This window comes from Myxococcus sp. RHSTA-1-4 (assembly GCF_020037125.1).
Classification (GTDB): domain Bacteria; phylum Myxococcota; class Myxococcia; order Myxococcales; family Myxococcaceae; genus Myxococcus.
The window spans coordinates 57,672-171,605 of record NZ_JAIQDG010000019.1 but is presented as its reverse complement, the minus strand read 5'-3'; the positions used below and the strand labels follow the sequence as shown (position 1 = coordinate 171,605).

Annotated in this window: 97 protein-coding genes, 1 tRNA gene and 2 pseudogenes (1 of these 100 cut by a window edge); 56 read left to right on the top strand and 44 right to left on the bottom strand. The window is 70.7% G+C overall.

Features of this window, described 5'->3' with window-relative positions:
* Together K8638_RS25450 and K8638_RS25445 are read left to right on the top strand one after the other, a co-directional pair.
* Positions 1-737, top strand: the 3' portion of a protein-coding gene (locus K8638_RS25450; protein WP_223757209.1) for an alanine--glyoxylate aminotransferase family protein. It extends 424 nt beyond the left edge of the window; only the last 737 of its 1,161 coding nucleotides appear in the window; its start codon lies beyond the left edge, outside the window; it ends in the stop codon at positions 735-737.
* Between the two features lie 226 nt (positions 738-963).
* Positions 964-1,572, top strand: coding sequence for a DUF2378 family protein (locus tag K8638_RS25445; RefSeq protein ID WP_223757208.1), 609 nt, complete (start codon positions 964-966; stop codon positions 1,570-1,572).
* A 53-nt stretch (positions 1,573-1,625) separates the two neighbouring features.
* Here the strand turns inward: K8638_RS25445 and K8638_RS25440 are convergent, their stop codons facing one another.
* Positions 1,626-1,964, bottom strand: coding sequence for a helix-turn-helix domain-containing protein (locus K8638_RS25440; RefSeq protein WP_223757207.1), 339 nt, complete (start codon positions 1,962-1,964; stop codon positions 1,626-1,628).
* Between the two features lie 65 nt (positions 1,965-2,029).
* Here K8638_RS25440 and K8638_RS25435 point away from each other — a divergent pair, with 65 nt between their 5' ends.
* The 5 genes from K8638_RS25435 (at position 2,030) to K8638_RS25415 (ending at position 7,073) form a co-directional block, all read left to right on the top strand.
* Complete coding sequence (locus K8638_RS25435) at positions 2,030-2,542, top strand: hypothetical protein (RefSeq protein ID WP_223757206.1); 513 nt, start codon at positions 2,030-2,032, stop codon at positions 2,540-2,542.
* On the top strand, positions 2,539-3,651 hold the full coding sequence (locus K8638_RS25430) for a response regulator (RefSeq protein WP_223757205.1): 1,113 nt from the start codon (positions 2,539-2,541) through the stop codon (positions 3,649-3,651). Before K8638_RS25435 ends, K8638_RS25430 begins: the two co-directional genes overlap by 4 nt.
* Entirely contained in the window at positions 3,648-4,016 is a 369-nt protein-coding gene (locus K8638_RS25425) for a response regulator (RefSeq protein WP_223757204.1), read from the top strand. Before K8638_RS25430 ends, K8638_RS25425 begins: the two co-directional genes overlap by 4 nt.
* A 101-nt stretch (positions 4,017-4,117) precedes the next feature.
* The gene (locus tag K8638_RS25420; RefSeq protein ID WP_223757203.1) at positions 4,118-6,244 is read left to right on the top strand and encodes a cation:proton antiporter; all 2,127 of its coding nucleotides are present in this window, start codon (positions 4,118-4,120) and stop codon (positions 6,242-6,244) included.
* A 10-nt stretch (positions 6,245-6,254) separates the two neighbouring features.
* The gene (locus K8638_RS25415) at positions 6,255-7,073 is read left to right on the top strand and encodes a helix-turn-helix domain-containing protein (protein ID WP_223757202.1); all 819 of its coding nucleotides are present in this window, start codon (positions 6,255-6,257) and stop codon (positions 7,071-7,073) included.
* Between the two features lie 3 nt (positions 7,074-7,076).
* On the opposite strand, the gene K8638_RS25410 is transcribed toward K8638_RS25415, so the two are convergent.
* Positions 7,077-7,832, bottom strand: a complete 756-nt coding sequence (locus tag K8638_RS25410) for a GNAT family N-acetyltransferase (protein WP_223757201.1) — start codon at positions 7,830-7,832, stop codon at positions 7,077-7,079.
* 69 nt (positions 7,833-7,901) lie between these two features.
* On the opposite strand from K8638_RS25410, the gene K8638_RS25405 reads away from it, so the two are divergent.
* The 15 genes from K8638_RS25405 to K8638_RS25335 all read left to right on the top strand — a co-directional run bounded on the left by K8638_RS25405 (position 7,902) and on the right by K8638_RS25335 (position 29,531).
* On the top strand, positions 7,902-8,357 hold the full coding sequence (locus K8638_RS25405) for a hypothetical protein (protein WP_223757200.1): 456 nt from the start codon (positions 7,902-7,904) through the stop codon (positions 8,355-8,357).
* Between the two features lie 157 nt (positions 8,358-8,514).
* Positions 8,515-10,968: a DNA topoisomerase (ATP-hydrolyzing) subunit B gene (gene gyrB, locus K8638_RS25400; protein ID WP_223757199.1), complete on the top strand. Its 2,454-nt coding sequence runs from the start codon at positions 8,515-8,517 to the stop codon at positions 10,966-10,968.
* Positions 10,969-11,056: 88 nt separating this feature from the next.
* The gene (locus K8638_RS25395; protein ID WP_223757198.1) at positions 11,057-12,409 is read left to right on the top strand and encodes an AAA family ATPase; all 1,353 of its coding nucleotides are present in this window, start codon (positions 11,057-11,059) and stop codon (positions 12,407-12,409) included.
* Positions 12,406-12,882: a hypothetical protein gene (locus K8638_RS25390; RefSeq protein WP_223757197.1), complete on the top strand. Its 477-nt coding sequence runs from the start codon at positions 12,406-12,408 to the stop codon at positions 12,880-12,882. Before K8638_RS25395 ends, K8638_RS25390 begins: the two co-directional genes overlap by 4 nt.
* Positions 12,883-12,938: 56 nt before the next feature.
* The gene (locus K8638_RS25385; protein ID WP_223757196.1) at positions 12,939-13,859 is read left to right on the top strand and encodes a DUF2381 family protein; all 921 of its coding nucleotides are present in this window, start codon (positions 12,939-12,941) and stop codon (positions 13,857-13,859) included.
* A 137-nt stretch (positions 13,860-13,996) separates the two neighbouring features.
* A complete protein-coding gene (locus K8638_RS25380; protein WP_370644110.1) occupies positions 13,997-14,347 on the top strand; it encodes a hypothetical protein in 351 nt (116 codons plus the stop codon).
* 85 nt (positions 14,348-14,432) lie between these two features.
* Positions 14,433-15,491 (top strand): hypothetical protein, encoded by a 1,059-nt coding sequence (locus K8638_RS25375; protein WP_223757194.1) that lies wholly within the window; start codon positions 14,433-14,435, stop codon positions 15,489-15,491.
* Between the two features lie 529 nt (positions 15,492-16,020).
* Positions 16,021-18,495 (top strand): S8 family serine peptidase, encoded by a 2,475-nt coding sequence (locus tag K8638_RS25370; protein WP_223757193.1) that lies wholly within the window; start codon positions 16,021-16,023, stop codon positions 18,493-18,495.
* Positions 18,496-18,530: 35 nt separating this feature from the next.
* Positions 18,531-19,547 carry a VWA domain-containing protein gene (locus tag K8638_RS25365; protein WP_223757192.1) on the top strand — a complete coding sequence of 339 codons (1,017 nt, stop codon included), beginning with the start codon at positions 18,531-18,533 and terminating at the stop codon, positions 19,545-19,547.
* A gap of 104 nt (positions 19,548-19,651) precedes the next feature.
* Positions 19,652-22,117, top strand: a complete 2,466-nt coding sequence (locus tag K8638_RS25360) for a hypothetical protein (protein ID WP_305071190.1) — start codon at positions 19,652-19,654, stop codon at positions 22,115-22,117.
* A gap of 119 nt (positions 22,118-22,236) precedes the next feature.
* On the top strand, positions 22,237-23,277 hold the full coding sequence (locus K8638_RS25355; protein ID WP_223757191.1) for a DUF1986 domain-containing protein: 1,041 nt from the start codon (positions 22,237-22,239) through the stop codon (positions 23,275-23,277).
* 70 nt (positions 23,278-23,347) lie between these two features.
* The gene (locus K8638_RS25350) at positions 23,348-24,352 is read left to right on the top strand and encodes a VWA domain-containing protein (protein WP_223757190.1); all 1,005 of its coding nucleotides are present in this window, start codon (positions 23,348-23,350) and stop codon (positions 24,350-24,352) included.
* Between the two features lie 376 nt (positions 24,353-24,728).
* The gene (locus K8638_RS25345; protein WP_223757189.1) at positions 24,729-26,978 is read left to right on the top strand and encodes a hypothetical protein; all 2,250 of its coding nucleotides are present in this window, start codon (positions 24,729-24,731) and stop codon (positions 26,976-26,978) included.
* 2 nt (positions 26,979-26,980) lie between these two features.
* Complete coding sequence (locus tag K8638_RS25340; RefSeq protein WP_223757188.1) at positions 26,981-29,176, top strand: hypothetical protein; 2,196 nt, start codon at positions 26,981-26,983, stop codon at positions 29,174-29,176.
* A 61-nt stretch (positions 29,177-29,237) separates the two neighbouring features.
* Positions 29,238-29,531 (top strand): hypothetical protein, encoded by a 294-nt coding sequence (locus tag K8638_RS25335; protein ID WP_223757187.1) that lies wholly within the window; start codon positions 29,238-29,240, stop codon positions 29,529-29,531.
* Between the two features lie 160 nt (positions 29,532-29,691).
* Here K8638_RS25335 and K8638_RS25330 read toward each other — a convergent pair whose 3' ends face one another.
* On the bottom strand, positions 29,692-30,249 hold the full coding sequence (locus K8638_RS25330) for a hypothetical protein (protein WP_223757186.1): 558 nt from the start codon (positions 30,247-30,249) through the stop codon (positions 29,692-29,694).
* 153 nt (positions 30,250-30,402) lie between these two features.
* Positions 30,403-33,195: a serine/threonine-protein kinase gene (locus K8638_RS25325; RefSeq protein WP_223757185.1), complete on the bottom strand. Its 2,793-nt coding sequence runs from the start codon at positions 33,193-33,195 to the stop codon at positions 30,403-30,405.
* 396 nt (positions 33,196-33,591) lie between these two features.
* On the opposite strand from K8638_RS25325, the gene K8638_RS25320 reads away from it, so the two are divergent.
* The 5 genes from K8638_RS25320 to K8638_RS25300 all read left to right on the top strand — a co-directional run bounded on the left by K8638_RS25320 (position 33,592) and on the right by K8638_RS25300 (position 39,465).
* Positions 33,592-35,160 (top strand): hypothetical protein, encoded by a 1,569-nt coding sequence (locus K8638_RS25320; RefSeq protein WP_223757184.1) that lies wholly within the window; start codon positions 33,592-33,594, stop codon positions 35,158-35,160.
* A gap of 14 nt (positions 35,161-35,174) precedes the next feature.
* Positions 35,175-36,266: a metallophosphoesterase gene (locus tag K8638_RS25315; RefSeq protein ID WP_223757246.1), complete on the top strand. Its 1,092-nt coding sequence runs from the start codon at positions 35,175-35,177 to the stop codon at positions 36,264-36,266.
* Between the two features lie 160 nt (positions 36,267-36,426).
* A complete protein-coding gene (locus K8638_RS25310) occupies positions 36,427-36,951 on the top strand; it encodes a hypothetical protein (RefSeq protein WP_223757183.1) in 525 nt (174 codons plus the stop codon).
* Between the two features lie 697 nt (positions 36,952-37,648).
* Positions 37,649-38,887, top strand: coding sequence for an AAA family ATPase (locus K8638_RS25305; RefSeq protein ID WP_223757182.1), 1,239 nt, complete (start codon positions 37,649-37,651; stop codon positions 38,885-38,887).
* On the top strand, positions 38,884-39,465 hold the full coding sequence (locus K8638_RS25300) for a hypothetical protein (protein ID WP_223757181.1): 582 nt from the start codon (positions 38,884-38,886) through the stop codon (positions 39,463-39,465). Before K8638_RS25305 ends, K8638_RS25300 begins: the two co-directional genes overlap by 4 nt.
* Before the next feature lie 55 nt (positions 39,466-39,520).
* On the opposite strand, the gene K8638_RS25295 is transcribed toward K8638_RS25300, so the two are convergent.
* The 12 genes from K8638_RS25295 to K8638_RS25240 all read right to left on the bottom strand — a co-directional run bounded on the left by K8638_RS25295 (position 39,521) and on the right by K8638_RS25240 (position 53,402).
* Complete coding sequence (locus K8638_RS25295) at positions 39,521-40,693, bottom strand: zinc-dependent alcohol dehydrogenase (protein ID WP_223757180.1); 1,173 nt, start codon at positions 40,691-40,693, stop codon at positions 39,521-39,523.
* 11 nt (positions 40,694-40,704) lie between these two features.
* Entirely contained in the window at positions 40,705-41,550 is an 846-nt protein-coding gene (locus tag K8638_RS25290) for an SRPBCC family protein (protein WP_223757179.1), read from the bottom strand.
* A 292-nt stretch (positions 41,551-41,842) separates the two neighbouring features.
* Positions 41,843-43,234, bottom strand: a complete 1,392-nt coding sequence (locus K8638_RS25285) for a hypothetical protein (RefSeq protein ID WP_223757178.1) — start codon at positions 43,232-43,234, stop codon at positions 41,843-41,845.
* Between the two features lie 27 nt (positions 43,235-43,261).
* Positions 43,262-46,198, bottom strand: coding sequence for a TonB-dependent receptor (locus tag K8638_RS25280; RefSeq protein WP_223757177.1), 2,937 nt, complete (start codon positions 46,196-46,198; stop codon positions 43,262-43,264).
* A gap of 418 nt (positions 46,199-46,616) precedes the next feature.
* Positions 46,617-47,045, bottom strand: a complete 429-nt coding sequence (locus tag K8638_RS25275) for a biopolymer transporter ExbD (protein WP_223757176.1) — start codon at positions 47,043-47,045, stop codon at positions 46,617-46,619.
* 12 nt (positions 47,046-47,057) lie between these two features.
* Positions 47,058-47,465, bottom strand: coding sequence for a biopolymer transporter ExbD (locus K8638_RS25270; protein WP_223757175.1), 408 nt, complete (start codon positions 47,463-47,465; stop codon positions 47,058-47,060).
* The gene (locus K8638_RS25265; protein WP_223757174.1) at positions 47,449-48,201 is read right to left on the bottom strand and encodes a MotA/TolQ/ExbB proton channel family protein; all 753 of its coding nucleotides are present in this window, start codon (positions 48,199-48,201) and stop codon (positions 47,449-47,451) included. Before K8638_RS25265 ends, K8638_RS25270 begins: the two co-directional genes overlap by 17 nt.
* Before the next feature lie 34 nt (positions 48,202-48,235).
* On the bottom strand, positions 48,236-49,009 hold the full coding sequence (locus K8638_RS25260; RefSeq protein ID WP_223757173.1) for an energy transducer TonB: 774 nt from the start codon (positions 49,007-49,009) through the stop codon (positions 48,236-48,238).
* A gap of 220 nt (positions 49,010-49,229) precedes the next feature.
* Positions 49,230-50,501, bottom strand: coding sequence for a glycosyltransferase family 87 protein (locus K8638_RS25255; protein WP_223757172.1), 1,272 nt, complete (start codon positions 50,499-50,501; stop codon positions 49,230-49,232).
* 60 nt (positions 50,502-50,561) lie between these two features.
* Complete coding sequence (locus tag K8638_RS25250) at positions 50,562-51,281, bottom strand: double-CXXCG motif protein (protein ID WP_223757171.1); 720 nt, start codon at positions 51,279-51,281, stop codon at positions 50,562-50,564.
* A 6-nt stretch (positions 51,282-51,287) separates the two neighbouring features.
* Positions 51,288-51,956 (bottom strand): TIGR02269 family lipoprotein, encoded by a 669-nt coding sequence (locus K8638_RS25245; protein ID WP_223757170.1) that lies wholly within the window; start codon positions 51,954-51,956, stop codon positions 51,288-51,290.
* 54 nt (positions 51,957-52,010) lie between these two features.
* On the bottom strand, positions 52,011-53,402 hold the full coding sequence (locus tag K8638_RS25240; protein WP_223757169.1) for an NAD(P)/FAD-dependent oxidoreductase: 1,392 nt from the start codon (positions 53,400-53,402) through the stop codon (positions 52,011-52,013).
* 641 nt (positions 53,403-54,043) lie between these two features.
* Here K8638_RS25240 and K8638_RS25235 point away from each other — a divergent pair.
* The 6 genes from K8638_RS25235 to K8638_RS25210 all read left to right on the top strand — a co-directional run bounded on the left by K8638_RS25235 (position 54,044) and on the right by K8638_RS25210 (position 58,276).
* The gene (locus K8638_RS25235; protein WP_223757168.1) at positions 54,044-54,481 is read left to right on the top strand and encodes a ribosome-binding factor A; all 438 of its coding nucleotides are present in this window, start codon (positions 54,044-54,046) and stop codon (positions 54,479-54,481) included.
* Complete coding sequence (locus K8638_RS25230) at positions 54,478-55,635, top strand: RtcB family protein (protein ID WP_223757167.1); 1,158 nt, start codon at positions 54,478-54,480, stop codon at positions 55,633-55,635. Before K8638_RS25235 ends, K8638_RS25230 begins: the two co-directional genes overlap by 4 nt.
* Positions 55,636-55,916: 281 nt before the next feature.
* Positions 55,917-55,990 (top strand) — tRNA-Gln (locus K8638_RS25225).
* A 63-nt stretch (positions 55,991-56,053) separates the two neighbouring features.
* Complete coding sequence (locus tag K8638_RS25220) at positions 56,054-56,581, top strand: non-proteolytic archaemetzincin-like protein (protein ID WP_223757166.1); 528 nt, start codon at positions 56,054-56,056, stop codon at positions 56,579-56,581.
* A gap of 100 nt (positions 56,582-56,681) precedes the next feature.
* Positions 56,682-57,656, top strand: a complete 975-nt coding sequence (locus K8638_RS25215) for a hypothetical protein (protein ID WP_223757165.1) — start codon at positions 56,682-56,684, stop codon at positions 57,654-57,656.
* Positions 57,657-57,805: 149 nt separating this feature from the next.
* A complete protein-coding gene (locus tag K8638_RS25210) occupies positions 57,806-58,276 on the top strand; it encodes an ankyrin repeat domain-containing protein (RefSeq protein WP_223757164.1) in 471 nt (156 codons plus the stop codon).
* A gap of 111 nt (positions 58,277-58,387) precedes the next feature.
* Here the strand turns inward: K8638_RS25210 and K8638_RS25205 are convergent, their stop codons facing one another.
* A complete protein-coding gene (locus K8638_RS25205) occupies positions 58,388-60,595 on the bottom strand; it encodes a (Fe-S)-binding protein (RefSeq protein WP_223757163.1) in 2,208 nt (735 codons plus the stop codon).
* Positions 60,596-61,176: 581 nt separating this feature from the next.
* On the opposite strand from K8638_RS25205, the gene K8638_RS25200 reads away from it, so the two are divergent.
* The 6 genes from K8638_RS25200 (at position 61,177) to K8638_RS25175 (ending at position 66,918) form a co-directional block, all read left to right on the top strand.
* On the top strand, positions 61,177-61,341 hold the full coding sequence (locus K8638_RS25200) for a hypothetical protein (protein WP_223757162.1): 165 nt from the start codon (positions 61,177-61,179) through the stop codon (positions 61,339-61,341).
* Positions 61,342-61,644: 303 nt separating this feature from the next.
* Positions 61,645-62,895: a VWA domain-containing protein gene (locus K8638_RS25195; protein WP_223757161.1), complete on the top strand. Its 1,251-nt coding sequence runs from the start codon at positions 61,645-61,647 to the stop codon at positions 62,893-62,895.
* A gap of 190 nt (positions 62,896-63,085) precedes the next feature.
* Complete coding sequence (locus K8638_RS25190) at positions 63,086-65,401, top strand: protein-disulfide reductase DsbD (RefSeq protein WP_223757160.1); 2,316 nt, start codon at positions 63,086-63,088, stop codon at positions 65,399-65,401.
* Between the two features lie 34 nt (positions 65,402-65,435).
* Positions 65,436-66,020 carry a thioredoxin family protein gene (locus K8638_RS25185; RefSeq protein ID WP_223757159.1) on the top strand — a complete coding sequence of 195 codons (585 nt, stop codon included), beginning with the start codon at positions 65,436-65,438 and terminating at the stop codon, positions 66,018-66,020.
* A gap of 82 nt (positions 66,021-66,102) precedes the next feature.
* Positions 66,103-66,576 (top strand): GNAT family N-acetyltransferase, encoded by a 474-nt coding sequence (locus K8638_RS25180; RefSeq protein ID WP_223757158.1) that lies wholly within the window; start codon positions 66,103-66,105, stop codon positions 66,574-66,576.
* Positions 66,577-66,678: 102 nt separating this feature from the next.
* Positions 66,679-66,918: a hypothetical protein gene (locus tag K8638_RS25175; protein ID WP_223757157.1), complete on the top strand. Its 240-nt coding sequence runs from the start codon at positions 66,679-66,681 to the stop codon at positions 66,916-66,918.
* Between the two features lie 231 nt (positions 66,919-67,149).
* Here K8638_RS25175 and K8638_RS25170 read toward each other — a convergent pair whose 3' ends face one another.
* Positions 67,150-68,634 (bottom strand): DHA2 family efflux MFS transporter permease subunit, encoded by a 1,485-nt coding sequence (locus K8638_RS25170; protein WP_223757156.1) that lies wholly within the window; start codon positions 68,632-68,634, stop codon positions 67,150-67,152.
* Between the two features lie 186 nt (positions 68,635-68,820).
* Between K8638_RS25170 and K8638_RS25165 the strand changes: the two genes are divergently transcribed.
* Complete coding sequence (locus K8638_RS25165; RefSeq protein WP_223757155.1) at positions 68,821-69,111, top strand: UBP-type zinc finger domain-containing protein; 291 nt, start codon at positions 68,821-68,823, stop codon at positions 69,109-69,111.
* Between the two features lie 837 nt (positions 69,112-69,948).
* A pseudogene (locus tag K8638_RS45295) lies at positions 69,949-70,626 on the top strand (hypothetical protein); the annotation flags it as partial.
* Between the two features lie 29 nt (positions 70,627-70,655).
* On the opposite strand, the gene K8638_RS25155 reads toward K8638_RS45295, so the two are convergent.
* From K8638_RS25155 to K8638_RS25140, 4 genes are all read right to left on the bottom strand, one after another.
* On the bottom strand, positions 70,656-70,853 hold the full coding sequence (locus tag K8638_RS25155) for a hypothetical protein (protein WP_223757154.1): 198 nt from the start codon (positions 70,851-70,853) through the stop codon (positions 70,656-70,658).
* Between the two features lie 841 nt (positions 70,854-71,694).
* Positions 71,695-72,609 carry a S1C family serine protease gene (locus tag K8638_RS25150; RefSeq protein ID WP_223757153.1) on the bottom strand — a complete coding sequence of 305 codons (915 nt, stop codon included), beginning with the start codon at positions 72,607-72,609 and terminating at the stop codon, positions 71,695-71,697.
* A gap of 16 nt (positions 72,610-72,625) precedes the next feature.
* Entirely contained in the window at positions 72,626-73,522 is an 897-nt protein-coding gene (locus K8638_RS25145) for a S1C family serine protease (RefSeq protein ID WP_223757152.1), read from the bottom strand.
* Positions 73,523-73,596: 74 nt separating this feature from the next.
* Positions 73,597-75,075 carry a tetratricopeptide repeat protein gene (locus K8638_RS25140; RefSeq protein WP_223757151.1) on the bottom strand — a complete coding sequence of 493 codons (1,479 nt, stop codon included), beginning with the start codon at positions 75,073-75,075 and terminating at the stop codon, positions 73,597-73,599.
* Between the two features lie 165 nt (positions 75,076-75,240).
* On the opposite strand from K8638_RS25140, the gene K8638_RS25135 reads away from it, so the two are divergent.
* On the top strand, positions 75,241-75,777 hold the full coding sequence (locus tag K8638_RS25135; RefSeq protein WP_223757150.1) for a pyridoxamine 5'-phosphate oxidase family protein: 537 nt from the start codon (positions 75,241-75,243) through the stop codon (positions 75,775-75,777).
* Positions 75,778-75,841: 64 nt separating this feature from the next.
* On the opposite strand, the gene K8638_RS25130 is transcribed toward K8638_RS25135, so the two are convergent.
* Genes K8638_RS25130 through K8638_RS25120 form a run of 3 tightly spaced genes read right to left on the bottom strand, consistent with a single transcriptional unit; the run spans position 75,842 to position 79,208 of the window.
* Positions 75,842-76,738: an ROK family protein gene (locus K8638_RS25130; protein ID WP_223757149.1), complete on the bottom strand. Its 897-nt coding sequence runs from the start codon at positions 76,736-76,738 to the stop codon at positions 75,842-75,844.
* A complete protein-coding gene (locus K8638_RS25125; RefSeq protein WP_223757148.1) occupies positions 76,735-77,928 on the bottom strand; it encodes a glycosyltransferase in 1,194 nt (397 codons plus the stop codon). The genes K8638_RS25130 and K8638_RS25125 overlap by 4 nt, the downstream gene beginning before the upstream one ends.
* Positions 77,913-79,208 carry an asparagine synthase C-terminal domain-containing protein gene (locus K8638_RS25120; RefSeq protein WP_223757147.1) on the bottom strand — a complete coding sequence of 432 codons (1,296 nt, stop codon included), beginning with the start codon at positions 79,206-79,208 and terminating at the stop codon, positions 77,913-77,915. The genes K8638_RS25125 and K8638_RS25120 overlap by 16 nt, the downstream gene beginning before the upstream one ends.
* A 54-nt stretch (positions 79,209-79,262) precedes the next feature.
* Between K8638_RS25120 and K8638_RS25115 the strand changes: the two genes are divergently transcribed.
* Positions 79,263-80,060 (top strand): radical SAM protein, encoded by a 798-nt coding sequence (locus K8638_RS25115; RefSeq protein ID WP_223757146.1) that lies wholly within the window; start codon positions 79,263-79,265, stop codon positions 80,058-80,060.
* Between the two features lie 281 nt (positions 80,061-80,341).
* Here the strand turns inward: K8638_RS25115 and K8638_RS25110 are convergent, their stop codons facing one another.
* The 5 genes from K8638_RS25110 to K8638_RS25090 are packed head-to-tail and all read right to left on the bottom strand — an operon-like array spanning position 80,342 to position 86,235.
* Complete coding sequence (locus K8638_RS25110; RefSeq protein ID WP_223757145.1) at positions 80,342-81,670, bottom strand: AMP-binding protein; 1,329 nt, start codon at positions 81,668-81,670, stop codon at positions 80,342-80,344.
* Positions 81,658-82,221 (bottom strand): hypothetical protein, encoded by a 564-nt coding sequence (locus tag K8638_RS25105; protein WP_223757144.1) that lies wholly within the window; start codon positions 82,219-82,221, stop codon positions 81,658-81,660. Before K8638_RS25105 ends, K8638_RS25110 begins: the two co-directional genes overlap by 13 nt.
* A complete protein-coding gene (locus K8638_RS25100) occupies positions 82,221-83,879 on the bottom strand; it encodes a M48 family metalloprotease (protein WP_223757143.1) in 1,659 nt (552 codons plus the stop codon). The genes K8638_RS25105 and K8638_RS25100 overlap by 1 nt, the downstream gene beginning before the upstream one ends.
* Positions 83,876-84,703 carry a hypothetical protein gene (locus K8638_RS25095; RefSeq protein ID WP_223757142.1) on the bottom strand — a complete coding sequence of 276 codons (828 nt, stop codon included), beginning with the start codon at positions 84,701-84,703 and terminating at the stop codon, positions 83,876-83,878. Before K8638_RS25095 ends, K8638_RS25100 begins: the two co-directional genes overlap by 4 nt.
* Positions 84,700-86,235 (bottom strand): AAA family ATPase, encoded by a 1,536-nt coding sequence (locus K8638_RS25090; protein WP_223757141.1) that lies wholly within the window; start codon positions 86,233-86,235, stop codon positions 84,700-84,702. Before K8638_RS25090 ends, K8638_RS25095 begins: the two co-directional genes overlap by 4 nt.
* A 128-nt stretch (positions 86,236-86,363) precedes the next feature.
* Between K8638_RS25090 and K8638_RS25085 the strand changes: the two genes are divergently transcribed.
* Both K8638_RS25085 and K8638_RS25080 read left to right on the top strand, forming a co-directional pair.
* On the top strand, positions 86,364-87,005 hold the full coding sequence (locus tag K8638_RS25085) for a hypothetical protein (protein WP_223757140.1): 642 nt from the start codon (positions 86,364-86,366) through the stop codon (positions 87,003-87,005).
* Entirely contained in the window at positions 87,002-87,379 is a 378-nt protein-coding gene (locus tag K8638_RS25080; protein WP_223757139.1) for a hypothetical protein, read from the top strand. The genes K8638_RS25085 and K8638_RS25080 overlap by 4 nt, the downstream gene beginning before the upstream one ends.
* 23 nt (positions 87,380-87,402) lie before the next feature.
* On the opposite strand, the gene K8638_RS25075 is transcribed toward K8638_RS25080, so the two are convergent.
* From K8638_RS25075 to K8638_RS25065, 3 genes are all read right to left on the bottom strand, one after another.
* Positions 87,403-88,050 carry a response regulator transcription factor gene (locus K8638_RS25075; RefSeq protein ID WP_223757138.1) on the bottom strand — a complete coding sequence of 216 codons (648 nt, stop codon included), beginning with the start codon at positions 88,048-88,050 and terminating at the stop codon, positions 87,403-87,405.
* Between the two features lie 125 nt (positions 88,051-88,175).
* Positions 88,176-88,928 (bottom strand): hypothetical protein, encoded by a 753-nt coding sequence (locus K8638_RS25070; RefSeq protein ID WP_223757137.1) that lies wholly within the window; start codon positions 88,926-88,928, stop codon positions 88,176-88,178.
* Positions 88,925-90,109, bottom strand: coding sequence for an AAA family ATPase (locus tag K8638_RS25065; RefSeq protein WP_223757136.1), 1,185 nt, complete (start codon positions 90,107-90,109; stop codon positions 88,925-88,927). The genes K8638_RS25070 and K8638_RS25065 overlap by 4 nt, the downstream gene beginning before the upstream one ends.
* A 195-nt stretch (positions 90,110-90,304) precedes the next feature.
* On the opposite strand from K8638_RS25065, the gene K8638_RS25060 reads away from it, so the two are divergent.
* On the top strand, positions 90,305-91,516 hold the full coding sequence (locus K8638_RS25060; RefSeq protein WP_223757135.1) for a S41 family peptidase: 1,212 nt from the start codon (positions 90,305-90,307) through the stop codon (positions 91,514-91,516).
* Between the two features lies 1 nt (position 91,517).
* On the opposite strand, the gene K8638_RS25055 is transcribed toward K8638_RS25060, so the two are convergent.
* On the bottom strand, positions 91,518-91,886 hold the full coding sequence (locus K8638_RS25055) for a hypothetical protein (RefSeq protein WP_223757134.1): 369 nt from the start codon (positions 91,884-91,886) through the stop codon (positions 91,518-91,520).
* Between the two features lie 267 nt (positions 91,887-92,153).
* Between K8638_RS25055 and K8638_RS25050 the strand changes: the two genes are divergently transcribed.
* Together K8638_RS25050 and K8638_RS25045 are read left to right on the top strand one after the other, a co-directional pair.
* Positions 92,154-93,251 carry a hypothetical protein gene (locus K8638_RS25050; protein ID WP_223757133.1) on the top strand — a complete coding sequence of 366 codons (1,098 nt, stop codon included), beginning with the start codon at positions 92,154-92,156 and terminating at the stop codon, positions 93,249-93,251.
* A 58-nt stretch (positions 93,252-93,309) separates the two neighbouring features.
* A complete protein-coding gene (locus K8638_RS25045) occupies positions 93,310-94,719 on the top strand; it encodes a serine/threonine-protein kinase (RefSeq protein WP_223757132.1) in 1,410 nt (469 codons plus the stop codon).
* A 113-nt stretch (positions 94,720-94,832) separates the two neighbouring features.
* Here the strand turns inward: K8638_RS25045 and K8638_RS25040 are convergent, their stop codons facing one another.
* Positions 94,833-95,303: an NUDIX hydrolase gene (locus K8638_RS25040; RefSeq protein WP_223757131.1), complete on the bottom strand. Its 471-nt coding sequence runs from the start codon at positions 95,301-95,303 to the stop codon at positions 94,833-94,835.
* Between the two features lie 538 nt (positions 95,304-95,841).
* Positions 95,842-96,282: pseudogene (locus tag K8638_RS25035) on the bottom strand (hypothetical protein); the annotation flags it as partial.
* Between the two features lie 83 nt (positions 96,283-96,365).
* Between K8638_RS25035 and K8638_RS25030 the strand changes: the two are divergent.
* Both K8638_RS25030 and K8638_RS25025 read left to right on the top strand, forming a co-directional pair.
* On the top strand, positions 96,366-96,515 hold the full coding sequence (locus K8638_RS25030; protein ID WP_223757130.1) for a hypothetical protein: 150 nt from the start codon (positions 96,366-96,368) through the stop codon (positions 96,513-96,515).
* Between the two features lie 228 nt (positions 96,516-96,743).
* A complete protein-coding gene (locus K8638_RS25025; RefSeq protein ID WP_223757129.1) occupies positions 96,744-98,153 on the top strand; it encodes a serine/threonine-protein kinase in 1,410 nt (469 codons plus the stop codon).
* 14 nt (positions 98,154-98,167) lie between these two features.
* Here the strand turns inward: K8638_RS25025 and K8638_RS25020 are convergent, their stop codons facing one another.
* Positions 98,168-98,311: a hypothetical protein gene (locus K8638_RS25020; RefSeq protein WP_223757128.1), complete on the bottom strand. Its 144-nt coding sequence runs from the start codon at positions 98,309-98,311 to the stop codon at positions 98,168-98,170.
* A gap of 241 nt (positions 98,312-98,552) precedes the next feature.
* Between K8638_RS25020 and K8638_RS25015 the strand changes: the two genes are divergently transcribed.
* On the top strand, positions 98,553-99,263 hold the full coding sequence (locus K8638_RS25015) for a hypothetical protein (protein ID WP_223757127.1): 711 nt from the start codon (positions 98,553-98,555) through the stop codon (positions 99,261-99,263).
* A gap of 3 nt (positions 99,264-99,266) precedes the next feature.
* Here the strand turns inward: K8638_RS25015 and K8638_RS25010 are convergent, their stop codons facing one another.
* A complete protein-coding gene (locus tag K8638_RS25010; protein ID WP_223757126.1) occupies positions 99,267-100,343 on the bottom strand; it encodes a dipeptide epimerase in 1,077 nt (358 codons plus the stop codon).
* A gap of 258 nt (positions 100,344-100,601) precedes the next feature.
* Between K8638_RS25010 and K8638_RS25005 the strand changes: the two genes are divergently transcribed.
* Positions 100,602-102,632, top strand: a complete 2,031-nt coding sequence (locus K8638_RS25005; RefSeq protein WP_223757125.1) for an ATP-binding protein — start codon at positions 100,602-100,604, stop codon at positions 102,630-102,632.
* Here the strand turns inward: K8638_RS25005 and K8638_RS25000 are convergent, their stop codons facing one another.
* Entirely contained in the window at positions 102,633-103,319 is a 687-nt protein-coding gene (locus K8638_RS25000; RefSeq protein WP_223757124.1) for a suppressor of fused domain protein, read from the bottom strand.
* A gap of 104 nt (positions 103,320-103,423) precedes the next feature.
* Complete coding sequence (locus K8638_RS24995) at positions 103,424-104,611, bottom strand: GNAT family N-acetyltransferase (RefSeq protein WP_223757123.1); 1,188 nt, start codon at positions 104,609-104,611, stop codon at positions 103,424-103,426.
* A gap of 439 nt (positions 104,612-105,050) precedes the next feature.
* On the opposite strand from K8638_RS24995, the gene K8638_RS24990 reads away from it, so the two are divergent.
* Positions 105,051-105,554 carry an SMI1/KNR4 family protein gene (locus K8638_RS24990; protein WP_223757122.1) on the top strand — a complete coding sequence of 168 codons (504 nt, stop codon included), beginning with the start codon at positions 105,051-105,053 and terminating at the stop codon, positions 105,552-105,554.
* A gap of 45 nt (positions 105,555-105,599) precedes the next feature.
* Here the strand turns inward: K8638_RS24990 and K8638_RS24985 are convergent, their stop codons facing one another.
* A complete protein-coding gene (locus K8638_RS24985; protein WP_223757245.1) occupies positions 105,600-106,382 on the bottom strand; it encodes an acyl-CoA desaturase in 783 nt (260 codons plus the stop codon).
* Positions 106,383-106,457: 75 nt separating this feature from the next.
* Here K8638_RS24985 and bioA point away from each other — a divergent pair, with 75 nt between their 5' ends.
* A complete protein-coding gene (bioA, locus tag K8638_RS24980) occupies positions 106,458-107,789 on the top strand; it encodes an adenosylmethionine--8-amino-7-oxononanoate transaminase (RefSeq protein WP_223757244.1) in 1,332 nt (443 codons plus the stop codon).
* Between the two features lie 13 nt (positions 107,790-107,802).
* On the opposite strand, the gene K8638_RS24975 is transcribed toward bioA, so the two are convergent.
* Positions 107,803-108,897, bottom strand: coding sequence for an AI-2E family transporter (locus tag K8638_RS24975; RefSeq protein WP_223757121.1), 1,095 nt, complete (start codon positions 108,895-108,897; stop codon positions 107,803-107,805).
* Positions 108,898-109,234: 337 nt separating this feature from the next.
* Positions 109,235-109,759 (bottom strand): tail fiber protein, encoded by a 525-nt coding sequence (locus K8638_RS24970; protein ID WP_223757120.1) that lies wholly within the window; start codon positions 109,757-109,759, stop codon positions 109,235-109,237.
* A 459-nt stretch (positions 109,760-110,218) separates the two neighbouring features.
* On the opposite strand from K8638_RS24970, the gene K8638_RS44945 reads away from it, so the two are divergent.
* Positions 110,219-112,375, top strand: coding sequence for a collagen-like protein (locus K8638_RS44945; RefSeq protein WP_370644109.1), 2,157 nt, complete (start codon positions 110,219-110,221; stop codon positions 112,373-112,375).
* 112 nt (positions 112,376-112,487) lie between these two features.
* Here K8638_RS44945 and K8638_RS24950 read toward each other — a convergent pair whose 3' ends face one another.
* Positions 112,488-112,997, bottom strand: coding sequence for a GNAT family N-acetyltransferase (locus tag K8638_RS24950; RefSeq protein WP_223757119.1), 510 nt, complete (start codon positions 112,995-112,997; stop codon positions 112,488-112,490).
* A gap of 165 nt (positions 112,998-113,162) precedes the next feature.
* On the opposite strand from K8638_RS24950, the gene K8638_RS24945 reads away from it, so the two are divergent.
* Positions 113,163-113,684 (top strand): hypothetical protein, encoded by a 522-nt coding sequence (locus K8638_RS24945; RefSeq protein ID WP_223757118.1) that lies wholly within the window; start codon positions 113,163-113,165, stop codon positions 113,682-113,684.
* Positions 113,685-113,934: the final 250 nt, after the last annotated feature.

Below are 113,934 nucleotides of genomic sequence, written 5' to 3'. Positions count from 1 at the left end.
TGCTGGCGCCGGTGGAGGCGCTGGTGCGCGCCGGGCGCAAGCACGGCGTGCTGGTGGTGGTGGACGGCGTGTGCGCCACCGCGGGCGAGTCCTTCCACCAGGACGCGTGGGGCGCGGACGTGTACCTCACCGCCAGCCAGAAGGCGGTGGGCGTGCCGCCGGGGCTGGCGCTGCTCACCGTGGGGCCCCGGGCCATGGAGGCGTGGCGCAAGCGCCGCGCGCCGGTGGCCAGCGTCTATGCGGACTGGGCGGAGTGGCTCCCCATCATGGAGGCGTACGAGGCGGGCAAGCCGGCCTACTTCGCCACCCCGCCCGTCAACCTCGTCTGTGCGCTGGACGTCAGCCTGGGGCAGATTCTCGCCGAGGGCATGGAGGCGCGCTTCGCACGGCACCAGCGCATGGCCCGCGCCTTCCGCGCCGCGTGGCGCGCCCTGGGCCTGCGCACGCTGCCCGTGTCGGACGCCGTGGCCGCCAACACCCTGAGCGCCGTCTACTACCCGGACGGCGTGGACGCGGCGCTGGTGGGGCGGGTGAAGGGCCAGGGCATCGTCGTCGCCGGCGGCCTCCACCCGGAGCTGAAGACGCGCTACTTCCGAGTGGGCCACATGAACCGCGTGGGCCCCACCGACGTGCTCGCCACCGTGGGCGCCGTGGAGCGGGCCCTGCTCGCCGCCGGCCACCGCTCCGAGCCCGGCGCCGCCGTGGCCGCCGCGCAGGCCTCCCTCATCTCCGGCTGAGCGTCCCCTCCTTCCGGGGAACTCCGACCCGTGAGGTCTCTCGCCCACCCGGGCGAGGACCCTACGGGTTTCCACGGATACTGAAATTTGATTCGACATCAGCATAAAAATATGAGATGGTTGGCATCCCGGAAGTGGGGGGAATCGGGCCAGTCCTGAAGTACCTGCCAGGTTTGCTGGAGGTGTCCCCAGGTCCGGCTCGTAGGGTCCCCTCGGGGAGATGACCATGCACGTGAGCATCGAATCGAGCGCTGGAGGGGCGGCCTGGGAGCTGGAGCTGCGACGCCTCGCCGCGACCGAGGACGACACCGCGCGAGGCATGTTCTTCGCGGGGACGCTGGACGTGGTGGGCTTCCTGGGCGGAGACGGCGCCGTGGCCCGCTGCAAGGGCGTGGCGGGCCTGTGGGAAATCAACCCGCTGCACATGTACCCCATCAGCCGCTTCCTGCGGATGGTGTCCACGGCGGCGCGGCTGCTGGCGCCCCAGTTGAACGGCTTCGAGGGCGTGCTGCGCCGCATGGGGACGCAGGCCACGCTGGACTTCCTGGCCTCCATGTTCGGCAAGGACCTGATGCAGACGGCCGGCGGCAACCCGCGCAAGCTGCTGCAGTCGCTGGGCGACTCGTACCGCATGGCGGTGAGCTACGGGGACCGCTACCCGCTGTGGACGGGGGAGAAGAGCGCCCGCTTCATCATGCGGCGCGACTTCATGCCGGCCGCGTACCACGAAGGGGTGCTCCTGGGCATCCTGGAGGCGGTGGGCGTGCGAGACCTGCGGGTGCACGGGCGCCAGGTGGCGCTGCTGGACAGTGAGTACGAGCTGTCCTGGAAGTAGCCCGCACGCGCCGGGCTGGAGGTGAAGTGTCGTCGCCGGCGCCGCGCGCACGGCTACCGGCCCAGGGCGCCCGCCATGATGACGAGTGCCTTGAGCTTCTCCTCGTCCAGCGTCTCGGAGAGCGTCACCAGCCGGCGCAGCAGCGGCGCCTGCTTCTTCGCGCCGGAGCGGGACTCGCGGGCGAGCCCCAGCAGCTCATCGGTGGACGTGCGCAGCACCGTGGCCACCTTTCGCAGCGTGGACACCCGGGGCAGCATCTTCCCGCGCTCCATGCGGCTGTAGACCATGGGGTGCATGTCCAGGAGGGAGGCCACCTCCACCTGCGTCAACCCGCGGCGCGCGCGGGCCTCGCGCAGCGCCTTGCCAAAAGTCGCTCCCAGCTCTTCGTCCATGTGCGGGGCGGGAGCGTAGCGGAAATCCCCGTCTGGCGAGGCGGGCCTCAGGATGAGGCGGCGGGATGTTCCAGCAGGGCCTCACGGACATGGGGCTCATCTACCCAGCGGGAGCCCAGGGGCCCGCCCCCTCGCATGTCCTCATCACCGCCAGGCGTGGCCCCGTGGGGCGGATGCACATGTTGGCAGTGCCCGCCGCGCTTCCACCGGACTGCCATCCTCGCCCCAACCTGGATTCTCGACGTTTCCGTTGCCTGCTGCTCCGCTTCGCGCTGCTGACGGGGCGGCTTTTCCGCATGGCCCCCGGTCTGATGTCCCAGGGGGACGCACGGCTGTCGCGCGTGTCGCTGGAGAACCCGCTGGGGAAGGCCTGGAAGTTCACCAGCCAGCGCTCCGGCGCGCGTATCGGGTTTTTCACCGGGTCCCGGAATGGACGCCCCCATTACTGTGTCCGCGATATCGGCGAGGGGTTCGACATGGCGCATGCGGACAAACTCTTCTCCCCGTCCCATCGGCTGTACTGGCTGGTGCTCAGCCAGGGGCCTCCCGCCGGACCTTCCCCGGAAGCCGGGGGATGAAGCCACTGCGGCTGTTGATGGTGCAGACCGCCGAGGAGATGCGCGAGGCGCTCGCCGGCTCCGACCTCGACATCGTCCTCGCCGACTTCTCCCTGCCCCGCTTCACCGCGCTGGAGGCACTGAAGCTGTTGCAAGGGGAGGGGCGGGACATCCCCCTCATCGTCGTGTCCGGCAGCATCGGCGAGGAGGCGGCGGTGGAGGCGATGCGGGCCGGGGCGCGCGACTACTTCGCCAAGGACCGGCTGGCGCGGCTGGGCGCGGCGGTGGAGCGGGAGCTGCGCGAGGCGAAGGCGCGGCGGGAGCGTGCGCGGGGCGAGCTGGGCCGGGAGCTGCTGGCGCTCACCAGCGAGGTGCTCACCGAACCCCTGGATTTGGACGAGCGGCTGAAGCGGCTGGTGCGCATCCCCGTACCCCGGGTGGCGGACTGTTGCTTCATCGCCCTGCACGAGCGGGAGCGCGGCGGCCTGCGGCTGGTGGCGCTGGCGCACACGGCCCCGGCGCTGGAGGCGCGCGCGTGGGAGATGGACCCGCGCTTCCCCCTCTCACCGGAGACGGCGGCCGGGCCGGTGCGGGTGCTGGCAACGGGCGAGCCGGAGCTGGTGGTGGACGTGGCGGCGCACGAGCTGCGCACGCCGCTCACCACGCTGCGGCTGCAGCTGGGCTCCCTGCTCCACCATGCCCACCGCGAGGGGCTGTCCCCGGAGCTGTCGTCGCGGTTGGAGCGCGGCCTGCGGCAGGTGCGGCGGCTGGCGACGCTGGTGGAGGCGCTGCTCGACGTGTCCCGGCTGAGCAGCGGAGAGCTGCACCTGTCCCGGGAGCGCTTCGACCTGGCGGAGCCGGTGGACGTGGAGGTGGCGCGGGTGGGAGTCCTGGGCCGCGTGCGCGTGAGGGACAGGGGCATCGGGATTCCGGAGGACCAGCGCGAGCGCATCTTCGAGCGCTTCGGGAGGGCGGTAAGCTCGCGCTCCTACGGCGGGCTGGGGCTGGGGCTGTACCTGGCGAGGCGCTCCGCGGAGGCGCACGGAGGCCGCGCCTGGGCGGAGACGCCCGAAGGGGGCGGAGCGTGTTTCACCCTGGAGCTGCCGTTGGACATGGAGGCGCGTGAGTGAGCCGGCCGCTGCTGGTGGTGGATGATGACGCGGACCTGCGCGAGGCCCTGGAAGAGGTGCTGCGGGACGCGGGCTACGAGGTGCTGGGCGCCAGCAATGGCAAGCACGCCCTGGAGGTGCTCGGCGCCGCACAGGTGCTGCCCGGGCTGGTGCTGCTGGACATGATGATGCCGGTGCTGGACGGCGGCGGCTTCGCGCGCGCCATGCGCCAGGTGCCCGAGTGGCGCGACATCCCGGTGCTCGTCTTCTCCGCGTCCGCCAACGCCCGGCAGGTGGCGGAGGAGATTGGTGCGTGCGGCCACCTGCGCAAACCGGTGGACGTGGACACGTTGTTGGAATCCGTACGCAAGCACATGGCCCCTTGAGGTCCGGGCGGGCAGGCCCTGCCAGGGAATATCCGCATGCGTTGACGCTTCTCGGACCCGGCTGATAAGTGGTCACTTAACGACCACCGCCGGAGGGATGGATGCACGTCAATGCGCTCACGCTGCTGCTCTTGCAGCTCATCGTCATCGTCGGCGTCTCGCGGCTCATTGGTCGTGGGGCGCGGTGGCTGGGGCAGCCGCTGGTCATCGCCGAGGTGGTGGCGGGAATCGTCCTGGGGCCGTCGCTGCTGGGGTGGCTGGCGCCGGGGGTGATGGGGGCGCTGTTCCCGGCGGAGTCGATGCCGGTGCTGACGATGCTGAGCCAGGTGGGGCTGGTGCTGTTCATGTTCCTCATTGGCCTGGAGCTGGACCCGCGGCTGCTGAAGGGGCGGGGACATGCATCGGTGGCCATCAGCCACACCAGCATCATCGTGCCCTTCGCGCTGGGCGCGGGTGCGGCGGCCCTGTGGCTGTACAAGAGCCTGTCGGACCCGTCGGTGCCCTTCTCCTCGTTCGTGCTCTTCATGGGCGTGGCCATGAGCATCACCGCCTTCCCGGTGCTGGCGCGCATCCTCACGGAGCGGGGGCTGTTGCAGTCGAAGGTGGGCACCGTGGCCATCGCCTGCGCGGCGGTGGACGACGTGACGGCGTGGTGCCTGCTGGCCTTCGTCGTCTCCATCGTCCGCGCGTCCAGTCTGGCGGATGCCGCCCTCACCACGGCGATGGCGCTTGGCTACATCTGCTTCGTGCTGTGGGTGGTTCGGCCCTTCCTGGCGCGGCTGGGGGCCCGGGTGGCCAGCCGCGAGGGGCTGACGCAGAACGTGGTGGCGGGCACGCTGGTGCTGCTGCTGGCGTCGGCGTGGATTACGGAGCTCATCGGCATCCACGCGCTCTTCGGGGCGTTCCTCTTCGGCGCCGTCATCCCCAAGGAGGGCGGGTTGGCGGAGGCGCTGGTGGAGCGGCTGGAGGACGTGGCGGTGGTGCTGCTGCTGCCCATCTTCTTCGCCTTCAGCGGGCTGCGCACCCAGGTGGGGCTCCTGGACAGCGTGGAGGCGTGGGCCACGTGCGGCGTCATCATCCTGCTGGCGTGCCTGGGCAAGTTCGGCGGCAGCGCGGTGGCGGCGCGGCTGACGGGCATGAGCTGGCGCGAGGCGGGCGCGGTGGGTGTGCTGATGAACACGCGCGGGCTGATGGAGCTCATCGTGCTCAACATCGGCCTGGACCTGGGCGTCATCTCCCCGCAGCTCTTCACGATGATGGTGTTGATGGCGCTGGTGACGACGTTCATCACCACGCCGGTGCTGCGCTGGTTCTACCCGACGGAGGAGCAGGCGAAGGACCGGCTCCTCGCGCCCGTGCCGCTGGAGCCGGGCCCGGCGCCCTACAGCGTGCTGATGTGCGTGTCCCACGGGCAGGCGGGGCCGGGCATGGCGTCGCTGGCGCGGGCGCTGGTGGGCGGCGAGCGCGCGCGGCTCCATGCCCTGCACCTGGTGCCGCCCGAGCGCGCGTCGCTGCGGACGGAGGCGGAGCGGAGCCCGCCGGAAGAGAGCGCGCTGGCGCCGCTGCTGGGACGGGCGGAGAAGCTGGGGCTGCCGGTGCGCGCCCTGTCCTTCGTGTCCGCCGAGCCCGCCGCGGACATCGTCCGCACGGCCCAGGCCCGGCGCGCGGACCTGGTGCTGCTGGGCTGGCACAAGCCGCTCTTCAGCCAGACGATGCTGGGCGGCACGGTGCACGAAGTCATGGAGGCGGCGTCCGCCACGGTGGCGGTGCTGGTGGACCGGGGCCTGGTGGACGTGAAGCGCGTGCTGGTGCCCTTCATCGGCAGCCGGCATGACCGGGCGGCGCTGGGGCTGGCGCGGCGCCTGATGCGGCAGTCGGGCGCCGAGGTGACGGTGCTGCACGTGACGTCGGACCAGGGCAGCCACGGGGCGCGGGCCCAGGTGGAGGAACTGTTCCCCGCCGAGGAGGGCGGCGTGCGGCTGAAGGTGGTCCGCCACGACGCGCCGGACGAGGCCGCGCTGGAGGAGGCGCGCCACGGGTATGACCTGGTGGTGGTGGGCGTGGGCGCCGAGTGGGGCCTGGAGGACCGCCTCTTCGGCCTGCACCGCGAGCGCCTCATCCAGGACGCGCCGGCTTCGCTGCTCGTGGTACGTCACCCGGCGCCGGCGGCCGCCGCGGAGGCCACCGAGGACGTGGGCGCACGGCCCGCGCTGTCGGCGAGGAGCTGAGAGGACGGACATGCACCTGGGGGCCACCCTGCGGCTGTTGCGCGTCGATGCGGGCGTGTCCCTGCGGGACATGGCGCGGCGCATCGGCGTGTCGAGCGCGTACCTCAGCCGGGTGGAGCACGGCCTGGACGCGCCGCCCACGCCCGAGCGGCTGGCGGCGATTGCCCGCGAGCTGGACGTGCCGCCCGCGCTGCTGATGGACGTGGCCCACCGGGTGAGCCCGTACGTCGCCGGCTATCTGGAGGAGGTGCCCGGCGCGGGCACGCTCTTCCTGGAGCTGGCCCGGCGGCGGCTGACGGGCGCGCAGCTCGCGCGGGTGCGGGACTTCCTGGACGCGGAGTTCCCCGTGCGCGGCGCGCGGGGCGAGGAGCCCGTGCCGCCGCTGGCGCCGCTCCTGTCCCCGGAGCGGGTGGTGGTGCGGCTGTCCTGCGCGGGCTGGGACGACGTGCTGGACGTGGTGGCCGGGCGCCTGGGCGCGGCGCTTCCGGACGCGGACGCGGAGCAACTGGCGGAGGCGCTGCGGCGGCGCGACGCGGAGGCCTCGTGCGCGGTGGGCGGCGGCGCGGCGGTGCCGCATGCCGCGCTGCCGGGCGCCTCGCCGGTGGCGGCCCTGGTGACGCTGGCGAAGCCGTTGAAGGTGGACACGCCGGACGGGCAGCCGCTGCGGTTGGTGGTGGCGGTGGTGGACGGAGGCCGCGGCAGCACCCGGCTGGTGCGGCTGGCGCATGTGGCGCGGCTCGCCGCCCACGGACTGGCGGAGCGGCTGCTGGATGCGCGGCAGCCGCGAGAGGTGCTGTCGGTGCTGGAGGAGCTGGAGGCGCTGCGCTGACGCTCAGCCGGCGCGGTACGCCCAGCTCACCCAGCCGCCGAGGTCGCGGTAGCCCAGCCGCCGGTACATGCCCACCCCCTGGGGCGTGGCCTGGAGCACGGACGCCGCCATGCCCCGCGCGCGTGCCCCGGCGAGCAGCCCGCGCATGACCTCCGACGCCAGCCCGCGTCCCCGGGCCTCGGGTACGGTGGCCACCATGTACATGCCGGTGGTGTCCCCCAGGTCCATGGCGAAGCCGCAGGCCAGGGCGCGGCCCGCCTCGCGCGCCACCCGCGTGTGCACCGGCAGCCGGGGCGGCCGGTTCCACACCTCCACGGTGCCTCCCCAGTCGCCATATGTCGCCACGTTGACGGCCACCAGGTCCTCCTGGGTGTCCGGGGCCTCCAGCGGAATGGAGGGCGGCACGTCCGGCGCCTCGGCCAGCACCAGGCCCATGGCGTCCGACAGGTGTTCGTCGGGGCGGTAGCCGGCGCCGCCCAGCACCCGCCCGCCCTCGGACTGTCCGGGGAGCACCAGCACGCGCCACGCGGGCACGCCCTGGCCCCGGTAGAAGTCCTCCAGCGCGGGCAGGGCGGAGGCGAGCGCCCCGGCGTCCGTGAAGTAGGCCTGCTGGAAGTGCAGCTCCCGGGGGAGCGCGGGGAGGCAGAAGGCGTCCACCCCGGGCAGGCCCAGGTGGCGCAGCAGTCCCCGCTCCCGCTGGAGGTGCCGGAAGGCGATGACGTGGGCCCTCAGGCGCTCGGTCAGTTCGGCATTCGTCATGGGCGGGCGGAGCGTACGTGCAAAAGCGCGCACCCGTCCTCCAAGGCGGGTAGGGTGCGCGCCACGCTCATGAGTCCGCGTTTCTACGCCTTCGACCCCCGCGCCACGCGCATCGGCCTCTTCCTGGGCGCCTGCGCGCTGGCCGTGCTCACCGCCTGGGCCGTGGCCGGCGCCCGGGCCGGTGAGGGCACCCAGGCCATGGCCCGCGCCGGCGTCTCGGCGGGGCTGATGCTGGCCTTCCTCGTGGCCTTCCACCGGCTGCGGCCACGCTCCGGCTGGGGCGTCACCGTGGACGCGCGCGGCGTCCGCGTGGCCCGTCCCTTCAGCAAGAGCGAGCTGGATTTGCACTGGGGGCAGATTGATTCCGTCCGCCGGCTCGGCCGGAGGGGGAACGTGCTCGGATTGTTCCTCAAGGAGGAGGGAAGGGTGCTCGTTGCCCGGCATCTCTTCGCGCGCCGGGCTGTTTTCGAGGAGTTGATCGCCGCGCTGGAGGAGCGTCTTCCACCGCCGCGTTTCGATGCCTGAACCCCGGGTTTCCGGGAGCGGCCGTCCGAGGGGGCGGCCGAGCGATTTTCATGAGTGTTTACGCAGCCTTGCGATGCCTCACCGGCCTTGTCCGGTGGGGCCTTAGATGGTAGGCACAAGCCTGTTGCAAGGCTCCTTTTCCCAAGGACAGCTTCACATGGAAAAGACCCCCGCTACCGGCCCGGCGGTCGCCCCGCCGCCCGTGGAGTATGGGACTGAAAGCATCACCAAGCTCGAGGGCCGCGAGGCGGTCCGGAAGCGCCCCGGCATGTATATCGGCGACACCATGACCTACGGGCTCCACAAGCTCGTGTACGAGGTCGTGGACAACTCGGTGGACGAGGCGCTGGCCGGCCACTGCACCGACATCGAGGTCGTCATCCACGTGGATGGCTCCCTGAGCGTGCAGGACAACGGCCGTGGCATCCCCGTGGGCCCGCATCCGGACCCCAAGTTCAAGGGCAAGGACACGCTGGAAGTCGTCCTGACGGAGCTGCACGCCGGCAGCAAGTTCGGCAACGGGGCCTACAAGGTCTCCGGCGGCCTGCACGGCGTGGGCGTCACCTGCGTCAACTTCCTCTCCGAGTGGTTCAAGGTCCGCGTCCAGCGCAACGGCAAGGTGTACGAGCACGCCTACGAGCGCGGCATTCCGCTGGCCCCCGTGCAGGAGGTGGGCACCACCGACAAGCGCGGCACGCACATCGCCTTCAAGCCGGACCCCATGGTGATGGAGGTGGTGGACTTCAACTTCGAGACGCTCAGCCAGCGTCTGCGCGAGCTGGCATTCCTCAACGCCGGCCTGCACATCACCGTCCGCGACGAGCGCACGAACAAGGAGCACGACTTCAAGTTCGACGGCGGCATCTCCTCCTTCGTGGAGTACCTCAACAAGTCGAAGGAGGTGCTGCACGACAAGCCCATCTCGTTCAAGACGGAGCGGGAGGGCGTGACGCTCGAAATCGCGATGCAGTGGAATGACGGCTACGACGAGCGCATCTACACCTTCGCGAACAACATCAACACCCACGAGGGTGGCAGCCACCTGTCCGGCTTCAAGGCCGCGCTCACGCGCACGCTGAACAGCTACGCGGAGAAGGGCGGGGTGTGGAAGGACCTGAAGGAGACGCCCACCGGCGAGGACGCCCGCGAGGGCCTGTCCGCGGTCATCTCCGTCAAGCTGCCCAACCCGCAGTTCGAGGGCCAGACGAAGACGAAGCTGGGCAACAGCGAGGTGAAGGGCCTGGTCGAGCAGATGGTGAACGACCAGCTCGCCACCTTCCTGGAGGAGACGCCGCTCGTCGCGAAGAAGGTCGTGGCGAAGATTGGTGACGCCTGCCGGGCCCGCATCGCCGCGCGCAAGGCGCGTGAGACGGTGCGCCGCAAGGGCGTGCTGGACGGTGGCGGCCTGCCGGGCAAGCTCGCGGACTGCCAGAGCCGGGACCCGAACGAGAGCGAGCTCTACATCGTCGAGGGTGACTCCGCAGGTGGCTCCGCGAAGCAGGGACGGGACAGGCGCAACCAGGCCATCCTCCCGCTGCGCGGAAAGATTCTGAACGTCGAGAAGGCGCGCTTCGAGAAGATGCTCACGAGCGCCGAAATCGTGACGCTGATTACCGCGCTGGGCACGGGCATCGGCGCCGAGGACTACGACCCGGAGAAGGCGCGCTACCACCGCATCATCCTGATGACGGACGCCGACGTGGACGGCAGCCACATCCGGACGCTGCTGCTGACGTTCTTCTTCCGCCAGATGCCGGAGTTGCTCCAGAAGGGGTACCTCTACATCGCGCAGCCGCCGCTCTACAAAGTGACGCGCAACAAGAAGGACATGTACGTCAAGGACGAGCGCGCGCTGAACGAGTACCTGCTGCGCACGGCGTCGGAGCACTCGCGGGTGCTGACGCCCGAGGGCGAGCTGGGCGGCTCGGAGCTGAAGGCGCTCTTGGAGAAGGTGATTACGTACGAGGAGCGCCTGGAGAAGCAGGCGAAGCGGCGCGACGCGCGGGTGGTGGACGCGCTGGTGCAGGCGACGCGGGTGTCGGCGGACACGCTGGCGGACGACGCGGCGATGGAGGCGGCGGTGAAGGACGTCTACGCCTACTTCGAGCGCCGGATGCCGGACGTGCTGGGCCGGGTGAGGCACGAGGTGGTGCAGGACCCCGAGCACCAGACGAAGAAGCTGGTGTTCCGCACGGACGTGAATGGCGCCATGCGGGAGACGGTGTTCGACCACGCCTTCCTGTCGTCTCCGGAGTACGTGGAGCTGGCGGCGCTGCGCGACGCCTTCGCGGCGCTGGGCAAGGCGCCCTACAAGGTGAAGGTGGAGGCGGGTGAGCTGAACGCCTTCTCCGTGCAGGAGGTGCTGGCCGCGGTGCGCAAGGACGCGCAGAAGGGGCTGGGACTGCAGCGCTACAAGGGTCTGGGCGAGATGAACCCGGAGCAGCTCTGGGAGACGACCATGAACCCGGCCACGCGCACGCTCCTCCAGGTGCGGGTGGAGGACGCGGTGGAGAGCGACGAAATCTTCTCGCTGCTGATGGGCGAGGCGGTGGAGCCGCGCCGCGAGTTCATCGAGCGCAACGCGCTCGACGTGCAGAACCTGGACATCTGACGTTGTCGTGTCACCGTCCCCTCTCCCTTCGTGGGAGAGGGGGCGTGCGGCCCGCTCGGTAGAATGGGACGGCGCCCCGGAGGCACCGATGCTGGTGGAGTTTGGCGTCCAGGACTTCAAGAGCTTCCGGGAGGCGAGTCTTCCGCTCGCGGAGCTCACGGTCCTCATTGGCGCCAACGCCTCGGGAAAGAGCAACCTGGTCGAGGCACTCCAGGCGTTGTCCTGGTTGGCTCGTGGAAGGCGGCTGCCCGAAATCCTGTATGCGCTGAAGGAGCGGCAGCTCGACGTGCGTGGTCCGCTGACGCGTCTTGCCTATAGGGGTAAGGCGGGGTTCGGTCTGTCCTGCATGGTCCGTGGTGATGCCGCCAGTACGATCAGCCTGGACACGTGGCTTTCTCTTCACGAGGACGGCCTGCACATTTTCAGCGAGTCGGCATACGAGAACATAAGCTCGCAGCCAACGCCCCTTGAATCCGAGCAGTCGGTCCTCCTGTATGTAACGGGAACGTATGGGGCGAAGGACTACGAGCCGAACCGATACAGCACGGACGTGCCTGTGGTCTACCCGCGCAACGATGGCTCACACGCGGTTCTCGTCTGCTCGGACCACCAGGCCATCTTCACCCAACTGACAACACCCGCGCGGTTCGGGAGTGGCGACACCGAAGCTCAGCAACGCATTCCCCAGGCAACGAAACTGCTCCAGTCGACGCTGGAATCCATCCTGTTCCTGGATCCGCAGCCGCGCAGGATGCGCGAGTACAGCTTCACGGTGGACCGGGTACTCCAGGGAGACGGCTACAACCTGTCCGCCGTCCTGTATGACCTCTGTGAGAGGCAGCAGCGCAAGGCCGAAGTGCTGGACTTCGTGCGCGCCCTGCCCGAGCAGGACATTCTCGATGTGACCTTCCTCAAGACGCCGCGCGAGGAGGTCATGGTCCAGCTCTCTGAAAGTTTTGGAGGTGAGGCCCGGACGTACGAAGCGGCGCTGCTCTCCGATGGTACGCTGCGCGTGCTTTCTGTGGCGGCGGCCCTGCTCTCCATGCCCGAGGGCGCGCTCGTGGTCATCGAGGAGATCGACAACGGCGTACACCCCACGCGGGCCAAACTGCTGCTCGACAACATCCAGCGTGTCGCCCGTGCCCGGAAGCTGCGCGTGCTCCTCACGACGCACAACCCGGCCCTGCTCGACGCCATCCCCACCGATGCCATCCCCGACGTGGTGGCCTGCTACCGCGACCCCAAGGAGGGGGACAGCCGCCTGATGCCGCTGCGGGACCTGCCCGACTACCCGGAGTTGGTGGCACAGGGGCCCGTGGGACAGCTCGTCACTCGCGGCATCCTGGAGCGCTACCTCAAGCATCCGAAGACGCCCGAGGAGAAGGCGGCTCAAGCGCGGAAGGTGTTGGAGATGCTCCAGACTCCGCCGAGCGAGTCGTGACCATCTGCATCGTCGACACGAGCATCTTCTGCAACCTGCTCGCCGTGCCCAAACGGTGCCGGCAGCGTGAAGCGGTGCTCAAGCAGTATCAGGAGAAGACAGAGGCGGGAGAAACCCTGCTGCTGCCGATGACCACCATCCTGGAAACGGGCAACCACATCGGTCAGAACGGTGATGGCAGGCAGCGCCGACACGCCGCGAAGCAGTTCACCGAGCAGGTCAGGCTCGCGCTGGACGGTCAGTCGCCCTTCATCCCCACGCGCTTCCTCACGCGGGAGTCTCTGGCGAGGTGGCTGGACGAGTTCCCGAACTGGACCCTGCGGAGCGACTCCAAGGGGAAGGGCAGCGGGCTCGGGGACCTGTCCATCGTGAAGGACTTCGAGCAGCAGTGCGAGCTGTACCGTGGCCACCGTGTCTACATCTGGTCGCTCGATGAGCACCTGGCCCGCTATGACCGTGCGCCCACGCTGTGAGGCCGCACCCTGGGGTTGGTCCGGCTGAACCCCTCCTGGTAGGTTCTCAAACCATCATGAGGAAGACCCTATCCGCTGGGTGTGCACTGCTGCTCCTCCTTGGGACGAGCGTGGCGGTCGCCGGGGAACGAGATGCCGTCGTTCGGAACATCTACCTCTCGGACCACCCCAGGGACACTGCATCCCCGGTATATGTCCGGGGCCAGGTGGCGACCGTGCTGCGTTTCGAGAAGGCCTGTGACCCCCAGGCCACGAAGTTGCTGGGCTGGGAAGGCCGCTTCGAGCCGCCAGTCATCGGGGGCAGGTCGGTGCTCCTGCTGCCGCTCCAGGACCTGGAACCCGAAGACCGCCTCCCGCTCCGGGTGATGCTCACGGATGGAACGGAGGTTCCGTTCATCGTGACCGCGCGAGACGGACTGGGGGACCAGCAGGTCAATGTGTTCCCCGACCGCAAGAGCACCCTGGCCGTGCATGCGGCCCTGACCGATGCGCTCAATCGGGAGCGAGCGCTCAGGAGGGAGAACGACCGGTATCGCAAGGAAGAGACCTCCGCTGACCACGCGCTGGCGGCGCTGCTGGCCAGTGGTTCGACCCAGCAGACTCCGTTCATCGAGCGCCAGAAGTGGGTGCTCAGGGACGGCGAGATGGAAATGGTCGTCCGGGTCTATGCGGGCAAAGCCAAGGCCGCGGTCGTCTTCCACATCACGAACCCGAAGTCAGAGCGGCCGTGGAGCCTCATGGAGGCTCGCTTGTCGACAGCATCCTCCGGCGAAGCGAGGCCGTTCGCCCTGCGCATGGACCAGGATTCAATTGCCCCCGGCGCATCGGGCCGTCTTGCTGTGGTCGCGGACAGGAGTGCTTTCAAGTCGGGGGACGGCTTCGACAACCTCGAACTGGAGCTCTTCCGGCATGACGGGCTTCGGCATGCCTACGTTCTGCTGGATCACCGCCTCGCGCGTGAGCTAAAGCGGCGGTGATGCGCCCAACCCGAGCACGACGACTACGATGTGTGGTCCTGCTCCTTGTGACCACGGGCTGCGCTTCTTCCGGCGTCTCCCTCAGGCCTGACGGAACTCCAGGGCCGCAGGAGTGCTCGGAGGAGGCGCTGAAGACGATGCGCATCCTCCGGATGCGGGTGAGCGACTCCGCGGACGTGGAACTGGACGCAAATCAGATCGACGCACGGCCCATCACGCTCTACGACGGCCCGGTGGAGAGCTTCCTGGACAGCCCGCTCGGGACGCTGAACCCGGGGACACGGCTGTACGGCCGTGTCTGGACGGGCGGTCCCCAGGTGGTCGTCCGCTACTACGAGGCCCATCCGCCTGACGGCGACGTCGTGCCCATCTGCGCGGTCGCCCGGCTCGGGAAGGGCCAACTCCGCAAGCGCCCCGACTCGAAGCCTGGGACCGCCATCCTCGACTACTCGGGAGCCTCGGTCTTCGTGGTCAACGCGTTCCGGTAGTCTCCGGCATATAGTCCGCATTGCGGAATATCTCGTTTGCGGGTAATTGGGAGCGACTCCTCGTTCCCGCATCCCAGGGGGCATCGTGTCCCTGCTCGCTACCCGTCTGTCCCGTCCACGCGGAGGGGCCCTGCTCCTCGCCACCGTGCTCGCCGTGCTCGGCTTTGTGCCCGAGGCCTCGGCCGGCTCGCGGTTCGAGTTCGACGCTCCGGTCAACATGGCCCTGGACCGCTCCTACGTCTTCTACTCGCCGAGCCGCATCCGGCGGGCGGGGGAGGCGGAGCCCTCGGGGCTCGTCTTCGAGGCGCAGGTGGCGCCCAACCTCTTCTTCCCGCAGCTCCACGTGGGAGAGGTGGCCCCGGGGCTGGGCGAGTACATCTTCAGCGCGGTGCTCACGCCGCACATCCGCCTGCGGATGCTGGCGCAGGAGTCGAGCCCCGTCATCCCTCCCTCCTTCATGCCCAAGCTGACGCTCCAGGCCGCACGGCTCTGGACGCCACGGGGGGAAGGGGAGGGAGCGCCCACGTCGTTCGGCCTCGCGCTGGTCAACGTCGTGGTGGGCCACTACTCCAACGGGCAGGCGGGCTGTTTCTACGCCAACCAGTCGCGAGGGGAGTCCGGCTGCGTCCCCACCGAAGGCGCGCTGCCGCTCAACGAGCTGTCGGGCGACTTCTCCACCAACTTCCTCCGCGTGGAGGGCCACGCGCGCTACCTCACCCATATCGACGTGCGGCGGCGCTCCGCCTGGGGCTTCGGCGCCAGCGCCTTCATCGAGCGCAACACCTCGCTGGCCTTCGGCGGCATCACCTCCGAGATGCGCGAGGTGTACGGCGACGGGCACTTCGGCCTGGGCGCGGCGGTGGAGCACTTCTGGTTCGAGCACCGCTTCCGCGCCGAGGGGCACCTCAGCCGTCCCTACGGCGAGAGCCCACGCCAGCCCTGGACGCTGAGCCTGGAGGCCGCCGCGCTCCCTCGTTGGGGCGCGGGCTTCGGCGGCTTCGTGCGCTACGTGCGGGGCCAGGACTACTACAACGTGCTCTTCCTCCAGCGCGTGAGCCTCGTGCAGGTCGGCCTCATCTTCGAGCTGGGGCCCGGACTGCGCGCCCAGGAGGGGCTCACCTCGCAGTTCTTGAATCCCCAGTGAGCCGTGCTCGCGCCGGCCGCGAAGCCCGACAGCGGCTCCTGTCGGGCACCCGCGCCCGCCGATGAAGTCGAAGCACCGAGGTCGTGTCCCGGTGTGAGCGCCAGCTCCCGGGCGGCCTTCATCAGCACTTCCCTCCCACAAGCATGCGGCTCGCGCATTGGGCGGCTCCGTGGAAACCACTACCGCGCGCGAAAGTCTCACTGCGTCGTGTCAGCGGCTAGGGGATACCCGCTAAGCCCGCCGGGGTCATTGTGAGGAATTGGCGCCGCCGGGTGGGAAAACAACGCTGTTGATGAAACATGGTTGCATCAGTTGACAGATAAAACATGTCTGACTTACAGATGCTCCCGGCTTTCCACCTGATTGTCAGAGTCTTCCGGTATCAGGGAATGCAGTAGCGCGGAGAAAGCCACGGGCTGCACGCGAGCACTGGCTCGGCGGTGGCGGTTGCCGGTGACACGGGTGCGGTAAGGGGCGGCGCGTCGTCGACGGACGCGCACTGGCACTCAACATCTAGGAGCACCGACACATGCGAAAGCTGTCTTCGTGGCCCACGGGCGGAGTGCGTCCGCTGCGGGCCCTGGTGGTGGGTTGTGCCTTCGTTGCCCCTCTGTCCGCCGTCGCGGGCCCGTCCGACGCGGCGAAGCCGCCGGTCTCGACGCGCGGCGTCTCGCTGCCCCCGGCGGTGCTCGTCACCGGTGCCCAGGGTGCCGCCGCGGGTGAGGCCAGTGGATACTCGCTCGTGACACCCGCCGGGTTGGTGTTTCACCGCACCGCCATGCCTGTCTCGGCGCTGCGCTCCATCCAGGTTCCCGACACGGCCATCCAACTTCATACGTGGCAGGAATTGCAGCCCAATGGCATGCAACAGGCCTACACCGCGTATACACGCGGCGGCACGGAGTTGCTCGGCCGTGTAAGGGATACCCGCTACCTGGTCCGCCTGGACGCCGCGCAGTTCGACCCGCTCCAGGGTACGCAGCCGCTGTCGGCCAGCCTGCTCGCCGCGGACCTGGACAACACCCTGCACCTGGTGCAGTTCCTCGGCACCCCGCTGCCGGAGTTCCGCGAGGCCATCGAGCGCGAGGGCGGCAAGGTGCTGCGCTTCCTCACGGACCACACCTTCGTGGTGGACATGGGCGCGGACGCGCGCAAGCGCGTGGCGGACCTGCCCTACGTGCGCTGGGTGGGGCCCTACCACCCCGAGTACCGGCTGGAGCGCGAGCTGCGGGACGCCCTGGCGGGGCTGGCGCCGGAGCTGGCGCCGCAGCGCTACTCCATCATGGTGGGAGAGCGCGGCGCCGGGCGGCAGGGGCAGGTGGTGGGCCTGGTGCGGCGGCTGGGCGGCACCGTGGAGCTCATCGAGCCGGGCGGCTGGCGCGTGGAGGCCACGCTCACCGCGGACCAGCTCCGCGAGGTGGCGCGCTCCAACACGGTGCAGTTCATCGACCGGTGGGGTGGCCCCGGTGGCGTGGACATGGACATCGTCCGTGACTTGGGCGGCGCCAACTACCTGGAGGGGCTGAAGGGCTGGACGGGCCAGGGCGTGCGCGGAGAAATCTTCGACACCGAGCTGCTCACCACGCACCAGGAGTGGTCCACCGCGCCCATCATCCACAGCACGGGCACCACGGGCGGCCTCCACGGCACGTCCTGCTACAGCAACAACTTCGCCCGGGGCGTGGACGCGGCCGCGCGCGGCATGATTCCCAGCGGCCAGGGCATCTTCTTCCGCTACAGCGAGTCCACCCAGTTCGGCGGCACCAAGTCCCGCTACGACATCAACCGGGAGCTCATCGACCCGGCCGGGCCCTACCGCGCGGTGTTCCAGACCTCCAGCGTGGGCAGCGCCCAGGGGACGGCCTACACCACCATCACCGCCGAGGTGGACGACTACCTCTTCCAGTACCCCATCCTCAGCACGCAGTCGCAGAGCAACCTGGGCAACCGGAACTCCCGCCCGCAGGCGTGGGCGAAGAACATCGTCTCCGTGGGGGCCTTCCAGCACCAGAACACCGCGAACCGCGCGGATGACCGCTGGAACTTCACCGGCAGCATCGGCCCGGCGGCGGACGGCCGCATCAAGCCGGACCTGTCCTACTTCTACGACTCCATCCGCTCGGCCTCCGGCGGCGGCACCACCAGCTACACCCAGTTCGGCGGCACCAGCTCCGCCACGCCGCAGACGGCGGGCCACTTCGGCCTGCTCTTCCAGATGTGGCACGAGAGCGTGTGGAGCGGCTTCGGCGGCAAGGTGGACGTGTTCGCCAGCCGCCCGCAGATGGCCACCGCCAAGGCGCTGATGATCAACAACGCCCACCGCTACAACTGGCTGGCCGGCGGCTCCAACGCGGACATCGACCGCTTCAAGCAGGGCTGGGGCACCGCCGACATCCGGCGCGGCTACGACCGCGCCCCCAAGACGAGCGTCATCGACGAGACGGACCTCCTCGCCCCGCTGGGCGTCAAGAAGTACGACGTCACCGTGCTGACCGGCGAGACGGAGCTGAACGTCACGCTCGTCTACACCGACCCCATGGGCACCGTCGGCGCGGCGCAGGCGCGCATCAATGACTTGTCGCTCCGCGTGACGGACCCCAACGGAGTCGTCTACTGGGGCAACAACGGCCTGACGGCGGGCAACTTCTCCACGCCGGGTGGCACGTCCAACACCATCGACACGGTGGAGAACGTGTTCATCCAGAACCCCGTGGCCGGCAAGTGGAAGGTGGAGGTGCTGGGTGACGAAATCATCCAGGACTCCCACGTGGAGACGACCGCGCTGGACGCGGACTACGGCCTGGTGGTCAGCGGCGGCGTCATCGTGGTGGGCGACGTCAACGGCAACGGCTGCGTGAATGCCGACGACATCAACCTCATCACCGCGGCCATCGGCCAGACGGTGCCTCCCGCGGACCCCGCGCTCGACCTCAACGGTGACGCCGTCATCAACGTCTACGACCGCAACATCGCCCTGCAGAACTACGGCAAGGGCTGCCCGTAGCACCCACACCCCACCTCAACCAGGAACAACCGCATATGAGCATCGCATCCCAGCGACGTTTCCTCTCCCGGACCGCCGTGGCGCTCGCCTGTGCCGGCGGCCTGTACTCCAGCGCGGCGATGGCGGACGAGCACGTCCTCATCCTCCTCGACGTGACGGGCAGCATGTCCTTGACGTCCGTGCCCGGGAAGACGCGCCTCCAGGTGGCCAAGGACAACATCAACAACTTCCTCGACACCGTGGCCCCCACGACCCGGAAGTATGCGTTCTGGAAGTTCTCCGGGACGGCCGCCACGCCCGTCTACAACTTCAGCGACAACAAGACGGCGGCGGAAATCAAGGCGGCGGTCAACGCGGCGGTCGCGGGCGGCAACACCCCGCTGGCCCACTCCGTCTGCGCGGGCATCGACCACCTGCTGGCCTTCCTCCCCACCCAGCTCCACACCAAGCGCGTGTACCTGGCCACGGACGGCGAGGAGAACACCACGCCCACCACGGACCAGTGCTACGGCCCGTACAGCGTGAACGCCTACCCCAACCTGGACAGCGGGAGCTGGCAGTGGAAGGTCCGCAACAAGGCCTGCACCGGCCTCGCCAATGAGCCCGGCCCCTGCGGCGTCCTCCCCCCTCCGTACCCGGCGGGGCTGACGATGATTGTCGACATCGACCACCTCTTCACCGACACCGTGCCCTTCGACAATGCCGCGCGCTCCGAGGGCGTCGAGGACGGCGAGCTGGACACGGGCCTCACGGCGACCGCGTCGCTGAACGCCGACGCCAGCTTCTTCCAGGGCGTCTCCCAGGAGACGAAGGGGCGCTACGTGGCCATCACCCCGTCCACGCCTCCGGCCCAGGCGACGCCGCTGCCCGGCGACGCCAACCTGGATGGCTGCGTGAATGTCACGGACCGCTCGCTGGTGCTGAGCCTGTACGGAAAGACGGTACAGGCCGGTACGCCGTCCGACTTCAACCGCAACCTGGTGGTCGACTCCTACGACTACCAGACGGTGTTGAACAACTACGGCCGCGGCTGCACCGCCACGGTGAAGTAGCTCCGTAGCATGTGCCGGGCGTGGCTTCGTTCCACGCCCGGCGGTCTCATCCGCCCAGGCGGGCTCCGGTGGTGCCGGCACCGGAGCCCAGGAAGGACCCTGCCATGTTGCTCCCAGGCTGGTCGCGAGTGCCGGGATGTCTCCTGGTCGCGATGCTCATGGCGTGCGCCGGCGATGCTCCGGGCGTGCCGCCCGGCGATGCCTCCACCGATGACGCGGGAGTCGTGGACGCGGGCGAGCCGGACGCCGGGGACCCGGACGCGGGCGAGCCCGATGCCGGGGTGCCGGACGGCGGTTTCCCGGAGCCCGACGCGGGAGCGTGTCATGACGGCGACCCCTGCACGGCGGAGCGGCTCGACGAGTCCGGCCACTGCGTCTACCCCGCCGCGCCGGACGGCACCGGCTGTGATGACGGCCAGTCGTGTACGTCGGGGGACCGCTGTGTGAGCGGCGCGTGCCGGGGCGAGCCCCTCTCACGTCCCGCCGCGACGTTCGGCACGGTGTGGAGCCACGGCTCGGCGCCGGTGGAGCAGGGCGGTCCACCGCTGGAGGGGCTGGCGGAGTCCGTGTCGGACGACCGCATCCTGTTTGGCGAACCCCTGGGCGGCAGCGCGCTGTCGGTGTCCCTGGTGCGAGTGGGCCCGGATGGGCTGACGCGGCTGGACCAGCGTGTCCTGGACCTGTACGTCGAGCGCCTGCTGGGGAGCTGGGACTGGTCGGACCGCTTCACCACCTTCTTCGTGCCCCTGGGGCCGGACCGCGTCGTCATCGTGGGGACGCGGCAGCGCCTGGAGTTGCTGGGGCTGGAGGGGGACCGCCTCACCTCGCTGTCGCGGTACGCGCTCCACCCCGCCAGCGACAGCATCGTCTCGGGCGCGGGGCGGGGAGACCGCTTCTGGACGTGCGCCGGCTTCGTGGTGACGGCCTGGCGTGTCGGGGCGGACAACGCGCTGAGCGAGGACACCGGGCACGCCTTCCAGCTCCCCGGGGGCACCTGCCGCTCGCTGGCCCTGTCCCCGGACGGCAACACGCTGTGGGCCGCGACCTCGCTGGGCCTCGTGCCGGTGGACGTGTCCTCATCTTCGGGCCCGGTCGTCCGTCCGGCCTTCTTCGCGTCGCAGGCCTTCTTCCACGTGCAGGCCCGGGGCGCGTTCGTCGTGGCGCACGAGCTGCTCCGCTACGGCGAGCTGGGCCGCATCTTCGTGTATCGCGCCGCGGACCTGTCCGGTGGAGGGACACCCTCGCCGGTGGCGACCTTCGCGCCGCAGGAGGGCGCCGGGCGCTGGGAGCGTCCCCTGGGCTTCGTGCTGTTCGACGGTGAGCTGCTGGTGGAGTGGTTCCGCCTGGGGGGCACGTTGCGCTCGTACACGGTGGAGCGGCACACCCTGACGGCGGGGGGCGTCTCACCGGTGGTGGGCAGCATCCCCCTGCGCCAGGGCGAGGAGGTGGGGCTGCACCTCTCCCCGCTGTTGCTCACCGGCGCGGGACGGCACGCCGTGACGCAGCCGTGGCGCCGCGTGCTCACGCTGGAGGACTCCGGCGCGATGCGCTTCCGGACCGGTCTCCACCATGGCGCCCTGGAGCGCGTGCGTGCCGCCCCGGACGGAACCATTCAGGCGGTGGGGCCCTTCGAGTCCCACCGCGTGGACGTCTCGGCTCCCGAGCAGCCCGTGCTCGTCACCGGCGGCATGCTGCTCCCGGCGGACACCCGGCGGCTGCGGCTCGCGCCGCCTGTCTCGGGACAGGGCCCCCTGGAGCTGGTGACGCTGCCCGCGCGCGGCTCCAACGTGCACCAGGAGGACGGCACCGCGGTGCTGAGCTGCCTGCGCCCTGGCGCCGGAGCGCTGCTGGAGCCGGCCGGCCACGTGAGTGTCGCGGGAGGCCCGGCGGCCCTGGCCTCCTCGGAGGGGCAGCTCTTCCAGGTGTCGCCCGCGTCGCAGGGCGGCTACCGGCTGCGGCGCTTCACGCTGCCCGCCACCTGCACGGGCGCCGTGCTCTCGCCCGCGACCGAGCGGACCTTCACGCTGGAGGGTGGCGCGGGGACGCGCACGGACTGGGCCTTCGCGGTGGATGGGGAGCGCTCGGAAGTGCTGCTGGGTGAGGTCCGCTTCGAGGACCCCGCGAAGCCCGCGCGGCTGTCCCTGCGCTGGTCCTCCTGGACGGGCGAGGACGCGGCCACCGGCGTGCTGTCGGGGACGACGGACCAGTTCACCGCCATCGCGCTCGCGAAGGGGCTCGCCCTGGTCATCGAGAACGGCCGGCAGGTCCACCTGCTGGAGCGCCAGGGCACTCGCATCGTCACCCGGAAGCACGTGGACCTGTCCCAGCTCCCCACGCCCCTGGACGTCCGGCGCATCCTCGCCTTCGACGGCACCGTGGCGTACCTCGCCCTCGCGACCGCGCCCTTCGGGGTCATCGCCCTCGGCGCGGATGACCTCTCCGTGCTCGCGCGCTACCCCACCCCCAGCGCCGTGCGCTCGCTCGTGTTCTCCGGCGAGTGGCTCGTGCTGGGCATGAACGACGCACTCACCGTGGCCACGCCGGCCTGTGGAGGAAGTCCGGCCCGGTAGCGCTCGGGCCCTTCGAGCAGTCCTCGCATCGAGCCCGTCCTGAACGCCCGGGTCCCTCCCGAGGTGAGCGCGAGACGTGTGTCCGCCGTTGCAGCGAACAACCCAAGAAGGAGCGCCACATGAAGACGGAGTCCGTGGAAGCGAGCAGGTCGCGCCTGTCGTCCGGGGGCGTGCTGCTGTGTCTGGCCCTGGTGGTGCCGCAGGCGGGATGTCTGTCCTCGGAGGTGGAGGAGGTGGCCGTGGAGCCCACGGCCTCCATGGCGTCGGAAATCATCGGCGGCACGGTGGCCGACGTGGGCGAGTACCCGTGGCAGGCGCAGCTCTCCGTGCCGGGGTACTCGCACTATTGCGGTGGCTCGCTCATCGACAGTGACTGGGTGCTCACCGCGGCCCACTGCGTGGAGGGGCTCAGCGCGGGGAGCTTCACCGTCCGCCTGGGGCTGCACCAGCGCTCCGCGCCGGACAGCTACGTGCAGACGCGGGGCGTCCGCCGTGTCGTGAGGCACCCGTCCTACAACTCCTGGACGCTGGAGAACGACGTCGCGCTGCTCGAGCTGTCCACGCCCGTGACGTACACGCCGCGCGTGCAGCCCATCGCCCTGCGCGAGACGGACGCCGCGGTGGGGGCCACCGCGCGCGTGAGCGGCTGGGGCAACACCTCTCCGGGGAGCGGTGCGTCTGACCTGCTGATGGAGACGCTGCTGCCGGTGCAGGACACCGCCACGTGCAACAGCGCGGGCACGCTGCCGGCGACGGTGCGCGACAGCATGGTGTGCGCGGGCTACCTCAACGGCACCTCCGGCGGCTGCCATGGTGACAGCGGCGGGCCGCTGGTCGTGGAGAGCGGCCGGTTCAGCGGCGGCTGGGAGCAGATTGGCATCGTGAGCTGGGGCGTGGGCGGCAGCTGCAGCAGCTACACCGTCTTCGCGCGCGTGAGCCGCTTCGTGCAGTGGATTCGCGGCTACACCGGCCCCGTCTCCGTCTTCGGGGACGTCAACGCGGACGGCTGTGTGAATGACACGGACCTGAACCAGGTCACCGCGGCCTATGGCCAGACGGTGCCGCCCGCCGACCCCGCGCTCGACCTGACGCGCGACGGCGTCATCAACATCCAGGACCGCCTCATCGTCCTCCAGAACTACGGGCAGGGTTGTCCGTAGCCCCGCCGTAGGCAGTGAGCGAAGCGAAGTCGAAGCAGTGCATGAGCAGCCAATCCATGGGGGTATCCACATGAAGACCGTGTTTCAGAAGCTGTTTCCTCGGGCGGCGATGGGCGTGGCGTGCGCGGCGGCCTTGACCTCCGGTGTGGCGAGCGCGGATGAGCACGTGCTCGTCCTGCTCGACCGGACCGGCAGCATGCAGCTCGAGTCGGTGCCCGGGAAGACGCGCTTCCAGGTCGCCAAGGAGCGCATCAACGCCTTCCTGGACATCGTTCCGCCCCAGCCGACGAAGTATGCCTTCTGGACCTTCGAGGGCTCGAGCTACACCCAGGTCTACAGCTTCACCCAGAACAAGACGGCGGCGGAGGTCAAGGCGGCGGTGAACGCGGCCACGCTGGGCGGCGTCACGCCGCTGGCCCACTCCGTGTGCGCCGCGGTGGACGCGCTCATCAACTACCTGCCCAACGAGTTCCACTCCAAGCGCATCTACATGGCGACGGACGGCGAGGAGAACAACACGCCGACCACCGACCAGTGCTACGGCCCCAGCAGCGCGAATCCCTATCCCTCGCTGGATACGAACAGCTGGCAGTGGAAGGTGCGCAACAAGGCGTGCACGGGCAGCGCGAACGCCCCGGGGCCCTGCTCCGGCGGCATCCCTCCCGCGGGCCTGACGCTCATCGTGGACATCGACCACCTCTATGACTTCGTCCCGTTCCAGGCCGACCTGGTCACCGAGGACGCGGAGGACCCCCGCGCCCGCAGTGGCTTCGCCGCGGCCACGCTGGCGAACAACGACGCCGCGTTCTTCGGCGGGCTGAGCAACGAGACGAACGGCCGCTACGCGGGCATCACCCCGTCGACGCCGCCCGCCCAGGCCACGCCGGTACCGGGTGATGCCACCGGTGACGGCTGCGTCAACGTCGCGGACCGCTCGGCCGTGCTCGCGCAGTACGGCCAGACGGTGCCCGCCGGGACGCCGACGGACTTCAACCGCGACCGCATCGTGAACATCTACGACCACAACACGGTGCTCCAGAACTACGGCCGCGGCTGCACGACGACCGTGAAGTAGGCCGAGGTGCCGCACCGCGGTCCGGGCAGGGCCGCCTTGGTCCGGACCGCGGGTGTGCTTCGGAAGTGTTGCGCCGTGGCCCGGGCATGTCGGCTTCTTCCCGGGCCGCGGGTGTGCTTCGCAGGTGTTGCGCCACGGCTCATGCAGGGCTGCCTGTAGCCGGGCCGCGGGTGTGCTTCGCAGGTGTTGCGCCGCGGCTCATGCAGGGCTGCCTGTAGCCGGGCCGCGGGTGTGCTTCGCAGGTGATGCGCCGCGGCTCATGCAGGGCTGCCTGTAGCCGGGCCGCGGGTGTGCTTCGCAGGTGTTGCGCCGCGGCTCATGCAGGGCTGCCTGTAGCCGGGCCGCGGGTGTTCTTCGCTGAAGGGGGACTGGACCCATGAACAAGCCCGACGTGATGACGTCCGTGGTGTCACGGAGCCGAGCGCTCCTCCTGGCCATGCTGTCCTGTGCGTGCTCGGCGGGCGCGCCTCCCTCGGGCGAAGAGACTTCACGTGCGCCGGGCTCCGCCATGCACGCGGGAGCGGCGGACACGTCCGTCGCGGCGGCCTGGGCCTCCGGCACCGTCCTCAGCTACGGCGCGGACCCCGCCGAGGGAGGACGTCCCCCGCTGGAAGGGCTGGCGGAGGCCGTCTCGGACGACCGCATCCTCTTTGGCGAGCGGCTCGATGGCGCCGGCATGTCCGTCTCCCTGGTCCGCGCGAGCCCCGACGGGCTGCGCACGCTGGACCAGCGGGTGTTCGACCTCTACGTGGAGCGCTACTTCGGGAGCTGGGACTGGTCGGACCGGTTCTCCACCTTCTTCATCCCGCTGGGCGCGGACCGTGCCGTCGCCGTCGGGAGCCGGCAGCGCCTGGAGCTGCTGAGCCTGGCGGGAGACCGCATCACCCCGCTGTCGCGGTACGCGCTGTCCCCCGCCAGCGACAGCATCCTCTCCGGCGCGGGCCGGGGGGACCTCTTCTGGACGTGCTCCAGCTACTGGGTGACGGCCTGGCGCGTGGGGCCCGACAACGCGCTGAGCGCGGACAGCACGCGGAGCTTCGTGTTGCCGGGAGTGTGCCGTTCGCTGGCCCTCTCTCCTGATGGCACCCGGCTGCTCGCAGGCACCCAGCGCGGCTTCGTGTCCGTGGACGTGGCCCGGTCTCCGCCCTTCGTGGGCCGCCAGCACTTCCCCCGGCAGCCGTTCTTCCAGGTCCAGGGCCACGGCACGCTCGTGCTGGCCCAGGAGCTGGTCCCTTATGGCGGCATGGGCCGCATCCACGTGTTCCGCGCGGCCGACCTGAACGGCGCCACGGACCCCGTGCCCGTGAAGACCTTCGCGCCGCGGAGCACGCCGGAGGTCTGGGAGAGTCCCGTGGGATTCGTGGTGAACGACTCGGGGCTGCTCGTCGAGTGGTTCCGGGTGCGGGGCTCCACGCGCGCCTACGAGGTCGAGTCCCATGCGCTGACGGAGGCGGGGGTCTCGCCCGTGCGGAGCACGCTGCTGCTCCGGGAGAGCGACGAGGTGGGGCTCCACGTCTCGCCGCTGGGGATGACGGGGCGCGGGCGCCACGCCGTCGCGCAGCCGTGGCGCCGCGTGCTGGAGGTGGAGCCGTCCGGGGCGATGCGCTTCCTCACGGGTGTGGGGCACGGCTCCCTGGAGCGCCTGTGGGTGGGGGCGGGCGGAGACGTCACCGCGGTGGGCCCCTTCGCCGTGCACCGCCTCGCCCTCGAGTCCTCGGACGGGCCGGCCGTCGTCGGCGGGGGCATGGCGCTCGCGCCCGGGACGCAGCGGCTCCGGCTGCTTCCGAGGTCCGGCGAGGACGACACGTGGGAGCTGGCGACGGTGAGCGTGGGAGAGCCCGGCGTATCGCAGGAGTCGGGCACCGCGAGGCTGAGCTGCCTGCGGCCGGGCCTCACCGGCTTCCTGGAGGAGCGCGGGAGCGTGCGCGTGGAGGGAGGGCCGGCGGCGCTGGCCACCGCGCGGGGCCAGCTCTTCCAGGTGGCGCTGCTGTCCTCGGGCTCGTACCGCGTGCGGCGCTTCGAGCTGCCCCATGAGTGTGACGGGACGCTGCTGTCCCCGGCGGGCGAGGACCTCGTCCGGGGCGGACACCCGGACGGTGTGGTGCCCTCGGGCTGGACGCTCGCGGCGGACGCGGACCGGGGCGACCTGCTGCTGGGCGAGGCCTTCTATGACGGCCCGACGGCCAGCGCCCGCTTCATGCTCTCGTGGTTCTCCGGCGACTCCATCGACTCCGTCGCGCGGGGCGAGCTGCCCGGCACCACCGACCAGTTCACCGCGCTGGCGCTCGCCCGGGACAGGGCCCTGGTCATCGAGAACGGCCGGAAGGTGTACGTGCTGGAGCGCGAGGGCGAGCGCCTCGTCGTCCTCGCATACGAGGACCTGTCGCGGCGCCCGGAGCCGCTCGACGTCTCGCGCATCCTCGCCTTCGACGGAAGCGTGGCCTGGCTGGCCCTCAACTCGCGCCCGGTCGGAGTCATCGCCCTGAGCGCCAGCGACCTGTCCGTGCTCGCGCGGCACGAGACTCCCTCCTCCGTGCGCTCCATCGCCTTCACCGGTGGGCGGCGGGTGATGGGGATGAACAACGCAGTCACCGTTGCACCCGACGACTCACTCCAACCCAGGTGAACATGCACAGCCACACGTGTCGTCCCAGGAGCCGTTCGCTGTCCACCCTGCTGCTGGCGGGAAGCCTCCTGCTGGTGGGGGGCTGCTCGAAGTCGAAGGAGCCATCCGGGCCGAAGGCCCTGACCCACACGTCCCGCATCCAGTCCGTGGACGAGCTGCCGGAGACAGCGCCGGAGAACGTCACCTCGCGCTTCCTCCAGCGGCTCCAGTCCTCCGCCGGCCTGGACGAGGACTCGGTGGTCCACGTCACGCTGCCGCCGCCGAAGAACGAGGCGCTGACGGACAGCCTCGTGCGCATCGTCGGTGAGCCGGAGGACCCGCAGTTCCTGGTCCGCTCCGACGCGCTCGAGGCGCTGGGCCTCATCCCCGAGAGTCCGGGGGAGGGCACCTTCGGCCTCCTCGGCCAGCTAGACGGCGCCGAGGTGGAGCAGCGGCTGGAAGCGGAGGCGTTGCTCGCGTCCGGCGTGTTCGGCGACACCACGGAGCGGGCCGTCGTCTTCGAGGGGAGGACGCCCGTGGCGGTGAGCCGCGGCGTCGCGTTCGACCGGGATGGGTTCGAGGCCGGACGCCCCGTGGGGCTCAACCTCTGCCCGGTGCTCCCGGTCTCCACGGAGCAGGCGTGGGGCCAGTCGCTGTTCATCACCGCGAAGGAGGTCGTCCAGGACGAGACGCGCACGTGGGACCCGTGCACGGACACGGGGACGCGGGGCGGGCCCTGGACCTTCGCCTACCTGATGCGGGAGATGGCCGCGGCCTCGGGGCACTCGGCGGAGGACTTCGTGCTCGCGTGGCTGTCGCTCTGGCTCAACGACGTCGAGCTGAATGGGGACACGGTGGAGGCCCGCTCGGAGATGTTCGAGCAGGTCATCGTGCCCTGGATGCAGGCGAGCGGCGCGACGGCCCGGCTGGTGGAAGGCCAGGGCGGCCGCGAGGTGCACCTCGACGGGCCGCTGGACCTGGACGTCGCCCCCTTCCGCCTGCTGGCCATCGTCAACCGCCCGGACCTGGGCGCCGTGGGGCGCGGGCGGGGCGGGTACGGTGGTGGGATGACGGGAGTGCCCAGGGACGCGGGCGAGCTGCGCTTCGTCTTCGGCCTGGTACGGCCCGCGCTGGAGGGTGAGCGCACGGAGGCGACGTGTGAGCGCAAGCGCTTCACCGTCAACCTGGAGTACGGCGTGCCCGTCACCGGCTGCGGCAACGTGAAGCAGTGGGCTCGAAGGTGGACCCTCCTCAACACCTACCCGGGCTTCACCCCCGAGTACCTGACGGAGCTCCAGAGCCTCACCGACGCCGTCGTCCTCTCCGGCGCCGCGCCGGGCCGGGGCAACGAGAGCGCGCTCAAGCAGATCCGCACGAACGAGAACGTGCTGGTGGACAAGGGCCCTGGTGACGGCTGGGAGCTGCGCGAGTTCACGCTGACCGACGAGAACCCCGAGGAGGGCACGGACACGCCGTCCAGCGGCCTGCTGCGGCCGCACACGGTGGCGCAGACGCCGGATGACGAGCGCTACCCGAGCACCGGGAACAGCGCCACGGACGCCTTCGTGCTGGGGCCCGTGCGCGCGGGAATCGTGGCGCCGTTCGGGCCGCTGCCGCAGCGGTGCCGCTCCAGCTACACCGTCCCGTACACCTTCCAGGGGCAGCCCTTCCGCGGGGGCCACTCGCACATGATGCCGTATGCGTGGGAGGCCTGGGTCATCGACCCGGCGCAGCCTCTCGACGTCTGCGCGCGCCACGACTTCTCACTCAACACGTGCAACGGCTGCCACTCCGGTGAGACGGACACCTTCTTCACGCACGTGGACCCGGAGTCCGGAATCCCCGCGCAGCTCTCCCGGTTCCTCACGGGGGGCGGCCCGGGCAACTTCCACGAGTCGCCGGACTGGCAGAACGTCACGCCCGGCTGGCGGTTCATGGAGCTGGAGCGGCGGTTCCAGCGCCTGTACGAGCTGGCCTGGTGTACGTCCTGCATCCAGCTGCCCACGTTCCACCCGGAGCTGCTGTTCAGGCTCCAGGACGTGCTGGGCGTCGTCCCCATCGACCCGCTGGGCCTCCCGGAGGAGCCTCCGTTCGAGGTGGGCCCCATCCACGACCTGGAGCAGGTGCGGCAGCTCCTGGAGCTGCGCGGTGAAGGGCTCACGGGCTTCCAGGACCAGCCGGTGGACGGCATCCGGGAGGTGGAGTCCTTCGTTCACTGACACGACGGGGGCCCGGCTTTCGTGCTCAACTCGCTCCAGGGTCTCCTTCCTGGAGCGAGTGGTGGACGAACGGCTTCCCGACCACATCCGCGCGCACGAGCGCTCCAACCAGCACCGCGACGAGGTGCTGGCCAGCGCGCTCTGCGGGTGCTTCAACTGTCTGGCCACCTTCTCCCCGGAGCGCATCCGCGAGTGGGTGGACGAGGACGAGACGGCGCTCTGTCCGGAGTGCGGCCTGGACACCGTGCTGGGCTCGGGCTCCGGCTTCCCCATCACCCCCGAATTCCTCCGGAAGATGCAGGCCTACTGGTGCGCGGACACGGAGTCCGGCGACATGGCGGACGAGGAGGAGTGAGGCATGTACGTTCCCCGCCACCAACAAGGGCGAGGCGGACCGCGAGCTGGCGGGTAGTCCAAAGACCCGTGGGCCCGGTGCCGGCCTCGGCCCCGCGCCCACGTGCCTTTCCCGTCCTTGTCGAACCGGGCCGCCATGCTCCCGCGGCCCACGCTGGCCCTTACGGCAGGAAGCGAGCAACCACCGGCCACTTCGCGGAAGCCCCGGCGCGCATGTTCAGCAGCGCGGTGATGCCGATGACCCCCGCCATGGCCGCGATATTGACGATGCCCATCACGTCGAGGGTCTTCATCAGCTTGCGGGCCTTGGAGGGCGTCTCCTCGGAGGGAGTGAGTCCCGTCTCGGCCGGCACGGCGCCCTCCGGGGCCTGCGCCGCCAGCCTGGCGCCGCTGAAGATGTTGGCCGCGCCCAGGGCGAGCGTCGCGCCCAGCAGGATGTCCTTGGCGATGACCAGGCCGCGCGTCTCGCGGTCGATTTCCCGCCCCGACAGCTTCGAGCGGCCGATGAGCCATGTGATTGCCGCGGTGCCGACGGAGACCGCGTTGACGATGTTGAAGCCGTTCCAGGCTGCGTTGGCCACCTGGCCTCGCTCCTCCTTGCGGTCAATCACCCTCACCGCCGGGTTGAGGGCAATCTTCCCGAACAGGGTTCCGCCAAAGCCGGTCGCCAGGCCGAGGTTGTGGAGGACCAGGGCAGCCGAGGAAAGCACAGGCACCATCGTGACACTCCGCGTAATGGGTGAACGCCCATGAGGGTAGGCATCTCCCCCTCGGCGGGAGCGTGACGCGGCGGACACATGGGCCACGGCTCCGGCGCAGGCCTGGAGCCCTGAGAAGACGCGGGGGCCCTGTTCGCCCGCTTGCCCTCGTGCCTAGCGTTCCGAGCGGCGCGAGCCCTTGAGGGCCTCGGCGCGCTCCTTGCGGGACATGGCCGTCACGTCGACGATGTCCACCTCGATGGCGCCCTGGTTGTCCGCCACCTTGCTGTCGGGGAAGGTGCAGCGCAGGTCCTCGGTGCCGGTGACCTGGTAGCGCTTTCCCGTCTCCAGCAGGCGGTGGGTGGCGCGCACGGAGCCGGCATCCGGACCGCGCTCCACGCACAGCACCTGGCGCACGCGGCCGTTGGCGCTGGGGCGCAGCTCCGCGAAGTCGTCGCGCACGGTGAACAGGTAGGTCGAGCGCGGGTTGAGGCCGCGCAGGATGACCTGATGCTCGGGCTTGAGCTGCAGCGCGTGCTGCTTCGCCTCGAAGGTGACGGAGCGCGGGGGGATGTACGCGGACTGGCGGATGTTGACGCGGATGGAGCCGCTGTTGTCCTCCGGCCCGTTGTCGTCCAGCGCGAACACGTGCAGCTTCCGGGCGCCCTTGATGGTGCGGGGAGACGCGCCAATCAGCCCGAAGCTGTTGTCCGCGGGCAGGTCGCCCTCGGCGAAGTAGGCCACCGTCCCGGACGCCGTGCCCCGGCCCTCGGCGAGCGCGGCGGTGCCCTGCGTCCACACCGAGTACGCGGCACCCGGGTTCAGGTCGATGGTGGCGGTGGTGTACTCGGGAATGGGCGTGGCGTTGTACATGGGCCGCAGCACCAGCAGGCGCGTGGGGTAGTCCACCTCGTGCATGGCGCGCAGGGTCGCGTCGGGCCCCGGCTCCCCGGCGTCCTCCGGGTTCGCCGCTTCCGTCGTGGCCTGGGGGACGCCACCGTCCGCGGCGACGGCCTCGGTGGCCACGGCCACGAGCTCGGCACCGGCGTCCGCCTCCACGGCGGCGACGGGCACCACCGGGGGCGGGGTGACCGGGGGGGCCGTCATCGGCTGCAGCTCCGCGTTCACCGGCTCCACCATCTTCGACGTGGGGGTGAAGCGCCGCGTCCAGGCCAGGTGGCCCGGCAGCGTCAGCACCAGGGTGTTGGCCTCGCCGACGATGACGCCCTCCACCATGAGGGGCGTGCGGCCGACGACGTCCCGGTCATTGAGCTTCACCAGGGCGCCGGAGGGCTTGGAGGTGACCCACAGCGTGGTGGTGGCCTGGGCCTCGCCGGGGATGATGTCCGACTTGAAGACGAAGTTGTAGAGCAGGCCGACGAAGAGCACGCCGACGGCGAGGCCGAAGAGGGTGAGGCTCAGCGTGCGCACCTGCTGGTGCCGCTTCGAGGCGCGCGCGGCCTCCTCGCGGGCGAGCTGCTCCCGGGCATCGTCGGCGGTGGTGCGGAAGCCGTTGGGGCCGCGCGCGGGCGCGTTGCGCGCGGTGCTGGTCGCCACCCGTGCCGCCTGCTCGTCCAGGTCGACGGCGGGCACCTCCACCGGCGTGTCGCGCGGGGCGGCCAGCGTGGGAATCACGGCCGCGGGAATGCCACCGGCGTCGGTGCTCGGCTCGTCGGGCAGGTCCGGCACGGGTGGGGCGGAGCGGCGGCCACCGCCTTCCAGGCGGGGCATGCTGGAGTTCGTTCCCCGGCGGGGGCCGCCGGCGGCGCTCGTCACGCGGCGGATGGCGGGGTTGCTGGTGGTGGGCCGGCGCGGGGCGCCCTCGCCGCCGGGCTTCCCACTGTCACTGCCGGGCCTGCCGCCGTCGCTGCCGGGACGCGCGCGCACGCCGGGGCTGGAGGGGCGCTGGCCGTTGTTGCTGGAGAGGGGCCGCGCGCGCCCGCTGGAGGGCTCCGTGGCGCCCGTCTGCCACGCGGCGAGCTGCTCCTTGAAGGCGGGCGTCACCTCCGCCTTGCGGCCCTCGGCGGCCAGCTCCTCGGCGAAGAGGAAGGCCATGAGCTGGGACAGCAGCGCGGGCGTGAAGCGCGGGTTGTCGCGGTAGAGCAGCTCCACCAGCGACGCGCTCATCTCCTTCGCCGTCTGGTAGCGCGTGTCGCGGTCGATGGCCATCGCGTGGGAGATGACCGTCTCCAGCTCCGCGCTGACGGAAGGGTTGAGGGAGGACGGCGGCAGGCAGTCCCCGCTGATGATGCGGGGCAGCACGGCGACGAACTCGCCTTCATAGGGCCGTTTGCCGCACACCATCTCGTAGAGGACGACGCCGGCGGCGTACACGTCGGTGCGCGCGTCCAGGTCCTGCCGTCCCTGGGCCTGCTCGGGGGAGAAGTACGGGTACTTGCCCTTGAGGGTGCCGGGGGACGTCTTGGCCTCGACGACGCTGGTGGCCTTGGCGATGCCGAAGTCGATGACCTTGACCTCGCCCTCATAGGAGATGAGGACGTTGTCCGGGGACACGTCGCGGTGGACGAGGCCCATCTCCTGGCCGTCCTCGCCCACGTGGCGGTGCGCGTAGTCCAGGCCGTCACACAGCTTGCTGGCGATGTGCAGCGCGAGCGGCTCCGGGAAGAAGCCCATGCCGGCCTTCTGCGCGCGGCGGAGCACCTTGGACAGGGGCTGGCCCTGCACCAGCTCCATGGCGATGAAGTACTGGCCGTCCACCTCGCCGAAGTCGAAGACCTGGGCGATGTTGCTGTGGCTCATGCTCGCGACCACCCGCGCCTCGCTGATGAACATCTCGACGAAGTCGGTGTCATCGACGAAGTGCGGGAGGATCTGCTTGATGACGCAGGGCTTGGTGACTCCGGCCGCCCCGGTCATCCGGGCGCGGTAGGTGACCGCCATGCCGCCCGCGGCAATCTTGGACAGCAGGACGTATTTGCCGAATTGCTGGGGGCTGGGTTCCGCCACGGGTGCTGGGCCAGGGAAGATGATGAGGGAGGTTGAGCATACTCCCCTTCCGGAGAAAATCCCGGAACCCGCTCGCGCCGCACGCGAAGTTTTCGCTGGGGGTGATTGGATCTGCCGGGGGAGGGGCTGATTGGAGAATCAGGTGGATGACTCACGGGGAGCCGGGGAGCGTGGGCTGGGGCGCCTGGACCCTGGGGGTAGTGAGGGCGGTAGTCCCCTGGAGGTTGTGTAAGCCCCTGGAATCAGGGGTGGCGGGGGGAAGTGAGGCGGGCTGTCAGGTGGCTTCACACTTCTTCAAGCGAGTCCCCGGGCGCGAGGGCGGTTGGTGGTTATGTAGGCCGGCACGCCCGGAGGGAGGAGAGGCCCGTCCCCCGCTGGAGAAGGAAGGCGAAGCCGATGGTGCTCGAGTCGCCCCCGCGCTCGCGGTGGGCCTCCCTGGTCATGATGTGGGTGCTGGCCGCGCCGCCGTCAGCCGCCCGGGCTCAGTCCGCCTTCGACCTGCTGTCGCGAGGCCCCGAGCTGGGCGGCATGGACGTGCCGAGCGACCTCCGGCGCCCAGCGAGGGCGCCGCCCATTCGCATCGGCGTCGAGCAGGGACTCGCCGTCCATCCGCTGGAGGCGGCCGCGCCGGCGGGAGCGCTGGCCTCGGTGCGCGAGGGGGCCGTGGAGGTTTCATCGGCGGCGGACAGGCTCGCCGCCGAGGTGCCCCCGGTCGAGGTTGTCTCGACGGTCCCCCCGGGCACGCCCGCCGAGGCGGCAGCGCCCGAGGCCGCCCCGGTGAGACATACGGACGCGTCCGACGTGCCCGCTGGTGGCGGCGCGAGCCCGGCTGGAGACGGCACCGGCGTATCCGCGCCCCAATCCGGCGTACCCACCCAGCTGCCCGGGCCGCTCTCGCCCCAGGTGCGGCCGGGCGCCGGTGCTGGCGTGCTGTCTCCGGGGCTTCCTCCGCTGTCTCCCTTGCAGCCGCGTCCCTCCTTCCAGGTGCTGCCCGCGGCGGCGTCGGTGCTGCCGGGGCTCCTCTTCCACGGGCTCGGGCCGTGGCTGGCGGGAGACGGGCACACCGCGAAGCGGCTCTTCGCGCTGGAGGGCACGGGCCTGGGGCTCATCGCGCTGGGGGGCGTGCCCATCGCCTTCACGGGAGCGTCGCGGCGCACCATCGCTCCGCTGTACGCGGTGACGCTGGCGGGCTTCAGCGTGTTCGGCATCTCCGCGCTCGCGAACCTCTACTCGGTGACGTCGCCGGCCTTCGACCCGGGGCAGGCTCCGCTCACGCTGCCGCCGCTGGAGCTGGAGATGGGCTACCAGTACGTGAGCGACCCTGCCTTCGACTATGGTCACTTCGTCTCCCTGGGGGCGCTGGCCCGCTTCGACTCGGTGCGGCTGGAGGGGAGCGCGCGAGTCTCTCCGGACGAGGGCAACACGCAGGTGCGGCTGGGTGGTGCGTACCGGCTGGTGGGCGAGCCCGAGCGCGCGCTGCGTGGCTGGGACGGCACCGCGCTGGACGCGGAGCTGTTCGGCCTCTACCACCGCTTCCCCACGGAGGGCTTCACCGCGTCGGGCGTGGAGGTGGCCCTGCGAGGACGTTACGCCATGGCGCGGGTGAGTCCGGCGCTGGCGGGCTCCTTCGCGGAGGCGAGCCTGGGCGCGTCGTTCCAGGGCTACAGCTACCCGGGCGCGGTGAGCGACGGGAACCTGTCCGAGCAGCTCCTCTTCACCTTCGGGTATGGCGTGTGGCTGGGGCGCGGAGGGCCGGTGCGGGGCAGCGCGATGCTCTATTACGACCACCGCAAGGACGACTTCGCGGGCGGCATGCGCACGCGCGGCGGAGGCGTGGTGGGCAGCTTCGGCCTGCGGGGCCGCGCGCTGCTGACGGAGGACTGGGGCGTCGGCGCGGAGCTGCAGGCGGGCGGAGCGCTCGTGGGCCGGCTGTCACTCATCTACGCGGTGGGAGGTGAGCCGTGAGGCGCGCGGGAGCCATGGGAGCGGTGCTGGCGCTGCTGGCGGCCGGCTGCATGCGGCCGGCGGAGAATCGGGCGGTGCGCGACTCGAAGGTGGGCCGCGCCGAGAGCGGCGGCATGTCGCTGGAGGTGGAGGACGGGCTGGCGGCGGTGCGCAACCTGGCCGCCGGAGAGCTGACGCTCTGGGGCAATGCGCCGGCGTTCACCGCGCGCGCCACGCTGTCCGCGGACGCACCGTTGGACTGGCTGCTCACGGTGCGCAACGCGATGCCGGACGCGGAGCTGGTGGCCGAGGCCGAGGGTGGCGAGCTGCTCGCGGTGGAAGCCCTGCCCCAGGCGCTGCCCACGGTGAGGGCGTGGCGCGTGGGGCTGCGCGCGGGAGCGACGGTCCGCTTCACCGTGGCGCCGCCGGACTGGCAGACGCGCGAGCCGTTCCGCTTCGTCGCGCTGGCGGACGTGCAGGAGGCGCTGCCGCGCGTGGGCGACATCTACGCGCGGATGCGCCGGGACGACTCGGTGCGCTTCATCCTCTTCGCGGGGGACCTGACGGAGGGCGGCAGCCGGGAGGAGCTGCTGGAGTTCCAGGAGCGGCTGGAGGCGGGCTCGAAGATTCCGCTGTACGCCACGCTGGGCAACCACGAGACCTTCTCGAAGGACGCGGAGGAGTACACGGCGCTGGTGGGCCGGGGCAGCCAGAGCTTCACCTTCCGGGGCGTGCGCTTCTCGGTGGTGGACTCCAGCAACGGCACGCTGGACCCGGTGGTGGAGGAGCAGCTCGACGGGTGGCTGGCGGCCTCGCGGGACGGGACGCACGTGGTGGCGATGCACGTGCCGCCGCAGGACCCGGTGGGGCTGCGAGGCGGAGGCTTCGCGAGCCGGGGCGAAGCGGCGGGGCTGGTGGGGAAGATGGCGCGCGAGGGCGTGGACCTGACGCTCTACGGCCACATCCACTCCTACTACTCGTTCACCAACGCGGGCATCCCGGCCTTCATCTCCGGCGGAGGCGGCGCGATTCCGGAGACGTTCGACGGGGTGGGCCGGCACTACCTCGTGGTGGACGTGGACGCGAGCGAGGGGCTGCGCGAGGTGTCGCTGGTGCGCGTGGACTGAACCGGCGTGCGCTGGCACTGAACAGGGTGCCGGTGGCCGGAGTCCGGGAGGAAACGCGCGCGGGGCCGACTTTTCGGCCCGGCAGCGTACCCTCTTGATCTGACACTGAACCTATGTGCAGATGGGTGGCCCTTCCCGCACGGAGCCAGGAGGCCCGCCCATGTTCGATTCGAACGAGAACGACCCTATTTCCCCGGCGCTGCGCGCGCTGCTCGAGCTGTTCGCCACGGACCTGGCGGAGGTGCGCTTCCCGGACGTGGATGGCGAGGTGCTGGGCGACGCGGCGGCGGTGGTGCGTGAGAAGGCGGAGGCGGTGGCTCGGGCGCAGGCGGCGCTGGAGGCGGCGCGCCAGGCGCTGCACGAGAGCCAGGACGCGCTGTTGCAGAAGGGCCAGCGCGCGCTGGCGTACGCGCGGGTGTTCTCCGAGGACAACGCGGAGCTGAGCGCGAAGCTGGAGGGCATCAGCCTGCCGCGCTCGTCGCGCAAGGGCGCGCGGGCGGAGGGCGCGGTGGCGGAGCCCGTCACGGCGGCCTCGGGCAGCGAGGAGAACGCCCCGAAGCGCCGCGGCCGTCCGCCGAAGGTCCGTCCCGCGACGGGTGGGTCGCTGTTCTCGGACGGCGCCACGCCCGAGGCGCTCGCCGCCGCCGCGCACGAGTCCGGCAACGGCGTGCTGCCCACGGCCTGATTCAGGACGCGGATGAGTCCTGCCGCGTTGCCTCTCGCGGCCACGCAGTAGCAGGAGCCGCATCTCGGGCATGTTCGGACTGCCCGGAGCATGAGGGCTCGCGAGGCCTCGGGCCGTCTCCCAGGCCACGACTCCCGCCATCTCGTGCCCCGGCCGCTCATCTCCGGAACGGAACGTCCATTCCGGGGACCTGTCAGGCCCCCATCGTTCATGGCCTTGCCTCCCCGGCATGCCAGCCCCGGGCCGCCCATGTGCGGAATGGAACGTCCATTCCGGGGAGTCGCCAGTCCTCACCGCTCAAGGCTCCCGCCTTCCCGCCATGCCAACCCCCGGGCCGCCCATGTGCGGAATGGAGCGTCCGTTCCGGGGGGACTTGCCAGTTCCTCGCTGGTTCCGGGCGGAAGTCGTGCCGCCCGGCCGCGAATAGGCAGGTGTCCGGGGTCATGCACGAGCGCCGGGCTTTCCGGTGAAGTGCCCTTCGGCCCGGTGCCTCGCGGAGGGAGGTGCCGGATCGTCGTGTTCAGGCCGGGTTTGATAAGGAGCGCTCGGGCACGGCCTTATTTTAAGAATTGGCCTGTTTTTGAAATAAGGAAGGGCGTGGTCGGCCGGTATCTCAGCCGGCCCCAATAAGGACCGGAGGGCGTGATGCAGGTGGGCCACCACGTTGGGATGACTCTGCCAGCCGAGGAGGCCCGCGATGCTTGAGCGTCTGGAACTGGAGGGAGTCGGACCGGGTCCGCGCCTTTCGTTCACCTTCAAGCCGCGACTGAACCTGCTGACGGGGGACAACGGGCTGGGCAAGACGTTCGTGCTCGATCTCGCGTGGTGGGCGCTCACCGAGCATGGTTTCTCGAATGAAGTCCCCGCCCTGCCCAGGCCGGATTGGAAGGGGCGTCCCAGAGTCAAAGCGACCGTGAGTGGACGGCACGGGAGTGAAGAACTCAGCTGCTCGGTGCCACGAGTCAAACCGGAGGAGGTGTCACTCGTACCCTCGAATTCGGGGTTGACGATCTACGCACGTGTCGACGGCGGATTCTCCGTTTGGGATGAAGTTCGCAACGATTGGCAGCGGGAACGGCCGAGCCTGCCATCTTACGAGTTCTCGCAGGATGAGCTGTGGAACGGCCTGTCACAAGATGGGAGGACGTTGTGCAATGGCCTCATTCGTGACTGGGTCTCGTGGCAGATCCGCGGGTCCGAGCCCTTCCAGCGCCTGAAGCGTGTCCTTGATGTTCTGTCGCCGGGCGTTGGCGAGCCGCTTTCGCCGGGAGAGCCGACGCGCACCAGTATCGAAGACGTGAGGGACATCCCAACGTTACAGATGCCCTACGGGCTCGTTCCGCTGACCCACGCATCCGCTGCTGTGCGACGCATCGTCGGACTGGCGTACCTGTTGGTCTGGGCCTGGGAGGAGCATGTCCGGGCAGCCAGGCTTCTGCGTACACCAACAGCCGACCATGTCGTGTTGCTCATCGACGAAGTGGAGGCGCATCTTCATCCCCGCTGGCAGCGCCTCATTCTCCCGTCGTTGCTCGATGTGGTCCGAGCACTCCAGGAAAACGTCCCTGTCCAGGTCATCGCCGTCACTCACTCCCCGTTGGTGCTGGCCTCCATCGAACCTCGCTTCGATGAGTCGCAGGACGCGCTCTTCATGTTCGACCTCGTGGGCAACGAGGTGAAGGTCACCCAGGCGGACTGGCGTCCTCGGGGGGATGCCAACGCGTGGCTCACCTCGGAGGTCTTCGACCTCAAGGAGCCCCGGTCCGTGGAGGCCGAACAAGCCATCACCCAGGCAAAGGCCGCGCTCAAGAACCCGAGCCTCCCGGTCGAGGAGGTCCGCCGTATTCACAACGAGCTGCACCGGCTGCTCAAGGATACGGACCCCTTCTGGCCACGCTGGCTCGCCCGGGCGGAGGCGGCGGGCATCGACCCATGATTCCTGTTCAGCCCCAGCCCGAGCCACCGGACTTCGACGCATGTGTCCGCCAGCCTGGTCGCGAGGAGCTGGCCAGCCTGGAAGGCGAGCTCAGGCCGCACTGGCGTCGGTGCGCCACCCAGCTATGGGACGCCTACCGAGGCGTTTGCGCCTACTCGTGCATTCATATCCCGCGTGGTACAGGCGGCGTCTCCGTCGACCACATGCTGCCCAAGTCGAAGCGCAGAGAACTCGCGTACGAGTGGCGCAATTACCGGTTGGCGTGCGTCCGGATGAATGCGCGCAAGAACGACCTGGAAGACGTGCTCGACCCGTTCGAGGTGCGGGACGGCTGGTTCGCCCTCGAACTCTCCACGCTGGAGGTCATCCCGGGAGACGGGCTTCCGGAAGAGCTGCGCCAGAGAGTCCAGGCGACCATTGACAGGCTGGACCTCAACGACAACGAGTTCGTCCGGGCGCGCACTGCGTACTATGACGACTTCCGGAATCAGGATGTGAGCTTCCGATTCCTTCAGAAGCGCTTCCCCTTTCTGGCACGGGAGTTGGTCCGCCAGGGCCTGTTCAAGCCCCAGGAGTAGGGGACGAGCCGTCCGGAACCTCAAGTCCCGGACGGCCCCTGGTACGCGGGCGCCGTCAGTTGGGCAGGAACACCGCCCGCACGCACCCGTCCAGCTTCTTCTTGAACAGTTCGTACCCGCGCGGCGCGTCCTCCAGAGAGAACCGGTGCGTGGCGAGGAACGACGGGTCCAGCTCTCCCTTCACCACGTGCTCCAGCAGGCGCGGCAGGTACTTCTGCCCGTGCTGCTGCGCGGCGCGCACCGTGAGCCCCTTGTTCATGATGGTGCCGATGGGGAACTTGTCCATCACCCCGTAGACGCCCAGGACGGACAGCGTCCCGCCCTTGCGGCACGCGAGGATGGCCTGCCGCAGCGCCTCGCCCCGGTCCGAGTGCAGGCGCAGCGCCTGCTTCGTCCGGTCATACGCGTACTCGACGCCCGTGCCGTGCGCCTCCATGCCCACCGCGTCGATGCACGCGTCGGGGCCGCGCCCGCCCGTCAGCTCCTGCAGCACGTCCAGGACGCTGTCCACCTCCTCGTAGTTGATGGTCTCCGCGCCCACCTTCTCGCGCGCCAGCTTCAGCCGCTCGGGGAAGCGGTCGATGCCAATCACCCGCTCGGCGCCCAGGAGGAAGGCGCTCTTCTGCGCCATCAACCCCACGCCGCCGCAGCCCCACACGGCCACCGTCTGTCCCGGCTGGATGCCGCAGAAGTCCGCGCCCATGTACCCGGTGGGGGCGGCGTCGGAGAGGAAGATGACCTGCTCGTCCTTCAGCCCCTCCGGTACCTGGAAGCAGTCGGTGTCCGCGTGGGGCACACGCACGTACTGCGCATGCGCGCCCGCGTAGCCGCCGAAGGCATGGGTGTAGCCGTAGATGCCGGCCGTCGGGTAGCCGAACACCGGCTCCTGCAGCTCCGCCTTCGGGTTGGTGTTGTCGCAGAGCGAGTACAGGTCGTGCTGGCAGTACCAGCACTGGCCGCAGCAGATGAAGGACGGCACGACGACGCGGTCCCCCTTCTTCACCTTCGTCACGTCGCGGCCCACGTCGACCACCTCGCCCATGAACTCGTGGCCGATGATGTCCCCCTGGCGCATCGTCGGGAGATACCCGTCGATGAAGTGCAGGTCCGAGCCGCACGTCGTGGACATCGTCACCTTCACGATGGCGTCGTGCGGGTTGACGATGCCCGGGTCCCCCACCGTCTCCACGCGCAGGTCGTTGATGCCGTTCCAGCAGAGTGCTCGCATGGCCAGGTCCCTCAGTCGGCGTAGCCGCCCTCGCGAGCGGCGGGGTTGTGTCGCGTGGTGGCGATTTCGCCCGTCTCCACGAGGCTCTTGAACCGCTTGAGCGTCTTGTGCGCGAGCGTGGTGGGCACGCCTCCGAGGAGCTTCATCGCGGCGTCACCGAGCGCGCCGCCCGGCGGCTGGAAGCGGAAGCGCAGCGTCACCACCGTGCCCCAGTCCGCCGGGGCGGGGCGGAAGCGCACCCAGCCCTCGTTGGGCAACTCCGCGCCCTCGGCGGACTCCCAGCGAAGGAATTCGCCGGGGTGCTCCTCCACGACGTGCGAGTCCCACTCGAGCGTCCGGCCGAAGGGGCCCTGCACCTTCCAGTGCTGGAGGTCCGGCCCCGTGGTGGTGACGTCGGCGAAGTGGCCCATCACCTTCGACAGGTTCTCCGCCACGCGCCAGAGGCGGTACAGCTCGCTCGCGGGCTTCTGGATGGTGATGGAGCGCTCCAGCACCGTCTTCGCGGCCGGCGCTCCCGACACCACCGCCCTGCGGATGCGGAGGCCGGGCACCCTGCCGGCGAGCGTGCGCCCGCGCGTGCCCCGGTAGATGAGCCCGCCTCCGGCGAGGGCCATCGCCGCGCCTCCGAGCGAGCGGCTCTGGAGCCCCATGGTCAGCAGCGCTCCGCCCACCATGGCGGAGGCCATCTGCCTCACGCGGCCCGCCGTCTCCCGCCCGGCGCCGGCTTCCCGCTCCCCCGGCCGGCGCGCCACCTCGATGTCGTGCCCGCCCCGCCCCGGAGAGGTGTCCGCGGGTGGGACGGCTCCCCGCGTGGTTCGCGAGCGGGAAGCCGGGGACTCCTGTGGTTTGTCGGCCATGAGCGCTGTCTCCTCCTCCAACGAGCGGGGGACGCGGTGCCGGATGCACCCCTGCGTCAGCAGCAACGTTGGCGGGGGATGGCGCGCGGACAACCCTGGCGGGCACGGGGAGGAAGAGCGGCCCGCTGGAGCGGCCGGCACCAGGGCGGGCGGCCCGGCGCCAGGGGCTTCCGAAAACCACGGCCCGGTCACATGCCCTCCCGGAGCCCCCTCCGTGAGTGACGTGTGACCGGGCCGTGGGACCGGACCTCCGCCCGTGCATGGCGTGAGGTCCGGCTCGATGAGGGCGGGGTTACTCCGCCGGGAAGGCCGTCCAGCCCTCCGTCCAGTCCTCGGCGCCGATGGCGCCGATGAACCGGGCGTTGGCGTCGAAGAAGCCGTCGGAGGGAGGCGAGCCCGCGCGGTCCGCGTTGAGCGCCGGAGAGCCGGCCCTGGGCGAGAAGTCCGGCCTCGCCAGGTCCAGCGCCGCATTGAGCTGCGGGTCCACGAGCTGGTTCTGGGTGCTCGCCTCCATCAGGAAGCTGCCCTCTTCGAAGCCGCCGTCGTTGTTCACCACCGCGCCGCTGCTGTTCCGCTGGAACTCGGCGCCCAGCGTGGTGCCCGAGGTGACGTTCGCGTTGTCGAAGAAGATGCTGTTCTTGATGAAGAGCGGGTGGGTGGTGCTCGTCGTGCGGCTCACCGTGGCGGCGCCGTCGATGTCCACCGCGCCATCGGTGAAGTAGGCGACGATGAGGTTGCTCATCTTGCCGGCCGTGCCGTTCTTCAGGTGCATGCCGGCCTGCGTCTTGCCCGCCTTGCCCGGCTCCGCATTGGAGCCGATGAGCGTCACGTTCCACACCTCGGGCGTGGAGACGGGCGAGGAGTTGAGCGCGTCGTTCGGGTTGTTGTCGGACTCGAAGGCGAAGTTACCCACCTCCGGGTTCTGCTGGACGATGAGGAACTGCACCTTGCCGCTGTAGCCGAAGTCCCAGTCCAGGCCGTCGTCGTCCGGCTGGGAGACGAGGATGTGCTTCAGGTTGGCCGTGCCGCCGAACATCTCCACGCCGTCATCCGCGCCCTTGTGGACCTGGACGTAGTCAATCTCCGTGGCCGAGCCGCAGCCACCGGCCGTCAGGCCATTCAGCTCGTTCTTCTCGGTGAGCTTGAAGCCGGCGAACTCGATGCGGACGTACTTCAGCTTGCCGCAGTCATGCGCCGCGTCCTGGCCGCCATAGGCGATGCCGGGCTGGCTGGCCGGATAGCCCTCGATGTTGGCCGTCGTCGGGTTGCCGTTGGTGTCCTTGACGTTGATGGGGGCCTTGCCGAGCAGCACCACGCCGCCCCAGTTGCCGGGGCCGCGGCTGCCCTCGGCCTTGGAGCTGGTGAAGACGATGGGCTTCTCCCGGGTGCCCACCGCGTTGATTCTCGCGTTGGTGGTGACGGCCAGCGAGCTGCCCCCGTCGCCCTTGATGACGGTGCCCGGCTCGATGGTCAGCGTGCCGGACTCCACGAAGATGTGGCTCTTCAGCACGTAGGTGTTCTTCGCCTCCCAGGTGGTGTCACCGGTGATGTTCTGGGTCACCTCGACGGTCTCCCCCGGCTCCGGCTGGGGCTCGACTTTCGGGTCCTCCTTGTCGTCACCGCAGGCGGCGAGGTTGACGGCCACGAGGCTCCCGAGGAGCAGGTTCTTCCAGGTCGGCTTCATGAGACTTCTTCCTTTCGGAGAGAGGAACTACAGGCTCCAGCCGAGCGAGGCGGAGAAGGCCGCGCCGGGGCGGTACTTGAGGACTTCCAGGTCGCCCTGCTTCAGGACGACGAAGCGGTTGAGGAGGTTGGTGCCGGTCAGCTTCAGATGCATGCCGCGGCCCAGGTCCTGGCTGAGGGCCAGGTCCACGCGGTGGAAGGGCTGCTCGTACACGTCGGGCACGCCGGAGATGCCCACGTCGGAGATGCGGCGGCCGAACACGTTGTAGAGCAGGGACAGCTCGGTGCCGCTCTGCGCGCGCAGCCAGCCCAGGTTGACGTTGACCACGTACGGGGACTGGCCCTGCAGCGGGCGGGTCTGGCTGGTCTGGAGGCCGCCCTCCTGCAGCTCGATTTCGGACTGGGTGAGCGTCAGGTTGAAGCCGGCGCGCACATTGGAGAGCGCGGGGGTGATGCGGCCCAGCGTGGTGCGGGCCTCCAGCTCCACGCCGTAGCTGGTGGCGCCCTGGGAGTTCTCGAAGCTCACGTCGCGCTGGGCGGGCGTGACGATGATGCGCTCGATGGGGTTCTGGAAGCGCTTGTAGAAGACGCTGGCGGCCAGCACCTCGCTCTCGCCGGGGAACCACTCGGCGCGCGCGTCCAGGTTGTGGATGCGCGTCTCGCTCAGCCCGGGCTTGCCGGACACGCTGCGGCGCCGGACGAAGTCGTAATAGAGGATGGGGGCCAGCTCGCGGAAGGTGGGCCGGGCCAGCGTGTAGCTGTAGCCGGTGCGCAGGTTCACCGCCGGGGTGAGCGCGTAGATGAGGTTGAGCGCCGGCAGCACGTCGCTGTAGGTGCGGTCCGTGTTGGTGGCCTGGTAGGGGTTGTTCGCGTACGGGCTGCCCGTCTCCAGCTTCTGGACGCTGGCCTCGTAGCGCACGCCGGCGACGATGCGCAGCGGGTCCAGGGTGCTGATGTCCGCGTTGACGTAGCCGGCGTAGATGCCCTGGGTCGCCTCATAGGCGTCCTCGGCGTTGGTGTTCTCCTCCAGGCCGATGCCATTGCCGATGTTGCCCGAGGCGAAGATGTCCTCCGGGCCCTCGAAGACGACGCCGAGGTTCCCGCTGGTGTACCGGAAGCGGAAGCGCCGCATGTCCAGCGAGCGGTCCGCCTGCTGCGCCATGGCGCCCACGCGCAGGCGCACCGTGGACAGCGGGAACGTGGCGTTGACGCTGGCGCCGTAGGACGTCTCGCCCAGGGTGCTGTACCAGCGCAGGCCGCCCGGGTCCTGGCGGAAGCGGTACTCGGACTGCGACGTCAGCTCGTAGGTGAGGCTGCGGGTATCCGGGTCGTCACGCTGGACGTAGGAGAGGTTGGCCTGCCAGTCGAGCTCCATGTCGTTCAGCACGCCCGACAGGCGGTGGAAGCCGCGCACCTGGTTGAAGGTGAGCATGCGCGCCAGGTACTCGGAGGAGGTGTTGCGGAAGGTCTCGTTGGACTGGTCCTGGCCCGTGGTGACGCGGGCGCGGCTCTCGCCGGTGCGGGTGAAGAGCGAGAAGACGGACAGCTCCATGTCACGGTGCGGCTGGTAGCCGGCGCTCAGCAGGCCGCCGAGGCTGGCAATTTCGGCGCCCATGACGCTCTCGGAGCTCTCGTCCACCTGGACCCCCTCGCCATCCGTCTCGTCCAGCGTGGTGCCGATGAACTGCGAGCGCTGCAGCACCTCGCGGTGGCTGTAGTTGACGGAGGCCAGGTAGCCCAGCCGCTGGTTGTCGAAGCGGAGGGTGTCGCCGACGGAGACGCCCAGGCCCATGTTGACCAGCGCGCGCTTGGAGCCCGTCGTCCAGGTGTTGGGGAAGTCGCGGGCGATGGTGTTGACCTCGTCGCGCGTCAGCCGGTTGAGGGGCCGGTCCGTGGGCACCGAGTCCGGCAACGCACGCGTGCCGTCGTCGAAGCCGAGCCAGTCCAGGCTGCCGCCGGCATAGGTGTTGCGAGTCTGGAAGGTGGCCAGGCTGTCGCCGCTCAGGGTGAGGCGGGGCTTGAGCTCGAAGCTGGCGGGGTAGTTGTTCGTCTCGATGAGCAGCGCGCCGCCCGCGAAGGTGCCGGGCATGTCGGCGGTGTAGCTCTTGTTGACGTTGAGGTTGGCCAGCAGGGCCGTGGGGAAGATGTCGAGCGGCACCGCCTGCTCGTCCGGCTCGGGACTGGGGAGGATGGCGCCGTTGAGCAGCGTGGTGCTGTAGCGGCCACCCAGGCCGCGCAGCAGGACGTAGCGGCCGTCCACCACGGTGGCGCTGACCACGCGCTTCACGGCGTCGGAGGCGCTGGAGTCGGGGGTGCGGGCGATTTCCTGCGCGCTGATGGCGTCCGACACGGCGGCGGCCTTCTTGCGCTCCTGGAGGAGGGCGCCCTCGGCGCGGCGGTCCGCGCGGGCCTCGACGACGACCTCCTGCACCGCGCCCACGTCCGCGCTCAGGGCGACGTCCAACTTCGTGGCCTTGCCCTGTGTCACCACGACGCCGGTGATGCGGCGGCCCTGGTACACGTCATAGAAGACGCGCAGGTCGTACTTGCCGGGCGGCAGCGCCAGCCGGTAGTTGCCGTCCAGGTCGGTGAGGGCCTGCTTCTGCGCGCCCGTCACCACCTTCACGGTGGCCTCGATGAGGCCCTCCTGGTTGGCCTCGTCCACCACCCGGCCGTGGATGCCGGTGAAGCCCGCGGGCGGCTCGGCGGACTCCGCGAGCATCGCCTCGTCGGACATCGCGTCGCCCTCGGAGGCGGTGGCCTCGGACGGGACAGCGTCGCCAGGCTGCGCGATGGCGCCATCGGCGGGGGCGGTGGGCTGCTGCGCGGTGGCGGTGCCGGCGGGGGCCGTGGGCTGCTGGGCCGTCGCGCCGTCAACGGGAGCCGCGGGCTGCTGCGCGGTGGTGCCGTCCGCCGGGGAGGCGGGCTGCTGCGCGGTGGCGACACCGGTGGAAGGAACGTTCATTCCACCCGGGGGCGCGGCCTGGGCGCCCGGGGCGGGAGCAGTGGAAGGAACGTTCATTCCACTCTGAGGCGCGGCGGAGGCGCCCGGAGCGGCAGCCGTGGAAGGAACGTTCATTCCACTGACGGGGGCGACCGTGCCGACCGGCTCGGAGGGCTGCGCGGTGGTCGGGGACGTCACGGATTGCCCGGCGGGCGGGGCCGCGACGTCCGAGCCGCTCACCTGGGCGAGCGCGGACGTGGTGAGGAGTGCGAGCGCTGCCACGAGGGCGCGCGAAAGGCCGTTGCGAGACAACACGACTCTCCTTGCCGGCGGTCGGCGCGCGTAAAGAACGCGACACGCGTGGCTTCTGAATGGCTGGGCTGTGACGATTCAGGCGGCGGCCCGCAAACTCGGGGTCACGGGCCGCCGCGGGGCTTCTTCAATCCGCGAGCTTGTCCGGCAGCACGCCGATGGTGATGTCCCCGCCACGGGCGAGGTCCAGCGCATCCATCGCGGTGCCGTACGGCACGTCATCACCGGCGTCGAAGAACACAATCTTGTCCGGGCGCGCGTTGAGCATGCGCTGGAGGCGGGCCACCACCTGCTCGCGGGGCACCTCCTCCCGGTTGATGCGGAGCACTCCGGCCTTGTCCACCGTGAGCACCACGGGGGGCAGGGCGTCGGGCGGAGGCGGCTGCGGCTCCTCCTGCTTGTCGGCCTTCGCGGGCACGTTCATCCACATCTGCTTGGTGAGCAGCGGGGTGACGACCATGAAGATGATGAGGAGGACGAGCACCACGTCCACCAGCGGCGTGACGTTCATGGACGGGCGAAGCCCGCCCTTTGCGCCTCCGAGGTCGAATGCCATGGCGTTCGGCTCCTATCGCTTCTGCTTGTCGACGACCTGCAGGTTGATGCCGGGGAAGCCGATGTCCTGCATGGCCTTGAAGACGCCGCGCACCTCGGAGTAGCGCACGCCGCGGTCCGCCTTGAGCACCACGGGCGAGTCCGGCTTCTCCTTGTGGAGGGCCTTCAGCGCGTCCATCAGCGCGTCGCGCTTCAGCTCCTTGCGGTCCAGGAAGAAGGCGCCGTTGGAGGCGAGGCTCACCGTGGTGGGCTCCAGCTCCTTGTTCTCCTTGTCCGGGTTCGTGGCGACGGGCAGCTCCACGTTGGCGCCGGCTTCAATCTGGGGCGTGACGACCATGAAGATGATGAGGAGGACGAGCACGACGTCCACCAGCGGCGTCACGTTCATCTCGGGGGTGATGGCCCTACGCGGGGTGGACATCGCGAGACTCCTTGCGAGCCGCCAGCTCAGGACCCGTGGCCACCGCGGCGCCGTTCGTCACGGTGGCCTTCTGAGGGACCAGGTCCTCCAGGTAGTCCATGAACTCGCTCCGGGCGGCGTCCAGGGAGAGCTGGAGCGCGTCCGCGCGGGTGGACAGGAAGTTGAACATCAGCACCGCGGGGATGGCGACGAGCAGGCCGAGCGCGGTGACGACGAGCGCCTCGGCGATACCGCCGGACACCGCGCCCAGGCCGCCGGAGCCTTCGCGGGCGATGCCGGAGAAGGCCTCGATGATGCCGACCACCGTGCCGAGCAGACCGACGAACGGAGCCACCGAGCCCACGGTGGCGAGCACGGACATGCCGCGGCGCACGTCGGCGCTGACGCGCTCGTTGATGCGGACCAGCTCGCGGCGGGTGAGCTCCACGGGGCCCAGCTTGCCGGCGGGGGCGCGGGACTTCGCGAGGTAGGTCTTCATGCCGCCGCCGAGCAGCATGGCGAGGTGGCTGCCCTTGGTGCCCTCGGCCTCCTTCACCAGCGCCTCATGCTGGTGCTGGGCGAGGAACTGGCCGGCGCGGCCGGCGAAGTGCTTGGAGATGGAGCGGGAGCGGAAGAAGACGAAGAGGCGCTCGAAGAACACGGCCAGGGACGCGACGGCGAAGAGGACGAGCGTCCAGGCGATACCCAGGGCGAACACGCCCATGTGGTTGTAGATGTCCCTGAGATTGAAATTCATGACGGTGTGCTCCTGGGGGCAGGGCGGGTGAGACCTAGGACTTGAGACGGAAGGGGACCTTGAAGATGCGGTAGACGGCGGTGGGGCGGCCCTCGACGATGGCGGGCTTGAAGCGCCAGCTCTTCACGGCCGCGAGGGCGGCGCTGGCGAAGGGCTCGTCACCGCGCATGACCTTGAGCTGGGTGACGCGGCCGTCCACCTCGACCACGCCCTTGAGGATGACCATGCCCTCCAGGCCCTTGGTGCGGGCCTCGGTGGGGTACTCGGGAATGAGGTTGGAGGAGAGCGGCTCGGGCGGCGTGGCCGACTCGGGGAGGTTGATGGGGGCCGCGCGGCCGCCGCCGCTGGAGATGCCCTCACCGGTGCCGGTGCCACCCACGACGCCGCCGGGGACGAGCGTGCCGGTGCCACCGACGGCGATGGGCGCGGCGGCGACGATTTCCTGCTCGGCCTCGGGAGGCTTGTCGAGCGGCACGGTGGTGGGCGCGACGATGGGCGCCGGGGCCACGGTGGTGGGCGCGGGAGGGGGCGCCTTGTTGGCGACGGGCGGAGCGGGCTTGGGGGCCAGCTTCGGCTTCGGCGGGGGAGGCGGAGGCTGCGGCTTCACCTCGACGACGGGAGGTGGAGGCGGGGGCGGGCGGAAGACCACGTCCGTGCCCTTCTTCTCCTGGATGACCTCGCGCACCTTGCCGGCGGCCGACACCGCGGCGACGCCAATCAGCACGAAGACGCCAATGGACGCCGTGGTGGAGAGCGCGAACCGCCGCGCGGAGGCGACATCGGTTGCGCTGTCGAAAGTTTCGAACATGGCTGGTGCGCATATAGCGGTGCCATGTGTCATGGAGGTCCGGGGCCCGTAACACTTCGCCCTCAAGAAGATGACGGAAGCGTCACGACGCCCGGACGGCTGCTCTCGCGTGAGACAGGTGTGACGGCGGCTTCACGCGAAAGAAAGGAACGTCACGGAACTCCCCCGTGGAGTTCCGGGCCGTTGGCGTGACGGTGTCTCCCGGCAGGTGACGGGAGCGTCACGGCGCGCGCATGCCGGTGAGTGTGCGCGGCAGGTGTGACAGCGCGCCTCCCGGGAGCACGGCGCGAGGCGCGCCGGCACGGCGTACCTGCCACAGCAGGGCGATCATCAGCGCGGAGTAGACGATGGCGAAGGGGCGCCGCAGCAGGACGTGGCGCGACAGCTCGGGCCCGAGGCCCGAGTCGGAGACGAGGGCTCCGGTGAGGGTGATGAGCGCCACGAGGGCGAGGTTGAGCGGGTGGCGGCCCTCGGAGGCGGCGCGCACCAGGGGCCAGGCGAGCACGTAGTTGGCGCGCCAGGCCAGCGGTGACAGGAGCGTCACGCCGAGGCAGCACAGGGCGAGCAGGTCCGCGGGGCCGGGCCGGGCCCACAGCACGGCGGCGAGGAAGAGGGCGATGGCGAGCCCCTGCGCGACGGTCATGCTCCCGGGAGGAGGAATGGACTCCGCGGGCAGCACGAGGGACAGCAGCAGCGTGGGCAGGCCCTGCGCGTTGGGTGCCAGGGCCCAGGGCGGCGTGGTGCGGGCGAGCGTGTCGCTCCAGAGCTGGAACTGGGTGAGGGTGCCGTCCCAGCCATAACGGGCGAGGGTGGGCAGCGCGAGGGCGAGGCCGAATGCGGCGGTGGCGCCGATGACGCGCCAATGGCGGCGCCAGAGGAAGAAGAGTCCGACGAGGGCGGCGGGCGGCTTGAGGAGGACCGCGACGGCGAAGGCGGCGCCGGGACGCCAGACGTGGCCGCGCTCGGCGCCGAGCGTGGAGAGGACGACGAGCAGGAGGAGGACGGCGTCGACCTGTCCGTAGAACAGCTCGAAGGTGAAGGCGGGGAGGAGGGCGAAGGTGGCGAGGCCGGGGCCCCACGCCCAGGGCGTGGCCTCGGTGGGGCCGGGTGCGGCGCGGGTGGTGAGGCGGGCCACGAGCCACAGGGCCACGATGGAGCCCAGGTTCCACAGGGCGACGGCGGCGCGCGCGGGGAGGACGGTGAAGGGGATGAAGAGGGGCGCGGTGATGGGCGCGTACTTGAACGGCATGGTGCCGTCGGAGACGCGGTAGAGGTCGGTGCCCTCCAGGAAGCGCTCGGCGGCGGTGAGGTAGACGCGGAAGTCCACGCCGCGCCGGGGGTGCTGGCCCACGGCCACCGCTGCCACCGCGAGCACGGCGAGGACGAGCCACCAGAACCAGCGGGCCCACTTGTCGGAGGTACTTGCGTCGAGTGAGGGCCCCGGCGAGGCGACGTTCATCGAGGAGGGGGGAGGAGGGGGAGGCGGCACCATTTCATGCCAGCCGCCGCGCGGCAACGTCAGCACCTTTCCGCGATGGATGTTCCGTGCCGCTCAGCGCGTGGGCAGCTCACGGAAAGTGATGCCGTCCAGCTCCAGGCGGCGCACGGCGTCCACCAAGCGCTCCGTGCCGATGACCATGGTGGCGAAGTTGCCCAAGCGGAACAGGTCCCGGTCCGTGGGCAGGGAGGCCGCGTCGAGGATGGGTTCGTCGGGTCGCGTGAGTCTGAACCGTCCACAGGTCGGGCACGGAGGGGGCACGTCCGGGGGAATACAGTCCGGATGCAGCCGGCCGCGCGGCTCAATCTGGAGCTCCAGAAACTCCGGCGGGTTCTTCTGGCGGAACCGCAGCGCAGTCGGGCCAGCCAGCAATCCTCGCACTCCCTCTGCCTGGAGCTGCTCCAGCGCATCGCGGCGCAGGAGCACCACTGAAATCAGCCATTCGAACGCGGCGAGCTTTCCGGAGGCACGGCCCACCAGTGGCCCGAAGCCCGTGCCGGGGGGCAGCGTTGCACCGGGGGGCGCGAGGGGACGCACCAGTTCGCGCAGGCGCGCAAATTCGGTGAAGGGCTCGGGCCTGGGCTTCTTGAATTCGTCGCGCTCTGGCAGTTGCGAGAGGTCAACGCACGGATAGCAGTGGCCCGTGCCGCTCCACGTTGTGTCGCAGGTGGGGCACCGCACACCCGGTAGTCCCCACCTATGCGACGCGTCGATGTACCCGCCGTACTGCGCTACGACCGCATCGTCCTCATCCAGCCAGAAGAATCGGCTCATCTGTCTTCATGCTCCCTGGCGGGAATAGTAGGGCTGAACGGGGCCGCCCATGAGCTGAAAGCGGTGGATGAGCTCTCCTGCATGCTTGTAGATCTCAGTCGGGCTGGCGTCTGGCTTCGCCTTCATGAAGTCTCTCCATGCCTTGTTCCATGCTCCTCCGCGACCGTTGCCATCGTGAATTCGTCTGTGGAGGTCGCGCGGAATGGGCAGGGTGTAGTGGTGGATCTTGACGCCCTGGCGCTCGAACCACTCCGCCAGCTCTCTCGCTTGGGGGAAGATGTGGTGCTTCTCCCAGCGCCCGGCCGTGAGCTGCAGTGAAGGGAGGATGGGCCGCTCTGGCGCGCCGTTCCAGTTGGGGAAGACCATGACGGCGCCCCGTGGAAGGTTCTGTGCTCCTCCCCAGTTCCTTCGGGGCCCACTGCCCGGCGCCGCGGCTGCCGCGGGAGGGCGCGCGGGTGGGAAGCGCGCCAGCTCGACTCCGCCGGGCACGTCCTCGCAGCGGTAGACGCCGCAGAGCGTCTCCCCGCACAGCACGGTGACGCACTGGTCCTCTCCCGGGTCGGAGCACTCTGCCTCCGCTTCTTCCCAACGATGCTGAGAAGAAGGCGTGGCGGTGGCGCAGCCCAACCAGTGCACGGCGAGCAACGAAAGCCAGAACGCGCGGAGGGTTCGCATATCCCGCGAACCCTGGCGTCCTGGTCAGCGGCCTTCGTGGAGAAGGTGGCGCGGCTACAGCCCGTACGTCTCCAGCAGCCGCAGCCACACCTCGCTCATGGTGGGGAAAGACGGCACCGCGTGCCAGAGCGTGTCGAGCGACACCTCGCCCGCGACGGCAATCGTCGCCGCGTGCAGCATCTCGCCCACCTCGGGCCCGGTGAAGGTGGCGCCGACGATGACCCGGCGCTTCTCGTCCACCACCAGCTTCGCGGTGCCCTTCAGCTCCCGGCCCAGCAGCCCGGTGCCGGACACGTTCTGCATCTCGTACCGCACCGTGCGCACCGGCAGCTTCGCCTCGCGTGCCCTCGCCTCGGTGAGCCCCACGCTCGCCACCTGTGGGTGGGTGAAGATGACCTGCGGCGTCGCCTTCGCGTCCGCCCACGCGTGCGCCTTCTTCCCCGCGATGATGTCCCCCACCAGCCGCGCCTGGTACTTGCCCATGTGCGTGAGCAGGTTGCGCCCATTCACGTCGCCGCACGCGTAGAGCCAGCCGCCCTCCACGCCCTTCGCGCGGAGCTGGTCGTCCACCGCCACGGGCTTCCCGCCTGACAGGCCCACCGTCTCCAGGCCGAGCCCCTCCGTACGCGCCTCGCGGCCCATGGCCACCAGCAGCGCGTCCGCGCGGACCTCCTCTCCGTTGGTGAGCGTCACCGTCACTTCGCCCTCGCCTCCAGCGCGTTGTACGCGAGCGGCCGTCGTGCCCAGCAGCACCCGCACGCCCGAGTCCCGGAGCGCCTGCGCCACCTGCTCACCCACGAAGGGCTCGAAGCGCGACAGCAGACTCTTCCCGCGCTGGGCCACCGTCACTTCCGAGCCCAGCGAGCGCCAGGCCTGCGCCAGCTCCACCGCCACGGCCCCGCCTCCCAGCACCATCAGCCGCTTCGGCACCTCCTTCGCGCCAGTGCCCTCGCGGTTGTCCCAGGGTTTCGCCTCCTTCAGTCCGGGGATGTCCGGCAGGCGGGGGCGGCTGCCGGTGGCCAGCACCACCGCGCGCCGGGCGTCCAGTTCACGCACCGTGCCGTCGCGGGCCTCCACGTGCACCTTGCGCGGGCCGGTGAGCCTGCCGTTGCCGCGCACCACCGTCAGCTTCGCGCTCTCGGCCCACTTCGCCTGGGAGTCGTCCCGGTAGTTGCCCACCATGAAGTCGCGATGCTCCAGCACCGCGCTCGCCACCAGCGGACCCTTGATGGCCTCGCGAGCGCCAGGCGCCATCCTCGCCAGCCACAGCGCCTCCGCCGGGCGCAGCAGCGCCTTGCTGGGGATGCAGGCCCAGTAGGAGCACTCTCCGCCGAGCAGCTCGTGCTCCACCAGCGCCACCGACAGCCCGGCCGCCGCGGCGCGTGCCCCCGCGTTCTCTCCCGTCGGCCCCGCGCCAATCACCACCACATCGAAGGCTTCCGCCATGTGCTCGCCCCCCGTGGACTGTTCCGTAGGCCGGGAGGGCAGGCGGGCCAATCCGACCTGGGGCTGCACGTCAGATGGTGGAAAGAGTGTCTGGTAGCCAGATGACATCTGCCCCGGCGTCACGGCTGATGCGACAGCGCGGTGGCCACGCGGGGCGGGTATCCGGTCATGGAGTGACGGGAGCGGCACGCCAGGGGCCGCCCGGCACTTCCGCGGGGTGCAAGGCGGGAAGGGCGTCCGGAGCGTGAGCCCGGCCGGGCGGACGTCACGTGTCAGGAACCCAGGGGCCCACGCGTCCGTGCCCGGGTTGACGTGGGCGGGGCGCGCAGGCGCCTTGCCCGTGAACGAACGATGGTCCGTGCCGGAATCGGGTGCGCGGCGGGAGGTGTGCCATGGGGACTGTATTGAACGGTGTCTCGGGTCGCTCCACGCCGTGCGCGCCTGACCGGGTGTGACCTCCTCCCTCGCTGAGCCTTGTCGCTGAGCTGGACGGAGCGGGTCTCCGCTTCCCGGGTGCCGCACGTGCGCGCGGAGCCGTAACCGCCGTGCAACCAGCCGGCGTGTGCCCCGTGTCTCCCGTGGCGTGAAGCCCGGGATGCACGCGGCCCACGCGCGGCCCGCTGGGAACCGTTCGTCCACTCATGTCTTCTTCCAGGAATCGCCGTCCCCGCGCGCCTCGCCGGCGCGACAGGGCCTCGCAGTCGTCGTTCCCGCTGTCTCCATCCGACAACCCGTCCGCGCGCCACCTGCGCGTGCAGTCCTCCCTCTTCCAGGAGGTGTCCCTGCTCTTCCGCTCCGAGCTGTCCGACCCGCGGCTCGAGGGCGTCTCGCTGTCCTCCTTCGAGCTGTCCCCGGATGGCCGGCTCGTCCGCATCGGCTACACCCTGACGCCGGAGTCCGCGGCGTCCGGCACCCGCGCCGTGCAGGAGGCGCTCGAACGCGCGAGCGGCTACCTGCGCTCACAGCTCGCGCTGCACCTCGACATGAAGCGGGTGCCACAGCTCCGCTTCATCTACATCGGCGTGGCGGAGCGGAGGCCAGAAGACCCCGGCGCCAACGGGGAAGGGGGTGAGCAATGATGCCCCGCATCCTCCCGGCGGAGCCCGGAGCCGTGCCCATCCTCGTCTGGGCCCGCGCGCTGCCACCGGGCGCGGAGAAGCAGCTCCGGCACATCGCCGCCCAGCCCTACACCGTCGAGCATGTGGCCGCGATGCCGGACGTCCACGTGTCCTCGGGCGTCGCCGTGGGCACCGTCTTCGCCACCGGGCACCACGTCGTGCCCGGAGCGCTGGGCGGTGACCTGGGCTGCGGCGTGAGCGCGTACCGTTTCCCCACTCCGGAGACGCCCCTCGGCCGCGACGTGCTGGAACCCCTGCTGGCGCGCCTGGCCCGGGAGGTGCCGGTAGGTGACGCAATCCATCGGGGCCGGGGCGTGCCACTTCCACCCGAGCTGGAGTCCCCGCCCCTGTCCACCCAGAAGCTGCGCCACGCGTGGGAGCGGCTGGCGCCGCGACACCTGGGCACCCTGGGCGGAGGCAACCACTTCCTCGAGCTGGACCGGGACGCGGAGGGAAACGTCTGGCTGCTGCTGCACACGGGCTCGCGCGGGGTGGGGGCCGCCATCGCCGACCACCACCTGCGCGTGGCCCGGGCGCTCGGGGAGGGCAGCCTGCCCGGACTGAGCACGCACGCGCCCGAGGGCATCGCCTGCCTCGCCGACACCGGGTGGGCCTGCCGCTTCGCCCGGGCCAACCGCGACGCCATCGCCGCGCGCGCGGTGGAGAGGGTGTCCGAGGCGCTCGGCGTGGCTCCGGATCCGGAGTCCACCGTGGACGTGCACCACAACCATGTCGCCGAGGAGGTGCACTTCGGCCGCGCGCTGCTCGTGCACCGCAAGGGCGCGGTGGGCCTGGAGGCAGGGCAGCGGGGGCTCATCCCCGGCTCCATGGGCACGGCGTCCTACGTGGTGGAGGGCCGGGGCGAGCCGCGCGCCTTCCGCTCCTGCTCACACGGGGCGGGGCGCGTCCTCACGCGGAGCGAGGCCCGTGCCCGCATCCGCCCGGCCGCGCTGGAGCACGCACTGCGCCGGGTGGTGTACGACCGGGGCCGGGCCTCGTCCCTGGTCGAGGAGGCCCCGGCCGCCTACCGGGACATCACCGAGGTACTGGAGGACGAGGCCGACCTCGTCACCCCCCTCCGGCGCCTCACCCCCATCGCCGTCCTCAAGGGCTGAGCGAGGGCGCCGCCCGGGGCACCCCACCGGCGCCGTGCCCGGGGCGGCACGGCGCCCTCCCACCGGGGCGCTCGGCTGCTGGCCGGGCGTTTTCACTCCAGGTTCAAGCGGAGAGCGACGCCGGGCCCGGGTTCTGGGGCTTCCCGGGCAGATCCACGCCCGGAAGCCCCGGCCGGAGCGGGTCCGATGGCGGACAGCGTTCGACTTCCATGTCAGGGTGGGTTCCCGAGCCCGTCCGGATGCCGTAGAATCGGACACCAGAAGCACACGTGCGAACCTGCTGGGGCGTCGTCTAATGGCAGGACATCAGACTTTGACTCTGATTATCAAGGTTCGAATCCTTGCGCCCCAGCCAATCCGCTCCGGGGGGACGCGGTAGCAAGCGCGTCCGTCCGCGTGCATGAAGGACGGTGGCCCGATGCCGCAGAAGACGCTCCTGCTGGTCTCCGTGGGTAGCCCACCGGCCTCCCTCCTGAGGGACTTGCAGGATCCGCTGGCGACGCACATGGGCGTCCAGGCGGTGGTGTCGAAGACGGCCCTTCCCTCTCCGGCCTACGCCTTCAACAAGGACCGGGGGCAGTACCACTGCAACGCCATCATGCGGCGGCTCACTCCGATGCTGGAGCCCGGGCAGACGGCCGTGATGGGCATCACCGACGTGGACCTCTTCGTCCCCGACTCGCCCTTCGTCTTCGGCGAGGCGGACCGTGAGTCCCACACGGCGGTGGTGAGCCTCTTCCGCCTGCGCCAGGGCGCGGACGGCGACCACCTGCGGCGCCGCATCCAGTCGGAGGTGGTGCACCAGGCCGGGCACCTGCTCGGGCTGTCCTACTGCGAGGACCCCCGGTGCGTCATGTTCTTCGCCCAGACGCCCCAGGACTGCGACCGCAAGCAGCTTTCGCTGTGCAATATGTGCCGCAACGAGCTGCAGAAGCTCAACCGCTGACCCGCCGCGGACATTGAATCTCCCGCGACGCGTTGACGTCCGACCCGGCGCGCCCTGTAGTACGGGGCACTCGAACAGGCCGGAAAGCGGAGCGACAGCGATGAAGGGCATGCGGCGGTTCCTCGGCGGAGTGCTGGCGGTGGGCTTGCTGGGGGCGTGTGAGCCCCTGGATGACGGCGGTGGCGGCACCATCGGTGACGTCCTCTTCACCCGGGGCTTCGCCTTCGTGCGCGAGGACGACCGCAACGTCTTCGTGGTGGACGACGAGGGGGACCCCAACAGCCCGCAGCGGCTGACGACGGTGGGCGGCGTGTACTGGCCTTCCGTGTCGCGCGACGCGCGCAGCGTGGTCTTCGTCCAGCGCACCGGGACCACCACCTCCTTGCAGACGGTGCCCACCACGGGTGGGCCCGCGGCCACGCTGTTCACCTCGGGAGACGCGGCGTGCCCGCGCGGCTGCACCAACTTCCGCACGCCGACCTTCAGCCCCGACGGCCGCAGCGTCGTCTTCGTCTACTCGACGGCCAACAGCTCCGTCACCTCGCTGGGGCGGGTGAACACGGACGGCAGCGGCTTCCAGGAGCTCACGCCCAACACGACCATCTCCTACGGCGCGCCGTCCTTCCTCCCCAACGGGAGCGCGGTGCTCGCGCCCGCGGGCAGCGGCCTGCGGCAGCTCGACCGGATTGCGCGCGTGCCGCTCGACGGGTCGACCATCATCTACAGCTCGCTGGGCAACGAGGTGCTGGCGGTGGAGAACCGTGTGGCGGTGTCCCCGAGCGGCTCGCAGGTGGCCTTCGACGGGCGCCTGTCCTCCGGCAGCGTCCGCATCTACGTGGCGGGCCTCACCGCCGGCAACGTGGCCGTGGGGCGGCGGGTGACGGACCTCACGGACGCGCGCGTGCAGGAGACATGGCCGAGCTGGACGCGCTCCAATCAGCTCGGCTTCCTCCTCGCGGACGCGAGCGGCGGCGACCCGGGCATCTACCGCGCCAGTGTCGACACCGGTGGCGCGACGAGCTCGGTGTCGCTCTCGGTGCCCAGCGCCGCGGAGCCTTCCTACGGGCCGATGTAGGCCGTGAGGCGGCGCGGGCCCGTGCGCCGCATGTGCGTCAGGGCCCGCGCGGAGCGAGGCTCGCCTGGCTGGCCGCGCTGCCTCCGGTGGAGGGGGGCCGCTGGCGTCCGGGCTCGCGAGGCGCGATGCTGCCCCGGCGGAGGTGGGTGATGTCCCTGTTCGATGCAGTGCTCGCGGGTGACCGCGAGGCCGTGAAGTCCAAGCTCGCCGCCGGGGCGGACCCCAACCCGTTCGACGCGGAGGGGCGCACGCCGCTGATGGCCGCCGCCCGCGCGGGCCGGGCCGACATCGTGCGCCTGCTGCTGGAGGCGGGTGCGGACCCCGAGCTGACGGACAGCCTCGGCGAGCCCGCGCTCATCATGGCCGCCGCCCACGGGCACGCCGAGGTCTGCAAGCTGCTGCTCCCCCACGCCAGGGACGACGAGCGCGACCTGGCGCGCACGCTGCTGTCCGGCGTGGGCATCACCGACCTGCGCACCGAGCCCGACGTGCCGCCGCCGGACGACCTGCGCCGCAAGCTCGCCTCCGCGGGCGCGTACGTGGCCGGCAAGCTGGGTGATGACGGGCCCACGAGGCGGCTGGAGCGGGCCCTCCGCTCGGAGAAGCCCCACAAGCGCTGAGCCCGTCCTCCGGAATGACAAAGGCCCGGGGCTTCGCGGTGGAAGCCTCCGGGCCTTCGTCTCACGGTGACGGGCGGGCTTTCATGAGCCCGGCCCCGCCACCGGCCTGGCTCACTCCGGCTTGGCGCTCACCGACACGCCGGGCGTCACGGTGCCCGCGCCGGTGCGGGTCTCCACCATCGCGTCGGCCACCAGCTCGGTGATGTCCCTGACCTTGATGTTCTCCTCGCGGCCGGTGTCGTTGACCGCGTCCTTGAGCATCGTCGAGCAGAACGGGCACGCCACCGCCACCACGCCGGTGCCGCCCTTGTCCTTGTAGTCGCCCACCATGCCCGGCTTCTTCTTGTCCGTGGCATCGGGGTACGGCGTGGACGGGTCCTCGGCGTGCTTCAGCGTCAGCGCCGCCTCGTTCAGGCGGTTGTGGTTGATGCGCGTGCCGATGTGCTCCTCCATCCACATGCGCCCGCCACCCGCGCCGCAGCAGAAGCCCTCGCGCTTGCTGCGCTGCATCTCCACCACCTCCAGCCCGGGGATGGCGTTGAGCACCTCGCGCGGCGCGTCGTACACGCCGTTGTGCCGGCCCAGGTAGCAGGGGTCGTGGTACGTGAGCTTCGTGTTCATCACCTGGGAGAGCTTGATGCGCTTCTCCTTCAGCAGCTCGTTGATGAGCTGCGTGTGGTTGATGACGCGGTACTCACCGCCGAACTCCGGGTACTCGTTCTTGATGGTGTTGAAGCAGTGCGGGCACTGGGTGATGACCGCCTTCACGCCCATCGAGTTCCACGTCTCGACGTTCGTCCTGGCCATCGACTGGAAGAGGTACTCGTTGCCCATGCGGCGCGCGGAGTCGCCGTTGCACATCTCCTGCTTGGACAGCGTGGCGAAGGACACGCCCGCCTCGCGCATGATTTTCACCAGCGCGCGGCTGACCTTCTTCTGCTTGTCGTCGTAGCTGCCCGCGCAGCCCACGAAGAAGAGGTACTCGTACGGGCCGCCGCCGTCGCCCCACGTCGGCAGCGCCAGGTCCTCGGCCCACTCGTCGCGCCGGTCCTGGCCCAGGCCCCAGGGGTTGCCCTGGCGCTCGATGCCCTCGAACACGCGCTGGATTTCCGGCGGGAACTCCGCCTTCACCTGCACCTGGTAGCGGCGCATGTCGATGAGGCGCGGCACGTTCTCGATGAACACCGGGCAGGCCTGCTCGCACCAGCCGCAGCTCGTGCACGCCCACACCGTCTCCGCCTTCAGCGCCGTGCCGACGATTTCGGGCAGCGGCTCCTTCGTCCTGCCGGGGCCGAAGCCCTCCTCCACCCACTGCTCGTGGTCCCAGATCCAGTGCTTCAGGTCCTGGTTGACGCCCTTGTGCGTGAGCGGCTTGCCGGTGATGTACGTGGGGCAGTGCGTCTGGCAGCGGCCGCACTCGGTGCAGGAGTACAGGTCCAGGCCCTGCTTCCAGGTGAGGTCCTTCACCGTGGCGGCGCCGAACTCCTCCTTCTCCAGGTTCGGCGTGGGCAGCTTGCCGGTGGAGTGGGTGCGCTGGAAGAAGACGTTGGGCAGGCCGGTGATGATGTGGAAGTGCTTCCCCACGGGGAGGAAGTTCAGGAACGTCAGGATGATGCCGAGGTGAATCCAGAAGCCGGCCGCGCCCACCATGTGAGCGGCCGACTCACCGAGCGGCATCATCGCCAGGCCCACCGCGCTGGTGACGGGCTCCCACCAGACGAGCGCCGACGCGGCCTGCGGCACCTGCGTGGCACCCATCTTCGCCGCCGCGGCGTTCGCGGCCACCATGTGGCTGCCGCCGAAGAGGAACTCGGTAATCATCAGGCCGGAGATGAAGCCCAGGATGAGGTAGGCCTCCCAGGAGACCGTCATGCGGTCCGGCTTCACCTTCCAGCGCGTCCAGACGAAGTAGGCGCAGCCCAGCAGGGCGAGCGCGGCCACCACGTCCTTGGCCAGCAGGTAGACCTTGTAGAGGCCGAGCAGCGCCGCCTGGTCCGCCCAGAAGGGGGCGCCCAGGTCGGTCAGCACCTCCAGCGCCGTGGACGAGAAGCCCATGGCGAAGAGCATGAGGGTCCGCAGCGCCAGCACCATGAAGGCGGCGTAGATGAAGACGTGCATCAGGCCCGGGGTGAACTCCTCCGGATCCACCATGCGCTTCTGGCCGAGGCCGAAGAGCACGAGCCGCTTGATGCGCTCGGGGATGTGGTCGAGCCGGTTCTCCTTCTTCATCGCGAGGAGCACGCCGATACGACCGGACATGGTCATCACGAAGATGGGGATGGCGACGGCGAGCAATAGGCCGGTGATGATGGGACTCATGGGACTCTGGGGACCTCTGGGGGCGCGCGGCGACGAAGGCCCGGTTGCCGCGGCGCGGCAAATCTCGAGTTCTGGTCAACCCTAACAGGGGTGATTCGCGAATCAAGCGCTGTGCGGCGGCGCGTGTCCGGCACTGAAGCACGAAGTGGAGGTCCGCTGGAGGGGGACCGACCTGCGCACGCATTTACTGATGTGAACCCCTTCCAGGCACGGGCTTGAAAATGAGGGGTCCGTCAATCGTGTAGAGCTTCCGCCGGTGAAGGGGCGGCCCTACCCTGTACGATTGTCGCCGCCATTGTCCGACGGGTGACGGTTTCAAGTGTCCGTATTTACAGGGCTGATTGGCTCTGGGCAGGCGGGCGGGCATACGGCGGGGGAGGCGCCCGAAACTTTGATGCCCCAAGGGCTTTACAACGCGAAGCGACATGGCCAGAATCTTCGGTAAATCGGTCAACGCTTGAGTGGTCGGGCACCACATGGGGTGGGCCCGAGTCGACCGAAAGAGGGGCGCCCACGGGGAGGCGAGCCATCAACAGGCCGTCCACCTTCGCCAGACGGAGCGCGCACCAGAGGAGCCGAGCATGGTTCAGCACGATGACACCACGTACATGGACGATGAGGGCCTCCCCTATGTGGACCGGGGGGATGACAACGAGTCGGATGGCGTGAGCCAGGCGGAAGGTTCCGTGAGCACCCGTTGGGGCTACGGCGAGGAAGCGTGGGGCGGTTGGCACGCGGCCGAGTGAAGGCGGGGCCCCCGCGGCCCATGGATGCGCGGGGGCATTCCAGACGTACGTCGTGCGGCGAGTAGGACCGAGCGTATGAAGCCCGAGCGGTGGCTCCCTTCAAGGTGAGCACCCGGGCGCGAACGCCAGACCCGGGCCCCTTGCCGGAAAGCCCGACTCCCGACATCCTCTGACGCTGAAGCCTTCCCGTGGGAGCCCCCGCTCCCGGGCGTTGTGGCCCATGAGACTTCTGGCGGCGAGGGGCGTCATCCCTCGCAGAGAGATTCGCGGCACAATGCCTCGTGAGCGCACGGGGGAGTTCGGATGAATCAGACGGCCTGGGCAGTGGAGCGCGACGCCGAGCACGGCCGTGAGGTGCTCCTCCTCGTCACCCTGGAGGCGGACGCCGACGCGCCCCGCACTCCCGTGGCCATCAACCTCGCCCTGGACCGCAGCGCGTCCATGCGCGGCGTGCCCCTGCTGGCCGCCATCCAGGCCGCCCAGGCCCTCGTGGAGCGCGCCAGCCCCCGGGACTACCTGGGCCTGCTCACCTTCGACGCAGAGCCCGAGCAGGTGCTCCCCATGCGCGCCATGGAGCCTGGCGCCAAGGCCCAGCTCCTCAAGGTGCTGTCACGCCTGGAGGCCGGCGAGGGCACCGCTCTGCACGAGGCCGTCGAGCGCGCCTCGGAGGCCGCCCGCCGCGTCCTCGTCCCCGGCGCCCGGCCCCAGGTGCTGATGCTCACCGACGGCGAGCCCTCGGTGGGCCCGTCCCAGCTCCCGGACTTCAAGAGGCTCGGCGCCCGCGTGGCCGAGTCCGGCGTCATGCTGCACGCGCTGGGCCTCGGCCGGCACTACCTGCCCGACATCCTCGAGGCCCTCACCAGTCCGTCCGGCACCGGCTTCGTCCACGTGGACGACCCCGAGGGGCTGCCCATGGCCGTGGGCCAGCTCGGCGCGGAGCTGTTCGGCGAGGTGGTGTCCGACGCGCGCGTCCACGTGCTGCCCTCGGGCTTCGCCGACCTGCGCTGCCGCCACCGCTACCCCGCGCGCGTGGAGGGTGACGCCATGAGCGCGTCGCTCGGCGCCGTGTCCCAGGCCTTCCCCCGCCGCGTCCTCTTCTCCGGCCTGCTGGGCTCGGCCGAGTGGAACCTGGGCGTGTCCGCCTCGTACACGGAGAATGGTGACACACGCCGCATCACCGTGCCGGTGACGCGCATCCTCCCCGACAGCGACCAGGGCCGCTACGTGCGCGCCGTGTCCGCGGAGCTGGAGCTGGTGGCCGCCGAGGCCGCGGCATGGAAGGCCCTGGGCCGCCGTCACCAGGAGTCGGCCGAGCGGGCGCTGGAGTCCGCCGACATGGCGCTCTACAGGCTCGCCCGGCTCGGCGCGCCCGAGGTGCCTCCGCAGCGCCACGTGGAGCGGCTGGCCGACCTGCGCCGCCTCATGGAGCGCCGCGCCAACCAGCAGCACCCCGCGCTGCTGATGCGCCGCGCCCACTCCGAGGTTTCCCGTATCACCATGAGCCGCGTGGGCCCCGCCGCCCCCGCGCTGGTGCCCTGGAAGACCGAGGACTAGCGCCGCCCGCCCGTCTGCCCTCCTCGCCCCAGCAGCCCGGCTTCCCGTAACCTCCTGGACTTCCGTGACGTAGGGAAGACAGCAGCCGGCCCGGCGGCGGGGAATGCCCGCCCGCCTGGAGGGTTGATGGGTGTCGGAGACCCCCGTCCGTCGCTGGCGGGCCGGCCCGGGGTGGGTTAACGGGAGGCGCATGAAGCGTCAGCAGCGGAAGAGGCTCGGAGCGGTGGGCGGTGTCGGCGTGTTCCTGCTGGCCGCGGTGGCGTGGGCGGAGCTGCCCTCGACCGCGGTGGGCTCGAGCGCGCCCGATGAGGGCGACCCTCGCGTGGAGGCGGCGCTGCTCGTGGACGCCACCCAGGTGAAGCCGGGCGACCCGTTCCGCGTGGGCGTCCGCTTCCGGATGGACCCGGGCTGGCACATCTACTGGAAGAACCCCGGCGACTCCGGCCTGGAGACGGAAATCGCCTGGGACACGCCGGGCTCCACCGTGGGGCCGCTGCAGTGGCCCTTCCCGCACACCTTCCGCACGCCGGACGGCTTCATCGTCACCCACGGTTATGACGGCGAGGTGCTCCTCTTCGCCCAGGCGCGCGCCGCGGAGAACGCCACCGGCGCGCTGCAGCTCTCCGCCGCGGTGGAGGCGCTGGTGTGCGAGGTGCACTGCATCCCCGCCGAGCTGATGCTCACCCGGAATGTGCCGCTGGGCCCCGAGACGGTGCTGGACGCGGACGCCGCGAGCGCCTTCGACGCGTCCCACGCGAAGGTGCCCCGCCCGGTGGCGGACACCGGCCACACGGTGAAGCTCGCGCTGGACACGCAGCAGCTCACCGCGGGCCAGGAGTTCACCGGCACCCTCACCGTGACGGGCCCCGGCGGCGCGCCGCTGCCCGCGCTGGAGGATGACTTCTTCACCGCCGAGCGCATCTCCGGTGTGGAGCGGGTGACGCTCGCCTCGGCGGGCCCGGGCCGCTTCACGCTGAAGGGCACGGCGGAGCCGGACGTGCCGGGGGCCGCGCCGCGCCTCACCGGCGTGCTGCGCCTGGGCACGAAGGCCTCGGGCTACCAGCCCCTGGCGGTGGACGTGCCGCTGGCGCCCATGGTGGCCGCCGCCGGGGCCGGGAAGCCCGTGGCGGCGAAGATGCCGTCGGTGAAGGACAGCATCGCGGCGGTGAAGCCGGTGGCCGCGGCGGTGCCCCCGTCCGCCGTCCCCGCGGAGTCGCCCGTGGGCCTGGGCCTGGCGCTGCTGTTCGCGTTCCTCGGGGGCGCGCTGCTCAACCTGATGCCGTGCGTGTTCCCCGTGCTGGCGCTGAAGGCGTACGGCTTCACGCGCATGGTGCAGCAGGAGCACGGCCGCGTGGGCGCGCACGCCGCGGCGTACGCGGGCGGCATCATCGGCAGCCTGCTCCTGCTGGCGGGCGCGGTGCTCGCGGTGCGCGCGGGCGGGGCCAGCGTGGGCTGGGGCTTCCAGTTCCAGGAGCCGCTCTTCGTCGCGGCGGTGAGCGCGGTGCTGGTGGCCTTCGCGCTCAACCTCTTCGGTGTCTTCAACGTGGGCCTGGACGGCACCACGCTGGCGGGCAAGGTGGACCAGAGCCACGGGCTGCTGCACAGCGCGGGCGAGGGTGTGCTCGCGGTGGTGCTGGCCACGCCCTGCTCGGCGCCGATGCTGGGCACGGCGGTGGGCTTCGCCTTCGCGGCGGGCCCCGTCACGGTGCTGGCCATCTTCGTCGCGCTGGGCCTGGGCCTGGCGCTGCCCTTCTGCGTGCTGGTGCTGGTGCCGGGGCTGGCGAAGAAGCTGCCGAAGCCGGGCGCGTGGATGGAGCGCTTCAAGCAGGTGCTGGGCTTCGCGCTGCTGGGCACCACGGTGTGGCTGGTGTGGGTGATGGGCGGGCTGGCCGGCGTGGACGGCATGGCGCGGCTTCTGGCCTTCCTCGTCGCGGTGGGGCTGGGCGCGTGGCTGTATGGCCAGTCCCAGGCGCAGGACGGCGGGCGCCGGCTGGGCACCGCGGCGGTGGCGGTGCTGGTGCTGGTGGCCACGGGCGGGGTGGCGCTGCGCTTCGACGAGGCGGCGGCCCCCACGGCGCGGGCGTCCACGGTGGCGCAGGCGCAGCCGTGGGACGCGGCGGCGGTGGACGCGGCGCTGGCGGCCGGTCAGCCGGTGTTCATCGACTTCACGGCGGACTGGTGCCTCACCTGCAAGTTCAACGAGCGCACCGTGCTGGCTCGCGAGGAGGTGCGGGCCGCCTTCGCCGAGAACCACGTCGCCTTCTTCGTGGCGGACTGGACGCGCCGCGACGCGCGCATCACCGCCAAGCTGGCCGAGCATGGCCGCGCGGGCGTGCCCATGTACCTGGTGCTGAGCCCCGGCGCCCCGGAGAAGCCGGAGGTGCTGCCCGAGTTGCTCACCGCGGAAACGGTGGTGAACGCGGTGAAGCGCGCGGCGGAGTGCTCGCCCGCGCGACGCAAGGACGGCTCGAGCATCCTCTGTGCCGCCGGACCCATGCGGCCTTGAGCCGCGGATGCAGTCGAACCCCAGGAGGAATGCCATGAAGCAGGTCTTCACCGCCCTCGCGCTCGGCACGCTGTTCGTGGGCGCCCCCGCCCTCGCCGACGCCGAGGTGGGCAAGCCCGCGCCGGCCTTCACGCTGAAGGACGAGACGGGCAAGGAGCACTCGCTGGCGCAGTACAAGGGCAAGGTGGTGGTCCTCGAGTGGACCAACCCCGAGTGCCCCTTCGTGAAGCGGCACTACGAGGCCGACACGATGGCCACCACCCTCAAGGGCTTCGACGCGAAGAAGGTGGTGTGGCTGGCGGTGGACTCCACGGCGCACAACACGCCGGAGAAGTCCGCGGCCTGGAAGAAGGCGGAAGGCTTCACCTACCCGGTGCTGCAGGACGCGCCCGGCACGGTGGGCAAGGCCTACGGCGCCAAGACGACGCCGCACATGTACGTCATCGACGAGCAGGGCGTGGTGCGCTACGCGGGCGCCATCGACGACGACCCGCGCGGGAAGAACGACAAGAAGGTCAACCACGTGAAGACGGCGGTGGACGCGCTGCTCACCGGCAAGCCGGTGCCGGCCGCCACCACCACGCCGTACGGCTGCTCGGTGAAGTACAAGAGCAGTTAGTCCCGCGCGGAGCGTGGGATGATGTTCCGGGGCCCTCGTCCAGCAACTGGACGGGGGCCTCCTGCTTTCTCGAGGAGGGACGATGGGTACGTGGAGCATCCACAAGGCGGGCGTGGACGATGTCGACGACGTCATCCGGTTGCGGCGGGAGCTGATGCGTCAGTTCGGCGGGCTGACCGAGGCGAACGCGGCGCAGTGGGAGGAGTCCGCGCGGCGGCACCTGCTGACGGCGTTGCCGGAAGGACGGTTCCATGTGTGGCTCGCCTACGCGCGGGGCGAGGCGGTGGCGTGCAGCGGCCTGGTTCCCTTCGAGCGACCTCCGGCGGCGAACCACCTGAGCGGCCTGGAGGGCTACGTCCTCAACATGTACACGGCGCCCGCCTGGCGGGGACAGGGGCTCGCACGGGCGCTGCTCGCGGAGTTGATGGCCTTCGCTCGCGAGGCGGGCATGGGGAAGCTGTGGCTGCATGCCTCGGAAGACGGCCGGCCGCTCTACGAGAAGGTGGGCTTCGCGCCAGAGCCCTCCGCCCTGGAGTGGAAGGTGGACCGGGCCTGACTCCGGTCCGCCTCCCGGCGCAGGGGGCGGGCAGTGGAGCGCCGGCCGGTGCCTTGTCCGATACACGACGCGTTCGGACCTTTGCCCCCAGGAAGAAGGACGATGGCCGAGAACAAGGGCAAGCCGGGGAAGAGCGACGAGCGGACGGACACGAAGAGCGCCGAGGAGCTCCGGCGCGAGGCCCGGCACCAGGAGGGGGGCGAGCGCCGTGACGTGACGGACGAGGACACGGGCGAGGACCGCATCCATCAGAAGGGGATTGGCGGCTATGGCGCCCAGGAGGGCACCGAGCCCGCGCGGAAGTCGCCCCCGCTGAGTGACAAGGACGAGCGCCACCGCTGAATGGATGGGCCGGAGCGCGCGGGACGTCGCGCGACGCGGAAGTCCTCCGGACATCCGAGCGGCGTCTCTCCCTCGCCCGCCGGAGGTCCCATGTCCCCGCTGTCCCGCGCCGCGCGCTCCTGCCTCGTCCTGGGGTTGCTCTTCCTCGCGATGCCCCTGGTGGCTGGCGGGCAGGAGGAGGTGTCACCGGTTGTCGTGGCCGTGAGGCCGGGGCCTGAAGCCGGTCGACACCTATGCGCCCTGCTCCCGAGGCCGTGAGAGCATCCGGACCGTCCCGCGTCGTGAGCCCTTCGGCGGGGGGGCTTGCCGGGCGCGTCCGGCCTCGCGCGGAATGGTGAGCAGCGAGCACAGGGCACCCACGGCGCACAGCCCCGCGGACACCCAGAGCGCGCGGCGCGTGCCGGCGAGGAAGTCCGCGCCGGAGTCTCCGGCCAGTCCGCCCAGCAGCGGCAGGAGCGCCACCGCCAGCAGGCCCGCGATGCGGGCCACGGCGTTGTTCACGCCCGAGGCGATGCCCGCGTAAGGGTCCTCCACCGCGCCGAGCACCACGGCGGTCAGCGGACCCACGGTGAGGGCCAGTCCCAGTCCAAGCACGGTGACGCCGGGCAGCACGGTGCCCACGTAGTCTCCGTCCCGCTGCAGGCGCGTGAGGAGCGCCAGCCCGACACCCGCCAGCAGCGGCCCCGCCGTCATCAGTGGACGCGCGCCGATGCGCCCCGCGAGCCGGCCCACGGCGGGGGACAGCAGGAGCAGCAACAGGGTGATGGGCAGGAGCGCGGCCCCGGCTCCGAGCGCGGAGTATCCAAGCTGCTGCTGAAGCGCGAGCACCACGAGGAAGGTGGCGCCGCCGAGCGCGAAGTACACGACGAGCGTCGTGAGGTTGGCGCCGGAGAAGATGGGGGAGCGGAAGAGCGTGAGCGGCAGCATGGGATGGCGCTCGCGGGCCTCCAGGAAGACGAAGGCGGCCAGAAGCGCGGCGCCTCCGGTGACCGCGAGGATGGCGGGAGCATTCCAGCCATGCGCGGGGCCCTCGATGAGCGCGTAGATGACGCCGCCCAGCCCGAGCGCGGCCGTCACCGCGCCCGCGAGGTCGAGCCCGCGCGTGTCCCCCTTCGGAGCCGAGGCCGGCACGTGGCGCAAGGCAACCCACACGGCGAGCGCGCCCACCGGCACGTTGAGGAAGAAGACGATGCGCCACGAGACGGCATCCACCAGCCATCCGCCGAGCAGCGGACCCACGGCGGTGGTGACGCCGGACAGTCCGGCCCAGGTGGACACGGCGCGCTGGCGGTCCGCCTCGGGGAACGAGGTCCGCAGCAGCGCGAGGCTCGCGGGCACCAGCAACGCGGCGCCCATTCCCTGCGCGGCGCGGAAGAGGGCGAGCGTCCAGGCACTCGGCGCCAGGCCGCACAGCACGGAGGTGAAGGCGAAGGCCACCAGTCCCAGGAGGAAGACGCGGCGCTGTCCCCAGGCGTCGCCCAGCGCGCCTCCCGTCAGCACCAGCGAGCCAAGCGTGAGGAGGTACGCGTCCACTGCCCACTGAAGGCCGGACAGGCCTGTTTCCAGCTCGCGGCCGATGGCGGGCAGGGCCACGTTGACGGCGGTGCCGTCGAGGAAGGCCATGCCGCTGCCGAGGATGCTGGCGAGCAGCACTCCCCGGCCTCGCGGACTGGCATAGGCCACGGAGGCGGCGGGAGCACTGACGGTGGTGGCCATATGGCTCAAGCGTGGGCCCTGCCCCAGCGCAGCGCCAGGGTCGGCATGGCCGGGGGCGGACGCGACAACTTCTCCCGCGCCACCGTGGCGGCACGGGCCCGGCTGCTCGTGCCCTCTCACCTACTGAAGCGCGCTCCCGTCATGCCTACGGTGTGGAGGAGGCACTTGCCTTCGTGGAGGTGGACCATGGCCGAGGCGTGCGACCACGTGGAGCAGGCAGGGAACCCCGAGCCCAGGACGGACGGCTGCGAGGAGTGCCTCGCCATGGGGGATGAGTGGGTGCACCTGCGGCGCTGCCTGACGTGCGGCCACGTGGGGTGCTGCGACTCGTCGCGGAACAAGCACGCGACGAAGCACTTCCGGCACACGCACCATCCCGTCGTCCAGTCCTTCGAGCCGGGCGAGGACTGGGTGTGGTGCTACGAGGACGAGCTCTTCCTGGAGGGGCGGCCCCACCACGACGAGGCGCGGGTGTAGCCGTCCTCTTCGCGCTCCGGGGCGGTCCGCTCAGCGCAGGGACCTGTTGACTTCGAAGGTGTGCACGAGGACGGTCATGCTTCGAGCCGCCGCAGTGCACGAAGTGGCTGAGGTGGCTACATGGGCCCAGCAGCCCCAGGCAGGTGAAGCCCGCGGCGGCGGCGAGGCGGGCCTTGGTGGCTTCCAGGATGGACTGGCTCAGCGGGCGGCCGTGAGGAGCGGGGGCAGATCAGTCCGGCCAACCGCGAGGAGCAGGTACACGGACGGATGGCGCATCGAGGGTGCGCGCATCTCGGACCCCGAGCTCCCTCGGTTCCTGCGCCGAGAGCGAAGGTCCTCTCATCATCGAGCACCGGTTCTACAGGGCCGCTCTCCCCACCGATTCGTCTGCGACGACGCCGGAGTTCTGGAGGCGTGCGTACCTTCAGCAGAGGACACAGCCCGGAGACGCGTTCTTTGTGTGGTCCTGCAGTCGTGTGTCCAGGACGGCAACATCCTGAGCCGAGGGACGGTTCCTGACGCGCAAGGGCGGACTCCGCTCGGTGGCTCGTACTGATTCAAGACGCGGATGCGCCCTGTCGCGGAGCCGCCTCGGCCACACGGTCGCAGCAACGGCAACTCGGGCAGGTTCGAATGCCCGGAGATTGAGGAGCCGCGAAGCCCCGGCTCCTGTCCCCGGGCCGCCCATGCCCGGAATGGAGCTTCCGTTCCGCGTGGCCCACCAGGACTTCTCCGCTCATCGGCCCTGCCTCCCCCCGTCGGCATGTTCAGCCCCCGAGTCGCCCAGTTCTGGAATGGAGCTTCGGTTCCGCGCCGTCCGCCAGGCACTCACCTCTCATGGACCCAGCCTCCCCGCCGTGCCAGCTCCCGGGCTGCCATGCGTGGAATGGAGCCTCGGTTCCCCGCCGCCCGCCAGGCACTCACCTCTCATGGACCCAGCCTCCCCGCCGTGCCAGCTCCCGGGCTGCCATGCATGGAATGGAGCCTCGGTTCCGCGCCGCCCGCCGGGCACTCACCTCGCATGGACCCAGCCTCCACGCCGTGCCAGCTCCCGGGCTGCCATGCATGGAATGGAGCCTCGGTTCCGCGCCGCCCGCCGGGCATTCACCTCTCATGGACCCGGCCTCTCCGCTACGCCAGCCCCGGGCCGCCATGCGCGGAATGGAACTTCCATTCCACCGGGCCTGCCAGTCGATCACCCCTCATGGGCCCCGCCTCTCCGCTGTGTCAGCTCCTCCGGGCCGCCACGCGCGGAATGGAGCTTCCGTTCCGCATGACCCGCCAGGTCCTTCACCGGTGGCGGGCCCCAGCCTCCCCGCCATGTCAGACCCCTGGAGTAGACAGAATGCCGCGGGAGGAACGCTCTTTTCAGCGGAGCGTCGTCTCAGGGGCGGGAGGGGAATGGGGATGTGGACGGCGGAGCAGCTGTACCTCATGAGCATGCGGGACTCGGCGGCGGTGATGGCACTGCGGGGCTACGGCAACGTACGGGCCGAGGAGATGGCGAGGGCCGCGAACCTGTCGGTGGGCAGCTTCTACCGGCGCTACGGAAGCAAGGGCGCCTTCGCCCACCGGGTGCGCCAGTGGGCCGACAGCGAGCTGTGCCGCATCGCGCGCATCGTCTTCGAGATGGAGCCGAGCTCGTCGGAGGACGGCGGCTTCCGCGAGGACTTCGAGGACTTCTGGCAGCAGCTGGCCTGGTTCGCGACGCGGAGGCCGGAGTGCTTCCACTTCGCCTTCATGCACTGGCACGAGGACTCGCTCGAGCCGCAGGCCTTCGGGAGCGAGGCGCGGGCGCTGGTGCGCGAGGTCCTGGCGCGGGGGGAGCACGAGGGGGCGCTGGCGCCGGGCAGCGTCCGGGTGGGTGAGGGGCTCATCTGGGGAGCGCTTGCGGAGCTGGTTCGCGCGCTGGCCCGAAGAGAAGAGGCGTCGCTGGTCGTAGAGGACGTCAACGCCGCGGGCCGGGCCCTCTGGAAGGCGCTGGCGGCGGAGGAGGACTCGCCTTCCCGAGGCACGGGCACGCCTCCTCCGGGGGCAGCGAGGACTGGAGACTCCGGGCTCGAAGACGCCAGCACGTCCGAGCCTGGAGCGGCGCACATCGAGGCCGAGAGCACTGGCGGCCCCTCGTTGGCCACCGGAGCTGCATCGCCCGAAGTGCCCGTGTCCAACGGGGTGGTGTCGGGCCATGCCCCCCGAGAAGAGAGCGCGGTCTCAACGCACGCCGCGCCCCCATGCGCTTCCTGGCAACGCGAGCGCCTGGCTGTGCCACCTGTCAGTCGCGCCGCCTGGCCTCCGAGAGGCAGGTGCCCGGGGCCTCAATGGAGGGATGCGAGGGGCGAGCGCCCTGGCTCTCGGGCGGCTGCGCACGCGGGTGGGTGTTCCTCATGGCACATGCAACGCCAAGGCCTTCATCGAGGGCCGCCCCGTTCGCGCCTCCTGCGATTCACAGCCATGGCTCAGGCGCCGCCGGGCGGCATCTTGTCTCGGGCGAGTCCCTGCTGCCTCAGGAATGAGGATTCGCCGCGGGGCATCCCGCGCGTGACGGTGGCCCCATGGATGGGCGGGAGCCACCGTCACACCTGCTCACGCGGCCACGGGCTCGGCGCGGGGGCGGGTGCGCGCGGAGAGCTTCTTGCGCCCGCCTCCCTTGCGCAGCACGTCCAGCGTGACTTCCTCGTCCGCGGCCAGGGCCATGAGGCGCTGGAGGTCATCGACGCTGCCCACCGTCTTGCGGTTGATGGCGAGCAGCAGGTCATCCACCTGGAGCCCGGCGTCATGCGCCGGTGTTCCGTCCTGCACCTTGAGCACCTTCACCGCGCGCGGCTGGCCGGTGTCCTGGGCCAGCCGAGTGTCGAGGTTCACCGCCATGGCGGCGATGCCGAGGAAACGGCGCTCCACCTTGCCTCGCTGGATGAGCAGTCCGGCCACCCAGGCCGCCGTGCTGGCGCCCACCGCGAAGCCGATGCCCTGCGCGAATGGCAGCACCAGCGTGTTGAGCCCCACCACCTCTCCGCGCGTGTTGATGAGTGGCCCACCCGAGTTGCCCGGGTTGATGGCGGCATCCGTCTGGAGCATGCCCTCCAGGACGACGCCGTTGGGCAGGGTGATGCTGCGGTTGATGGCGCTCACCACGCCCATGGACACGGACTGCTCCAGCCGGAACGGGTTGCCAATGGCCATCACGAGCTGGCCCACGCGTACCGCCTTCGGCTCGGCCAGGGGGAGGGTGGGGAAGTCCGTGCCCTCGGCGCGGACCACCGCGAGGTCCGTGGGGGCATCACCGCCCACCACTTCGCCTCGGAGTTCCTCGCCGTTGGAGAGTTGGACGGTGACTCGGCGGCTGCGTGTCACCACATGGCGGTTGGTGAGGACGTAGCCGTCTGGTGTGAGGAAGAGGCCGGTGCCATGGCCCCGCGAGTGCTCCACGCCTACGACGGCGGGCGCGGCGCGCTCCACGAGGGATTCGAGGTCATCCGAGAGCTGTTGCAGGAGTTTCATCGCGTCCTCCCTTCCTTCACGAGCGCTTGCCGACGGTGATGGGCACCTCGCGCACCTCACCGGCGCGAAGCACACGGGCCTGGACGGTGGTGCCCACCTTCTCGTCCCCCAGGTAGCCGAGCAGGTCCTCCACGCGGTGCAGCGGCTGGCCGCCCAGGCTCACCAGTACGTCCCCGAGCAACAGCCCCGCCTTCTGCGCGGGGCCGTCCGGGTCCACGGAGAGGAAGATGAGCCCCGCCTCGCTGCCGGCGCGGTCCACCAGGTGCTGGGGCACGCGCACCGGGTAGGCGCCCACGCCGAGATAGCCCCTGCGGACACCGCCGTGCTCCTTGAGCGTGGCCGTCACCCGGGTGAGAGTGTCGCCGGGGATGACGACGGCGGCGGTGCGGGAGAAGGCGGCGGTGAGCATGCCGACGAGGCGGCCCTGCGTGTCCACCAGCGCGCCGCCGGAGAAGCCGGGCGGCAGGTCGGCGTCCGTCTCCAGGTAGCGGTCCACGCGGCCACCGGCGTGGGTGCGCCAGCCCTCGCCGTGGGTGCTCACCATGCCGAGCGTGGCGCGAGCGGTGCGCCCCGGGCGGGCGACGGTGACGACGAGGTGGCCCACCTTCACGTCATCGAGCGGCGCGGGCGGGAGCGGTGTGAGGCCGGACACGTCGGCCTTGAGGAGGGCGAGGTCCGTGCTCGGGTCCCTGCCGATGAGCTCGGCGGAGACGGAGCGGCCGTCGGAGAGGCCGACCTGGATGTGGCCCTCGTGCTCGACGGCGTGGCTGGTGGTGACGATGTGGCCCTCGGCGCTCCAGACGATGCCCGTGGCGCCGCGACGGCGGCGGGCCTCGACGCGGACGATGGAGGGGGCGGTGCGCTCGACGACGGAAGCGAGGGACTGGGAGAGCGACTGGAGGTCGGTGGACATGGCGGGTTCCTTTCGAGGCTGAAGGTAAAGGCCTCGAAAAGGCGCCACATCGGCGGACCGGGCAGGACGCGGACCTACCCGTTTGGCCAGGTCGCCTCTCCGTTTGGAGGAGGCTCTCGGTGCGTTCCAGCCACCAGGCCCCGGCGGAGCTGCTCGAGCTGGAAGTCCGCCAGGTCGTACGTGGGATGGTGGAAGGCGTGGGTGCCGATGGCGGCCTCGAAGTGCCGCCGCGCCTCCCGCGTATCCTCGCGGCCCTCGTGCCCTGGCAGGCGCCCCGACAGTGCCGCCTCGCCCAGGTAGTAGTGCGCCTGGATGCGGCGGATGCGCTCCGTGTGCGAGTCCGCGTCCTTCGTCGCCGCCCACAGCGCCTGCTCGTCCAGCTCGCCCACGAGGTATCGCGCCACCGGCAGCGGCCAGTCTCCCGCGGCGTGCGATGCGATGAAGGCCTTCAGCTCCGTCACCCGCGCCGCCCCTGGGGAGCACAGGGAGTGCACCAGCCGAACCATGGCGTCATCCGCGTTCTTCTCCACGAGCAGGTTCAACACCCGCTGCGTCAGCTCCAGGCCGCTGTCCGTCCGCACCACCGCCGCCACGTACATGCGCGTGGCCGCCGTGTTCTTCCCCTCATCCGCCAGCGGCCGCAGCAACGCCGCCGCCGGGCTCGTGTCTCCCATCGCCAGGTGCGCTCGGGCGAGCACCAGCCGGGATTCCACGTCCCCGGGCATCCGCTTCACGAGGGGCTCGAGCACCTCCACCGCCTCTCGCGGCCTGCCTTGCAGGAGGAAGCCTCTCGCGAGGCCCACGCTGTAGAAGGCCTCCTTCGCATCGCTACCCGGCGTCGCGGCATGGTTCGCCCGCCACGCGGTTACCTCCGCCAGCGCGCCACGGTAGCCCTTCTCGGCCAGCGCCCCATCGCGCGTCAGCCGGCCCAACATGCCCCAGCGCCGCTCGATGATGTCCCGGTTCAGCCCCACCCAGTCCCGCGGGTGCTTCGACACCAGCGCCTCCAGCATCGCGCGCACATTCCCAGGCTGGTAGCGCATCATCATCGGCAGCAGGGACTCCTGCATCAGTGCCTGCCCGATGCGCAGGGCGTCCAGCTCCAGCAGTTCGCGGCCCTTCGGGTCCGCCAGCGTGTACTCCATGGGCCAGAAGCCCGAGGGCGCGCCCACCGTCGACTCGAAGCTGCTCAGCTTCACGGTGAGCTTCCCACCCTCCAGCGCCACGTCACCCCAGACGAGCGCGTTCACCTTCGCCTCCTCGGTGCGTGCCCGCGCTTCCTCCGGCGTGGCCGGCGATGCCACGGTGGGGTGCACCACGCTCATGGGGGCTTCACGGATGAGCCCGGTGAGCGCGGCGAGGATGCGCGCTTGCTGGGCGCGGGCCTCCTCGGCGGCCTCGGGTGTCGTGGGATGCAGGGGGAGCAGACCCACGACATAGCGGGGCTCGCCGCGCGGGGTGGTTTCGGCGACCGGCGCCGTGGCGGACGCAGGGTGCGCGGTACAGGCCAGGGCCAGGCTGGCCAGGGCGATGAGACAGGCACGGAGGCTCATGCGTGCGGGCTGAGCAAGAGCCGGGCCGGCATACCGGCCAGCCTGACGGGCGATTCGCTCGCCTCCCGCCTGGAGGCTCACATGACGCCAGGACATTCCTAGCTTGTCCCGAGGTCGTCCCACCTTCGCGAAAGTCCATCCCGAATCCGAACGAGAGGTGAGCCCATGCAACAGACTCCCGAGAACATGACCCAGCCCGCCCAGGGCGTCGCCCTGGGGGACCGCCAGGAGTTCGAGTCCCTGCTCAAGGGCTACGACGTGGCGCTCCTCACCACGCGCGGCGCGGACGGGCACTTCCACACGCGGCCCATGGCCCTGTCGAAGAAGCGCAGGACCGGCTCCGAAATCTGGTTCGCCACCTGGGCGGACACGCAGAAGGTGCAGGACCTGGAAACGGACCCGCATTGCTCGCTCGCCTTCCATGCGAGCGAGAACAGCTCCACGTATCTCTCCGTGTCGGGCGTGGTGGAAATCGTCCGGGACCGGAGGGTCATCCACGACTTGTGGGAGGCGAACTGGAAGCCATGGTTCCCCAAGGGGCCCGACGAGGGGGACATCGCCCTGCTGCGCTTCATCCCGGAGCATGCCGAGTACGTCCACCCCGCGGGCGGCAAGCTCAAGGTGCTCTTCAGCACCGCCAAGGCCCTGGTGACGAAGCAGCGCCCCGACGCCGGGCAGAAGAAGGAGCTGGACCTGCACTGACGCCCGGCGCGCCCTCCTGGCCCGAACCCGTAGGAGCCGGACCCGCACCGGCGCCTGGCTCCTCTCAGTCGCGCGCGAGCAAGGCGCCGCCCGGGCCAAAGCCGAGCGTCAGGCACAGCACGCGCCGGCTGTCCGCGAGCCGCGCATCGCCGCGCGCGGCTTCCGCGGCCAGCTCCGCGTCGTTGAGCACCAGCACCGTGCCACCTCGAGCCGGGGCCGGTAGCGCCGCCTCACGGAGGAGGTCCGCCACCAGCGGCGTGTGCCCCTCCCATCCGTAGGTGCAGCCTCCAGGCCTGAGTGCCTCGTCCAGCGGACAAGGCAGCGCGAGGCACAGCGCGTCCGGAGCCTCCTGACCGGCGAAGGCCCGCAGCGCTCCGGCGATGAAGCGCACCGCCGCCGGAATGTGATGCCCGTCCTCCGGACGCGGCATGCCGATGAAGAGCAGCGGGAGCGCGGCCGTGTCCCGCTCGAAGACGCGCAGGGCCTGGGGGCTCGCGCACTTGATGCTCGTCTGGCCCACGTCGAGCGCCACGGGGTGGACGGGCCGCGATGGCTCCTGGACGCGCGGCTGTGTCGCATCAGGGGCGTCCAGCAGCCGCAGGCCCGCGCGCACGGGCGCGAAGCGCGGGTCCTCCGCCACGTACACGGGACACGCGAGCGCGGCCGAGGCCTCTTCCACCAGGGCCTCGAAGCCCTCCAGACACGCCAGTCCGCCACAGAGCCACACCGCGTCCACGTCGTGCCGGGGCACCAGCTCCGCCAGCGCGCCCGCGAGCACGGGGAGCAGGTGGAAGGCGAGCATCGACTCGGGGACTCCCGCTCGACGGGCCTCCTCCACGCGGGACGTGCCTAGCAGCTCCCACAGCTCGTGCCCCAGCACCGGGAGGTTCCACACCTCCAGGGGCGTGATTCCCGGAGGGACGTGGCGCCGGAGCGTCCAGCCGTGCGCGCCCATGCTCATGCCGCGAGCCCGGCGATGAGCCCCGCGGCTTCCTTCGCGCCGTCGCGGGCGCGGTAGGAGGCGGAGATGGAGGCCACCCGCTCGCGCAGCGGCGTGCCGGGCTCCAGGAGCTGGCGGAGCGCGGCTCGGCACGCGTCCACGGTGAGGGTGCGAGGCTCCAGCGCGAGCCCGGCGCCGGACTTCGTGAGGAAGTGCGCCTGGATGGGCTGGTCGTTGCAGACGGGCAGCAGCAGCATGGGCACGCCCGCCGTCATCGCCTCCATCACCGAGTTGGCACCGCCATGCGAGACGAACGCGGAGGCGCGCGCCAGGAGCTGCCGCTGCGGCACGTACGGCACGGCGACCACGTCCCCGGGCAGCGAGCGCGCGAAGCCGGTGCCGGCCAGCTCGCCCGCGCTGAGCACCACCGTGACGCCGAGCGGGGCGGCGGCCTCGGCGATGGTGCGGAACAGCTCGGGCTGCCATGAAATCTGGCTGCCGAAGGACACGTACACCACGGGCTTCGTGCCCAGGCGCTCCCATGGGAAGTCCACCTCGTCTCCGCGCGCCTCGGGCGGTGTCGAGGGCCCCACGAGGCGCGTGGCGGGAGGGATTCCGGCGTCGGGGCCCAGGAAGGCCTCGGTGGCGAAGATGATGTTGAGATGCGGCGAGAGGCACTCGCAGTTGCGGAAGCGCGCGTCGAAGCCGTGCCGGGCGAACAGCGCCTGGCGGTCCGCGGCCAGCGCGCGCACGTTGCGGCGCAGGCCGTAGTCGTCCATCGGCTCCAGCAGCGAGAGGGCGGAGGACACCCCCGCCCAGGGGATGCGCGCCTCATGGGCCGCCAGCACGGCGGCGTACTGCATCCCGTCCAGCGCCATGACGTCCGGGCGGAAGCGCTGTACCCCCTCGCGCACCGGGCCGAGCAGCGCGGGCACCGCGTCGAGCAGCAGGCCGCGAATCCACTTCCCCAGGGCCACCTCGTCGAGGACGAGGCGCGCCAGGGCCTCGCCGCTCGTCTCGATGGTGGGGGCGGGGGCCTCGGGCTGGGGGAGATGGAGCACCTCCACGCCGAGCCGGGCGAGCTGGGGCGCGGGCTCGGGGATGCACAGCCAGCCCACGGTGTGTCCCATGCGGCGCAGCCACTGTGCGACGCCCGTCATGGGGTTGAGGTGGCCCTTCTCGGGCGAGGTGGCAATCAGGATTCGGGACATGGGGTGTGGGAGCGGCAGTGCGCCTGAAGCATGGCGAGGGAGACGAGCCGCATCAACAGCCGATCCAGTCCACTGGCCTCGGGAGCGTCGGGGGATAGACGCGTGTAGCGCTCCAGCAACACGAGCGCCGCGGCGGGGTCGATGACTCGCAGGGGCTCCAGCCGAGAAGGTGTGAGCCAGGCGTGGTACAGCTCCAGCCAGCGGGCCCGGACGGGGCTGGAGAGGGCGGTGTGCGCGTAGCGCGGCGTCTTGCGCGAGAGGCGGACCTCGTCGGGGACGAGCGAGCGCACGGCATGCCGGAAGAGCCACTTGCCGGCGCCGTCACGCACGAGCGTGGACTCGGGCAGTGCCAGTGCGACGTCCGCGAAGCCCGCGTCCAGGTAGGGCGTGCGCACGGTGAGGCCATGGGCCCGCGCGCCTCTCAGCTCCGGGGGAAGAACCAGCTCGCGCAGGACCCAGGCGGCGTAGCGGACCTCCTCGGACGCTTCGCTCGATTCCAGCGCCCAGGGCATCTCCACGGTGGAAGTCGTCCCCAAGTTGTCCACAGCGGAGGGACGCAGCACCTCGCGGGCGAGGCGCCGGTCCTCTTCCACTCGGGCCTTCGCGCCGGTGAGCGCCTCCGGATTGCCCATGAGCACCTCGTCCGCGCCCGCGCCGCTCAGCAGCACCGAGGCCCCTCGTTTCCGGGCCTCCGCGTAGAAGGCGAAGCTCGCCACGGCGCGGGCGTTGATGAGCGGGGTTTCATTGCTGAGGACGGCGGGCTCGAAGAGGTCCGGCAGCACGGCGTCGGGGACGGGCACGTCCACCAGCTCCACTCCCGCGGCCCGAGCCACCGTCCTCGCGTTCCGCCGCTCCGCCGCATCGGCGAAGTGGACATCCATCGTCCAGGCGCGGACCCGTCCCGGTGCATGTCGCGCGGCCTGGGCACAGAGGGTCGCGCTGTCCACGCCGCCACTCAGGCTCACGTCGAGTGCTCCCGAGGCGATGTGTCCGGCCACCGTGACGGAGAGGGCGGACAGGAGCTGCTCCGTGAGCCGCTCCTCCTCGACGGGTGACTCGACCGGCACCTCCTGACGCCGGACGCGAGGCGGCGTCACCAGCGCCCGCCCCACGTTCCGGAACAGGCTCTCCCCCGGCGGCAGCGCGTGCCGCAGGAACGCGGCGACGGCCCACGCGTCCAGCCCTTCCGGCGCGAGCCTCCACACGGACTCCACGGGAGGTGCGTCTCGTGGCTGGTAGTGGGGCAGGGTGGCGAGCGGGCCGCCAGGGGCGTGAAACACGCGGTGACTGTGACAAGCGCGGGGGGCCCGGGCAACCCCGCTATAGTCCCGCGCGTGCGCTACGAGCTTCACGACGGCCGAATCCTCACCTGGTCCCTGGAGGCGCACGTCACCACGCACTGCAACCTGCGCTGCGTGCAGTGCTGCCCGCTGTCTCCCCACCTGCCCACCTGGGCCGTCAGCCCGGCCGCGCTCGGCGAGGACCTGCGCAAGCTGGCCCGCGTCCTCCGCCCCAGCGTCTTCAAGCTCACGGGCGGTGAGCCCTTCCTCCATCCGGACCTCCCCGCCGTGCTGGACGCGGTGCGCGCCTCCGGCATCTCCGAGCAGGTCTCCGTCACCACCAACGGCTTCCTCGCGCAGAGCGCTCCCGACGCCGTGTACGAGCGGCTCGACAGGATGACGCTGTCCGTCTACTCCTCCGCGCCGCTGCCGGAGCGCTCCATTACCCGCATCACCGAGCGCTGCGAGCAGCACGGCGTCCACCTCACGGTGAAGTCCATCGACGCCTTCCAGCAGCTCACGCCGGACGCGCCGCACACCTCGGACTCCGCCGTGCGCTCCATCCATGAGCGCTGCTGGCTCAAGGTCCGCTGCCACCTCGTCCATGCTGGCCGCTTCTACACGTGCACCCGTCCGCCCCACGTGGCCACGGTGCTCGGGCCCACGTACCCGGAGATGCCCGCGCTGGCCGACGTGGACGGCGTGCCGCTGGACGCGCCGGACCTGCTGGAGCGGATGCTCGGCTACCTGGAGAAGGACACGCCGCTGGCCACCTGCCGCTACTGCCTGGGCGCCAGCGGTGATTGGCAGCCCCACGCGCAGCTCCCGCGCGGAGTCCGCGGATGGGGCTGAAGCCCACGCGGGCGGCGCGACTTTTGTGCTTGTCCGGCGGTCAGGCGGCGCGACTGCCGTCCGCGACCGGCGAGGAGCTGGCGGGCCTGCTCGGAACGGAGCCTCCATTCCAGACATGGCTGCCCGGGGCGCGACATGGAGGGGAGGAGGGAGCCTTGAGCGGCGAGGACCTGGCAGAGTCCCGGAATGGAGATTCCGTTCCACGGATGCGGCCGGACTGACCGCGGGAAGTGGTGCGCCAGCTCCCCGTCGAAGGACAGGATTGGACGGAGGGAGGCCCGTCAGCGCGCGAAGGGAAGGGAGCGGAAGGGCTGGGGCTTCGCACGGGTGGCGAGCGCCGAGGGCTCCACGGAGCGCACGTCCAGCCGAGGCTCGGTCCACCCCAGGTTGCGGAGCGCGGCGGCGAGGCGCTCGCACAGCGGGCCCACGTCGGCCTCCGCCGCGCCGGCCACCTCCAGCTCGAAGCGCGAGCGCTCCACCTGCGTCAGCCGGAAGGCGCGCAGCGCGTGGTGCTTGAACACCCAGGCCAGCGCCCACGCGTCCACCGTGCGGCCCGAGGGCGTGAGGAAGTGGCACGCGCCGCGCCCGCCGAAGCCCTCCAGCGTCCAGCCGTGGAAGCCACACGCGCACGCGTCCCGCCGCACCGTGCCCGCGTCCCCCGGGCGGTAGCGCAACAGCGGCAGCACGCTGGGGCGCAGCCGCGTCACCACCACCTCGTCCAGCCCCGGCTCCAGCCACACGTCCGGAGCGAAGACGTGGAAGCGGCCCCGGGCCTCGTCGCGCAGGCACTCCCACGCGAGCGGGCCCGTCTCCGTCGTCGCGTAGTAGTTGAGGACGGGCGCGGGCACCTTGGCCGCCAGCGCCGCGCGCAGCTCCGACGGAAGGTGCTGCGCGGAGGTGAGCACCAGCCGGGGCGTGGGAGCCTCGCGCTGCTCCACCAGCCAGCGCAGGCCCTCCGGGTCGGAGAAGAGGACCGAGGGGCGTACGCGGCACAGGCGCTCGCGCGCGTCTCCACGCAGCACGGAGACGCGGTGCAGCGCGCCGTCATGGAAGATGGGCAGCCGCACGGAGTACTCCAGCCCGCCCGGCAGCGCGTCCAGCAGCACCACCCGGGGGCGTGGCGGCAGCACGGCGCCCGCGCGCGACACGAGGAACCGGAGCACCGCCCACATGTGCAGGCAGTCCCGCCTGTCGCGCACCACGCGCACCGGGTCGCCCGTGGAGCCGGAGCTCTTCACCACCACGCACTCGTCATGCTCGGCCGGCAGCGTGGGCACCGCGTCCCAGTGCCGCGCCAGCGTCGCGCGCTCCAGCAGCGGGAAGTGGCCCAAATCCTCGAGCCGCTGGAGGTCTCCCGGGTGCAGCCCCGCTTCCTGGAACTGGCGGACGTAGTAGGGCGAGGCGAGCAGCGCGCCGCGCAGCGCCTTCAGGCGGGCGTCGAGCAGCGCGCGGGCCTCGGCCTCGTCCGTGAGCGAGGCGAGGTGCGCGAGGCCCCGGGCGATGGACTCGGCCCACGGGAGGTGGGGGCGCTGGGTGGACGTGTCCCGGCGGATGTGGGCGCGGGGGGCGACCCGCAGGTTCGCGGGGAAGGCCTCCGTCACTCGCGCCACCCTCGCGCTTCCGCCTCGCGCTGCTGCGCCTCGCGCAACAGCTCCTCACGGCGCTGGGCTTCCTTCCTGCGCGCCTCCTCCGCCCGCTTCATCTCCTGCTGCGCCTTGCGGTAGTCGAGCTGCTCCAGGCGCTTCGCGGACTCCTTCGCGGACTCGTTCAGCACCTCGCCGTCCAGCGCGCGCACCCACTTGCGCAGGAACTCCTCCTGCCGGAAGGCGTTGGAGCGCACCATCTCCGCCGACAGCGGGGCGACTTCATCGAAGAAGTGCTGGAGGACGGTGGTGGCATCGGCGTTCTTCCGCAGCGCCTTCGCCGAGTCATCCCGAAGCGAGGAGCCCGCCAGCAGGTGGGCGAGCATGACCACCTGCTCCTTCCAGAGCGGGTGGTTGGCGCGCTTCTCCAGGGAGGCCCAGTCCTGCCGCGAGGGCGGGCGCACGTTCGCCAGCCGGAACGTGTCGCAGATGATGGCCACGGCCAGCTCGTGCGAGAACGGCGAGACGATGGGGGCCGCCGCGAGCTGCTTGCGAAGGGTGGGAATGTCGAAGCGCATCAGTTCTCCAGCAAGGCCTGGGACAGGGCGGCGGCGGCGGGACCGAAGTCCGACAGCCACTTCACCACCACGAGACGGAAGCGCCGCTCCCCGAGCACGGGCTTGAGCACCTTGCGCGCCATGTGCTCGTCCGGCAGGGCCAGGAAGGCCACCAGCGCGCGGGAGCGCCGCGCCGCCTCCACCAGCAGGTCCATGGCGTCACCCTCGGACACGTTCGCCAGGAAGTCGCTGTCGGAGATGATGACCCGCATCGCGTCCGGCCGCTCGCGCGACAGCGACTCCAGCAGGTCGAAGGGGTACTGCGTCCCTCCGCCGATGTAGTGCAGCAGGAAGTCGCGTGCCGTCTCCTCGTCGTACATCCACGGCGACACCACGGGGTCGCGGTGCGAGTAGATGACGCCCTTCACCGTCGCCTTCTTGCGAATCGCGGAGGCGGACAGCACCTGGGCCGCCAGCGTCATCGAGTTGAGCTGGGCCTCGGGGTTGGGCATGGAGCCGCTGGTGTCCAGGTAGATTTCGACGGACGGCACGCCCAGCTCCGAGGGCGGAGGCAGGTCCGCCTCCAGCTCCCGGCGCAGCGGCGCCACCGCCGCCAGGTGGCCCTGGGAGAGCACCGTCAAGGTCCAGTCGATGGCGGACGGGTCGTCTCCGTACTCCCACGCCTCGGGGGTGGTGCGCAGGTAGGGCTCCGGCTTCGACGGCGCGGAGGGCAGCCTCAGGATGTGCTGGTCCACCAGCCGGCGGTAGTGCCGGCTCACCAGGGCCCGCCGGAGCTTTCCGCTCCCGCTGCCGGGCAGGTGGTGCGTGACGCGGTGGAGGGTGTCCAGCGCGTCACGCTTGCCCTCGCCGGAAGCGCCGCTCAGCCAGCCGCGCTCCTCCGCCTCCGCGAGCGCGTCGTCCCAGTGCCCCGAGCCGTGGATGGCCGAGTCCAGGTCGTCCACGTCCGGCAGCGACACGTCGCCGCCCAATGGCAGGCAGTACGTGGTGTCCTCGGGCTTGTCGATGAAGCGGATGAAGGTGGCGCAGAAGTAGAGGAACTGGAGGCGCGGTGTTGGGAGCGCGTAGAAGGTCTGCGCGAACATGCGCGCCTCGGCGCGGATGCCGGGGAAGCGCTCCTCCATCGGCGCTTCCTGCGTGGCGGGCGCCAGCGCCCCCGCGGCCAGGCCCCACAGCTCCTCGTAGATGGCGAGGTAGAAGAAGAACAGCGGCGACGTCTCTCCGGGCCGGACGCGCTGGAAGCCGCGGTACACCTCCGCCAGCTCCGCCGCGTGCGTGCGGCCCACCACCTCGTTCACCTGCAGGTCATAGAAGAGGTTGGTGAGGGACTGCTTCAGCCCGGGGATGAGCCGTTGCTCCTGCACCCGCAGCTCCGCGTCCCAGCCCAGCGTGTGCGGGAAGCGCGCATGGTGGCCAATCTCGTGTGCCAGCACGGCGGTGAGGCTGCCGGCCGCGCCCATGGAGTCGAGCAGCTCGAAGTGGACGAAGACCTGCCGCTTCGCCAGGTCGATGTACGCGAGCGGCTCGCTGGCGTGCTCCTCGCCCGGAGCGAAGGGCACGTGGGGCTCGGGCGGGCTGAGCTGGACGCGCACGTCCCACAGCGCCAGCGCGTCGCGCCAGCACGCGTCGACGTGCCCGGGAGTGAAGCGCGGCGGGCTCATGCCGGGGCGAGCACCACCACGAACTGCGAGGTGTGCAGCGTGCCTGCGGCGCGCCAGTCGTTGACGGTCGTGGCGTACCAGTCATCCACGCGCGGGTCGTTCCACGTCAGCCAGGTGAGGGACGGCGTCATCTCCTGGGTGACTTCCGGCGTCTCGCGGCAGCCCATGGCGCCCAGGGGCATGGGCGTGTCCGCCAGCCAGAGGCCCTGCGTGGCCGCCTCGCGCCCGCCCACGGCCGTGCGGTGCCGGTCGTGGATGCACAGCACGGTGGGGGCCAGGAAGTGCATGGCCCCGGGCAGGAAGCGGCTGTCCTCGGCCCCCATGTGCACCAGGAAGGGCTGCGTCTTGTTGCCCAGCTTCTCCTTCGGCGGCTCCATGGCCAGGGCGGCCGTCTCACGCAGCCGCGACTCGATGCCGGAGAGCGACGCGAGGCCCTCGCCCACGCGGCAGAAGATGCGCTGCACCCAGGGCGGCGCGGACTCCAGGTTCTCACCCAGGTTCCACAGCTGGGCGAGCACTCCGGCGCGCTCGTCCTCTCGCACCTCCGCGAGCATCCGGGGCAGCAGGTCCGACCACGCGAGGGTGAAGAAGTTCCGACGGCCGGCGCTCGCGGGGTAGAGGTAGCCCAGGCCGATGGCCTCGGCGCCCAGGCGCAGGTAGGTGCGCAGCAGCTCCTCGCCGCGCGCGGGGTTGGCGCCCGACGCGGCCAGCGCCTGTCCCAGCTTCGCGACGGGGCCGTCGAGCAGCTCGCGCCACAGGGCCGAGTCCCACCGCACGAAGCGGCCCCGGGCGTTCGCCTCCAGCTCCTCCACGAAGCCGCTCATGGCCGCCCGCCCGGGTTCTCTTTCAGCCACGTCGCGTAGTTGCGGTAGCGGCTGTACATGGACTTGAGGTGGATGAGGTCCTCGTAGACGGGGCCGGACAGCTCCTGCTTCGTGAGGAGGTCGTTCATCAGCACCGTGACGGCGGCGAGGCGCTTCTCGGTGGTGCGCAGGTCCACGCCGGCCAGGCCCTTGTCCAGCTCGTTGCGCAGGGCGCTCACCTTGCGGCGGATGGGCTGGTGCGTGTCGAAGCGGGCCATGGCCATGTCGAACATGTTGCGAATCCACGCCACGCGGTCCTGGAGGAGCACGCGGTGGCCCTTCGCCTCGAAGAAGGCGCTGCGCGTGTTGGGCACCAGCTTCTCGTGCAGCACCCAGGGGGCAATCTGCCGGAAGTCCTCCAGCTCCACGGCGGAGTGCCCGCGGAAGAAGGCCAGCGCCTTCGCGAAGTGGAGGATGGTCTGGTAGGCGCGCACGCTGACGCCGTTCTCCGTCTGCGTGCACAGGTGCACCTTCTTGTCGAGCGGGCACTGCTCGTTGCACACGGCGGCCACCGACTGCGCGGCGAGCTTCAGCGTGTCCTTGTGCTTGAATTCGAAGCGCGGCGAGGCCATGCGGCAGAAGTCGAGCTGCCCGAGGAAGAAGGCGATGCGCTCCAGCACCTCCTTCGGCACCTCCACCTCCAGGATGGAGGCATAGGCGCGCTCCAGCTCGCCGGGGGTGAAGACGATTTCCTTCGGGAGCAGCTCCTCGGGGGACTTGTCCGCCTCCAGGCGCTGGAGGAGCTGGTCCATGAAGCCCGAGTTGAAGGGCACGGCGCGCACGACGACGTCGATGCGGTCCTTGAGGGCCTCGATGACCTGGAAGGTGCCGCCGCCCTGGTCGTCATTGGCGGTGAGGAACCAGGACGAGCGGCCCGCGTAGACGTACTGGTCCATCATCTCCGCGTAGCCCTCGGCCATGAGGGAGAGGAGGGCGGACTGCGTCTTGGTGGGGATGCGGTTGTACTCGTCGATGATTTTGACGCGCTGGCCAATCCACTTGCGCCAGCTCACCTTGACGGCGGAGAGGTCCTCCGCCTTGAGCATGTCGGAGGGCAGGGGCGCGCCGAGCAGGTCGGCGATGGAGAGCTGGGGGTGGCCGCGCTGGATGCCTCGGTGGACCTCGTCCCGGGCCATGCCGGAGAGGAGGGCCATGAGGATGGCGGAGGTCGTCTTGCCGCGCCCGGGCCCGCCGACGAGCAGGGCGCGGCGGCAGGTGAAGAGGGTGAGCAGGGGGATGAGGACGAAGGAGCTGTAGCTGGTGTCCTCGGGGAGGTGGACCTCGTCACCGGCGGGCGTCTTGAGGGAGGCGGACTGTCCGAACTCGAGGTCGTAGTAGGGGCAGATGACGGCGTTGTTGGTGATCCACCAGTACGCCTGCCGCATCTTGTCGTGGAGGCTGCCACCGTCGCGCTCCGAGAGGTGGACGTTGAGCCCCTTGTCCGCCGAAGCGCGCCCGGACAGCAGGCGCGTCACCCAGTCCTGATTGGCCATGCGCGGGGGAGCGTAGCACCCGGGCGTAGAGGAGGGGACAGGGCGGGGCGTGCGTCCGGTCCCTCATGGGGGCCCTTGCCGCACCGACGGTCGGCTACACTGGGCCAGAGCCGAAGCGGGGGGAGTGCATGCGCCGATGGCACGTCATGGTCGCGGTGTGGCTGGCTTGGGCCTTGGTGCCCGCCGAGGCAGGCGGGCAAGCACACCCGGCTGTTGGCTTCGAACAGCACGAGGAATCTCTCGTCGCCTGGTCTGCGCCGACCGCCACGCTGAATGCGACGGTCCTCAAGTCTCCGCCCGCTCCTGGAGATGATTCTGTTCGGGCGAGGCTCAAGGCCTGCCTTCTCTCCGGAGATCTGAACTGCGTCGTCACCCAGTGGATGGCGCTCAAAGGGTTGGAGAATGTTCCGGAGTGGCTGTCCCGTTTCCAGCGCGCTTTCGATGCTGGGAAGCGGCAGGCGGGGCAATGCGTCGAAGTCGCGAAGGCCATCCATGAGGGCCTGTCCAGGCTCGGTCAGCGTTCTGAGTTCTACCGGGTGACACTCGTCGGTGAGCATCGGAAGATCCTGGGATTTGATGAAATCGTGAATGGGGTCCTGGTGAAGAGTCATCAGGTTGCGACGAATGGGCTTCACGTCGCGGTGAGGCTGCAGGGAAGAATCATCGATGCTTACACGGGACTCGCGGGCCTTCCCGAAGAGGAATATCTCCGGCGGCTGGTTCCCTATCCCGGCATGAAGATCCTGGTGGAGGTGGTGGACAGCCTATGAAGAAGGTCGTGAAGGAAGAGCCACTTCCCGAGGAGCTGCGTGGGCGGAGCGTGTCGCTGCTCGACGTGCTCAGGTGGTCTCGGCAGCAGCTATTGAAGGGGCGCGGGCTTTGGTACGTGGCGGGAGGCGACCGGGTGGACTCGCTGGTCTCCTTCATTCACGGGTGGCTCGCACACAACGTATTCAACGGCGGTTCCGACCCGGAGTGGCAGGAGTTCGAGACATGGCTCCGGGACGTGAAGGGCGAGTTCCCCGGTGAGGGCTGGCACGTCAAGTTCCTCCAGGACTGTGGAGGGGACCATGAGCGCGCGGTCCTGAAGTTCCTCGACTTCGTCGAGGAGTTCGTCACACAGAAGCGGGCGGCGAAGACCTGAGGTTCATCGCGGCTCGTCGTTGCTCAGAGCGTGACCAGGCCCATCCGCGCCGCGCGGACGACGGCCTCGGTGCGGCGCTGGACGCCCAGCTTGGCGAGCACCGCGTTGACGTGGAACTTGGCCGTGTGCTCGCTGATGGAGAGCCGGTCCGCGATGGCCTTGTTCGACAGGCCCTCGGCCAGCAGGGCCAGCACCTCACGCTCGCGCGGTGTCAGTGAGTCCGGTCCGGCCGTGCCAGTCACCGCGGACGGGGTGCCCCGAGGCGCGGCGCGGACCTCCGTGAGCGCCGGGTCGAACACGGTGAGTCCCCGCGCCACGGCCAGCAGCGCGGCGGCCAGGGGGCCCGGGCCCACGTCCCGGAAGAGCAGCCCGCGCGCCCCCGCCGTCAGCGCCACCTCGCCCGCGGCCTCGTCCGCCACCAGCGCGAGCACCGGAGCGCCCAGGTCGGGGGCTTCCACGCGCGTGTCCGCGTCGGGCAGGCGCAGGCCCGTGTCCCACAGCACCACGTCCGGTACCTCGCCCTGCGTGGACTCCAGCTCCACCTGCGTGCCGGAGGCCACCACGAGCAGCTCGCCTCCCTGGTCGCCCAGCGCGCGGGAGAGCGCGCCCCGGGCGAGCGGATCCTCGGCGACGAGGGCGAGGCGGATGGGGGCGTTCGGCGCGTCCAGCACGGGACCTCTTCCTTAACCAGCCCCCGGGGACTCCGCTCGAAGGCGGCGGGGGCTGGTAACCTCGACAGTCACGGGCCGGACCCTCCGGTTCCATGAAGAAGTTTGAAGAGGGGATGGGCGCGCTTTCAGCCCGTGCGCCCGGTCCACAGCGGGACCAGCTTTGTACGAAGCTCCTGGATGAAGGCCGCCAGGCCGGTCTTCTGCCCCCGCGCTTCAAGCTGGTGGAACGAACATTCCTTCCAGCAGGTGGACTCCCGGTCGACGCTGTTGCCCGTGAGTTGGGAGAGGACGCGCTTCGCGTCCCGTTTCGCCCCGTCCTGCTGGGCCGTCAGCTCGTCGGCATGGAGGCAAGGGTCGAAGCCCAGCTCCTGCTTCAGTGCACCGAGCCGCGCCTGCTCTGCCTTGTCCATCGGAGTGAACCCCGCGAGGACCCAGCACTCGCGCTTCGTGTGTGCGACGCCGATGATGATGGGGGGATTCGGATTGCCGACTTCGTCGCGCGCCTGCTTCAGCCCGTTCAGGCGCTCTTTGTCGTTGTCACTGTCGCGAACGAGGATGACGGCGTCGATGGGGTCTTCCCCCGCGACCTTCAGGAGCGCCAGCGCCCGGCGTGCGGCGAACGCGTCGGGCGCGCCCGGTTCCCCATTGAAGAAGCCGTTGAGCCGGATGCCCGCCTCGCTGGCGAGGGTGTGGACCTGCTTCCACGCGAGGAAGGGTTGATTGTGCTTCAGGCCTCGCCACTGCCGATATGCTCCGAGCATCTCCGGGAGCATCCACTCGACGGATTCGGAGAGCACCCGGTCCGCGATGGCGGGGACGGTTCGGTGGTCGCCAGGGCCCTCACAGACGATGACGATAGAGTGCGAAGCCGTGTTCATTCTTGTGGCTTCTCCTGCTGTGGCTTCTCCTGTGCCGAGCCCACCCATCCCTCGCCCACGGTGCTCCAGAACTCGCCAGGGCGCATGACCTCCTTCCAGCGCTCGAAGTCCGGGTGCTGCATCAGCTCGGCGAAGCGGATGGTTCCGTCGGGGAGCACCGTGGAGAGGCGGACCTCTTTGGGGTCGAGGTGGTCGACGAGGTACGGGGAGTGGCTGGTGGCGATGATCTGCAGCTCGGGGTCCCGCTCCAGCAGCTTGCGGAGCTGGGCGACGAGGTCTTTCTGCGCCTTCGGATGCAGGCCGCGGTCCAGGTCGTCGAGAAGGACGAGCTTCGGCCTGGGAGTACTGAAGAGGACCGCCAGCAACCCCAGCACGAGCAGCGTACCCTCGCTTGCTCCTTCGCTTGGGACATCACTGGCGCCGAGCAGATCGAAGAGGACGCGGTGGCCGGAATATGTCCGGTTCACGGTTCGCGTGATGGGTTGCTCGTCAATACGGATGGTCTCTATCTCCTGGCGTGTCACTTCGGCCAGGGAGAGTCTGACGCGCACCATCTGGGGAATGATGGCTCGCAGGGCGGAGAGAAGCTCCGCGAAGTTGTCCGGGCGGTTCAGCGCCATCTGGGCCAGGACCGATGCCACTCCTGACCCATCTGAATGCACCCGTGGCTCGACCGATTCAGCATAGGAGGGCTCCGCTAGCTTGCGAGGCTCCAGGCGCAGCAAGATGTTGTTTTCCCAGTCGCGAAGAACATCCGGCAACGCGCTGCGGTCGGCTTTCGCGTATCTCGTGCCGAGGGAGAAGGGCACGGGGGGAGGGTCAACAACTTCGAACGGCTCGTACTTCCATTCGCCTGTAACTTCGATTCCGACAGGGCGCTTGTCCTCCGGGTTGAAATCGACTTGCAGGTACCCGGGGTCACCTCTCCAGCTCCCTTCCGCCAGGATGAATGCTTCCGAGCCTTCAGTTCCGCGCTTGAGCACGGCGGACAATCCACCGAAGCTACCGAGGACCCCGGCACGGGGCAGGTCCGGATTGGCCATTTGAGAGAGCAGGGCCAGGGCCTGCAGGATGCTTGTCTTCCCGGAGGCGTTAGGGCCTACGAAGACCGTGAGCCGCTCCAAGGCGAGCTCCGCCGACTCGATGCCTTTGAAGTTCCGCAGGGTCAGCTTGTGGATCATGCGCGTTCACTGGCGAGTGCCCACGGAGACATGCCCGTACGCACCCGCGGCGATGGGGCAACAGTGGGTGACGTGGGTTCTACCCCACTCCAGCGAGTCCTCCCAGGAAAGCCATCCCGCTGGCGAGCTGATACATCTGTACCGTCCAGTGGCTGTCGGCATCCGAATCCCGGAGGTCTGATGAGGCACCAGCACATGAGGGCAAGGCCGGCGCGGATTCAGGGGGGCTCGCGAGGGTGGGCCCTGGCCTGCCTCCTGTTCGCCAGCGTGGTTCATGGCGCCGCCCCGGGCCCCTACGCGAAGGCCGGTAACGAGGTGGTGAACCACGTCCGCACCCGCTTCCTCGATGCGAAGAAGGCCGAGGCCTGGGCCGTGAAGCACCAGGGCTACGGCGCCGCCGCCTCCAGCGCGGAGGACTTCGCCCGGCGCACCAACGACGCCCTCGCGGAGCTGGGCGCCTCACATACCGCCTTCTACCCGCGAGGCAGCGTGGGCCACGCCGCCCTGTCCGCCATCTTCCAGCAGTTCTTCAAGCTCTCCCGCGTCGAGCACACCAGCATCGGCGCCGACCTCCTGGAGACCCCCGAGGGCTTCTTCGTCCGCCACGTCTTCGCGGGCGGCCCCGCCGCTCGGGCCGGGGTGCTCCGGGGGGACAGGCTCGTCTCCGTCGAGGGAAAGCCCTTCCGCCCCGGAACCGCCTTCGACGGCCGTGACGGCAGGCCCACGCGCCTCGCCGTCGAGCGCGCCCGCGGCGCCGCGCCACTCACCCTCACCGTCACCCCGCGCAAGGTGAACCCCAAGGCCGAGTGGCTGGAGGTCCAGCGCGGCAGCTCCCGCATCATCGAGCACGGCGGCCGTCGTGTGGCGTACCAGCACCTCTACTCGTGCGCCGGCCCCGAGCACCAGGAGCTCCTCCACGAAACCCTGACGGACACCTTCGCGAGCGCCGAGGCGCTGGTCATCGACTTCCGCGACGGCTGGGGCGGCTGCAACACCGACTTCCTCGACCTCTTCAACCCGCTGGTGCCGTTCTTCACCAGCATCGACCGCGAGGGCCGGCGCAACACCCGCTCCACCACGTGGCGCAAGCCGGTGGTGCTGCTCGTCAACGGCAACTCCCGCAGCGGCAAGGAGATGGTCGCCTTCGCCTTCAAGAAGCACAAACGGGCCACGCTGGTGGGCCAGCGCACCGCGGGCGCCGTGCTCGCGGGCGCGCCCCTGCGCCTGTCCAACGGCGACCTGCTCTACCTCGCCGTCTCGGACGTGGAGGTGGAGGGCGTGCGGCTCGAAGGTACCGGGGTGCCGGTGGACGTGGAGGTGCCGGACGTACTGCCCTACGCGGCGGGGAAGGACCCACAGCTCGACAAGGCGCTCGACGTGGCCGCCTCCGCGGTGGGCCGCCGCTGACTCAAGGGCCGCCGGACCGCCACATCCACAGCAGGCCCACGGCGAGCGTGACCATCAACCCCATCAGCGCCCAGCCGATGATGGAGCACCCGGCCGGCGTCTTCGAGACGATGGGCAGCTTCTGTGTCTTCAGCTCCTCCACGAGCTGGGCGAGCTGCTCGGCGTCGAAGGACACCAGCTCGCCGGCGCGGAGCTTCCGGCCGAGGGCTTCCAGCGCTCCCCCCGGATGGAACCGGTCGGTGAGGAGCAGGCTCTTCGCCTGCAACTCCCGGTCGGTGCCGTGGGCGGCGGGGTCGAGACCACAGCGGGCGCAGGGGGTGAACGCGCCCACCTTCGACTCGCCGCATTGGACGCAGACGGCCAGGGTCATGGGCGCAGCGTACCACCCGGAAAGCCGATGGGAGCGCTCCCGGGAGGCGCAGGTGATTTCGCCGTGACTCAGCGCGCCGTCACGGCGTGGCGGGGCACGGCGTCCTCGGCCGGCGCGGCCGGTGACACGAGCGCGCGCAGCATCGGGGCTTCGCCCACCGGCGGGAGCTTTCGCGGCGTCGGGTACTCGTTGACAGGGGTTTGCTCCGGGTGGGAATCAGGGCCGCTCGCCTCCCACCAGGAGCCCCCGCTGGCTACGTCGACATCCGTGCGCCCCTCCTTGACCGACCTGACACGCCCCGGAAGCGCCCGCTTCGTCGCCTTCTGTGCCGTCGCCATGGTGTTCATGCACCTGACCATCTGGCGGTGGATTGCCTTCCGGCGCCATCAGTCGCTCGGGCACATCCTGTCCTACTGGGACGCGGCCTACTACACGGCCATCGCGCGCGACGGCTACAGTGGAGGACTCTTCGCCTTCTACCCGGCGTATCCACTCACCGTCGGGTTCCTCGCGAAGCTCCTGGGCATCACCGAGGTTCAATGGCTGGGCGCGGTGTTCTCCACCGTGTTGTTCGCCGGCTTCCTCTTCTTCTGTTTTCGTGCTTCGCAGCGGGAGGATGCTCCAGAGGGGCTGACGCCGAAGTCCCGCCTGGGCTGGCTCTTCCTCCTCTTCTCGCCCGTGAGCTACGTCTTCCACTCGCACCACACGGAGTCGCTGTTCCTGCTGCTGTCGTTCCTCTCGTTCTTCTTCAGCGGGACGCGGCGGCCGGTGTGGGGCGGCGTCTTCGCCGCGCTGTGCGCGCTGACGCGCAACCAGGGGGTCTTCGTGGTGGGAATGTCGGCGCTGCTGGCGGCCTGGGTGGAGACGGCGCCGGCACGCCGGGTCCGTGCGTTGCTCATCGCGGGAGGCCTCGGCGCGCTCGGGATTCTGGGCTTCCTCACGTTCCAGTATGTGGTCGCGGGCACTCCCTTCGCCTTCATGAAGGCCCAGGAGAACTGGGCGCACGTGGCCTCGGCCGGTGGGGCGCTGAAGACGCTCGTGTTCGGAAACCCCTGGCAGAGCACCGACCCCTACAATGTGCTCTGGTACGTCGCCTGGTGGGGCTTCCTCATCGGCGCCGTGTTGCTCGCGCGCCGGCAGCCCGCGCTGGGGCTCTACGCGCTCCTCTGCCTGCTGGTTCAGCTGCTCCAGGGGGAGTTCGTCAACACCTTCCGGTTCGTGGCGCCAATCTTCCCCCTGCTCTTCTTCCTCGGGGACGGCTGCGCGAAGCGCCCACGCTGGCTCCAGTTCGCCGCGGTGCTGGGCCTGTTCCTGCTCAATGTGGCCACCGCGCGGCACTATGGCCTGGGCGAGTGGGCGTATTGAGACCACTTCAAGTCTGCTGGCGAGCGGAATGGACCGCGCATCTCCTCGCGAGGCACGCATGCAGCCTGGCCACCTGAATCCGGCGCGCCTTCCCCCGGGGACGAGGGTGGGGCCGTGGCGCGTGCTGGAGCGGCGCGGGCTGGGGGCCCACGGGGCCGTCTACCGGGCCATCGGCGCGGAGGCCCCCCGCGGCTTCGTGGCCCTCAAGCTGGCCCTGCACCCTCGCAACGAGCGCTTCGCGCGCGAGGTGGAGCTGCTCTCCCGCCTCCGTCATCCCCATGTCCCACGGCTCGTGGACCATGGCGTCTGGCAACAGTATCCGTATCTCGCGATGGAGCTGGTGGACGGCGCGTCGCTGTATGACTGGGCGTTGGAGCACGTGCCCACCTCGCGGCAGGTGCTTCACGCCCTCGCCAGCCTCGCGCGGGCCCTGGAGGCGACACATTCAGCGGGCGGCGTTCACAGGGACGTCAAAGGTGACAACACGCTCGTCAGAGTGGCGGACGGCCGGGTCTTCCTCACCGACTTCAGCTCCGGGCACTTCATTGGCGCCGCCACGCTGACGCAGCCACCGTTTCCGCCCGGGACGCCGCCCTACCGTTCGCCGGAGGCCTGGCGCTCCGTGCAGCTGCCCATGCGCGAGCCCATCGTGCCCTACGCCCCCGGGCCGGCGGATGATGTCTTCGCGCTGGGCGTCACCGCGTTCCGGCTCGTGACGGGCGAGTACCCTGCTCCGGTGGACCCAACGTCCCGCGACGAGGGAGCCCCGCCCCCGTTGGTGCGAGCGGTCAACGCCCGCTGCTGCGAGGAGTTGAGTGTCCTGACGTCCCGGATGCTCTCCGTGAGCCCCGAGGCACGCGGAAGTGCGCGCGAGATGGCCGAGGCGCTGGAGCACGCCGTGCGCGAGGCGGGGCCGGAAGCGGATGTGCCCCTCTTCGTCCGGGAGGTGTCTCGGCCCGTGGAGGGCCGGGCCGCTCCCCGGCACGTCCCGCGTCGAGCTCCTCGACGCTCCATGTGGTCCTGGCTCACGGCGGCCAGCCTCGGAAGCGCGCTCGCGCTGGGAGCCGGGTGGATGCTGGGCACGCATCCCGGAGAGGAGGCTGAGACGGTGCAGGCTTCAGCGCCGGAGGAGACCAGGGATGGCGGCACCGTCGCCGTCGGAGACTCGGTGCTGACGGCGCCGGTGCCTCTCAGCCGGGCGCCCTTCGCGTGGTCCACCATCGCCGTGGACCTGCCACCCAGACCCTTTCCGGGGCAGCGGCGGCCGGATGCCAACGGCCGCTGCCCCAAGAAGCCGCAGGTGCCCATCAACGGAGGCTGTTGGATCAAGCTGAGCGTGGAGCAGAAGGACTGTGGCGAGTACGGCTACGTGTACGAGGGCAGTTGCTATATGCCCGTCATCCCACCCGCGCGCCCGCCCACCTCGAGTCCCGCGGAGCACGCTGCCGACGCTGAAGCGGCTCACTGACACAGCCGGCGGAGCCAGCGGCACAGGTTGTTCTTGTCCACGACACCGGCACCTTCGAGCGCCGCGCCACCTCCGCCATGCCCGCCAGGTCAGCAGCGGGCCGTCGTTGCCGGTCAGGCTTCTTCGTCAGGTAGCAGCGTGCGGAGCAGCTCGTCTTCGGGGCCTTGCGGGCGCCAGCCGGGCGGAGGCGGCGTTGCGAGGAGCGTTGCCATGACCCGCCTGGCGCGCTCCTCATGGGTTTCTGGGGTGAAGCTAAGCCACGAGGAGAACGCCATGGCGACGGCGAAACGATTTGCGTCGTCCAGAACTGCCGGCCAACCGTCAGGGAGATTGTCGGACAGTTCGCGCACGAGCTGCCCGCGCACCAAGCGTGTGACTTGATGGCTTCGCTCTGCCTCCGCCACCAACCCGCTGAACACCTGCACCGCGTTCACATCGTCCTCGCCGAGTTCCTCGGCCAATGCAATCAGTGAGGCAGTGGGGCGGGCATTCGCGAAGGCGGCGAGCGAGTCATAACCACGCTCGCGGACGCGTTCATACAGTCGGGCCTTCCAGTTGTCTCGCCAGGTATTCTTCTCGGTCATCGCCCTCTCCAACGGGAGAAGTTCATCGGGATGCCATAGCTCCGCATGCGGTGCGCGGCGACTTTCAGGATCTCGCTTCGCGTCAACATCCGCCCCGCGGCGGTCTCTGCATCGTCCAGCGGAGGATGCCCAGCTCCATCTCCGAGTCCGAGACTGCCTCGGCGGTAGCGACCAGTGCCTTGGTGCTCCCGAGCGCACCGTGCAGCCAGGACAGTTGGCTGGAGCCATAAGCGAGGTTGCCGGTGAAGACGCCTCTGACTCCGGTCAGTCCCAGGTGCCGAAGGGGGTGGGTGGACGGGCCGCCAGCTTGGCGAGCGCGCTGGCGACGTTGTCCGTGGAGCCCTTCACGTCCTCCACGGCCGCGAGCATCTCCTGACGAACCTGTGTGGCGCTCTGCTGCCCGCCGTCAACCGCCCCCGCCTTGGTGCCAGGGCCCGCCCCCGTCGCGTCGTCACGCGGCCCCTGGCGACGATGCAGCCGCTCCCCCACTTCGGGACCTGCCACGGCCAGCGGAGTGGAGCCGGAGGCGCGCGGACGCTCCTCGACCCTTCACGGCCAGCTCGACGTCGCGCTGGAAGAGCTGCATCGCGACGCGCCCGTCCACGTCGAAGCGGCCCGAGGTGAAGGCCTCGGCGCCCATCGACAGCCTCAGGTGCTTCTGGAGACCGCCATAGCTGACTGCGTCCCAACCCACCTCCGCCTCACTGTAGGCGGAGAATCCGTCCGGGAAGGGCGCATCCGCCAGCGGCACGCCGTCAGGGCCCGCCGCCCGGAGGCGCGCCAGCTCGTAGTCCGGGCCGAAGACGCCCTGCCGGAAGCCGGCGTGCTGCCGCCGCACCTCCAGCCGCAGCTTCATGTCCAGCTCAGGCGTCAGCGCATCCGCGCCCACGCCCGCCACCGCGCCCCATGCACCGTCCTCGCCCGGCCGTCCGCCCCAGCCTGCAATCAGGTGTGTTTCAAAGGATGGACGCACCACCACCACCCTGCTTCCCCAGGTACGTGAAGAGCACGAAGTCCTCGTCCGGCGGGAGGCGGAGCAGCCTCAAGGAGGAGGTGCAGGCCATGAAGTTCCAGCTCAAGGACCTGCTCTGGCACTATGACGGGACCCCGACCGGCCCCGTCACTCTCCGGCGCGAGACCAGCAACAACGCCGTCTTCTACGTCGAGCCGGGCACCTCGCTGGAAATCAACAAGTTCTGCGCTGTGCAGTAGGGAGCCGTCCGCGGCGATGGGCGTCTCCCGGTTTCCTCTCCATGCGGTGGAGCCGAAGGGAGTTGCGCCAGGCCGGAGCAACGAAGCTCACGCTTCACCGGCATGGCCTCCGGCTCCGGCGGTGCATGGAATCGCATCGCGCGGTGCACCGCCGGCCCCTGCCGCTCCTTCGCTTCCAGTAGCCTGCCGGCGAGCGGAATGGACCGCGCATCTCCTCGCGAGGCACGCATGCAGCCTGGCCACCTGAATCCGGCGCGCCTTCCCCCGGGGACGAGGGTGGGGCCGTGGCGCGTGCTGGAGCGGCGCGGGCTGGGGGCCCACGGGGCCGTCTACCGGGCCATCGGCGCGGAGGCCCCCCGCGGCTTCGTGGCCCTCAAGCTGGCCCTGCACCCTCGCAACGAGCGCTTCGCGCGGGAGGTGGAGCTGCTCTCCCGCCTCCGTCATCCCCATGTCCCACGGCTCGTGGACCATGGCGTCTGGCAGCAGTTCCCGTACCTCGTGATGGAACTGGTGGACGGCGTTTCGCTGTATGACTGGGCGCTGGAGCGCGAGCCCACCTCGCGGCAGGTGCTCCACGCCCTCGCCAGCCTCGCGCGGGCCCTGGCGGCGACGCATTCAGCGGGCGGCGTTCACCGCGACGTGAAGGGTGACAACACGCTCGTCAGAGAGGCGGACGGCCGGGTCTTCCTCACCGACTTCAGCTCCGGGCACTTCATTGGCGCCGCCACGCTGACGCAGCCGCCGTTTCCGCCCGGGACGCCGCCCTACCGTTCGCCGGAGGCGTGGCGCTCGGTGCAACTGCCCATGCGCGAGCCCATCGTGCCCTACGCCCCCGGGCCGGCGGATGATGTCTTCGCGCTGGGTGTCACCGCGTTCCGGCTCATGACGGGCGAGTACCCTGCCCCGGTGGACCCAACGTCCCGCGACGAGGGAGCCCCGCCCCCGTTGGTGCGAGCGGTCAACGCCCGCTGCTGCGAGGAGTTGAGTGTCCTGACGTCCCGGATGCTCTCCGTGAGCCCCGAGGCACGCGGAAGTGCGCGCGAGATGGCCGAGGCGCTGGAGCACGCCGCGCGCGAGGCGGGGCCGGAAGCGGATGTGCCCCTCTTCGTCCGGGAGGTGTCTCGGCCCGTGGAGGCCAGGGCCGCGCCCAGGCCCATTTCCCATCGAGCAATGGGGCGCTCCAGGCGCGCATGGTTCACGGCCGCCAGCCTGGCGGGAGCACTGGCTCTGGGAGCCGGGTGGATGCGGAGCGCGCATCCCGGAGAAGCTACCGGGACGGTGCAGGCTTCTGCGCCCGAAGAGGCCAGGGATGGTGGCACCGTCGCCGTCGGGGACTCGGTGCTGACGGCTCCGGCGCCTATCACTCGGGACCCTTCGCAGGGGCTACACATCGCCGTGGACCTGCCACCCAGACCCTTCCCGGGGCAGAGGCGGCCAGATGCCAACGGCCGCTGTCCCAGGAAGCCGCAGGTGCCCATCAACGGAGGTTGCTGGATCAAGCTGACCGTGGAGCTGAAGGACTGCGGCGAAGACGGCTACGTGTATAAGGGCAGTTGCTATATGCCTGTCATCCCACCCGCGCGCCCGCCCACCTCGAGTCCAGCGGAGCACGCTGCCGACGCTGAAGCGGCTCACTGACACAGTTGGCGGAGTCAGCGGCACAGGTTGTTCTTGTCCAGGAAGAGCCAGCCGCTGGAGGTGCGGCTCCACGTCGATGGCATCGAGCCATTCGCCCGGCAGTAGCTGAAGACGGGGGCTGCAACGAACGCGTCACGCCGCCTCACGGGAGCAGTCATGGGCATCAATGTCCAACCGGAAGTCCTCATCCGGCACAACATCACCCGCGGCCTGGAGCTCCTGAAGGCGCACCTGGAGGGCGGGGCGGCGAGGTAGTGCACCCCCGGAGGCGTCAGGGCGTGAGACCCGGGTAGATTCGCGCGGATGAGGCTCCTGGTTCTCGTTCATCCCTGCACGTCCGTGGATGCCGCGGCCACGGAGGTTGCAGAGCTCGCAGGCATCACGCCCCAGGAGGGGCGGATGCGCCTCGTCCTGGCGCCCCCCACGCCCCTGGCGCTCCTTGCTCCCGACGAGGCGGCCGCCGCGGTGGAGAGGCTGCGCCGAGCCGGGCTCGGCGTCGTCGCGCCGTGGATGCCTCCTCCCTCTGACGAGCAGCGCACGGTGGCTCGTACCTTCACCCTTGGCCCGGCGGCATTCTCCGTTTTGCCGCGCGCCGGGGCGCCCGTCGAGCTGGCCTGGAGCGAGGTGGGCGCCATCCTGCGGGGCGCGGTGTCGACGCGCACGGAGAAGGAGCTCATCCACAGGAAGGTGGTGACCACGGTCGGCATGGCCCTGGATGGCAGCATCACCGCCCACAGCGAGGTCATCCGGAACTGGGACTCCGCGGTGGACGAGGAGACCGAGCAGGTCATCCACGTCTTCGGCAAGGGCGGCCAGCGCATCTCGCTGCACGAGCGCTCGGTGGACTTTTCGGGCCTGGGCCCCAGCAAGGCAGTGGGGCGCTTCCAGAACACGCTCCTGCTCGCGACGCTGTTGAAGGAGAAGGCACCCCAGGCCTGCTACGATGAGCGCCTGGTGCGGCTCGGACGCCGCCCGCTCCCGATGTTCCTGAGGGCCTTCTCCAGGGGGCAGTCCACCTCACCCACCACCCAGCGCACCGATACCGGCGTCACCCTGGATGTGCTCTCCGAGGCGCTGTGGCTCGCGGTGACCGAGGGTGTCCTGCCATGACGGTCAGGCCAGCGTGACGCCGTGGCCCGGTGCGTCCGGGTCGAAGTCGAGCCGCGAGCCCTCGTACCGTGCGCCGCCCTTGAACGGGTGGCTGGCGATGAACAGCGGCGTGTCCAGGTCCGCATAGGTGAAGCCGCCCAGGCCCGCGGCCAGGTGCGCGGAGGCGCTCATGGCCAGCACGCTCTCCACCATGCCGCCCACCATCAGCTCCATGCCCGCCGCCCGTGCGAGGCTCCACATGGTCAGCGCTTCCACCACGCCGCACTTCATCGTCTTGATGTTGATGCCGTGCGCCGCGTTCTCCCGGATGAGCCGCAGCACGTCCTTCGCCGAGCGCGCCGACTCGTCCGCGCACACCGGCACCTTCGAGCGCCGCGACACCTCCGCCATGCCCGCCACGTCCGACGCGGGCACCGGCTGCTCGAAGAGCGACAGCGGCACGTCCGCCCGCTCCAGCTCCTTCAGGAACGCCAGCGACTCCGCCACGTCATAGCCGCCGTTGGCGTCCGCGAAGAGCCGGGCCCGGGGCGCCACGTCGTGGATGGCCACCATCCGCGCCGCGTCCTGGTCCGGCGACAGCGCCCCCACCTTCACCTTCAGCGTGGAGATGCCTCGCGAGAGGATGGCCTTCGCGGACTCGCGCGCGTGCGCCACGTCGCCCGCCGTCACCGTCATGTCGATTTCCAGCACCGTCCCCGCCCCGCCCAGCAGGACGTACAGCGGCACGCGGTGGTGCCGGGCCAGCGCGTCCAGCATCGCCATCTCCACCCCGGCCCGCGCGGCGGGCGCCAGCGCCAGCGAGTCCCCCAGCCACTCCGACAGCGGGCGCCACGCGCGCACGTCCCTGCCCAGCAGCCCCGCGCGCACCGACTCCAGCGCGGCCAGGGTGCTGTGCTGCGTCTCGCCACTGACGGCGGTGAAGGGCGCCGCCTCGCCCAGGCCTTGCGTGCCGTCCGCCAGCGTCAGGCGCACCAGCACGTTCTCCGCGGCGTGCTGCGCCCCGGTGGCGATGGCGAAGGGCTCGGTGAGGGGCAGGTGCAGCGGCTCGAACGCGAGAGCGGTGATGAGCGTGGGCGTCATGTCGGAGGCCACAACCTAGTCCGCGGCGGGGGCAGTGTCGCCGCCACCCCAGCACGGCGTCATGGAGTCCAACACCGGCCACGCTCGGGAGCGTGGTGGGAGACGCGATGGTGGCCCACACACCTGTCAGGTAGTACCCACCGCGCCCCCGCATCCCCGCCTTGAGAATGTCGCCCGTTCATGGCGACATACGGGGACTCCGGCTGTTTCCGGACGCGGACCCCTCCCGCGCCCCGCGCGGTCAGGAGTGGACGGCGCATGTCGGAGACGGACACATTCCCGCGGCCGGCGCTCCCGACTCCCGGAGCAGACGTGCTGTTGACCGCACTGGAGGAAGTGGAGCGCCAGCAGCCCGAGGGCTGCATGGTGCTGCGCGCCGTGCGCGACACGGGCGGTGCCATCACCGACTTCGAGTGGCTGTGGGCCAACCCCGCCGCGGCGCGCGCGCTGGGCCGCACGCCCGAGGCGCTGCGCGGGCGGCGGTTGAAGGAGGTCTCCGCGGAGGCCGGACTGGCTGGCCGCGTGGGCGTGCTGCGGCAGGTGGTGGAGACGGGGCGCCCCACCGCGGACGACTTCCCGGAAGGGGAAGCATGGCTGCACGGCACCGCGGTGCCGCTGCGTGACGGGGTGCTCCTGCGCCTGCGTGACGTCACCAGCGCCCTGCGCGTGGAGGAGGGCGTCCGCGACACGCTGGACTGGGTGCGGGACGTGCTGGAGGGCACCCCGGACGCCTTCATGACGCTGGACGCGGACTGGCGCGTCACCTACGTCAACCACCAGGCCGTCGCCATCAGCGGGCGCCCGCAGGAGAAGCTCTTCCGCCGCGTGCTGTGGGAGGCGTGCCCGGAGCTGCAGGGCACCGTGCTGGAGCGCGAGCTGCGCCGCGTGGCCGCCGAGGGCATGGCCTCCACCTTCGAGGTGCGCACCTCCCAGGCGCGCTGGCACGAGGTGCACGCCTGGTGCAGCAACGGCAACCTGTCCGTCTTCGCCAGCGACATCACCGACAAGAAGCGCGCCGAGGCCGAGCGCGACATGCTGCTGGAGCGCGAGCACTCCGGCCGCCTGGAGGCGGAGGCCCTGGTGGCCGCGCGCACCCAGGAGCTGGTGGCCGCGCGCGAGCGGCTGGTGCAGTCGGAGAAGCTGGCCATGGCCGGGCAGCTCGCGGCGGGCGTGGGGCACGAAATCAACAACCCGCTGTCCTACGTCACCGGCAACATCCAGTTCGCGGTGGAACAGCTCGAGCACCTCGCCAGCCACCCGGGGGACGGCGAGGCCCTGCGCGAGGCGCTGGAGGCCCTGCGCGAGGCGCGCGAGGGCGCGGAGCGCATCCGCGTCACCGTCCGGGACTTGCAGACGTTCGCCCGCGCGGACGAGCCGCACCTGTCCCCGGTGGACGTGCACGCGGCGCTGGAGTTCGGCCTGTCCATGGCCATGCCCCACCTGCGCTACCGGGCCCAGGTGGAGCGGCACTACGGCGGGGTGCCCACCGTCATGGCGCACGAGGCGAAGCTGGGGCAGGTGTTCCTCCAACTGCTCGTCAACGCCGCGTACGCCATCCCGGAGGGAGACGCCGCGCGCCACCGCGTCATCCTCTCCACCCGGACGGACGGGCCGTGGGTGGTGGTGGAGGTGACGGACACCGGCCACGGCATGACGCCGGAGGTGCTGGAGCGCGCCTTCGAGCCGTTCTTCACCACCCGCGCCGTGGGCGAGGGCACCGGGCTGGGGCTGTCCACCGCGCTGGGGCTGGTGCGCAGCATGCGCGGGGAGCTGACGGCCACCAGCACGCCCGGCGGGGGCAGCACCTTCCGCGTGCGGCTGCCCACCACGGACGCCGCCGCGCTGCCCGCCTCGCCCGAGGCGGTGGAGGACCCGGCCACGCGCAGGCGGGTGCTGGTGGTGGACGACGAGCCGCAGCTCACCTCGGTGCTGCACCGCGTGCTGGGCCGCCGGCACGAGGTGGTGAGCGTCCACAGCGGACGCGAGGCGCTGGAGCTGCTGTCGCGCGACGACGCCTTCGACCTCGTCTTCTGCGACCTGATGATGGGGGATTTGACGGGGATGGACGTGTACGAGGAGCTGGCCCGCCGCCAGCGGGATTTGCTCTCGCGCTTCGTCTTCATGACGGGCGGCGGCTTCACCGAGCGCGCCCGTTCCTTCCTCCAGTCCGTGCCGCTGCCGCGCATCGAGAAGCCCTTCGAGCCGGGCACCCTGCGCGCGCTGGTGGAGGGAGCGCCTCCGCGCGCCGGGGCTCCCAGGCCTCCGGCGCGCGAAGTGGAAGGGAAGTGACTACAGCTTCACTTCGTCGCGGTCCGGGTGGGTGATGTAGCCGGTGCCCGCCGCGACGAGCTTCGCCATCAGCTTGTCCATGCCGTTGGAGCGGGCGAAGGCCATCTCGTTCTTCGTGGCACCCACCAGCGTGAGCAGCTGCACCTTTCCGCTGGGCAGCACGAAGTGGTCCGGGCGGGACGGGTCCCTCACGAAGAGGAAGCCGGACAGCTTGGAGTCGCCGCCGTCCAGCGTGCCCTCCACCGGGTAGCGGTGGCCCATGGCGAAGGCGCGCATGCACACGAGGTTGTAGGCCATCATGTCCAGCAGCCGGAACACCGGCCACTTCGCCTCCTCGGGCGTGTGGATGACCATCTCGTAGCCCAGCCCGCTGGGCGCGTCGTCGGGGAACTCCTCGCCGGGCGCCACGGTGAAGGGGTTGGACAGGCCGCTGGTGACATAGGTCCAGTACGGGTAGTCCGCGCTCGGCGGCGCCACGCGCACGCCCATGGGCCCCCAGTTCGGGTCCGGCTCCTTCACCTGCGCCAGTTCACTTTCCATCCAGGCCTGGATGGCGTCCGTCTGGTCGAGCGTGAAGACGCCTTCGTCGATGGCGCCGAACATCTTGGGGTACTCGACCTCGTCGCGGTCCGCCCAGCAGTCTTCGTACCACTGGATGAAGTCTTCGTCCGTTTCCGGAGCTTTCATAGCGAGGACACTCTACGGGGTCGCCCCTGTTTCACAACTTCCAGAAGCGGGGAGGGCCCACCGGGCTGACAGTCCGGTGGGGGCGGGTGGCCCTGGAGGGCGACTCAGGTGCCGGTGGCGGGACTGCCGGCCGGGGGCCAGGGCTTCAGGCCGCAGATGCGCTCCGCCTCCTCCACGGCGGGGGCCAGCCGCGCGTGCTCCCGGCGCAGGAAGCCCCGGACGGCGGCGTCCAGGGTGGGATTGAAGATGAGGTGGGCGCTGTGCACGGCGGTGGGCTCGAAGCCTCGGGACACCTTGTGCTCGCCGCCGGCGCCGGGCTCGAACACCTTGCGGCCGCTCCGGATGCAGTCCTCCACGGAGTGGTAGAGGCAGACGTGGAAGTGGAGGAAGGGGTGCTCCTCGAAGGAGCCCCAGTAGCGGCCGTAGAGGCGCTCCGGGGTGGCCAGGTTGAAGGCCCCGGCGATGACGCGCGGGCCTCGCACCGCCTCCACCAACTCCACCGTGTCCGGCAGCGTCCGGAAGACGCGGGCGAAGAAGCCGGGGGTGAGCTGGATTTGACCCCAGGCGTGGCGCTCGCAGGTGGAGGTGTAGAAGCCGTAGGCGCGCTTCGCGTGGGCGGGGGTGAGCTCCTCGCCGCGCACGGTGCGCAGGGAGATGCCCTGGGTGGCCGCGGCGCCGCGCTCGCGCTTGAGCTGGTGGCGGCGCTTGGAGTCGAAGCGGGCCAGGTAGTCGTCGTAGCTGGCGTAGCCGGGGTTCTTCCAGTGGAACTGGAGGGTGATGCGGCGCGCCAGCCCCTGGGCCTCGAGGAAGTCGGCCTCGTCGTCGGTGGGGTAGAGGACGTGGACGGAGGAGCAGCCGGACTCGCGGGCGCTCTCGGCGGCGGCGGTGAGCAGCGCGCGGCGCAGGGCGGGCACGTCCTCGCCCGGGGCGATGAGGAAGCGCGGGACGGTGGCGGGGGACAGGGGCCCGCCGAGGACGAGCTTCGGGTAGTACTCCACGCCGAGCCGGGCGGCGGCATCCGCCCAGCCGAAGTCGTAGATGTATTCGCCCATGCTGTGGAACTTGCGGTAGGCGGGCGCGGCGGCCACCAGCTTCTGGCCACGCCAGAGCGTCAGGTGGTGCGGCGCCCAGCCCGTCTCCTCGGTGGCGCTGCCGCTCTCCTCCATGGCCGCCAGCCACGCATGGCGCACGAAGGGCGGCGCACCGGGGCCGGAGAGCGCGTCCCAGGCGGCGGCCGGGACGTCTGTCACTGCATCGAGGACGCGGAGGCGGAGCGAGGTGTCGGCGGGCACGGGGGCATATTTAACGCGAGCCGCGTGCGCTCGCCGTGGGTTGCCTGCGTGGGGGGCTGGCGGGGGGGCAGTGGCCGTGCGCGGAGTGCCGAGAGCGCGCGGGGTTCACCTTCCGGATTGGTTCGTCTATCCTGTTTTGAATGTCTGGCATCTTGCTCAGTGACGGGGCGGCGAGGCGACAGACCTGGAAGAATGCACGCGAAGGCTTTCGCAACGCGTGGGGCGACGAGTTCGGGGCCTGGCCACAGAGTGGCGGCGACTACTGGCCGGGGCACCACATCTTCGACCTGTGGCACGGTGGTCACCCGACATCGCGGGGCAACGTCCTGCCGGTCCCTCCCGAGGTGCACAAGGTCATCAATGAGGCATATCCAGCGTGCTACGGCGGTGGCGCGCAGTGGAGGTCCGTGGGGCCCGACAGGCCCTACGTGGATTCGCCATGACGATGCAATCGCTCCTGTCGGAACTCTCACGGGCCCATTTTCCGAAAGCGCCAGCAACGCCCGCACAGGTCGAGGCCTTCGAATCGCGTGTGGGTTGGCGGCTCGACCCCGACCTGCGCGCGTTCTACCTGCATTGTGACGGCGCGGAGTTGTTCCGCCCCCGGCCAGAGGCGAATTACCGCATTCTGTCGCTCGCGGAAATCCAGCGTGCACGGGTCGCCATGCGAGGCCGGGACGACGACTCGGGGGGAGCCGCATCCTGGTACACGCTCGTGTACTGCCAGGATTCCGACTACGTGCTCCTGGATGCGGCGCGGCAACTGGACGGTCGCTATCCGCTGTTCGACGCCTGGCATGAGACGTACCCGCTCCAGGTCCGGCAGATTGCCGCCTCGTTCAGCGAGTTCCTGGAGCGGGCGCTCGCCAGCAATGACCACTTCTTCTGGCTGGACGATGAAGAGCACCCGATTCCCGGCTCGACGCGTCCCCGGGACGGGTAGAGCGCCCGGCGCGCATCACGCCTGAGCGTTCTACCCGTGCCTACGTCAGGCGGCCCGGGCGGCGCTGGCCTCGCGCGGCTCCGGCCAGACGGCGCGCTGCGGTGTGGCGATGCGGATGATGCCCAGCTTCGCCATGACGCGCATCACCTGCCACGTGGGGTCCACCTCGAACTTGCGTGCGGCGAAGTTCGGGCTGCTGCCGTACTTGTGGTGGTTGTTCTGGAAGAGCTCGCCCATGCAGACGAACTCCACCGGCAGCGTGTTGCGCGACTTGTCGCTGCTGTTGAAGTTCCGGTAGCCGTACTTGTGGCCGCACCAGTTGACGATGGCGCCGTGCACCGGGCCCATCAGGAAGTGGATGGGCAGCAGCAGGAACTGCCAGGGCGACGTGGCGAAGGCCACGTAGAAGGCCGTGTACAGGCCTACCCAGCCCAGCGTGGCCAGCCACGACGTGCGCAGCGTGTCGTCCACCAGCGGCCACTCCGGGTAGCCACCCAGGAAGCGGGCCTCGGGCTGGCCGCGCCCGGCGGCGTAGTCCTCGTAGCGCTTCTTGGTGTGCCACATCATCCGCGCCACGTCCTTGAAGAAGTGCGGCGAGTGCGGGTCCTTCTCCGTGTCGGAGAACGCGTGGTGCTCGCGGTGGAGGATGGCGTACGCGCGGGGCGACAGGTACGAGGAGCCCTGCACCAGGTACGTGAGCAGGTGCATCACCCGCTCCGTGCGGGGGCCCATGGTGTACATGCGGTGCGCGGCGTAGCGGTGCTGGAAGAAGCTCTGGAAGAACACACAGAGCAGCCAGTGTGAGATGAAGAAGGCGATGACGACCATGATGCGGGGGTAAACACCCCCCATGTCATGGCTGCGTCATGGCGCGGCAAACATCCCATGACCCGGAGTACGAGCGTGGAGCGGGCGGACATCGTCAGGTTGGACAAGGGGCACGTCTGGCACCCCTATACGGCCATGGAGGCCTACATCGCCGGGACGGACCCGCTCGTCGTGGCGCGCTCCGAGGGCCCGTACCTGTACGACGTGGACGGCGCCCGGTACCTCGACGCCAACGGCTCCTGGTGGGTGTCCACGCTGGGCCACCGCCACCCACGGCTCGTCCGCGCGCTCGTGGAGCAGGCCGGGAGCCTTCCGCACGTGTCGCTGGCGGGCATCACCCATGCGCCCGCCGCGGCGCTCGCTTCGGAACTGGCCGCCATCGCCCCCGGCTCGGACCGGGCCTCGCTGCCCGCGGCCGAGCGGCTGTCGCGCGTCTTCTACTCCGACAACGGCAGCACGGCGGTGGAGGTGGCCATCAAGATGGCCGCCCAGTACTGGGCGCAGAACGGGCGCTCGCGCCGCACGCGCTTCATCACCCTGTCCGGGGCCTTCCACGGCGAGACGATTGGCGCCACCAGCGTGGGCGGCGTCCCGCTGTTCCGCGAGGTGTTCGGCCCGCTCCTCTTCGACGTGGTGCACGTGCCGTCCCCGGCGGAGGAGGGCGGCTGGGAGCGCGCCTTCGAGCAGGTCCAGGCCGCGCTGCGCGAGCACCCGGACGAAATCGCCGGCGTCATCCTGGAGCCCGTGCTGCAAGGGGCGGCGGGCATGTTGATGTACGCGCCGGACTTCGTGCGCGCGGTGCGCGAGGCCACCCGCGCGGTGGACACCTTCCTCATCGCCGACGAGGTCTTCACCGGCCTGGGCCGCACCGGCGCGCGCTTCGCGGTGGACCTGGCCGGCGTGGTGCCGGACCTGCTGTGTCTCGCCAAGGCGCTCTCCGGCGGGCTGCTGCCCTTCGGCGCCACGCTCGCCTCGGAGCGCGTCTTCGCCGGCTTCCTCGGCGCGCCGCGGCGGGCGCTCTATTACGGGCACTCGTACTGCGGCAATCCGCTGGGCGCGGCGGTGGCGCGCGAGGTGCTCGCCGTCTACCGCGACGAGGACGTGCTGGGGCAGGTGGCTCGCAAGGCCCCGCGCATCCGCGCCGCCTTCGAGCGGATGGCTGAAACGATTCCGGGGCTGGTGCGCCCGCGCGCGCTGGGCATGGTGGGCGCGGTGGACCTGGGCGGCGGCGGCTACCTCGCGCGCGGCGGCTGGCGCGTGTACGAGGCGGCCCGGCGCCGGGGGCTGTACCTCCGGCCCCTGGGCGACACCGTGTACATCGCCCCCGCGCTCAACATCCCCGACGACGCGCTGACGGAGCTGCTCGAAGGGGTGGAGGCGTCGCTGCGCGAGGTGTCGGCGGGCTGAGCGTCCGCTCGCGTCACGCGGCTCCGGGAGGCGCGCGGCGCATGGCGGCGCGGCGCTCCTGGCGGAGCAGCAGCAGTTCGTGGGTGATGATTTGCGCGGAGGCCGCCACGGGCACCGCCACCATCGCGCCCACCACACCCGCCAGTTCCGCGCAGAAGAGCACCGCCAGCAGGATGATGAGCGGGTTGACGTGCACCGTGCGCCGGAAGACGAGCGGCGCCAGCACGTTGCCCTCCACCTGCCCGTACAGCACGAAGTACGCGAGCACCCCCAGCGCCAGCCACATGCCCCCCGTGGCCCACGTCAGCAGGGTGATGAAGCCACCGGCGACCACCGGCCCCGCGTAGGGCACCATGCTGGAGAAGCCGCTGGCGAGGCCGAGCGGCAGGAAGTACGGCACGCCCATCAGCGCCAGCACGGTGGTGGTGAGCGTGGCGTTGATGGTGCAGATGAGCGTGAGCCCGGCCAGGTAGCCGCCGGTGGCCCGGTACACGTTGCGCAGCACGCGCACGTAGCGCAGGCGGTGCTCCGGCCGCGCCAGGTCCAGCAGCCGCCGCAGCAGTCCGCCGCCGAACGCCAGCATGAAGCCCACCAGGAAGAACACGGTGAGCGCTCCGCCGGCCAGTCCCACCGCTCCGCCGATGGCGAGCACCACCAATTCCGGCAGCTTCCCCGCGGCGAGCCGCGGCGTGGCCTCCTCCAGCCGGCGCGTCCACCCCAGGCTGTGGAGCCGCTCGTCCAGCGTCCGGAACGGGCGCGAGCCGCGCAGCTCCTCCCAGAGCTGTGGCCACTGGAGCACCATCGCGTCCACCTGCGCCGCCGCGGCGGGCACCACCAGCAGCGCCAGCGTCACCAGCACCGCCAGCAGCCCGGTCATCACCACCGCGATGGCCGCCATCCGCGGCAGTCCCCCGCGCTCCAGCCGGGACACCGCATGCTCCAGCGCCAGGGCCAGCAGCGCCGCGATGCCCGTCAGCGTGAGCGCCACCCGCGTGCGCACCACCAGCGCCACCAGCACCGCCACCCCGAGCACCGCGAAACACACGGTGAACGCCGTCCTCAGCGTCACCTGCGAACGCTGTCCCGCTCCGTCGCGCTCAGGGGCCACTGTGCCCTCCACGCCTGTTCGACCGTCGTACCCTTCATCCGAGTGCGCCCTGCCGGACGAGAGGGCCAGCCCCCCGCGCGTGCAGGGTCTCCACTGACCTGTGGGGATGCGCCCTCCCGCGCCGCGTCGCCGGTCATGTGGCGCGGCTTGGAGGGCGGGATGCACGACGGCGTGTCGCCCGGAGGGGCAGGGGGCTCGTTCAGCGGTGAACGCGGGACGCGGCGGTGAATCGGCTCGCTTCGCTGCCGTGGTTCGCGATGGCGGATGGGACGTCCGGCGCGCCCCGCTTCCCAGGATGGAGCGAGGCGCGCCGTGCTTCAGGGGACAGCGCGGTGCTTCAGTTGCGCGAGGGGTAGATGCCTTCCAGCGCGATGATGAAGTTGACGCAGGTGAAGGGCGGCATGTTGTTGTGAGGCTGGTTGCCGCCGGTGAGGCCGATGGCCGCGGGGTTCATGGTCCCGTCGATGGGCGCGGCGCGGTAATTGAGGACCGTCGCCGTCGAGTCCGCCGCCAGCACGGTGCCGATGGGCGTCTCCGTGTCGCCGTTCTGGCTGCTCACGCTGAGGGTGTGGTTGTGCGCCGGAATCTGCGTGGAGAGCAGCGTCACCGTCTCGCTGCCGCCCTGCTCACCCAGGGTTCGGGGGGACAGGCCCGGGCCCTGGCCGGGCTGCATGGGATACCGGCCGCGCAGGTCCGGCAGGGCGAACGTCGTCTGCCCGTTGCCGCCGTACGTGGTGCCGAGGATGGAGAAGAGCGCCGAGTTCTGCGCGATGGAGAGAAGCTGCCCCTGGCAGAACGCCCAACCCCGGGGAGCGAAGTTGCCGCCGAACATGCGAATCTCACCGATGAATGGCTCGGACACGTACGCCTTCCTTTGTGTGGCTGTGAGTGTTTCACTGAGAACAAAAACATGCCGCTCCCACGCAGAGCAAAGAGCCGGCCACGCGTGAAACCCCGGGGCGAAGAGGACCTTGCCGCGGCCTCCACGAGAGCGGCACGCGCGGCGGCTCGGCGGATGGGGCGCATGGTGCACCGCGCCGGCGCGTTCGGCTGAGACGCGGATGCGTTCCCCCGTGACGCATGGAGGTGCGCGGTGATTTCTCGGAAACAGTGCGTCTGGAAGTGACGCGACTGCGTGCCTCCGGGACGCCGGAGGGGCTGGGGTCGCAGCAGTAACTCAAGCGACGATAGCGCCCGCCTCACTGCCGAAGGGCGTGCATGGCTGCCCCTCCCCTCATCCAGACACTCTCTGGCGCGAGGCTTGCTCTGGGCCTCCCGGCACTGAGTTCCCCGACGAGGAGACCCGCAGATGGCTGCTCTTGTGAATTGGCGACGCCCCGCGCATGCGAGGTTCTGGAAGGCGCTCCCGCTGACGGCGATGTTGGTGCTGTCCGGCTGTGATGAACTGAGCAAGCAGGGGCCACAGGGCCCGGCGGGCCCCGCGGGCCCCTCGGGTCCCCAGGGGGAGCAGGGCGTGGCCGGCCCCGCGGGTCCTCAGGGCGAGCAGGGCCTCGCGGGTCCGAAGGGTGACACGGGAGAGGCGGGCCCGGCGGGTCCGCAGGGGCCACAAGGCCCAGCAGGCCCCGCGGGTGGCCCGCAGGGCGAGACGGGCCTGAGCGCGCTGGTGCGCACCACCGCGGAGCCGGCGGGCGCCAATTGCGCCACCGGCGGCGTGCTGTTCGAGGCGGGCGTCGACGCCAACCGCAACGGCGAACTGGAGAACGACGAGGTGGACGCGGACCTGACCCGCTACGTCTGCAACGGCGCGCAGGGCGTGCAGGGCCCCGCGGGTCCCATCGGTGAGACCGGTCCGCAGGGGCTTCGCGGCGAGCAGGGCCCGGCGGGTCCGCAAGGCGAGCGCGGTCTGCAGGGCATTCAGGGGGAGCAGGGCATCCAGGGGCCCATCGGCCTCACCGGTCCCCGGGGTGACACGGGCCCGCAGGGGCCCCAGGGCGAGGTGGGGCCGCAGGGCCAGCAGGGCGCCACCGGTCCGCAGGGTGCCACCGGCCCGCAGGGCCCCCAGGGGGAGCGCGGCCCCGAGGGCCCGCAGGGGCCCACCGGTCCGCAGGGCCTCGTCGGCCTGAGCGCGCTGGTGCGCACCAGCGCCGAAGCGGCAGGGGCGAACTGCGCCACCGGCGGCGTGAGGCTGGAGGCGGGCATCGACGCCAACCGCAACGGCACGCTGGACGCGGCCGAAGTGGACGCCGCGCTGACCCGCTACGTCTGCAACGGCGCGCAGGGGCCTCAGGGCATCCAGGGCATCCAGGGTCCCCAGGGCCTGCGCGGTGAGCAGGGCCCGGCGGGTCCGGCGGGGCTCAACTCGCTGTCGGCGACGGCCGCCGAGGCCGCTGGCGCCAACTGCGCCACGGGCGGCGTGCGGCTCCAGTTCGGCACGGACGCCAACAGCAACGGCACGCTGGACGCAGGCGAGGTGAACGCCGCGCTGACGCGCTACGTGTGCAACGGCGCGCAGGGCCCTCAGGGCATCCAGGGTCCGCAGGGCATCCAGGGTCAGCAGGGCGCCACGGGTCCGCAGGGCGCCACGGGTCCGCAGGGGCCGCAGGGGCCCGCGGGCTCGACGGGTGTCTACGGTGATGGCTCGGCCGGCCCGCTCACCGTGAACTCGCCGACGGACCTCACCACCGTCGCGGGGTACAGCTCCCTGGCGGGCCGGCAGCACCTGCAGTTCACCACCGTCACCATCAACAGCACCCTCGTCGTCCCGAGCGGCACCGTCATTCGGGCCACGGGGGACTTCACCGTCAGCAGCACGGGCACGATCCTCGTGGCCCCGAGCGCCGAGGATACCGGCGTTGGTTCTCCGGAATCGGGAGTGGCCCGGGCTCCGGCGAGTGAGCCCCAGGCCGGGCGCGGGCTGGCACCGCTCCAGGCCGCGCAGCTCGTGCGGCCTGGCGCCCTGGGTGGCGGCGCGGGCGCCAAGCAGGCTGGCGTCAGCGGCGGCGCGGGCGGCGGCTCGCTGGTCATCCTCGCGGCGGGCACCTTCCGGGTACAGCCGGGGGGGGCCATCAACGCCATCGGCGACAACGGCGGCACGTTGGCCAACACCCCGGGCTCGGGCGGTGGCGCGGGTGGTGCCCTCGTCATCGTGGGCAAGACGGCCATCAACGTGGGGGGCGCCCTCCGCGCCATCGGCGGCCGTGGCGGTGACGGCAACAACGGTGGTGGCGCGGGCAAGGGCGGTGGTGGTGGCGGTGGTGGCGGCTTCATCCACCTGCTCTCGTCCGCCTCGCCCACGGTGAGCGGCACCATCGACGTGAGCGGCGGGGCCGCGGGCGTTACGGCGAATCCCACAGGGGCCAGCTCGGCCATCACCTCCGGCGGTGGCGGCGGCGCGTGCGGCGGCAACGGAGGCGATGGTGGCTCGGGCAACCTCACGACGCCCCAGGCGCCGCAGGCGGGCTCGGCCGGCTACAGCTTCCAGACGGTGACGCCCACCCCGGAGAACCTGTTCATGTGACGTGAGCCGGATGGCCTGAAGTGACACACGGCGGCCCGCGGGCAATCAGCTCGCGGGCCGTTCGTGTTCCAGGCGCATGCCGCGTTCTCTCGAAGCCCTGGCCCGGGGAGCCTCAGCCCCCGCGCGGCGTGGGCAGCCACTCCAGGGCCAGGTACAGGTCGCCCTCACCGGCGGGCGCCGCCGTGTCCGGCTGGAAGCCCAGCCGCGTGTACAGCCGGTGCGCGGGGCTGCCCTTCAGCACGCGCAGCTTCAGCGGCACGCGCGCCTTCGCCGCCTCGCCTTGCAGCTCTCGCAGCAGGCGCGTTCCCACGCCCGAGCCCCGGCTCGCCGGCAGCAGGGCGATGTCCACGAGGCGCCACTCCCGTTCACCGCGCGCCACCAGCAGCCTCCCCGCGGGCTGCCCCTCCACCAGCACCAGGCGATGGTCCGCCCCGGCGTAACGGGTGGCCCAGTCGCGTCCCTGCGCCAGCCACTGCATCCGCAGGAAGGCGTCCCGCTGTGCCGGGGCCCAGCCCCACATGGCCACCTCGTCCTCGCGGGTGCTGGCGTAGAGGGCGAACAGGAAGGCCTCGTCCGAGGCGGTGGCGGGACGCAGGGTGACGGGCACGGTGCAAGGCAGCATGGACCGCCGGGCAACGCGGCGTCCACCACCGCACGCGGACCTTCCCCCGGAGTCCTCCAGGCAACGGCGGTGCAGGCAGCCGCAAGCTCTGACGTTCTGGGAATCGCCGCTCAAACGTCAGACCCGGATGGGAGCCTCGAGGGGATTTTCATTCAGGAGCACGTCATGAAGAAGACGCGAGACCAGGAGCTGACGCTGGCCCTCCAGGAGGCCCGCGAGACGGAGGCGCGGTGGCGGGGACTCGCCGCGCGGTTGATGGAGCTGGGCGACGACGCCATGGACGCGCAGCTGCTGGTGGCCTTCCGCGCCGCGCGCGAGGAGGGCGTGGTGCCGCCGGACGCGGGCTTCTTCCTGGTGGCCCACATCCTCACCGCCATGGCGGACGAGGCCATCAGCGAGGACCCGCGCGTGCGGCGGCTCGCGCGCGAGCTGGACCTGATGGAGCGCGAGTACGGCCTGGGCGACGGAGCCTGGCACGACGACGAGACGCCGCCCGAGGAGTGGGAGGCCCTCTGCGCGGAGTACGAGGCCGCGTGCGACGAGGCCCGAGCCACCTTCTTCCGCGCCTACGGCGAGGAGGACATGGCCCGGCTCTACCTGGAGGACCGCCTCTGCTTCCACCGCCGCTTCGAGAGCGGGCGCCGCTTCTTCCACGGCCTGCCCATGCTCCCCGAGCACCTGCACTGACCGGACGCGCGGCGCACGCCCGGGAAGATTTCGTGGAACGAGCGTTCCTTCCACACCCGCGCGGGGCCCGGTGTGGGGCGTCGCGCTGGCAGAGGGTGGAGCCGGGCCTGTGGGGCCGTCTCCGCTCTCGCGTTCTCAACTCCTGGCAGATGTGCCGCACGAAGGCATGTGGGGGGACGGGCGGGCACAGGCGTTCCGTGGAGCTGCCTTTGGCTCCCCGTCGCACATTGATGGCGCAATCTTACCGTGA

Bases quoted from the DNA above. Each gene is read 5' to 3' on its own strand.
- K8638_RS25445 (WP_223757208.1), top strand. From the start codon at position 964: ATGCACGTGAGCATCGAATCGAGCGCTGGAGGGGCGGCCTGGGAGCTG.
- K8638_RS25440 (WP_223757207.1), bottom strand. From the start codon at position 1,964: ATGGACGAAGAGCTGGGAGCGACTTTTGGCAAGGCGCTGCGCGAGGCC.
- K8638_RS25435 (WP_223757206.1), top strand. From the start codon at position 2,030: ATGTTCCAGCAGGGCCTCACGGACATGGGGCTCATCTACCCAGCGGGA.
- K8638_RS25430 (WP_223757205.1), top strand. From the start codon at position 2,539: ATGAAGCCACTGCGGCTGTTGATGGTGCAGACCGCCGAGGAGATGCGC.
- K8638_RS25420 (WP_223757203.1), top strand. From the start codon at position 4,118: ATGCACGTCAATGCGCTCACGCTGCTGCTCTTGCAGCTCATCGTCATC.
- K8638_RS25415 (WP_223757202.1), top strand. From the start codon at position 6,255: ATGCACCTGGGGGCCACCCTGCGGCTGTTGCGCGTCGATGCGGGCGTG.
- K8638_RS25410 (WP_223757201.1), bottom strand. From the start codon at position 7,832: ATGACGAATGCCGAACTGACCGAGCGCCTGAGGGCCCACGTCATCGCC.
- K8638_RS25405 (WP_223757200.1), top strand. From the start codon at position 7,902: ATGAGTCCGCGTTTCTACGCCTTCGACCCCCGCGCCACGCGCATCGGC.
- gyrB (WP_223757199.1), top strand. From the start codon at position 8,515: ATGGAAAAGACCCCCGCTACCGGCCCGGCGGTCGCCCCGCCGCCCGTG.
- K8638_RS25395 (WP_223757198.1), top strand. From the start codon at position 11,057: ATGCTGGTGGAGTTTGGCGTCCAGGACTTCAAGAGCTTCCGGGAGGCG.
- K8638_RS25385 (WP_223757196.1), top strand. From the start codon at position 12,939: ATGAGGAAGACCCTATCCGCTGGGTGTGCACTGCTGCTCCTCCTTGGG.
- K8638_RS25380 (WP_370644110.1), top strand. From the start codon at position 13,997: ATGCGCATCCTCCGGATGCGGGTGAGCGACTCCGCGGACGTGGAACTG.
- K8638_RS25370 (WP_223757193.1), top strand. From the start codon at position 16,021: ATGCGAAAGCTGTCTTCGTGGCCCACGGGCGGAGTGCGTCCGCTGCGG.
- K8638_RS25365 (WP_223757192.1), top strand. From the start codon at position 18,531: ATGAGCATCGCATCCCAGCGACGTTTCCTCTCCCGGACCGCCGTGGCG.
- K8638_RS25360 (WP_305071190.1), top strand. From the start codon at position 19,652: ATGTTGCTCCCAGGCTGGTCGCGAGTGCCGGGATGTCTCCTGGTCGCG.
- K8638_RS25355 (WP_223757191.1), top strand. From the start codon at position 22,237: ATGAAGACGGAGTCCGTGGAAGCGAGCAGGTCGCGCCTGTCGTCCGGG.
- K8638_RS25350 (WP_223757190.1), top strand. From the start codon at position 23,348: ATGAAGACCGTGTTTCAGAAGCTGTTTCCTCGGGCGGCGATGGGCGTG.
- K8638_RS25345 (WP_223757189.1), top strand. From the start codon at position 24,729: ATGAACAAGCCCGACGTGATGACGTCCGTGGTGTCACGGAGCCGAGCG.
- K8638_RS25340 (WP_223757188.1), top strand. From the start codon at position 26,981: ATGCACAGCCACACGTGTCGTCCCAGGAGCCGTTCGCTGTCCACCCTG.
- K8638_RS25330 (WP_223757186.1), bottom strand. From the start codon at position 30,249: ATGGTGCCTGTGCTTTCCTCGGCTGCCCTGGTCCTCCACAACCTCGGC.
- K8638_RS25320 (WP_223757184.1), top strand. From the start codon at position 33,592: ATGGTGCTCGAGTCGCCCCCGCGCTCGCGGTGGGCCTCCCTGGTCATG.
- K8638_RS25315 (WP_223757246.1), top strand. From the start codon at position 35,175: ATGGGAGCGGTGCTGGCGCTGCTGGCGGCCGGCTGCATGCGGCCGGCG.
- K8638_RS25310 (WP_223757183.1), top strand. From the start codon at position 36,427: ATGTTCGATTCGAACGAGAACGACCCTATTTCCCCGGCGCTGCGCGCG.
- K8638_RS25305 (WP_223757182.1), top strand. From the start codon at position 37,649: ATGCTTGAGCGTCTGGAACTGGAGGGAGTCGGACCGGGTCCGCGCCTT.
- K8638_RS25300 (WP_223757181.1), top strand. From the start codon at position 38,884: ATGATTCCTGTTCAGCCCCAGCCCGAGCCACCGGACTTCGACGCATGT.
- K8638_RS25295 (WP_223757180.1), bottom strand. From the start codon at position 40,693: ATGCGAGCACTCTGCTGGAACGGCATCAACGACCTGCGCGTGGAGACG.
- K8638_RS25290 (WP_223757179.1), bottom strand. From the start codon at position 41,550: ATGGCCGACAAACCACAGGAGTCCCCGGCTTCCCGCTCGCGAACCACG.
- K8638_RS25285 (WP_223757178.1), bottom strand. From the start codon at position 43,234: ATGAAGCCGACCTGGAAGAACCTGCTCCTCGGGAGCCTCGTGGCCGTC.
- K8638_RS25280 (WP_223757177.1), bottom strand. From the start codon at position 46,198: ATGAACGTTCCTTCCACCGGTGTCGCCACCGCGCAGCAGCCCGCCTCC.
- K8638_RS25275 (WP_223757176.1), bottom strand. From the start codon at position 47,045: ATGGCATTCGACCTCGGAGGCGCAAAGGGCGGGCTTCGCCCGTCCATG.
- K8638_RS25270 (WP_223757175.1), bottom strand. From the start codon at position 47,465: ATGTCCACCCCGCGTAGGGCCATCACCCCCGAGATGAACGTGACGCCG.
- K8638_RS25265 (WP_223757174.1), bottom strand. From the start codon at position 48,201: ATGAATTTCAATCTCAGGGACATCTACAACCACATGGGCGTGTTCGCC.
- K8638_RS25260 (WP_223757173.1), bottom strand. From the start codon at position 49,009: ATGTTCGAAACTTTCGACAGCGCAACCGATGTCGCCTCCGCGCGGCGG.
- K8638_RS25255 (WP_223757172.1), bottom strand. From the start codon at position 50,501: ATGGTGCCGCCTCCCCCTCCTCCCCCCTCCTCGATGAACGTCGCCTCG.
- K8638_RS25250 (WP_223757171.1), bottom strand. From the start codon at position 51,281: ATGAGCCGATTCTTCTGGCTGGATGAGGACGATGCGGTCGTAGCGCAG.
- K8638_RS25245 (WP_223757170.1), bottom strand. From the start codon at position 51,956: ATGCGAACCCTCCGCGCGTTCTGGCTTTCGTTGCTCGCCGTGCACTGG.
- K8638_RS25240 (WP_223757169.1), bottom strand. From the start codon at position 53,402: ATGGCGGAAGCCTTCGATGTGGTGGTGATTGGCGCGGGGCCGACGGGA.
- K8638_RS25235 (WP_223757168.1), top strand. From the start codon at position 54,044: ATGTCTTCTTCCAGGAATCGCCGTCCCCGCGCGCCTCGCCGGCGCGAC.
- K8638_RS25230 (WP_223757167.1), top strand. From the start codon at position 54,478: ATGATGCCCCGCATCCTCCCGGCGGAGCCCGGAGCCGTGCCCATCCTC.
- K8638_RS25220 (WP_223757166.1), top strand. From the start codon at position 56,054: ATGCCGCAGAAGACGCTCCTGCTGGTCTCCGTGGGTAGCCCACCGGCC.
- K8638_RS25215 (WP_223757165.1), top strand. From the start codon at position 56,682: ATGAAGGGCATGCGGCGGTTCCTCGGCGGAGTGCTGGCGGTGGGCTTG.
- K8638_RS25210 (WP_223757164.1), top strand. From the start codon at position 57,806: ATGTCCCTGTTCGATGCAGTGCTCGCGGGTGACCGCGAGGCCGTGAAG.
- K8638_RS25205 (WP_223757163.1), bottom strand. From the start codon at position 60,595: ATGAGTCCCATCATCACCGGCCTATTGCTCGCCGTCGCCATCCCCATC.
- K8638_RS25200 (WP_223757162.1), top strand. From the start codon at position 61,177: ATGGTTCAGCACGATGACACCACGTACATGGACGATGAGGGCCTCCCC.
- K8638_RS25195 (WP_223757161.1), top strand. From the start codon at position 61,645: ATGAATCAGACGGCCTGGGCAGTGGAGCGCGACGCCGAGCACGGCCGT.
- K8638_RS25190 (WP_223757160.1), top strand. From the start codon at position 63,086: ATGAAGCGTCAGCAGCGGAAGAGGCTCGGAGCGGTGGGCGGTGTCGGC.
- K8638_RS25185 (WP_223757159.1), top strand. From the start codon at position 65,436: ATGAAGCAGGTCTTCACCGCCCTCGCGCTCGGCACGCTGTTCGTGGGC.
- K8638_RS25180 (WP_223757158.1), top strand. From the start codon at position 66,103: ATGGGTACGTGGAGCATCCACAAGGCGGGCGTGGACGATGTCGACGAC.
- K8638_RS25175 (WP_223757157.1), top strand. From the start codon at position 66,679: ATGGCCGAGAACAAGGGCAAGCCGGGGAAGAGCGACGAGCGGACGGAC.
- K8638_RS25170 (WP_223757156.1), bottom strand. From the start codon at position 68,634: ATGGCCACCACCGTCAGTGCTCCCGCCGCCTCCGTGGCCTATGCCAGT.
- K8638_RS25165 (WP_223757155.1), top strand. From the start codon at position 68,821: ATGGCCGAGGCGTGCGACCACGTGGAGCAGGCAGGGAACCCCGAGCCC.
- K8638_RS25155 (WP_223757154.1), bottom strand. From the start codon at position 70,853: ATGAAGGCGAAGTGGAAGCACTCCGGCCTCCGCGTCGCGAACCAGGCC.
- K8638_RS25150 (WP_223757153.1), bottom strand. From the start codon at position 72,609: ATGAAACTCCTGCAACAGCTCTCGGATGACCTCGAATCCCTCGTGGAG.
- K8638_RS25145 (WP_223757152.1), bottom strand. From the start codon at position 73,522: ATGTCCACCGACCTCCAGTCGCTCTCCCAGTCCCTCGCTTCCGTCGTC.
- K8638_RS25140 (WP_223757151.1), bottom strand. From the start codon at position 75,075: ATGAGCCTCCGTGCCTGTCTCATCGCCCTGGCCAGCCTGGCCCTGGCC.
- K8638_RS25135 (WP_223757150.1), top strand. From the start codon at position 75,241: ATGCAACAGACTCCCGAGAACATGACCCAGCCCGCCCAGGGCGTCGCC.
- K8638_RS25130 (WP_223757149.1), bottom strand. From the start codon at position 76,738: ATGAGCATGGGCGCGCACGGCTGGACGCTCCGGCGCCACGTCCCTCCG.
- K8638_RS25125 (WP_223757148.1), bottom strand. From the start codon at position 77,928: ATGTCCCGAATCCTGATTGCCACCTCGCCCGAGAAGGGCCACCTCAAC.
- K8638_RS25105 (WP_223757144.1), bottom strand. From the start codon at position 82,221: ATGCGCTTCGACATTCCCACCCTTCGCAAGCAGCTCGCGGCGGCCCCC.
- K8638_RS25100 (WP_223757143.1), bottom strand. From the start codon at position 83,879: ATGAGCCCGCCGCGCTTCACTCCCGGGCACGTCGACGCGTGCTGGCGC.
- K8638_RS25095 (WP_223757142.1), bottom strand. From the start codon at position 84,703: ATGAGCGGCTTCGTGGAGGAGCTGGAGGCGAACGCCCGGGGCCGCTTC.
- K8638_RS25090 (WP_223757141.1), bottom strand. From the start codon at position 86,235: ATGGCCAATCAGGACTGGGTGACGCGCCTGCTGTCCGGGCGCGCTTCG.
- K8638_RS25085 (WP_223757140.1), top strand. From the start codon at position 86,364: ATGCGCCGATGGCACGTCATGGTCGCGGTGTGGCTGGCTTGGGCCTTG.
- K8638_RS25080 (WP_223757139.1), top strand. From the start codon at position 87,002: ATGAAGAAGGTCGTGAAGGAAGAGCCACTTCCCGAGGAGCTGCGTGGG.
- K8638_RS25070 (WP_223757137.1), bottom strand. From the start codon at position 88,928: ATGAACACGGCTTCGCACTCTATCGTCATCGTCTGTGAGGGCCCTGGC.
- K8638_RS25065 (WP_223757136.1), bottom strand. From the start codon at position 90,109: ATGATCCACAAGCTGACCCTGCGGAACTTCAAAGGCATCGAGTCGGCG.
- K8638_RS25060 (WP_223757135.1), top strand. From the start codon at position 90,305: ATGAGGGCAAGGCCGGCGCGGATTCAGGGGGGCTCGCGAGGGTGGGCC.
- K8638_RS25055 (WP_223757134.1), bottom strand. From the start codon at position 91,886: ATGACCCTGGCCGTCTGCGTCCAATGCGGCGAGTCGAAGGTGGGCGCG.
- K8638_RS25045 (WP_223757132.1), top strand. From the start codon at position 93,310: ATGCAGCCTGGCCACCTGAATCCGGCGCGCCTTCCCCCGGGGACGAGG.
- K8638_RS25040 (WP_223757131.1), bottom strand. From the start codon at position 95,303: ATGACCGAGAAGAATACCTGGCGAGACAACTGGAAGGCCCGACTGTAT.
- K8638_RS25030 (WP_223757130.1), top strand. From the start codon at position 96,366: ATGAAGTTCCAGCTCAAGGACCTGCTCTGGCACTATGACGGGACCCCG.
- K8638_RS25025 (WP_223757129.1), top strand. From the start codon at position 96,744: ATGCAGCCTGGCCACCTGAATCCGGCGCGCCTTCCCCCGGGGACGAGG.
- K8638_RS25020 (WP_223757128.1), bottom strand. From the start codon at position 98,311: ATGACTGCTCCCGTGAGGCGGCGTGACGCGTTCGTTGCAGCCCCCGTC.
- K8638_RS25015 (WP_223757127.1), top strand. From the start codon at position 98,553: ATGCGCCTCGTCCTGGCGCCCCCCACGCCCCTGGCGCTCCTTGCTCCC.
- K8638_RS25010 (WP_223757126.1), bottom strand. From the start codon at position 100,343: ATGACGCCCACGCTCATCACCGCTCTCGCGTTCGAGCCGCTGCACCTG.
- K8638_RS25005 (WP_223757125.1), top strand. From the start codon at position 100,602: ATGTCGGAGACGGACACATTCCCGCGGCCGGCGCTCCCGACTCCCGGA.
- K8638_RS25000 (WP_223757124.1), bottom strand. From the start codon at position 103,319: ATGAAAGCTCCGGAAACGGACGAAGACTTCATCCAGTGGTACGAAGAC.
- K8638_RS24990 (WP_223757122.1), top strand. From the start codon at position 105,051: ATGACGATGCAATCGCTCCTGTCGGAACTCTCACGGGCCCATTTTCCG.
- K8638_RS24985 (WP_223757245.1), bottom strand. From the start codon at position 106,382: ATGGTCGTCATCGCCTTCTTCATCTCACACTGGCTGCTCTGTGTGTTC.
- K8638_RS24950 (WP_223757119.1), bottom strand. From the start codon at position 112,997: ATGCTGCCTTGCACCGTGCCCGTCACCCTGCGTCCCGCCACCGCCTCG.
- K8638_RS24945 (WP_223757118.1), top strand. From the start codon at position 113,163: ATGAAGAAGACGCGAGACCAGGAGCTGACGCTGGCCCTCCAGGAGGCC.